100 protein-coding genes, 2 tRNA genes, 1 pseudogene and 1 riboswitch (1 of these 104 only partly in view) are annotated in these 115,343 nt (G+C 40.6%); of the genes and pseudogenes, 60 read left to right on the top strand and 43 right to left on the bottom strand.

The features are described 5' to 3' along the window. Nucleotides 1-372 carry the 5' portion of a riboflavin synthase gene (locus MTF64_RS05910; protein ID WP_024033478.1) on the bottom strand. It extends 255 nt beyond the left edge of the window, so the window shows 372 of its 627 coding nt (coding positions 1-372); it begins with the start codon at nt 370-372; the stop codon falls past the left edge of the window. A gap of 128 nt (nt 373-500) precedes the next feature. On the opposite strand from MTF64_RS05910, the gene MTF64_RS05905 reads away from it, so the two are divergent. The 10 genes from MTF64_RS05905 to MTF64_RS05860 all read left to right on the top strand — a co-directional run bounded on the left by MTF64_RS05905 (nt 501) and on the right by MTF64_RS05860 (nt 11,899). After that, complete coding sequence (locus MTF64_RS05905) at nt 501-1,850, top strand: MATE family efflux transporter (protein ID WP_248450885.1); 1,350 nt, start codon at nt 501-503, stop codon at nt 1,848-1,850. Further along, nucleotides 1,843-2,889 (top strand): DUF3080 family protein, encoded by a 1,047-nt coding sequence (locus MTF64_RS05900; protein WP_248450884.1) that lies wholly within the window; start codon nt 1,843-1,845, stop codon nt 2,887-2,889. Before MTF64_RS05905 ends, MTF64_RS05900 begins: the two co-directional genes overlap by 8 nt. 113 nt (nt 2,890-3,002) lie before the next feature. Then, a tRNA-Val gene (locus MTF64_RS05895) sits at nt 3,003-3,079 on the top strand. 45 nt (nt 3,080-3,124) lie between these two features. Next, a tRNA-Val gene (locus tag MTF64_RS05890) sits at nt 3,125-3,201 on the top strand. Nucleotides 3,202-3,608: 407 nt separating this feature from the next. Beyond that, nucleotides 3,609-5,255: a diguanylate cyclase gene (locus MTF64_RS05885; RefSeq protein ID WP_248450883.1), complete on the top strand. Its 1,647-nt coding sequence runs from the start codon at nt 3,609-3,611 to the stop codon at nt 5,253-5,255. Nucleotides 5,256-5,504: 249 nt separating this feature from the next. Beyond that, a complete protein-coding gene (locus MTF64_RS05880) occupies nt 5,505-6,161 on the top strand; it encodes a carbonic anhydrase (protein WP_055255729.1) in 657 nt (218 codons plus the stop codon). Between the two features lie 420 nt (nt 6,162-6,581). Continuing rightward, complete coding sequence (nirB, locus tag MTF64_RS05875) at nt 6,582-9,158, top strand: nitrite reductase large subunit NirB (RefSeq protein WP_248450882.1); 2,577 nt, start codon at nt 6,582-6,584, stop codon at nt 9,156-9,158. Further along, nucleotides 9,145-9,498: a nitrite reductase small subunit NirD gene (gene nirD / locus MTF64_RS05870; RefSeq protein ID WP_024033472.1), complete on the top strand. Its 354-nt coding sequence runs from the start codon at nt 9,145-9,147 to the stop codon at nt 9,496-9,498. Before nirB ends, nirD begins: the two co-directional genes overlap by 14 nt. Before the next feature lie 11 nt (nt 9,499-9,509). Then, nucleotides 9,510-10,376 carry a uroporphyrinogen-III C-methyltransferase gene (gene cobA / locus MTF64_RS05865; protein WP_248450881.1) on the top strand — a complete coding sequence of 289 codons (867 nt, stop codon included), beginning with the start codon at nt 9,510-9,512 and terminating at the stop codon, nt 10,374-10,376. 269 nt (nt 10,377-10,645) lie between these two features. Then, nucleotides 10,646-11,899 carry a nitrate regulatory protein gene (locus tag MTF64_RS05860; RefSeq protein WP_248450880.1) on the top strand — a complete coding sequence of 418 codons (1,254 nt, stop codon included), beginning with the start codon at nt 10,646-10,648 and terminating at the stop codon, nt 11,897-11,899. Nucleotides 11,900-11,930: 31 nt separating this feature from the next. Here the strand turns inward: MTF64_RS05860 and lepB are convergent, their stop codons facing one another. The 4 genes from lepB to aceK form a co-directional block, all read right to left on the bottom strand. After that, complete coding sequence (gene lepB / locus MTF64_RS05855) at nt 11,931-12,581, bottom strand: signal peptidase I (protein WP_004586775.1); 651 nt, start codon at nt 12,579-12,581, stop codon at nt 11,931-11,933. A 138-nt stretch (nt 12,582-12,719) separates the two neighbouring features. Then, nucleotides 12,720-12,974, bottom strand: coding sequence for a DUF2999 family protein (locus tag MTF64_RS05850; protein ID WP_004586776.1), 255 nt, complete (start codon nt 12,972-12,974; stop codon nt 12,720-12,722). 103 nt (nt 12,975-13,077) lie between these two features. After that, nucleotides 13,078-14,040, bottom strand: a complete 963-nt coding sequence (locus tag MTF64_RS05845; RefSeq protein ID WP_121637576.1) for a zinc-binding dehydrogenase — start codon at nt 14,038-14,040, stop codon at nt 13,078-13,080. A 337-nt stretch (nt 14,041-14,377) separates the two neighbouring features. Next, nucleotides 14,378-16,153 (bottom strand): bifunctional isocitrate dehydrogenase kinase/phosphatase, encoded by a 1,776-nt coding sequence (gene aceK, locus MTF64_RS05840; RefSeq protein ID WP_248450879.1) that lies wholly within the window; start codon nt 16,151-16,153, stop codon nt 14,378-14,380. 117 nt (nt 16,154-16,270) lie between these two features. Between aceK and MTF64_RS05835 the strand changes: the two genes are divergently transcribed. From MTF64_RS05835 to MTF64_RS05825, 3 genes are all read left to right on the top strand, one after another. Next, nucleotides 16,271-17,218 (top strand): LysR family transcriptional regulator, encoded by a 948-nt coding sequence (locus tag MTF64_RS05835; RefSeq protein WP_064385020.1) that lies wholly within the window; start codon nt 16,271-16,273, stop codon nt 17,216-17,218. A gap of 196 nt (nt 17,219-17,414) precedes the next feature. Next, nucleotides 17,415-17,717, top strand: coding sequence for a hypothetical protein (locus MTF64_RS05830; protein ID WP_248450878.1), 303 nt, complete (start codon nt 17,415-17,417; stop codon nt 17,715-17,717). A 597-nt stretch (nt 17,718-18,314) separates the two neighbouring features. Beyond that, a complete protein-coding gene (locus MTF64_RS05825; RefSeq protein ID WP_004586781.1) occupies nt 18,315-18,746 on the top strand; it encodes a hypothetical protein in 432 nt (143 codons plus the stop codon). 12 nt (nt 18,747-18,758) lie between these two features. On the opposite strand, the gene icd is transcribed toward MTF64_RS05825, so the two are convergent. Beyond that, nucleotides 18,759-20,009 (bottom strand): NADP-dependent isocitrate dehydrogenase, encoded by a 1,251-nt coding sequence (gene icd / locus MTF64_RS05820; protein WP_248450877.1) that lies wholly within the window; start codon nt 20,007-20,009, stop codon nt 18,759-18,761. Between the two features lie 167 nt (nt 20,010-20,176). Between icd and MTF64_RS05815 the strand changes: the two genes are divergently transcribed. Beyond that, nucleotides 20,177-20,980 carry a hypothetical protein gene (locus tag MTF64_RS05815; RefSeq protein WP_248450876.1) on the top strand — a complete coding sequence of 268 codons (804 nt, stop codon included), beginning with the start codon at nt 20,177-20,179 and terminating at the stop codon, nt 20,978-20,980. On the opposite strand, the gene MTF64_RS05810 is transcribed toward MTF64_RS05815, so the two are convergent. After that, nucleotides 20,977-21,522 (bottom strand): dienelactone hydrolase family protein, encoded by a 546-nt coding sequence (locus MTF64_RS05810; RefSeq protein ID WP_248450875.1) that lies wholly within the window; start codon nt 21,520-21,522, stop codon nt 20,977-20,979. The genes MTF64_RS05815 and MTF64_RS05810 overlap by 4 nt on opposite strands. 370 nt (nt 21,523-21,892) lie before the next feature. Here MTF64_RS05810 and MTF64_RS05805 point away from each other — a divergent pair, with 370 nt between their 5' ends. Further along, nucleotides 21,893-22,060 (top strand): hypothetical protein, encoded by a 168-nt coding sequence (locus tag MTF64_RS05805; RefSeq protein WP_024033460.1) that lies wholly within the window; start codon nt 21,893-21,895, stop codon nt 22,058-22,060. A 131-nt stretch (nt 22,061-22,191) separates the two neighbouring features. Next, nucleotides 22,192-23,052, top strand: a complete 861-nt coding sequence (locus MTF64_RS05800) for a transporter substrate-binding domain-containing protein (RefSeq protein ID WP_029772692.1) — start codon at nt 22,192-22,194, stop codon at nt 23,050-23,052. A gap of 29 nt (nt 23,053-23,081) precedes the next feature. Here MTF64_RS05800 and MTF64_RS05795 read toward each other — a convergent pair whose 3' ends face one another. From MTF64_RS05795 to MTF64_RS05775, 5 genes are all read right to left on the bottom strand, one after another. Continuing rightward, complete coding sequence (locus tag MTF64_RS05795) at nt 23,082-23,657, bottom strand: YceI family protein (RefSeq protein ID WP_248450874.1); 576 nt, start codon at nt 23,655-23,657, stop codon at nt 23,082-23,084. 1 nt (nt 23,658) lies between these two features. Next, complete coding sequence (locus MTF64_RS05790) at nt 23,659-24,207, bottom strand: cytochrome b (protein ID WP_248450873.1); 549 nt, start codon at nt 24,205-24,207, stop codon at nt 23,659-23,661. Between the two features lie 118 nt (nt 24,208-24,325). Beyond that, on the bottom strand, nt 24,326-25,165 hold the full coding sequence (locus tag MTF64_RS05785) for a ScpA family protein (protein ID WP_248450872.1): 840 nt from the start codon (nt 25,163-25,165) through the stop codon (nt 24,326-24,328). A 5-nt stretch (nt 25,166-25,170) separates the two neighbouring features. Beyond that, the gene (locus MTF64_RS05780) at nt 25,171-25,791 is read right to left on the bottom strand and encodes an L-threonylcarbamoyladenylate synthase (protein WP_248450871.1); all 621 of its coding nucleotides are present in this window, start codon (nt 25,789-25,791) and stop codon (nt 25,171-25,173) included. Further along, complete coding sequence (locus tag MTF64_RS05775) at nt 25,788-26,642, bottom strand: PHP domain-containing protein (RefSeq protein WP_004586790.1); 855 nt, start codon at nt 26,640-26,642, stop codon at nt 25,788-25,790. The genes MTF64_RS05780 and MTF64_RS05775 overlap by 4 nt, the downstream gene beginning before the upstream one ends. Nucleotides 26,643-27,091: 449 nt before the next feature. Here MTF64_RS05775 and MTF64_RS05770 point away from each other — a divergent pair, with 449 nt between their 5' ends. The 6 genes from MTF64_RS05770 to trpA are packed head-to-tail and all read left to right on the top strand — an operon-like array spanning nt 27,092 to nt 33,680. Then, entirely contained in the window at nt 27,092-28,660 is a 1,569-nt protein-coding gene (locus MTF64_RS05770; RefSeq protein WP_004586791.1) for an anthranilate synthase component 1, read from the top strand. 1 nt (nt 28,661) lies between these two features. Next, nucleotides 28,662-29,264, top strand: coding sequence for an aminodeoxychorismate/anthranilate synthase component II (locus MTF64_RS05765; RefSeq protein WP_248450870.1), 603 nt, complete (start codon nt 28,662-28,664; stop codon nt 29,262-29,264). An 11-nt stretch (nt 29,265-29,275) separates the two neighbouring features. Beyond that, on the top strand, nt 29,276-30,313 hold the full coding sequence (gene trpD / locus MTF64_RS05760) for an anthranilate phosphoribosyltransferase (RefSeq protein ID WP_248450869.1): 1,038 nt from the start codon (nt 29,276-29,278) through the stop codon (nt 30,311-30,313). Then, the gene (trpCF, locus tag MTF64_RS05755; RefSeq protein ID WP_248450868.1) at nt 30,306-31,670 is read left to right on the top strand and encodes a bifunctional indole-3-glycerol-phosphate synthase TrpC/phosphoribosylanthranilate isomerase TrpF; all 1,365 of its coding nucleotides are present in this window, start codon (nt 30,306-30,308) and stop codon (nt 31,668-31,670) included. The genes trpD and trpCF overlap by 8 nt, the downstream gene beginning before the upstream one ends. A 7-nt stretch (nt 31,671-31,677) precedes the next feature. Further along, nucleotides 31,678-32,862, top strand: coding sequence for a tryptophan synthase subunit beta (trpB, locus tag MTF64_RS05750; RefSeq protein ID WP_064385149.1), 1,185 nt, complete (start codon nt 31,678-31,680; stop codon nt 32,860-32,862). Further along, complete coding sequence (trpA, locus tag MTF64_RS05745) at nt 32,859-33,680, top strand: tryptophan synthase subunit alpha (RefSeq protein ID WP_004586796.1); 822 nt, start codon at nt 32,859-32,861, stop codon at nt 33,678-33,680. The genes trpB and trpA overlap by 4 nt, the downstream gene beginning before the upstream one ends. A 63-nt stretch (nt 33,681-33,743) precedes the next feature. On the opposite strand, the gene MTF64_RS05740 is transcribed toward trpA, so the two are convergent. Together MTF64_RS05740 and MTF64_RS05735 are read right to left on the bottom strand one after the other, a co-directional pair. Beyond that, nucleotides 33,744-34,322, bottom strand: a complete 579-nt coding sequence (locus MTF64_RS05740) for a type 1 glutamine amidotransferase domain-containing protein (protein WP_004586797.1) — start codon at nt 34,320-34,322, stop codon at nt 33,744-33,746. A 400-nt stretch (nt 34,323-34,722) separates the two neighbouring features. Next, a complete protein-coding gene (locus MTF64_RS05735) occupies nt 34,723-34,992 on the bottom strand; it encodes an HU family DNA-binding protein (RefSeq protein ID WP_004586798.1) in 270 nt (89 codons plus the stop codon). A 172-nt stretch (nt 34,993-35,164) separates the two neighbouring features. Between MTF64_RS05735 and MTF64_RS05730 the strand changes: the two genes are divergently transcribed. Beyond that, nucleotides 35,165-35,740, top strand: a complete 576-nt coding sequence (locus MTF64_RS05730; protein ID WP_004586799.1) for an inner membrane-spanning protein YciB — start codon at nt 35,165-35,167, stop codon at nt 35,738-35,740. A gap of 67 nt (nt 35,741-35,807) precedes the next feature. Beyond that, on the top strand, nt 35,808-36,449 hold the full coding sequence (locus MTF64_RS05725) for a CPBP family intramembrane glutamic endopeptidase (protein ID WP_096041561.1): 642 nt from the start codon (nt 35,808-35,810) through the stop codon (nt 36,447-36,449). Between the two features lie 68 nt (nt 36,450-36,517). Here MTF64_RS05725 and MTF64_RS05720 read toward each other — a convergent pair whose 3' ends face one another. Then, the gene (locus MTF64_RS05720) at nt 36,518-37,942 is read right to left on the bottom strand and encodes a sodium-dependent transporter (protein ID WP_138612631.1); all 1,425 of its coding nucleotides are present in this window, start codon (nt 37,940-37,942) and stop codon (nt 36,518-36,520) included. A gap of 186 nt (nt 37,943-38,128) precedes the next feature. Between MTF64_RS05720 and MTF64_RS05715 the strand changes: the two genes are divergently transcribed. The 5 genes from MTF64_RS05715 to MTF64_RS05695 all read left to right on the top strand — a co-directional run bounded on the left by MTF64_RS05715 (nt 38,129) and on the right by MTF64_RS05695 (nt 41,250). After that, nucleotides 38,129-38,431: a YciI family protein gene (locus MTF64_RS05715; RefSeq protein WP_024033446.1), complete on the top strand. Its 303-nt coding sequence runs from the start codon at nt 38,129-38,131 to the stop codon at nt 38,429-38,431. Nucleotides 38,432-38,586: 155 nt separating this feature from the next. Then, nucleotides 38,587-38,850 (top strand): PepSY domain-containing protein, encoded by a 264-nt coding sequence (locus tag MTF64_RS05710; protein WP_024033445.1) that lies wholly within the window; start codon nt 38,587-38,589, stop codon nt 38,848-38,850. 3 nt (nt 38,851-38,853) lie between these two features. Then, a complete protein-coding gene (locus MTF64_RS05705) occupies nt 38,854-39,528 on the top strand; it encodes a response regulator transcription factor (RefSeq protein WP_004586804.1) in 675 nt (224 codons plus the stop codon). Continuing rightward, complete coding sequence (locus MTF64_RS05700) at nt 39,522-40,859, top strand: ATP-binding protein (RefSeq protein ID WP_004586805.1); 1,338 nt, start codon at nt 39,522-39,524, stop codon at nt 40,857-40,859. Before MTF64_RS05705 ends, MTF64_RS05700 begins: the two co-directional genes overlap by 7 nt. Further along, a complete protein-coding gene (locus MTF64_RS05695; protein ID WP_096739487.1) occupies nt 40,846-41,250 on the top strand; it encodes a hypothetical protein in 405 nt (134 codons plus the stop codon). Before MTF64_RS05700 ends, MTF64_RS05695 begins: the two co-directional genes overlap by 14 nt. A gap of 109 nt (nt 41,251-41,359) precedes the next feature. On the opposite strand, the gene MTF64_RS05690 is transcribed toward MTF64_RS05695, so the two are convergent. Continuing rightward, entirely contained in the window at nt 41,360-42,394 is a 1,035-nt protein-coding gene (locus tag MTF64_RS05690; protein WP_024033443.1) for an AI-2E family transporter, read from the bottom strand. A gap of 170 nt (nt 42,395-42,564) precedes the next feature. Here MTF64_RS05690 and MTF64_RS05685 point away from each other — a divergent pair, with 170 nt between their 5' ends. Then, the gene (locus MTF64_RS05685) at nt 42,565-43,458 is read left to right on the top strand and encodes a TIGR01777 family oxidoreductase (protein WP_248450867.1); all 894 of its coding nucleotides are present in this window, start codon (nt 42,565-42,567) and stop codon (nt 43,456-43,458) included. Between the two features lie 130 nt (nt 43,459-43,588). Continuing rightward, nucleotides 43,589-44,764, top strand: a complete 1,176-nt coding sequence (locus tag MTF64_RS05680) for a GGDEF domain-containing protein (protein WP_248450866.1) — start codon at nt 43,589-43,591, stop codon at nt 44,762-44,764. A gap of 50 nt (nt 44,765-44,814) precedes the next feature. On the opposite strand, the gene MTF64_RS05675 is transcribed toward MTF64_RS05680, so the two are convergent. Next, complete coding sequence (locus tag MTF64_RS05675; protein ID WP_248450865.1) at nt 44,815-47,367, bottom strand: glycoside hydrolase family 3 N-terminal domain-containing protein; 2,553 nt, start codon at nt 47,365-47,367, stop codon at nt 44,815-44,817. Beyond that, on the bottom strand, nt 47,367-48,641 hold the full coding sequence (locus MTF64_RS05670) for a sugar MFS transporter (protein ID WP_024033438.1): 1,275 nt from the start codon (nt 48,639-48,641) through the stop codon (nt 47,367-47,369). The genes MTF64_RS05675 and MTF64_RS05670 overlap by 1 nt, the downstream gene beginning before the upstream one ends. Before the next feature lie 523 nt (nt 48,642-49,164). Between MTF64_RS05670 and MTF64_RS05665 the strand changes: the two genes are divergently transcribed. The 3 genes from MTF64_RS05665 to MTF64_RS05655 all read left to right on the top strand — a co-directional run bounded on the left by MTF64_RS05665 (nt 49,165) and on the right by MTF64_RS05655 (nt 52,953). Beyond that, the gene (locus MTF64_RS05665; protein WP_248450864.1) at nt 49,165-50,496 is read left to right on the top strand and encodes a GH1 family beta-glucosidase; all 1,332 of its coding nucleotides are present in this window, start codon (nt 49,165-49,167) and stop codon (nt 50,494-50,496) included. A gap of 60 nt (nt 50,497-50,556) precedes the next feature. Then, nucleotides 50,557-51,885, top strand: coding sequence for an MFS transporter (locus MTF64_RS05660; RefSeq protein ID WP_248450863.1), 1,329 nt, complete (start codon nt 50,557-50,559; stop codon nt 51,883-51,885). A 63-nt stretch (nt 51,886-51,948) separates the two neighbouring features. Then, on the top strand, nt 51,949-52,953 hold the full coding sequence (locus MTF64_RS05655) for a LacI family DNA-binding transcriptional regulator (protein ID WP_248450862.1): 1,005 nt from the start codon (nt 51,949-51,951) through the stop codon (nt 52,951-52,953). A gap of 52 nt (nt 52,954-53,005) precedes the next feature. Here the strand turns inward: MTF64_RS05655 and MTF64_RS05650 are convergent, their stop codons facing one another. Continuing rightward, nucleotides 53,006-53,671 (bottom strand): DUF2987 domain-containing protein, encoded by a 666-nt coding sequence (locus MTF64_RS05650; protein ID WP_282446975.1) that lies wholly within the window; start codon nt 53,669-53,671, stop codon nt 53,006-53,008. Beyond that, nucleotides 53,664-54,473 (bottom strand): glucosaminidase domain-containing protein, encoded by an 810-nt coding sequence (locus MTF64_RS05645; protein WP_248450861.1) that lies wholly within the window; start codon nt 54,471-54,473, stop codon nt 53,664-53,666. The genes MTF64_RS05650 and MTF64_RS05645 overlap by 8 nt, the downstream gene beginning before the upstream one ends. Nucleotides 54,474-54,738: 265 nt before the next feature. Between MTF64_RS05645 and MTF64_RS05640 the strand changes: the two genes are divergently transcribed. The 3 genes from MTF64_RS05640 (at nt 54,739) to MTF64_RS05630 (ending at nt 59,573) form a co-directional block, all read left to right on the top strand. Beyond that, on the top strand, nt 54,739-56,031 hold the full coding sequence (locus MTF64_RS05640) for an anti-phage deoxyguanosine triphosphatase (protein ID WP_121637607.1): 1,293 nt from the start codon (nt 54,739-54,741) through the stop codon (nt 56,029-56,031). Nucleotides 56,032-56,248: 217 nt separating this feature from the next. Beyond that, nucleotides 56,249-56,560 (top strand): Mpo1-like protein, encoded by a 312-nt coding sequence (locus tag MTF64_RS05635; protein ID WP_138725016.1) that lies wholly within the window; start codon nt 56,249-56,251, stop codon nt 56,558-56,560. 445 nt (nt 56,561-57,005) lie between these two features. Continuing rightward, on the top strand, nt 57,006-59,573 hold the full coding sequence (locus MTF64_RS05630; protein ID WP_248450860.1) for a TonB-dependent receptor: 2,568 nt from the start codon (nt 57,006-57,008) through the stop codon (nt 59,571-59,573). A gap of 80 nt (nt 59,574-59,653) precedes the next feature. Here MTF64_RS05630 and MTF64_RS05625 read toward each other — a convergent pair whose 3' ends face one another. The 3 genes from MTF64_RS05625 to MTF64_RS05615 all read right to left on the bottom strand — a co-directional run bounded on the left by MTF64_RS05625 (nt 59,654) and on the right by MTF64_RS05615 (nt 62,940). Further along, nucleotides 59,654-60,697 (bottom strand): branched-chain amino acid aminotransferase, encoded by a 1,044-nt coding sequence (locus tag MTF64_RS05625; protein ID WP_083901793.1) that lies wholly within the window; start codon nt 60,695-60,697, stop codon nt 59,654-59,656. A gap of 150 nt (nt 60,698-60,847) precedes the next feature. After that, nucleotides 60,848-61,900: an acyl-CoA desaturase gene (locus tag MTF64_RS05620; protein ID WP_096041549.1), complete on the bottom strand. Its 1,053-nt coding sequence runs from the start codon at nt 61,898-61,900 to the stop codon at nt 60,848-60,850. Continuing rightward, a complete protein-coding gene (locus MTF64_RS05615; protein WP_248450859.1) occupies nt 61,897-62,940 on the bottom strand; it encodes an FAD-binding oxidoreductase in 1,044 nt (347 codons plus the stop codon). Before MTF64_RS05615 ends, MTF64_RS05620 begins: the two co-directional genes overlap by 4 nt. Nucleotides 62,941-63,341: 401 nt before the next feature. Between MTF64_RS05615 and MTF64_RS05610 the strand changes: the two are divergent. The 6 genes and pseudogenes from MTF64_RS05610 (at nt 63,342) to MTF64_RS05585 (ending at nt 67,893) form a co-directional block, all read left to right on the top strand. Continuing rightward, nucleotides 63,342-64,441: pseudogene (locus MTF64_RS05610) on the top strand (PQQ-dependent sugar dehydrogenase). A gap of 502 nt (nt 64,442-64,943) precedes the next feature. Further along, nucleotides 64,944-65,141, top strand: coding sequence for a DUF6435 family protein (locus MTF64_RS05605; protein WP_024033426.1), 198 nt, complete (start codon nt 64,944-64,946; stop codon nt 65,139-65,141). 572 nt (nt 65,142-65,713) lie between these two features. After that, nucleotides 65,714-66,208 (top strand): GNAT family N-acetyltransferase, encoded by a 495-nt coding sequence (locus tag MTF64_RS05600; RefSeq protein WP_248450858.1) that lies wholly within the window; start codon nt 65,714-65,716, stop codon nt 66,206-66,208. Nucleotides 66,209-66,223: 15 nt separating this feature from the next. Continuing rightward, nucleotides 66,224-66,661, top strand: coding sequence for a GNAT family N-acetyltransferase (locus MTF64_RS05595; protein ID WP_248450857.1), 438 nt, complete (start codon nt 66,224-66,226; stop codon nt 66,659-66,661). 100 nt (nt 66,662-66,761) lie between these two features. Further along, nucleotides 66,762-67,382 (top strand): hypothetical protein, encoded by a 621-nt coding sequence (locus tag MTF64_RS05590; protein ID WP_248450856.1) that lies wholly within the window; start codon nt 66,762-66,764, stop codon nt 67,380-67,382. 55 nt (nt 67,383-67,437) lie between these two features. Further along, nucleotides 67,438-67,893: a hypothetical protein gene (locus tag MTF64_RS05585; RefSeq protein WP_248450855.1), complete on the top strand. Its 456-nt coding sequence runs from the start codon at nt 67,438-67,440 to the stop codon at nt 67,891-67,893. A 17-nt stretch (nt 67,894-67,910) separates the two neighbouring features. Here MTF64_RS05585 and MTF64_RS05580 read toward each other — a convergent pair whose 3' ends face one another. From MTF64_RS05580 to MTF64_RS05555, 6 genes are all read right to left on the bottom strand, one after another. Further along, nucleotides 67,911-68,363 (bottom strand): GNAT family N-acetyltransferase, encoded by a 453-nt coding sequence (locus MTF64_RS05580; RefSeq protein WP_248450854.1) that lies wholly within the window; start codon nt 68,361-68,363, stop codon nt 67,911-67,913. Between the two features lie 31 nt (nt 68,364-68,394). Continuing rightward, nucleotides 68,395-68,985 (bottom strand): DUF2238 domain-containing protein, encoded by a 591-nt coding sequence (locus MTF64_RS05575; protein WP_248450853.1) that lies wholly within the window; start codon nt 68,983-68,985, stop codon nt 68,395-68,397. Between the two features lie 61 nt (nt 68,986-69,046). Then, the gene (locus MTF64_RS05570; protein WP_248450852.1) at nt 69,047-69,838 is read right to left on the bottom strand and encodes an SDR family oxidoreductase; all 792 of its coding nucleotides are present in this window, start codon (nt 69,836-69,838) and stop codon (nt 69,047-69,049) included. A 145-nt stretch (nt 69,839-69,983) separates the two neighbouring features. Continuing rightward, the gene (locus MTF64_RS05565) at nt 69,984-70,487 is read right to left on the bottom strand and encodes an Mpo1-like protein (RefSeq protein ID WP_029772246.1); all 504 of its coding nucleotides are present in this window, start codon (nt 70,485-70,487) and stop codon (nt 69,984-69,986) included. A 73-nt stretch (nt 70,488-70,560) separates the two neighbouring features. Then, nucleotides 70,561-71,247 carry a Crp/Fnr family transcriptional regulator gene (locus tag MTF64_RS05560; RefSeq protein WP_248450851.1) on the bottom strand — a complete coding sequence of 229 codons (687 nt, stop codon included), beginning with the start codon at nt 71,245-71,247 and terminating at the stop codon, nt 70,561-70,563. Then, nucleotides 71,244-71,900 carry a hypothetical protein gene (locus tag MTF64_RS05555; RefSeq protein ID WP_248450850.1) on the bottom strand — a complete coding sequence of 219 codons (657 nt, stop codon included), beginning with the start codon at nt 71,898-71,900 and terminating at the stop codon, nt 71,244-71,246. Before MTF64_RS05555 ends, MTF64_RS05560 begins: the two co-directional genes overlap by 4 nt. Nucleotides 71,901-72,470: 570 nt before the next feature. Between MTF64_RS05555 and MTF64_RS05550 the strand changes: the two genes are divergently transcribed. The 3 genes from MTF64_RS05550 (at nt 72,471) to MTF64_RS05540 (ending at nt 78,566) form a co-directional block, all read left to right on the top strand. Next, a complete protein-coding gene (locus MTF64_RS05550; protein WP_248450849.1) occupies nt 72,471-75,440 on the top strand; it encodes a TonB-dependent receptor in 2,970 nt (989 codons plus the stop codon). Between the two features lie 95 nt (nt 75,441-75,535). After that, on the top strand, nt 75,536-77,086 hold the full coding sequence (locus MTF64_RS05545) for a tryptophan halogenase family protein (protein WP_248450848.1): 1,551 nt from the start codon (nt 75,536-75,538) through the stop codon (nt 77,084-77,086). Beyond that, entirely contained in the window at nt 77,079-78,566 is a 1,488-nt protein-coding gene (locus tag MTF64_RS05540; RefSeq protein WP_248450847.1) for a tryptophan halogenase family protein, read from the top strand. The genes MTF64_RS05545 and MTF64_RS05540 overlap by 8 nt, the downstream gene beginning before the upstream one ends. A 74-nt stretch (nt 78,567-78,640) precedes the next feature. Here MTF64_RS05540 and MTF64_RS05535 read toward each other — a convergent pair whose 3' ends face one another. After that, nucleotides 78,641-81,217, bottom strand: a complete 2,577-nt coding sequence (locus MTF64_RS05535; protein ID WP_248450846.1) for an exo 1,3/1,4-beta-D-glucan glucohydrolase — start codon at nt 81,215-81,217, stop codon at nt 78,641-78,643. Between the two features lie 239 nt (nt 81,218-81,456). On the opposite strand from MTF64_RS05535, the gene MTF64_RS05530 reads away from it, so the two are divergent. The 3 genes from MTF64_RS05530 (at nt 81,457) to MTF64_RS05520 (ending at nt 85,416) form a co-directional block, all read left to right on the top strand. Beyond that, the gene (locus MTF64_RS05530; protein WP_248450845.1) at nt 81,457-82,785 is read left to right on the top strand and encodes a GH1 family beta-glucosidase; all 1,329 of its coding nucleotides are present in this window, start codon (nt 81,457-81,459) and stop codon (nt 82,783-82,785) included. A 32-nt stretch (nt 82,786-82,817) separates the two neighbouring features. Then, complete coding sequence (locus MTF64_RS05525; protein ID WP_248450844.1) at nt 82,818-84,344, top strand: MFS transporter; 1,527 nt, start codon at nt 82,818-82,820, stop codon at nt 84,342-84,344. 70 nt (nt 84,345-84,414) lie between these two features. Then, nucleotides 84,415-85,416 (top strand): LacI family DNA-binding transcriptional regulator, encoded by a 1,002-nt coding sequence (locus MTF64_RS05520; RefSeq protein WP_248450843.1) that lies wholly within the window; start codon nt 84,415-84,417, stop codon nt 85,414-85,416. Nucleotides 85,417-85,727: 311 nt separating this feature from the next. On the opposite strand, the gene MTF64_RS05515 is transcribed toward MTF64_RS05520, so the two are convergent. The 8 genes from MTF64_RS05515 to MTF64_RS05480 all read right to left on the bottom strand — a co-directional run bounded on the left by MTF64_RS05515 (nt 85,728) and on the right by MTF64_RS05480 (nt 91,879). Continuing rightward, complete coding sequence (locus MTF64_RS05515) at nt 85,728-86,138, bottom strand: hypothetical protein (protein WP_004587208.1); 411 nt, start codon at nt 86,136-86,138, stop codon at nt 85,728-85,730. Nucleotides 86,139-86,376: 238 nt separating this feature from the next. After that, nucleotides 86,377-86,919: a M23 family metallopeptidase gene (locus MTF64_RS05510; RefSeq protein WP_248450842.1), complete on the bottom strand. Its 543-nt coding sequence runs from the start codon at nt 86,917-86,919 to the stop codon at nt 86,377-86,379. A gap of 28 nt (nt 86,920-86,947) precedes the next feature. After that, the gene (locus MTF64_RS05505) at nt 86,948-87,217 is read right to left on the bottom strand and encodes a YrhK family protein (RefSeq protein WP_029772421.1); all 270 of its coding nucleotides are present in this window, start codon (nt 87,215-87,217) and stop codon (nt 86,948-86,950) included. A gap of 226 nt (nt 87,218-87,443) precedes the next feature. Continuing rightward, a complete protein-coding gene (locus MTF64_RS05500; RefSeq protein WP_248450841.1) occupies nt 87,444-88,787 on the bottom strand; it encodes an SPFH domain-containing protein in 1,344 nt (447 codons plus the stop codon). Next, on the bottom strand, nt 88,780-89,118 hold the full coding sequence (locus tag MTF64_RS05495; protein ID WP_039972209.1) for a hypothetical protein: 339 nt from the start codon (nt 89,116-89,118) through the stop codon (nt 88,780-88,782). The genes MTF64_RS05500 and MTF64_RS05495 overlap by 8 nt, the downstream gene beginning before the upstream one ends. Before the next feature lie 266 nt (nt 89,119-89,384). Next, a complete protein-coding gene (locus tag MTF64_RS05490; protein WP_096739465.1) occupies nt 89,385-89,792 on the bottom strand; it encodes a hypothetical protein in 408 nt (135 codons plus the stop codon). A gap of 270 nt (nt 89,793-90,062) precedes the next feature. Beyond that, the gene (locus MTF64_RS05485) at nt 90,063-91,319 is read right to left on the bottom strand and encodes a sodium:proton antiporter (protein ID WP_248450840.1); all 1,257 of its coding nucleotides are present in this window, start codon (nt 91,317-91,319) and stop codon (nt 90,063-90,065) included. Between the two features lie 152 nt (nt 91,320-91,471). Beyond that, on the bottom strand, nt 91,472-91,879 hold the full coding sequence (locus MTF64_RS05480) for a hypothetical protein (RefSeq protein ID WP_004587201.1): 408 nt from the start codon (nt 91,877-91,879) through the stop codon (nt 91,472-91,474). Nucleotides 91,880-92,453: 574 nt separating this feature from the next. On the opposite strand from MTF64_RS05480, the gene sbcB reads away from it, so the two are divergent. Continuing rightward, nucleotides 92,454-93,899 carry an exodeoxyribonuclease I gene (gene sbcB / locus MTF64_RS05475; protein WP_096041538.1) on the top strand — a complete coding sequence of 482 codons (1,446 nt, stop codon included), beginning with the start codon at nt 92,454-92,456 and terminating at the stop codon, nt 93,897-93,899. 775 nt (nt 93,900-94,674) lie between these two features. On the opposite strand, the gene MTF64_RS05470 is transcribed toward sbcB, so the two are convergent. Continuing rightward, a complete protein-coding gene (locus MTF64_RS05470) occupies nt 94,675-95,556 on the bottom strand; it encodes an NAD(P)-dependent oxidoreductase (RefSeq protein ID WP_029773952.1) in 882 nt (293 codons plus the stop codon). Between the two features lie 116 nt (nt 95,557-95,672). On the opposite strand from MTF64_RS05470, the gene MTF64_RS05465 reads away from it, so the two are divergent. Both MTF64_RS05465 and MTF64_RS05460 read left to right on the top strand, forming a co-directional pair. Next, nucleotides 95,673-96,224, top strand: a complete 552-nt coding sequence (locus MTF64_RS05465; protein ID WP_004587708.1) for a glutathione peroxidase — start codon at nt 95,673-95,675, stop codon at nt 96,222-96,224. A gap of 302 nt (nt 96,225-96,526) precedes the next feature. Continuing rightward, nucleotides 96,527-97,507, top strand: a complete 981-nt coding sequence (locus MTF64_RS05460) for a 2-hydroxyacid dehydrogenase (protein WP_248450839.1) — start codon at nt 96,527-96,529, stop codon at nt 97,505-97,507. Nucleotides 97,508-97,573: 66 nt separating this feature from the next. Here the strand turns inward: MTF64_RS05460 and MTF64_RS05455 are convergent, their stop codons facing one another. After that, a complete protein-coding gene (locus tag MTF64_RS05455; protein WP_004587706.1) occupies nt 97,574-98,896 on the bottom strand; it encodes a sodium-dependent transporter in 1,323 nt (440 codons plus the stop codon). 138 nt (nt 98,897-99,034) lie between these two features. Between MTF64_RS05455 and MTF64_RS05450 the strand changes: the two genes are divergently transcribed. Then, nucleotides 99,035-99,778 (top strand): 4'-phosphopantetheinyl transferase superfamily protein, encoded by a 744-nt coding sequence (locus tag MTF64_RS05450; RefSeq protein ID WP_248450838.1) that lies wholly within the window; start codon nt 99,035-99,037, stop codon nt 99,776-99,778. Between the two features lie 18 nt (nt 99,779-99,796). On the opposite strand, the gene lysC is transcribed toward MTF64_RS05450, so the two are convergent. Continuing rightward, complete coding sequence (lysC, locus tag MTF64_RS05445; protein ID WP_248450837.1) at nt 99,797-101,182, bottom strand: lysine-sensitive aspartokinase 3; 1,386 nt, start codon at nt 101,180-101,182, stop codon at nt 99,797-99,799. Between the two features lie 76 nt (nt 101,183-101,258). Then, nucleotides 101,259-101,431: riboswitch (Lysine riboswitch) on the bottom strand. Between the two features lie 290 nt (nt 101,432-101,721). Between lysC and MTF64_RS05440 the strand changes: the two genes are divergently transcribed. The 4 genes from MTF64_RS05440 to MTF64_RS05425 all read left to right on the top strand — a co-directional run bounded on the left by MTF64_RS05440 (nt 101,722) and on the right by MTF64_RS05425 (nt 106,979). Continuing rightward, a complete protein-coding gene (locus tag MTF64_RS05440) occupies nt 101,722-102,993 on the top strand; it encodes a hypothetical protein (RefSeq protein WP_096739460.1) in 1,272 nt (423 codons plus the stop codon). 3 nt (nt 102,994-102,996) lie between these two features. Beyond that, nucleotides 102,997-103,545 (top strand): hypothetical protein, encoded by a 549-nt coding sequence (locus tag MTF64_RS05435; RefSeq protein WP_054983135.1) that lies wholly within the window; start codon nt 102,997-102,999, stop codon nt 103,543-103,545. Continuing rightward, entirely contained in the window at nt 103,542-106,319 is a 2,778-nt protein-coding gene (locus MTF64_RS05430; protein ID WP_248450836.1) for an ATPase, read from the top strand. The genes MTF64_RS05435 and MTF64_RS05430 overlap by 4 nt, the downstream gene beginning before the upstream one ends. 108 nt (nt 106,320-106,427) lie before the next feature. Beyond that, the gene (locus MTF64_RS05425; RefSeq protein WP_248450835.1) at nt 106,428-106,979 is read left to right on the top strand and encodes a DUF4136 domain-containing protein; all 552 of its coding nucleotides are present in this window, start codon (nt 106,428-106,430) and stop codon (nt 106,977-106,979) included. Nucleotides 106,980-107,126: 147 nt separating this feature from the next. On the opposite strand, the gene MTF64_RS05420 is transcribed toward MTF64_RS05425, so the two are convergent. Further along, complete coding sequence (locus tag MTF64_RS05420; protein WP_248450834.1) at nt 107,127-107,615, bottom strand: peptide-methionine (S)-S-oxide reductase; 489 nt, start codon at nt 107,613-107,615, stop codon at nt 107,127-107,129. Between the two features lie 177 nt (nt 107,616-107,792). Here MTF64_RS05420 and MTF64_RS05415 point away from each other — a divergent pair, with 177 nt between their 5' ends. After that, entirely contained in the window at nt 107,793-109,646 is a 1,854-nt protein-coding gene (locus tag MTF64_RS05415; protein WP_248450833.1) for a TonB-dependent receptor, read from the top strand. Between the two features lie 717 nt (nt 109,647-110,363). Here the strand turns inward: MTF64_RS05415 and MTF64_RS05410 are convergent. Continuing rightward, nucleotides 110,364-110,627 carry a YkgJ family cysteine cluster protein gene (locus MTF64_RS05410; RefSeq protein ID WP_029774574.1) on the bottom strand — a complete coding sequence of 88 codons (264 nt, stop codon included), beginning with the start codon at nt 110,625-110,627 and terminating at the stop codon, nt 110,364-110,366. 169 nt (nt 110,628-110,796) lie between these two features. Here MTF64_RS05410 and MTF64_RS05405 point away from each other — a divergent pair, with 169 nt between their 5' ends. Next, complete coding sequence (locus MTF64_RS05405) at nt 110,797-111,978, top strand: efflux RND transporter periplasmic adaptor subunit (protein ID WP_248450832.1); 1,182 nt, start codon at nt 110,797-110,799, stop codon at nt 111,976-111,978. Next, the gene (locus MTF64_RS05400; protein ID WP_248450831.1) at nt 111,975-115,124 is read left to right on the top strand and encodes an efflux RND transporter permease subunit; all 3,150 of its coding nucleotides are present in this window, start codon (nt 111,975-111,977) and stop codon (nt 115,122-115,124) included. Before MTF64_RS05405 ends, MTF64_RS05400 begins: the two co-directional genes overlap by 4 nt. Nucleotides 115,125-115,343: the final 219 nt, after the last annotated feature.

Genomic DNA, 115,343 nt, shown 5'->3' with positions numbered 1-115,343 from the left:
GTTATTTTGTTGCTTAACTATTTGCCCGATTTGGGCAGTGCAGTGAATATGCCCCGACACAATATGCCCACCTAATTCAGTACCAAAGGTTACTGAGCGCTCATAATTAACTAAACTACCTAGTGCAAGCTTGCCTAAATTAGTTAGTAATAGTGTTTCATCAATTACATCAAAATGTACTTGCGCCACTACATCGTGGTTACTTAATTCAACTTTAACCACTGTTAAACAACAGCCATTAATTGCAATGCTCGCGCCTAAATCTAAATGTTTAACGTATTCATCACCTACCGATACAACTAAACGTAAAACCCCTTCTGTGTGCGTGGTAGATACAACAGTAGCTTGAGTTTGAACGATTCCTGTAAACATAAAATCACTTAAAATTAATACAAAGTGCTAGTTTAACGTATCAACTCGTAAAATCATTCACAACAGTGATTTTTATTTGAAACACAATCGATTACAATTGCGCCCTGTTTTATCAAATAGCTGTTTTTATGACCTTTAGTAGCTGGGAAGCCAAACGTTTAATCACCCTTGCCGTACCTGTATTTTTAGCACAAGTAACACTCGTTTTAATGTCGGTGGTCGACACCATTATGGCAGGCCAAGTAAGCCCAACAGATTTAGCTGCGCTGTCGATTGCAACCGGTATATGGAACCCGTTATTACTGGCACTGCAAGCTATTTTGCTCGCGTTAACCGGTATTATTGCCCAATTTGCGGGCGCTAATGATAAAAAAGGCATTAGCCACTATTTTCAGCAAGCTCTGTATTTAACCGCTATTTTAAGCGCAATTGGTTTTGGTATAGCCAACCTAGCCGATATAGTGATTTTAAAACTCGATACAACCCCCGCTATCGCAAGCCTTGCGTACGACTATATCCATTTTGTGAAATGGGGAGCCTTTGGCTTTTTAATTTTTACCGTTTATCGAAATATGACCGAAGGCATGGGGATGACAAAACCCGCTTTTTATATCAGTTTACTGGGCCTTGGCGTTAATATTCCGGCTAACTATATTTTTATAAATGGTTTATTTGGCTTACCAGCCTACGGCGGCGCTGGTTGTGGCATTGCTACGGCATTGGTACTAACTGTAATGGCTGTTGCACAAGTAACGTATTGCCAGTTTAGTAAAAAAATCGATGCAAAAGCCCTGCTGGCAAATTTTGAAAAGCCCAATATTAAAACCATTGGGGTTATTACAAAATTAGGTATACCTATTTCGTTGGCCACCTTTTTTGAAATTACGCTATTTGCGTGTATACCATTATTTATTGCACACTTAGGTGCTGTTGCTGTGTCGGGTCATCAAATTGCGGGAAGCGTGACCGCGTTATTATTTATGATGCCACTGAGCTTATCTATCGCCATTAGTATTCGTATTGGTAATTTATTTGGTCAAAACCATTTAAGCCAATTAAAAACTGCTATATCAACCAGCTACATATTAGCCATTGCTATTGCGTTATTTTTAGCTTTTATAACCTTTATTGGCCGCGATTTAATAAGCCAACTTTACACCGACAGCCCAGCCGTTATTGCATTAGCGACCTCAATTATGATTTTGGCATGTATTTATCAAATTCCTGATGCACTCCAAGTCGCTGCGAACGGCATTTTAAGAGGTTTAAAACATACGCAGCCTATATCGTATATAACGTTTATATCTTACTGGTTAATCGGTTTTGCTTTAGGCTACGTACTGGGAAGAACAGATTTAATTGTGCCCGCCATGGGGCCGCACGGTTTTTGGATAGGTATTATTTTTGGTTTAACCGTTGCTGCTGTATGGCTTATGTTCACCGTTAATAAGCGATTAAAGCAGGCGCCATTTGTATAAAAAAGCACTAACATTAATACCGAGCAAAACATGGTTAAGTTATATATTAGCTGTGTGTTGCGCCGTGCTTGCTGGGTGTTCAAAAGCGCCTAGTAACACTTATCAAACATACATAGCACGCTTAAGTAATACCCTTGAAACCCAAGCCCCAAGTTTAAGTAAACCTGAAGCAATTAGCCCACTTTTACCCCCTAATACGCTTTTAAACACCACCACCATTAGCTTGATTGAACTTGCCAGCTTAAGCCATTGTAAGCTCAGCTTACTTATTAGTGAGCACAACAATCAGCTAGGTAAAACGGCCGGACATGCCGGTGTTTTAAAGTATCAAATAGAGTTTGTGCAAAATGCACAGCAGTGCTTAAGCACGCTTGAGCCCGACTCAGCAGTTTATAAAACCCTGTTAAAAGCAAAAACACATAAAGAGCAAACACTAAACCACTACTTTAATTTAATGTTGTATAACGAATTTGAGCTAAAAAACACGTGGCAAGCTAGCAGCTCAGAGCTTTCTGCTTCCCCTGCAGGGTTTAGCGACACGGTAGCGGCCATGCAGCAGCTTGCACTCATAAAACAACACATACTCAATAAACACTACTTAAAAATTAACTCCGCAGACATTTTTAACGCGTTAGAGCAGCTTAATAAGTACCGTTTTAACCAATTACTCATTTATTCTGCACGCCTGCAAATAGCGTTTAATAATTCAGCCACGCAATTTATTGAATCGCAATCCATTGATGAAATATGCCCAGCAGGAAAAAATAAAAAAATAGCCACTATCGTCAGTAACGTGTTTCAAAAGTATTTCCTTAAAGAAATACAGCCTTATCAGGCTAATTTAGCAGGCTACCTTGAAACACTTTTACCTTTGTATAACCAACTGAGGTTTGACCAAGCCATAACAAATAAGCAAATAAATACTTTAATAGCGCTGGATTCACAAAACAATCTACTAAACCAGCTTAAAGGCTCAGCCAAAAAACACGTTACCTGGTGGCAAAACTTTTATAAAACGTGTGAAATCAGCCCAATATGAATAAAAAAACGGCAAATAAACGTAAAAGCAACAAACTTGCTTGATTCACCACTCACCACGCTATATATTAGCGGCCGCTGATAATTAAATTTATCGCATCTTAATTAGGTAATACGACCGTAGCTCAGTTGGTTAGAGCGCTACCTTGACATGGTAGAGGTCGGTGGTTCGAATCCACTCGGTCGTACCAAATTTATTCTTCCCTCTGAATAAATATAATTAAGATACTATTTGTACGACTGTAGCTCAGTTGGTTAGAGCGCTACCTTGACATGGTAGAGGTCGGTGGTTCGAATCCACTCAGTCGTACCAAAACTATTCCTCCCTCTGAATAAATATAATTAAGATACTACTTGTACCACTGTAGCTCAGTTGGTTAGCGCGCTACCTGCTCTCTATGCCCACGCCGAAATCAGTTGTTCGAATCCACTCTGTCGTATCAAATTTATTCATTCCACTGAATCAATTTAATTAAGCAATTAATAGTTCAATCATAGCTCAGTTGGTTAGAGCACTATCTACTTTAAATCCTAACTAATACTACAAACACCCGCGGTGTTTATAAATTCGTTTAAACAAAAACGCCCTCGTATTACTTATTTATTAATGCAGTTTGTTATTTAAAGCCAAATTAAGCCATTACTTAAAGGCGATAATTTTGTTTGATTTATATACTATTTGTTTACAATTTGATTATAATCGCTTAGTGGGTTTTTAAAGTGAGTTTAGGTATGGTGCGGGTTGGTATATTAACAGTATTCTTTTTCTGTGCTTTGTTTAGCCCGCTAGTATATGCTTATACACTTAATAACAACATTACCCTAGAGGATGATAACCTGTGGCGCCCTGTCACAGCATTCAATGCGCCTCCTTCTGCACAGCAAGTAATTACATCTTATAAAAACGCTAGTGAAACGAGTAACCTGCTCGGTAAAAATGGCGCTGTAGTAACAAAAATTGCGCTAAATAACCCCACCACTGGAGATTGGTATGTGCTGCCGCAAGCCAACTTTATCGACGTTGGTTTAGCTTATTGGCAAACCGAACAGGGGGATATAGTTAAGCTTGCTGATTTTTCGCAATCTCACGTTAATCAACCGGCTATTTTAATGCATGGACAAGCATTTAAACTGCCCTTCTATGCGCCAAGCAGTGGCTATTTATGGATATATTTAGAAGCCAAACACTATCCAACGCCGGTTGATTTAAGTATTTTAAGCGAAGGTGCATTTTTGCATCATCAGTTTTATATAAACTCATTAAGCCTTATTACTATTTCTGTCATGCTCACTTTAGCAATGATGGCCTTTGTAATGTTTTTAAGAGTAAAGCAAAAAGTGGCCTTGTTTTGTGCTGGGTATGTCGGTTTGCACGGTCTTGGCTGGGCGTTTGCTTCGGGCGCTGTAAATACAATTTATGCCAGCCCCTCTTTTAATAAACATTACTTAGGTATTTATTTATTTGCCTTAGCTGTAAGTTGCGCAGCAGCATTTACCTACTACCTGTTTAACTTCGATAAAGAAAAAGCCAATAAGCTTGGGAGTGCTTTAAAATACTTTACCGTTAGCGCATTTGTATGCGGTATCTGCAGCCTATTTATGCCCTTTTATTTAGTGTTTTATATCGCGCACTTTTTAGCAGCCGTATGGGTTATGCTTAGCTTAACCACCGGGTTTGCCATGCTTAGCCTGAACGATTTTAGAGCCAAGTATTTTTTATTTGGAAATATGCTCTATAGCCTGTCATTAGTAGTATTCGTTGCATTTCATTTTGATTTAATAAATGCGACCTCATCAGAAATACTTGTGCTGTTAGCCTTAGCAATAGATTGTGTGTGTATTGTGCTGTCTTTGTCTGAGTGGCTAAAGTTAAAACAGCACGAATTTAGTACCTTGTTACATGAATCTCGCTTTGATCCTCTAACCCAAGTTGGCAACCGACTACTATTAAATGATGAGCTGATTAAACTTGCACATAGTGCTTACATAATTGTGTTTATAGATTGTGATGGAATAAAAAAAATAAACGATGCGCTTGGGCACGCCAAAGGTGATGCGTTTTTAATTAATGCAGCAAAATTAATGACACAGCATCTAGCGCAAGACGGCACCGTATTTAGAACCGGGGGCGATGAATTTATTTGGTTATGTAAAGTCAAAAACAAATCACACCTTCCCCAACTAAAAACCACACTTACCCAGAAGCTCACCGCATTACATCGCACTATTCAGCAGCAATGGCCGCAATCTGGTATTAGTTATGGCATAGCATCTAGCGATGAGTGCCAAAGCCATACCGAGTGTTTAACCTTAGCGGATCAGCGCATGTATAACTTAAAATCAGCCCATAAACTTAAAGCAAGTTAAGCTACTAACCTTCTCACCCCCCTTTTTTCGCCACTTACCGCCTTTTATTTTACTCGAAGCCTCTGCTAGGTACGCTCATGTATTCGCCAATAACTTCATGCACGTGTGTCGCCCTTTGTTCGCGAGTATGAAATTTATTAAACAGTGTAATAGTACAAAACAAACAAGAACAAAGTTATAATGGCGCTAATTTGTCAGGCGAATAAAGCTATAAATAACACGATTAAATTACACCAATAGGAGTTGTACATGGAACATATTATTTCGGGCGTGGCTAAGTTTCAAAAAGAAGTTTACCCATCAAAAAAAGCAGCGTTTCAAAAACTAGCCAATGGTCAAAACCCAGAAGTGTTATTTATCACCTGTGCCGACTCGCGTATCGATCCTAACTTAGTGACTCAAACTGAACCCGGTGAATTATTTATTTGTCGTAACGCGGGCAATATTATCCCGCCACATAGTAATCAAACCGGCGGTATGACAGCCTCAATTGAATTTGCGGTGGCTGCACTGGGCGTATCGCACATTATTATTTGTGGACACTCGGATTGTGGCGCAATGAAAGGCGCTATAAATACTGAAGGTTTATCAAGCTTACCGCACGTTAAAGAGTGGCTTGGCCACAGCCGCGTAGCAACTGAAGTTGTAAAAGAAAAATGCGGTTGCGCAGAGCTAAACAATAACGACCACCTAGGCTTAGTAATTGAAGAAAACGTAGTACAACAATTACAGCATATAAAAACACACCCTGCTGTGGCTGCAAAAATTGCAACTGGTCAAGTTAAGCTACACGGTTGGGTATATGATATAGAATCTGCAGAAATTAAAACCTACGATGAAGCAACGGGCAGCTTTAAACCTGTTGAAGATACCGATGTAGAAACCCTAGCAAAACAAAGCAAGTAAAGCCGCTTTACAGAATTAATGCGCTTACTGTTATTTTTATCTCAAAATAACAAAGCGCATTTTTTATTTATAGCCTAAACGCTTACCCCTCGTTTTTAGTTAACGGCACAAATGCACTTTTGCTGACTAAACACCACATTGTAGCCTCATTTTGTGCACTCCCATAGTGCTGGCACTGCACCAAAACAACTCAAATATGCGTAAGTAAAACCATTTAAAAGTAATGTAGCTATTAAAAAACAAACACTTATAAAAATGGCCGTGTTTTTGCTTATATGATAACCATACCGTTCGTTATTAAAACGACACACATTTAGGTTGTTATGACCACAGGCAAAGAAGCCCGCTCGCAGTTGCATTAATTTGTAACTGTGGCGGGCTTTTTTGTTTTTAAATTAAACCGTCATTGAGGGGATACCAATGCAAACACCAACAAAAATACTCATTATTGGTAATGGGATGGTTGGGCACCATTTTGTAGAGCAAATGCGCCAAAGCAACGCTGACGCGCACATTACCGTACTGTGTGGAGAAGCAAATTTAGCTTATGACCGTGTTTACTTATCCAGCGTGTTTGATGGTAAAACAGCCGCCGATTTAGCCCTAACCACCTTTGATAATTATCAGCAGTTAAATATAAATGTGCATACTAACCAGTGGGTTAATGAAATAGATAAAACAAACAAGGTAGTTAGCACTCAAACCGGTGATAAATTTAGTTACGATAAACTTATTTTAGCAACAGGGTCGTACCCGTTTGTGCCGCCAATTAAAGGGAATGACCAACCCCATTGCTTGGTTTACCGTACCCTAGAAGATTTAGAACAAATAAAAGCTAGCGCTGCACAAAGTAAAAGTGGCGTAGTGATAGGTGGCGGCTTGTTAGGGCTTGAAGCAGCCAATGCAATTAAGCAACTTGGGCTTGATACTCATGTAGTTGAGTTTGCACCCCAACTTATGGCGGTACAACTTGATGAACAAGGTGGAACGCTGTTAAAAAACAAAATTGAAAAACTGGGCGTGAGCGTGCATACCGCTAAAGCCACCAGCGAAATAGTAAAAGGCGAAACGAGCCGTTACAGATTAAATTTTTCAGATGACACGTTTTTAGAAACCGACTTAATTTTGTTTTCGGCCGGTATTCGCCCATACGATGAGCTTGGCAAAGTAGCCGAACTTGAATTAGGGCAACGTGGCGGTATTGTAATTAATAACCAATGCCAGACATCAAACCCAGATATATATGCTATTGGCGAATGTGCCTTGTGGGACAAAAAGCTTTTTGGTCTAGTTGCTCCGGGTTATAACATGGCTCGCGTGGTTGCAAGCCAACTTACAGGCGGCGAACTTGAGTTTTTAGGCGCCGATATGAGCACAAAATTAAAGCTACTCGGGGTAGAGGTAGGCTCAATTGGCGATGCCCACGCTAAAACCCCCGATTGCAAAGAGTTAATTTATCAAGATCCTATTCGTGATTGTTATAAAAAAATTATTTTAAATGAGGCAGGCAACAAGTTATTAGGCGCAGTACTTGTTGGCGATACTAGCGATTACGACACACTGTTGCAGTACATGTTAAATGACATGGAATTACCCGCACACCCTGAGTGCCTCATTTTACCTGATAGCGAAGGAGCACCTGTTTTAGCGGGAAATGCCCTGCCCGATACCGCCACTATTTGTTCGTGTCACAATGTAAGCAAAGGCGACATTGTGGGTGCAATTGATGGCGGCTCATGCGATTTATCTGCAGTTAAAGCTTGTACCAAAGCCGCCAGCGGCTGTGGTGGTTGTGCCGCATTATTAAAATCGGTAGTCGACAGTGAACTTCAAAGCCGTGGGGTTGAAGTTAACAACCATGTGTGTGAACACTTTGCTTTTTCGCGCCAAGAGTTACTGCATTTAGTAAAAGTAGAAAGCATTAAAACTTTTGATGATTTGCTCGCTAAACATGGCAGCGGTCATCACGGCTGTGAAATATGCAAACCTGTAGTGGCCTCTATTTTAGCTTCAACGTGGAATGAGTTTATTTTAGAACCCGCTCATGTTGGCCTACAAGACACCAACGACACTTACCTTGCAAATATGCAAAAAGATGGCTCTTACTCTGTCGTTCCCCGTATAGCGGGTGGCGAAATTACCCCCGACAAACTTATCGTTATTGGCCAAGTTGCCAAAGACTTTAACCTGTACTGTAAAGTAACCGGTGGGCAGCGTATCGACTTATTTGGCGCACGCCTTGAAGAGCTCCCTATTATTTGGGAAAGACTTATTGCAGCCGGTTTTGAAACCGGTCACGCTTATGGTAAATCGCTCAGAACTGTTAAATCGTGCGTTGGCAGTACGTGGTGTCGCTATGGCGTTCAAGACAGTGTTGGCCACGCGATTGCGATTGAAAACCGCTACAAAGGTTTACGCGCCCCGCATAAATTTAAAATGGCCGTATCGGGTTGTACCCGCGAATGCGCTGAGGCACAAAGCAAAGATATAGGCGTAATAGCAACCGAAAATGGCTGGAACTTATACGTATGTGGAAATGGCGGTATGCGCCCGCGCCATGCTGATTTATTTGCTACCGATTTAGATACCGAAACACTCATTAAATACATTGACCGCGTGATCATGTTTTACATTAAAACCGCCGATAAACTGCAGCGCACCTCAGTGTGGATGGAAAATTTAGAGGGCGGGTTAGATTATTTAAAAAGCGTAGTAATAGACGACAGCCTAGGTATTTGCCATGAGCTTGAAACGCAAATGGCGCTTATAACTAAAACTTACGCCTGCGAATGGAAAAAAGCAGTCGAAAGTCCAGAGGCCTCAAAGCGGTTCCGCCAATTTATTAATAGCCCAGATGCCGATAGCAATATTTTATTTGTACAAGAGCGCAACCAAATTCGCCCCGCAACAGAGTCTGAAAAACGTAACCAGCAAAATTCGACAAACCGTATCCCCGTAATGGAAATTGAGCAGGAGCAAGCTGATGTATTGGCATAAAATTGGAACAACCGACGACCTAGTTGCTAATAGTGGCGTATGCGCATTAGTAAACAACCAGCAAGTGGCCATATTTTATGTTCCACAAAATAGTGAGCCTGTGTTAGCCATTAGCAACTACGACCCGATAGGCAAAGCCAATGTACTATCGCGCGGCATTATTGGCTCTATTGATGGAAAATTAGTAGTGGCCTCCCCTTTGTATAAGCAACATTTTTGTTTAAATACTGGCGAATGCCTAGAAGCAGAGGCAATACAGCTCCCCGTATTTGAAGCCAAAATAGACAATGGCAATGTCTTTGTTAGCGCTGAGCCAAAAGCCATTACAGCGTTAGCATAAGGAGCAATAAAATGAGTGTTCTTTCGTATTTTTCGGGTATTGAAAGCCCATGGCTAAACAAGTTTGTTAATAAACTCACTCAAGATGCAAAGCACAAAGCTAAACATCAAAAAAACGGCCACGTGTATTTAATAGGGGCAGGCCCGGGCGATGCTGAGCTTATAACTGTAAAAGCGCAGCGCCTGATTGCAGCAGCCGACGTGGTATTGTACGACAGCCTAGTTAGTGAAGCGCTTTTAAATACACTGCCTAAACATGCGCAGCGAGTGTATGTAGGTAAACGCGCAAGCAAGCACTCTATGCCACAAGCTGCCATTAGTGACCTATTAGTAAAATACGCACAACAAGGGTTTAAAGTTGTTCGTTTAAAAGGTGGCGATCCGAGTATTTTTGCGCGTATTAATGAAGAAGCCAACGCCCTATCAGAGCACAATATTAATTTTGCTATTGTCCCGGGCGTTACCACCGCGTGTGCAGCCTCGGCTTTTACCGGCATACCGCTTACTGCTCGTGATGTGGCCCGAAGTGTTACATTTTTAACGGCGCAATTTGCCGATCCTAATAAACTCCCTAATTGGCACAACTACACCTATGTACAAGGCTCTAACAACCCCACGCTAGTCGTCTATATGGGCTTAGGACGTTTAAACGCATTAAGTACTGGTTTGCAATCGGTTGGCTGGCCTAAAACAACCCCTATCGCATTGATAGAAAATGCCACCACCAACCAGCAAAAAATAATAACCAGCACGCTTGGGCAAATTATTAGCGAAAGTGCGATGCATACATTAACAGGCCCTACGCTAATTATGGTTGGCGAGGTAATAAATCATCAAATGGCTATCAGCCCAGCGTTGCTGCAATGTAGCAACGCATAAATTCCCCCTCTGGTGTTTGCTCTGTGCAGTTTACAGAGTAAACACTTTTTTCCCCTAATTCATGAAGGGCGCAATCGAGTGCAAAAACAACTATTTTTGCACCAAAAAGGTTTATTCCTGTAATAAGGACAGATAATTTAAAATGGGAACAAATAACAAGTATGGCTTTAAGCGGCTGTTTTAATTTAATTTTAAATTCAATCGAAAAATTTTTAAATGATTGGAACAGTGGTTGCACTTTATATACAAAAAAGTGTGGAACAAGTCCTATGTTATCTAGCAATCCTCTCACAAAACAGTTTTTATTAGCAGCAAAATACCAAGAAATTCATGCCTTAAAGCAGCTTCAAAAAAGCTGTGCATCGCTTACTAAACTGGGTGATTTTATACATCAGTTACAAAAAGAGCGCGGCATGAGCAATATTTATTTAGCCTCTAATCGCAAACGTTTTGCCTCGCAGTTAAAACAACAAATTAGCTTAACAGAGCAAACCCAAACGCAGTTTTACCACTCAATTAAAACGACCTTTATTACCGATAACGCCGACACGGGCCACACCCGTTTGTACAATTTAATTACCCATAGTTTGCAATCGTTAGAGGCGCTGCCAGAGCTGCGACAACAAATAGCAAATCAAAAAATTACCCCAGTGCATGCAACTCAATCGTATACGCAGCTTATTTCGTGTTTGCTAAATATAATTTTAGAAGCCGCCGATGGCGCAAGCGACCCGCGCGTTACACGATTGCTAGTGGCTTATTTTAATTTTATGCAAGGTAAAGAATACGCCGGACAAGAACGTGCCTGTGGCGCGCAAGCGTTTGCATCAAGTAAGTTTACCGTGGAGCAAAAACAACAGCTTGCTCATTTTGTTCAACAACAGCATCACAGCTTTACGTTTTTTAACGAATACGCCGACGAACACGTATTAAAATGCTATCGCTCGTTAACTGATCACCCCGTAAATAAGCAAGTGGATCAGCTACGCGGGCTTTTACAAAATTTAGATGACGAAAATGCGCAGCCGCTTTCTCAGCTTAGTGAGGTGTGGTACGAGGTAACAACAACGCGTATCGATATTATGCACAAAATTGAGCAAAACCTCAGTGACTACCTTATTGACTCTGCAGCAATGCAAATTGCTCAGGCTCAGCGCACTTTAAATTCAAATAAACAAGTTATAAGCAGCCTTGAAGAACAATACATACCAATGACCGACGGGCAACTCGCGTTTAAACAAAATACCCCCCAAAATACCGCTGCTAATAAACTCAATAGTAATAAAAGCATGTACGACCTAATCATGGAGCAAAGCCAACATATCAAGCAAATAAATCAGGCTTTAGTTGATGCTAAACGGGTAATAACAGAACAAAAAATAATACATCAGGCAAAGTATATTTTAATAGAGCAGCTAAGCCTTAGCGAAGAGCAAGCTCATAAAAAGTTGCAAAAGCAAGCAATGGACTCGCACTGCTCGCTTTATAATATTGCGCAAAAAATTGTAGAGCTAAGCGATTAACATCGGCGTATGGTTAGCGCCCAAAACCGCCTTAAAGTAAGGGTTTTAAAAAGCGGTTTTTACGAGGTAAGTAATAATCGTCGTAATCAAGCGACACAATTATGCGCTCTGCTTTGCCAAGTAGTTCGCTGCGAGGGATCAAACCAATAACACGCGAGTCAGCACTGTGGTCGCGGTTATCACCCATTGCTAAATAATAATCTTCAGGAATAGTTATTTTATTAAAACCCGATAGCTGCGAAGGCGTATGTGCAACACGAATCGTGTGTTTATGGCCATTTAAATCTTCTATTTTATCTAAAGAATCAATATTGCTTTGCAAGTTATTGTATTTAAGTTTAACGCCATTAATTTCTAGCTCGTTGTTATAAAGCGCTACCGTATCGCCTGGCACACCAATTACGCGTTTAATTAACCGGTTATCAGCAGCTTGTGAGTCAAATACAATAATATCGCCTGTTTGTGGGTCGGCTAATTTAACTAAAGGAATATGCGTAAAAGGGATGCGTATATCATAAGCCATTTTATCGGTTAAGATTCTGTCGCCTTCTAAAATGGTGGGTTTCATCGAGCCTGTCGGTACTTCATACCAATCGGCAACTGCACTTCTAAACACGCTCATCAGCGCAATAAATAAAATTAACGAACGGTTATTTTTCCAAAATTTATAAAGTGGCTTCATACCTAGTCCCTACCTATCATAAGTAATAGTATGACTAGCTTAATACCAAGCAGTTCAATGAATAATGTAACAAAAAGTGTGGTGATTTTAGGTAGAATTACCAAGGCTTATGCCTTGGTAAGGGGTAATTTGTGAAGCTTATTGCTGGTTTAGCTTGTCTTTCGCTTCTTTTACTTTTTCAAAGTCTAGGCCGAGTTCGTCGGTGGCTTCTTTAATTAAATGCGGCTGAGTCATCACCACGGCCATTAACTGCTGTAGTTTTTCAGGCGGAATACCAAGCTCTTGTACTAATGCCATTGCCATCATTGGGTTTTGTGTAAAGGCTTCGAACAATGCTTTTACTTTTTCGTCGCTTACATTGTGCTCTTTAAGTATTGCTAGTATTGGGTTCATTTTTAACCTTGTGTGTTTTGTACGTATTTTATATTTACTAAATTATATTAGCTGAGCCATGCATTAACAACGCCAACACACGCCTCAGTGTTACATTGGGTGGTTATTCTACAAGTAATACCACTTTACCGGCATTTTCATTACGCTCTAAAATAGCATGCGCTTCGTTTGCATCGCTCCACGGTAATGTTTTATAAACGTTAAAGTCGTACTTTTTAGTAGCAATATCATTGTAAAAACGCGCAACTAAGTCATCGCGTAATTGACGTTTAAACTCAATGCTACGGTTTCTAAGTGTTGATGCATGAAACGAAATACGTTTGCGTAATAGCGCTGCAAAATCAACCTCAGCAAAACGCCCATCTAAAAAAGCGAGCATAATAATTTGGCAATCCATGGCTGCAATAGCCGCATTTTTATTTAAATAACTGCCCGAAACAGGGTCTACAATTGCATTTGCTAAAAGCTCATTTGCTTGCATATATTCTACAAAGTCAGTTGTTTTGTAATTAATGGCATGATCGGCGCCAAGGGCTTTTGCATGCTCGCATTTTTCATCTGAGCCGGCAGTAATAACCACCGTTGCACCTGCACTTTTAGCCATTTGAATCGCCGCACCGCCTACACCACTTGCCCCTGCATGAATAAGCGCTGTTTGGCCTTGTTGTAATTTACCCAGTTCAAAAAGCGCACCAAATGCTGTTAGGTACACTTCGCTAATAGCTGCACCTTCAACCATGGTTAAATCATCTGGCAATACCATTAATTGTTTAGCATCTACGGCAACGTATTCGCTGTAAGCCCCGCCTGCGCACAAGCTAAAAATACGTTTATTAAGCCAACTTTTATCAACATCAAAACCAAGCTCAACCACTGTGCCTGCGCACTCTAAACCTAAAATGGGGCTATCCCCAGCTGGCGCTGGGTATTTACCTTGGCGCTGCATGCAATCAGCGCGATTTACACCTATAGCAGACACTTTTACTAGCACTTCGTGGCTTTTTAAAACCGGTTTATCGGTTTCACTAAATGCAAGGGTGCCACCCTTATGAGAAATATATTTCATTAATGCTCCGTATTTAGCCTTTTAATTAGGGCCTGTTAACCTTTCAGGATTAAAATTTGTTCAATCTAGGGGCCATTTAATCGCGGCGCGAGGTTTGTAACCTAGTGGGCTAAGTAAAAACCGAGCAAAGCTTCCGCGTCCTGCTCACGCCCCTTACCTACATCCATGTAGGCAACAAAGAGTAAATGGCCCCTAGGCAGAAACCCTTCGGGCAGCGCCTGTTTATGGGGAACAACCACACTACATAGGCTCTGCCTTGCCTAATTACCAAACAGACGGCTGCAAATTTAACCTCGAAAGATAAACAGGCCCTAGCTAGACATGGGGTTAGTTATTTTTATTTAAACCGCCAGCTTTGTTTATACGGGTATACGTCAGGTAAAAAGCCTGATTTAATTTGTTGTTGGCAAGCTTGCCAAAAATCGGCTAAAAACAGATCGTTATGTTCGCAGTTAAAATAGTTAAATGCCGTTTCGTTTGCACTAAAAAACACCTTAAACTGACTGGGGAAAATATCGTTTTCTGCTATATCAAAATAACTGTTGGCGCTTAGCTCCTCTAGGTCGTTTTGTGCGCTAGGTACATCTCTAAAGTGGCAATCAGTCAATGGGCAAATTTCATCAAAGTCGTAAAAAACAACGCGCCCCCAACGGGTTACGCCAAAGTTTTTCATTAGCATATCGCCTGGGAATATATTTGCGCCGGCTAAGTCTTTAATCGCTTTACCGTAGTCGGTCATAACCTGTTGTAATGCTTTGTTAGAGCAGTGATTAATGTATAAATTAAGCGGCGTCATTTTTCGCTCAACATACACATGCTTTAAAATAAGCGCCTTACCCGATATAACCATGCTGCTGCCAATTTGTGATTTCATTTGCTTAAGTAACTTGTCGCTAAAGCGGCTGAGGTCGAACGCTAAATACCTAAATTCGTGTGTATCTACTAAGCGCCCTACTCGGTCGGCTTGCTTTACAAAGTTGTACTTGGCTTTTACTTGCGCTTTGGTGGCTGTTTTTGGTGCACTAAATTTATCTTTTATTACTTTATAAACGTAGTCTAGCCCTTCAATGGTAAATACCAGCATAACCATGCCGGGAGTACCTGGTGCTGTCACGTATTTAAAATTAGTAGGGCTATTCTTAGTGGTATCAACTTTGTAACGATAAAACTCTGTTTTAGCGTGCTTAATAAAGCCAATGGCGTTAAATAACTCAAAGCGTTTTTTATGAGGCATCAGCACGCTTAAGTAATCTACGTAACGCGCGGGTTGGTCGGTATCAACCATAAAATAGGTACGAGCAAAACCAAACAGTAAACTTAACTGATCGGCGCCCATCATTACGGCATCAAGCTTTAACCCTTTATTAGTATTTAATATGGCGATAGCAAAAGGCATATTATCGCCATTTTTAGCAATACAGCGCCCTATTAAGTAACAGGCTTTGTTTCTAAAAAATAATGAATTTGCGTATTCTATAAACCCGTCGTTTAAATTTATAAGCTCATACACTTGTTTGCATTGTTGCTTTGCACCGGCCATTAACGTTGTTTGCAATGCCTGTAAATCGGCGTCTAAATGACTAAAAGGCACTCTAAAAGCTTGGCGGGTAATGAGCGTTTTTACAGCGTGGTTAAACCCATCTTTAAACGATATTCTCCTAACTAAGTTTTCATACGAGCGCGGCTCGCTTCTGTATTTTGCTTTTAATACAAACAAATGTACGGTACGAATTTTTTTATCGTCCCAAATTGCACCAAAGGTAGAATTAAAAAAGGTATGTGCTATAGGTTTGTTTTCATGATTTTGTACCATATCGCCGTATATATTTTTAGCTAGTTGCCATGTGTGCGGACAAGTCAGTTCAGCGTAAGCAATAACTCTTACAGCTTCACTGACATTTTTTACTTCACGTTCGTACACTTGTAAGCGTTCGCGCATGGCAGTTTGCACATCGTGATATTTTTGTTGTTCAAACCGGCTTTGCGCACCTAGGGAAATATTTAAAAACTGCGCAAACATTGCTTCAAAGCCTGCAAAAACAGCGCGGGCCAACTTAGTAGCAATAACTTGCTGTAGCGCATTATTGGTTTGATTAGTTAACGATTTTGACATGGTTACAACACTTTTATTTTTACCACTTATAGCGGTTATTTTTTATTAATTGTTTACACCTTAGCAAGCAGGCTTTAATTTAGGTAATTAATAAAGCATATAAATAAAATTGATCATATGAATATACGTAACGTCGATCTCAACTTATTAGTGTACTTAAATGTGCTCATTGATGAAAAAAGTGTTTCAAAAGCGGCTAATAAACTCGCACTAACACAACCTGCTATGAGTAACGCACTTAAACGATTACGTGATTTATTTGACGACCCACTACTTGTGCGTGCCGCAGGCTCTATGACCCCCACCAGCAAAGCACTTAGCTTAAAGCCTGAAATAGAGTCTCTTTTAAAAATGGCAGAGGCGATTACTCAGCCCAGTGAGCAATTTAACCCAGCAACGGCAGAGGTGACTTTTAGAATAATGGCAAACGACTACATGGAGTCGACCTTAATTGCTCCCTTTATTACTGAGCAGTTAACTAAAAACCCGGGGGTTAATTTTGATGTACTGAGTCCAAGCGATGTAAACCTGCAAGATATGGAAAAAGGCACTATTGATTTAGCCATAAACCGGTTTAATGGCTTGCCTCGCTCGTTTCATCAAGCCAGTGTTTGGCGCGATAATTACTGCTGTTTAACCCACCCTAAAAATACCTTTTTACAGCATTCAAGCCTTGATGATTACCTGCAAAAAGAACATGTTTGGGTAAACCGTGCAGGCTGGGGGCCAGAAGCCGCCGTTACCAACAAATCTGGCAAGCAAAAACTAGGTTGGGTTGATGAAGCACTTTGGCAGCTAGAACAAACACGTAAAATACGGGTGTTTACACGCCACTACATGATTGCAAGTTTGCTATGCCAATCAGAGCAACTTATTGCCACCTTACCGCGCAGGCAGGCTAAATTATTAACCACGCATACCGATTTAGTCATTAGCCCAGTACCGTTTCAAATAGTCCCTATTGAGGTAAAAATGATATGGAGCCCACTACTTCACCATGCTCCCGCACACCAGTGGTTACGCCGTGAGTTGCTTGAGTTTGCTAAAACAATTGCTGATAGGTAATTAGTAATTTTCTTTAATTTAAAATTCTGATTACAGCTCAAAATGTATTAAAAAAGATTTAAGGAAAATCACTATCAACATTGATTACTCTAATTATTCACTTAAAGAATTACATGAAGCACTTGAAACTATTGATGCAAACAAATACCCGCAAAGATACAAACATCTAATAGAAGAGCTAAACAACCCAAAGAGAGTGGATCCTAAGGTTATAAAGCAATTAGAAATAACAGAGCAAAACTCGAAGAAAGAAGCCAAAGCATACGTAACTATTTTACTAGGCTTGTTTTTCATTCTATGGAGCTACTTTACTTATAATGATGGCGTTATACATAATAAAGGAGGGGAACGGGTAATTGCTTCTATCGAATCGAGCCCTAAAAAATTCTATTTTTTTATTTTTGGTGCAATAGGCTTAGGGTGTATAACCGTCGCGCACGGTATAGAAACGATAGTAAAGCAAAAAAAAACGCTCAAAGATAACAATTATGAAAAATAAAAAAGAATATCCTTACCTATGCGAAAGCCGCCTTAGCTATATTTATAGATGTATAAAATGTGACGCATTTATTAAAAAGGGAATGCACGTGTGCTATCGGTGTGAACATGTTTTTTCTAAAGAAGATGTTGATATTATGATCAAACAGTATCGTAAAAATTATAAGAAAAACTGGCATCATAAACTTTATTTTGTCGTTTTTATCACAACTATTATATGCGCATTGCTCTTTTAAAAATAAAAAAGCGCCATGGTATTCAACTTTGGGAAAATACCATGGCGCTTTTGAAATCGTAGAAATAGGAGTGAACCCTACCCTTTATATTTAGCAACCTTGATGCCAACCCACCACAAAAATAAAAAACATTTAAAATCAAACATCTAATTAAATTATGCTTTTAATTATTATCTAGTGTGTCCCAGTTTTGTGCATTTTTATAGGTTTTTGCACCACTTTAATTAAGCATGCTAAGTGGTTTTTGGTTTGTTGTCATTTACTATTGATAAAATCAATGTCAGTTATTGAAAACAACAATTTCATTAATAATACACTTAGCGCTAAAGTGAAGTTAAGCCAACAAACTAAGAGTAATGATTATGACAACATCAAGCTTCACACAACAAGACGGGTTATTTATTGACGCTAATTTACATCAGTTTATTACCCAACAGTTATGCACTAAAACCAATGCAGCTGAGACATACCAAGCACTTGCTACCTTGGTTGATGAGTTTGGTTGTAAGTGCCGTAAAACAAAGCACCAACCAGATGACATTTTAGAAGTAGATACGCTACTGCATGCGTATCAGCGTAAAAACCACCCGCTTTGCCATGTAGATGCACAAACAACCGAGGCAGTACTTGATGAATACTGCTGCCAAGTACCGGCTATTATTGTAGTTGCATTAATGGATACGCTTAGCGGTACTCAGTGCGATGAACCTAATGCACACGATATTTACCACCGCGCTGCACAGCTTACTAATCGCCCATGTGTACACAAGGCAAAAACAGCCACAGCGGCCTAGTAATGGAGTTGCTTAAAAATACTCGATAACCTTTTGTGCAAAATCACTGCAGCTTAGGGTTGTCGAGTTATTAATATTTTGCGCTAAATCAAAGGTTACATTACTGCTTTTGAGTGCTTGTTCGAGCGCTTGTTCAATCAGCGTTGCTGCCTCATCCCAGCCCATAAACTTAAGCATTAAAACGGCACTTAAAATACTGCTACTTGGATTTGCTTTGTTTTGCCCTGCTATTCTCTCAAACGTACCATGGGTTGGTTCAAAAAATGCCACATCGTTATTTAAATTAGCAGCCGGCATAATGCCCACTCCGCCAACTTGTGCGCTGAGCATATCTGCTAAAAAATCGCCATTTTGGTTTGTGGTTGCTACCACATCAAATTGCTCTGGGTTCATTAAACATTGTTGCAGCATGTTATCGGCTATCACTTCTTTAATAATTAAAGGCGATTTATTAGCGCGTGGTATTTCAAGCCAGCGCCCGTTTTCGTGTGGGGTAGCGTTAAACTCATTTTGGGCTAAGGCAAACCCCCAACGTTTAAAGGCACCATCGGTAAATTTAAGTACATTCCCTTTATGCACAAGCGTTAACGATTCGCTGTTATTTTTAAGGGCGTAATTAATTGCATAACGTACTAGGCGCTCAGAGCCTTCTTTAGATATATTTTTTATACCTATGCCACACTCTTGAGAAAACCTTAGGCGCGTTACTCCCATTTCTTCACATAAAAAGTCGAGCATTTTCTCGCTCTCTACGCTGCCCGCTTGCCACTCTATTCCTGAATATACATCTTCGCTGCTATCACGCAGCACTGTTATGTTAGTTAAAAATGGATTTTTTAACGGCGATGGCAATGCACTTAACCCTTTAACAGTGCGCATATTTACAAATAAATCCATTTCGTGCCTTAGCGCCACATTTAATGAGCGAAAACCGCCGCCAAGAGGTGTAGTTAGCGGCCCTTTAATTGCTATTTTACACGCACGTACTGCGTTAATCGTCTCCTCTGGAAACCAATCACCATCATATAATTTTGCTGCTTGCTCGCCGTTATATACTTGCATCCAGTGAATTTTTCGCTCCTTTGCATAACAGTGTGTAATGGCATTATTCACCACATGCTGCATGGCCGGTGTGACCTCTTGCCCAACCCCGTCACCATTAATATAAGCAATAATAGGATTTACAGGCACATGCCATTGGCCTTTAGCATCAATAGTAATATTTTGTCCGTGCTCAGGGATTTTAATATGCTGATAAGCCATGGTTAATACCTATACTAAAAATAGTGTTACCTGATTAAATCATGCTTGATTGAGCATGTATGCAATTTGCTTTTTATAATTGATATTAGTTAAAAAAATAACGAATAACATGTGCTTAATTACGTAAATAGTGGGTCTAGTATCAAGCGCGTATTTAGGAGGTATAAATGAAGTTATTTGGGCTGTTATTGCTATTAATGTGCTCTTTAAAAGCCTCAGCTGTTGATGTGGTTATTCATAATTTAGACGCACTGACTACTAAGGGTCAAAAAACGGTAGCTACATGGGTAAATCAAAGCCTTAAAAAAACACAAAATACTTTAGGGCCATTGCAACAAAGTACCCTCCCTATTTATTTAAAGCCACAATATTTTGCTTTTGAACCCGTGCCATGGGCGAGCGTAAAACGAAATAATCCCGATGGATTAGAGCTGCATATTGACCGCTACGCAAGTTTAAATGCCTTTACAAAAGATTGGACGCTTTACCATGAGCTTTCACATTTATATTTACCACTACTGCCTTACTCTGGCTTTTGGTTAAGCGAGGGGTTTGCCAGTTACATGCAAAACGTGATAATGCGCAACAGCGGTGTCATTAGCCAAGCGCAATTTGTTCAGCGCCTAAACGCAGGGTTTGAGCGAGCACGCTTACAAACTAAAACAAAGCAACAGCCACTTAATAAACTTTCAAGTGATATGTGGAAGCAACGTGCACAACAGCGGGTTTATTGGACAGGGGCAGCATTTTTTGTAGAAGCCGATCTAGCCCTTCACAAACAAGGTAAAAGCGTTGCCGCTATAATAAAACAATACCAACTATGCTGCAGAGCTGCGCGCACAAGTGCCAAAACGCTCATAAAAGAGCTAGATAAGCTCTCACGCAGTAGCATTTTTACTACCTTGTACGCGCAATATAATACGCGTACCGACTTTCCTGTTATTACTAAAACGCAGTTAAATACACTTTAAATGCTTTTAATAAGTGCGCAATACTCATCATATGCTTTTACATCGTAATTAGTTGAGTAAGCATTCATAAAACCATGTAAAAACGGTGTTTTGTTACACGTAACTTGGCTTTTACTGGCTAAAGCACTTATCACTTCATCTACATTAAAATGCATTTCGGTATGTGGAAAAATAAACGTACAAGGTACTTTTGCCGCAATATCTAAATGATTTCTAATTTGTGAAGGGTAAAAGCCAATCAGCTTTTTTAGGTGTGGATTGCCTGTTAATAACTGTGCGCGCCACGCGGCACTTGCGCCTGCACTAAACCCTATACAGGCTGTTGGCTCTGTAAGGTTATTAAATACATTTAAGAGCTTAGCTACGTAATTGTCATGGCCACAGGAATTTATAAATTTATTATAATAATACTTTTCACTATCAATGGGTTGCAGCTCTCCTTTGTAGGGGTCTATAACCTCTGTATTGGCTTGCATAATATCTAACAACCTCATTAAAGGTGCTGTTAAACCATAAATATCGCTGACTATTATGTAATTCATACTTACCTTTTTAGGGTTAAAATCCATGCGTTTAAGCAGTTGATAAAATTAAGTATAAATAATTTTTAAATAAATAGCTTGCACACATTTTTTATTTAGGTTACCTTTCCTCTCTGGTCTTAAAAAACCACCGCGGTTAACCTTTTTACCCTGATCCAGTAAGCCCCGCAAAACGTATATTTGAAAGCTAAGTTATTGTACGGCGAGAACCCCTATTAATACCTTGATGATTTTTTTAATATCATCGCAAAAGTGTCATAAAGATCGTCAACACTGTAATGAAGCTAAACACAACATCGTTAATTTATTAACTGCATTTGGCTATAAAAAATAGCGCAGAGTAAATAACAAGAATAAAGTGAGTTTTATTATGTCTTATAAATACAATGGATCTATGATCCAAATTGCCCATCCGGTGCAATCAATTTCTGTAAACAAACAACGTGTTATTTTTAGTGATACACAAGGTTTGAAAAACGCAATGTTTCAAAAAGCAAGCGAAGCGCGCGAATTTGTAAAATGGTTAAAAGCCAACTAATCATTGCGAGCAATTAACTGCTTAAGCAGTTAATGTTAATAAAATGTGCCAGCTTTGTAGCTGGCATTTTACTTTGTTGCACTTAATTGACTACAATAGCGATACTTTCATTGTTTTAGGTAGTTGTAGTAATGCTCCGTGCATTTTTGTGTATCACCTTATATTTAAGCATTTCTTCAGTCAGTTACGCCCACACGATTAACTGGCTAACGCACGACTTTGCGCCCTATTACATTTTAAATGGAAAATACCAACACCAAGGGCGTGATGAAAGCGTTATAACCTTACTCGAGCAACAACTTGAGCACATCACGTTTAATCGCCTTGTTATCCCCTCTGGCAAAGTAACGCAAGAACTAGCCAATAAATCAGCCACACATTGTGCCCTATCACTTTATAAAAATGCATTTAGAGAAAAGTTTATTCACTTTAGCGAGCAAAGCTCAACCACGGGCCTTTCACCTTCCATTGCTATGCATAAAGGTTTGGCGCATTCACTAGAAGTGCCTAACTCAGAGCCGGTGTCGTTGCAGGATTTACTAGCAGAAAAAAAGCTCACGTTAGGTGTATCTATGAACCGCTCATACGGCGAGCAACTCGACAGTGTAATAAATAACACCCCCGATGTTGATATTGTTATTCGCCCAACGCGAAATAGTTTAGCCAGCCTTACCTATATGCTTAATTTAAAGCGCTTAGATATTTTATTAGGTTACCCAAGTGAGCACCATTACTTAGCTAAATCTATGTACTTTGAAGAAAACCTAACTCAGCGAGCGATTGTTGAAGCGCCACCGTTAAGTTATGGCTATATTGGCTGCACTAAAAATGAGCAAGGTGCTAAAAATATTCAACTATTAGATGAGCAATTAAAAAAAATTAAGCAAACCGAGCAATACCACCAAGTAATGTTACGCTGGTTGCCCCCACATTTAAAACCCTTATTAGAATCAAGAATTCACGCTACAAAAAACAAAAACGCCACTAACTAAAGTGGCGTTTTAATTTAATTTACGCTTTATTATTTACGCACACCTTCAATAGACAGTCCAATATCAACATGGGTAGACGCCGGGCCTAAATTATAATCAATACCGTAATCGGTGAGTTTTAAACTGGTTTCGCCCTCAAAACCAGCACGGTAGCCACCCCAAGGGTCTTGCCCTTCACCTACTTTATCCATTTTAAACGTAATGCGTTTAGTTACGCCATGTAAAGTAAAGTCGCCCGTTACAGTGGCTGTATCATTATCGGTAAATTTCACATTGGTGCTTTTAAATGTTGCTGTTGGGTATTTATCTACATTTAAAAAGTCTTTACCTCGTAAGTGTTTATCACGCTCAGCATGGTTAGAGTCTAAACTTGCTGTATCTATATTTACTAAAATTTTAGACCCTGTTTGCGCTTTAGCGTCGTAACTGAAGCTGCCATCAAAACGGTTAAATCGCCCGTGCAGCCAGCTGTAGCCTAAATGCTTAATTTTAAAGGTAACAAATGCATGCGCCCCTTGCGTATCAATTACATAATCTGCTGCATTTGCAGTAGCCGATAACATCATTACACCCGATAGAGCTGCACTTACTAGTCGTTTTTTCATGTTAGTATTCCTTTGGTTTGATCATTCTCGTTAAGGTTTTATCTTTATCAATAAAGTGGTGCTTTAATGCCCCCAGTGCATGCAAAACAGCCAAGCCAATTAATGTACACGCACCGTAGTAATGAATTTTTCCGGCAATATCGGCTTGTCCATCAAAGTTATAATCCAAAGCAGGTAAATTAAATATCGAAAAAACGGCGATTGCTCTGCCATCGGCGGTAGAAATCAAATAACCCGTCACTACAATGACTGCTAAAATTAGGTACATAACAATATGCGCTGTATGTGCAATGTGGTTTACTGTTTTATTTTGACTAAGGGGGCGAGGTTTCGGGCTGGATACGCGCCACAAAATTCTAAAAATAAGCACTGCGGCGAGCGTTATACCTATACTTTTATGTAAATCCAGTGAGCCTTTATACCAGCTATCGTAATAGGTTAGCTCAACCATGTATAAGCCCAAGCCAAATAAACCAAACACGGTAAAAGCCATCAACCAGTGTAAAATAATGGCAATAAGGCCATAAGATGTGGGCGTATTTTTAAACATGTGGGTTCCTCTAAATTCAATAATTTAAGAATATAGAGGGTGAAGAAAAACTAAAATAGCGTATACAAACAGCATCTGTGCATATACGCACATACAACTTGACCTACAGTTTTACTAATTAGCTATTTGGTGTGTCAGTAAGGTTTATGTAAATTAAGCTATCAGGTGAGACTTGCAAACAGCTAATTAAGCCTTCTTTTATAAGCTCAAGCATAGCAATAAAGCTAACCACTACACCGCTTCGCCCTTCACTAAGGGTGAATAAATCGTTAAACGGTAGCGCTTTTTTTGCGTTACTCAGCTGGGCTAAAATTTGGCTCATCCGCTCACGGGTAGAGAGGATTTCTGCGGTCACTTGGTGATGCTCAAATGTTTTGGCGCGCGCCATCACGTCGCTCAGAGCTAACATTAAATCTTTTAACTCAAGCTCTGGCAGGTTTTGAGCGGTATTTTCAATAACCGGCATAGTTGCATGTGCAACAAAAATATCACGGCCTACACGGGGGATGGCATCTATATTTCCGGCTGCTTTTTTAAACTGCTCGTATTCTTGTAAACGCTTGATTAGTTCTGCGCGGGGGTCTTCCTCTTCTTCGAGCTCCTCGTGCACAGGCAATAACAGACGCGATTTTATTTGTGCCAATAACGCTGCCATTACTAAGTACTCACCGGCAAGTTCTAACTGAAACTCACTCATCATTTCTACATAACTGACATATTGCTCAGTAATGCTAAAAATAGAGAGTTCGAGCACATCTAACTTGTGCTTTTTTATTAAATACAGCAGTAAATCAAGCGGGCCTTCAAAGGTTTCCAAAATAATTTCAAGTGCATCGGGCGGAATGTATAAATCTTCAGGTTTATCTACAACGGCTTTGCCATGCAAAAAAGCCAGTGGCAGCTTTTGCTGCACTGGCTCACTTTGAGTATTTTTTTCGCCCTGTGTTGTATCACTCACCGAGGTTACTCAAACGGGCTGGTATCGCCACACCCTACACGCAAAATGTGAATATCATCTTCTGATAGGTCAATAACCGTGGTTGCTTGTTCTGCAAGGTGTCCGCCGTCAATAATTAAATCTACGTGTTTATCTAAACGCGTTAAAATTTCATCTGGGTCTGATTCTGTGAACTCTTCTCCTGGTAAAATTAACGAACACGACATTAACGGCTCCCCAAGCTCTGCAAGTAATGCACATGCAATTGGATGCTCTATAACGCGCATACCAATGGTTTTTTTCTTATCGTTTAATAAACGCTTTGGCACCTCTTTTGTGCCTTTAAAAATAAAGGTGTATGGCCCTGGCGTATTATTTTTAATAAGCCTAAACATTTGGTTATCTACACGGGCATAAGTTGCCAGCTCAGATAAATCACGGCATACCAGCGTAAAGTTATGGTGTTTTTCTATTCCACGAATACGCTCAATGCGCTCTTTTGCTTGCTTATTACCGAGGTTACACCCTATCGCATAGCCCGAATCTGTTGGGTATACAACTACCCCGCCCTGTTTAATAATATCAACCGCTTGGCGAATAAGTCGTGGCTGTGGGTTTGCTGGGTGAATATGAATTAATTGACTCATGATAATGCTCCTTCTTGCCCTTCCCACACTTGCCAAACCCCTTGGCAGTCTTTGGGTAAGTATAAGTTTTTACCTAGCTCTAAATAACTAGTTGGAAAATGAAAGTCAGAACCTTGCGAGCACAGTAAACCGTACTCTTGGCTCAATTGCCCTAAAAATTGGCGTTCAGTAGGCGCTTGTTGCGGCTGCGCAACTTCCATGGCATCGCCCCCGTCACTTTTGTATTGCACAAGTAACTTACGTAACCATTTATTAGACATTTGGTAACGCCCTGGGTGTGCAAGTACTGCAACCCCGCCCGCAGCATGAATGGCGCTAATAGCTGTTTGCATATCACACCAATTGCTTGGAACATAACCTGTTTTGCTGCGCCCTAAGTATTTTTTAAATACCCCAGGAAAATTTTTAGCTACGCCTCTTTCAATCAATGCACGCGCAAAATGAGCACGTGTTATTTGGGCGTTTTCTGCCAGCGCCTTGGCTTGCTCGTAAATGCCATCAAAACCGTTTTTTGCCAGCCTTTTGCCAATTTCAATGGCGCGTTCGTCACGCTTTTGCTGCTGCGCCGATAACAATGATGTAAGGGCATTGTTATTTATATCAATATTTAGCCCAACAATATGTATTTCAAAGCTTTCCCACTTGGTAGAAATTTCTACGCCAGATATAAGCTTAAGCGGTAGGTTTTCTGTTTCGATAAACGCTTTTGCCGGCGTAATAGCAGCCACAGTGTCGTGATCGGTTATCGCAAACACATCAATGTTTTTTTCTACGGCGCGGTTTAATAATTGCTCAACTGTTAAATGTCCGTCTGAATGCGTTGTATGGCTGTGTAAATCGTATTTTATCAAAAGAAAACTGCTTAAATTTAAGGGTAATAGATGTTTATATAAGTATAACAACTTTTTTGACTAAATTGTTTTAAATAAACACTTGACACAAAAGCGCTAAATACGTTTTACTGTAGCCACTTTAAGACACATTAAGAATTAATAAAAATGATCAATTCAATCCAACACACTATTTGGTGGTGGCACTCATAATTTTTGGGTGATGAATTGTCGTGTCTAGCAAATATTCAAAACCCGCAACTATGCGGGTTTTTTTATAACTAAATTTTACGTATTTAATTTTTTATTTTGAGGCAAAAAAACATGAATAACGGTCTTACTCTTACACATCGTTGGTGGTGGCGCCTGATATAGCGGGACGGTAATGATCTGTTTGTAATTTAGATATCGTTATTCAAACCCCGCATTGCAAAAGCATTGCGGGGTTTTATTTTTTGAGGGAATGAGGTTTGATTTTTAGTCATATAACTACCACACCAGGCGAAGTTACTAGCATAACGCAAGTGCGCGACTACATTAGTAGCCCACTTGCACTTTATGCGGCACTTGATAAGCCTAACTCGCTACTGCTTGAATCAGCCGAAATTGATTCTAAAGACAGTGTTAAAAGTTTAATTTTAGTTGACTGCGCGCTGCGCATTGTTTGCCAAGGTAAAACCGTCACGGTAAGTGCTCAATCTAATAACGGTAAACAGTTACTGCCGTACTTAAGAGCCAATGTGCAAAGCTGCGATGCAACCTTAACCGACACAAGCCTAACCCTTGTTTATAAAGGCGGCTCTAATGACATTGACGAAGCAAGTAAACTGGTTGCCGATAATGCATTTAGCGCACTACGCACCTGTATAAACAGTATCAAAAGCACCACCGAAAACCCGTTTTCGGTATTTTTAGGCGGTGTATTTGCCTACGACATGGTGGCTAATTTTGAGCAGCTAAGCGACGTACCCGATGGCGAAAACACCTGCCCAGACTACGTGTTTTACTTAGCCGAAACCTTAGTGGTTATCGACCATCAAAAACAAACCACCGAGCTTATTGGTAATGTGTTTAATGGCCCAGACGTACACGCTAATTGTTTTGAGGTAGGTAAAGAGCTAGAACGATTAAATGCCCTATGCGACAAAGCAGAAGAGTTTAGTGCGCCTATGCAAACTGGCACCTGCGATGTAAGTGTTGATATCAGCGATGAAACTTACTGCGAGCAAGTGGTTAAGCTTAAAAAGAACATCGTTGATGGTGATATTTTTCAGGTTGTGCCTTCGCGTACGTTTTCACTGCCCTGCCCTGATTCGTTGCACGCATATAGCCAGCTTAAAAAGCAAAACCCAAGCCCTTATATGTTTTATATGCGCGATGAAGAATTTGCTTTATTTGGCGCCTCACCTGAGTCTGCGCTTAAATACGAGGTGCAAAGCAAACAAGTTGAAGTTTACCCTATTGCCGGTACTCGCCCACGTGGAAAATTTGCCAATGGCGCAATCAACCCAGATTTAGACAGCCGTATTGAGCTTGAACTAAGAAACGATCAAAAAGAGCGTGCCGAGCATTTAATGCTGGTTGATTTAGCTCGTAACGATGTGGCACGCATTAGTGTAGCCGGCACACGCCATGCAAAAGAGCTATTAAAAGTAGACCGCTACTCGCAAGTAATGCACTTGGTTTCTCGCGTGGTGGGCACATTAAAGCCTGAGCTTGATGCACTACACGCTTACCAAGCGTGTATGAACATGGGCACGCTGGTAGGCGCTCCTAAAGTACGCGCTGCCGAACTTGTACGCCAAACCGAAGGCAAACGCCGTGGCAGCTACGGTGGCGCAGTAGGCTATTTAACAGGCGATGGTGCAATGGATAGCTGCATTGTTATTCGCTCAGCGTTTGTTAAAAATAATACCGCGTATGTGCAAGCAGGTGCAGGTGTCGTTTACGATTCTGATCCGCAAGCCGAAGCTAACGAAACCCGCGCTAAAGCCCAAGCGGTGATCACCGCCATAAAATCGACTTATGAGGCGGTATAAAATGAGCACAGCAAACCCAATGAAAATATACTTTTTAGATAACTTTGATTCGTTTAGCTACAACCTTGTTGATGAACTAACCATGCTGGGCTGTGAGCTTGTGGTATACAGAAATAACATAAGTGCAGATGTTATTTTTAATAAAATGCGTCAAGAGCCTGGGCAAGTATTATTAGTGCTTTCGCCAGGACCTGGTGCACCCAGTGATGCAGGTTGCTTAATGGAATTAATCGAACTGGCTAAAGGCCACTTCCCCATGCTGGGCATTTGCCTAGGGCAACAAGCACTTACACAAAGTTATGGCGGAGTAATCGGCCACGCGGGTGAAACCGTACATGGTAAGTCATCAATCATTAATTTAAACCCGCATCCGGTGTTTGAAGGAATGGGCAACACCATGCCCGTAGCCCGTTACCATTCATTAATGGCAACCAAGGTACCTGAAAATATTGAGGTAATTGCACAATTTGACGATATTCCTATGGCCATATATCACCACGACGATAAAGCGTTAGGTTATCAATTTCATCCTGAGTCAATACTTACGCCAAATGGTGCAATGCTACTTCAACAAAGTGTTGCGTACTTAACGCGCACCAACTAATAGAGGACATTATGAGTACCCAAGCACAAGAGACCATAAATGTTCAATACGCTATTGAGCAACTTATTCAAGGCAAGTCGTTAAACTATGCCCAATCAAATGCATTATTTGACCAAATAATGCAAGGTAACATGAGCGAAATAGAGCTCACTGCATTGCTAATTAGCCTTAAAATAAAAGGCGAAGTAAGCGATGAAATTGCCGGCGCTGCAGCGTCAATGCGAGAAAACGCCGTTGCCTTTACAACCGCTTGCACGCAACTTGCCGATAGCTGCGGCACCGGGGGCGATGGCTCAAACACGATTAATATTAGTACTACCGCGGCTATTGTTGCAGCTGCCGCAGGTATTAATATGGTAAAACATGGTAATCGCAGTGTATCGAGTAATTCGGGCTCTGCTGATTTATTAAAAGCACTGGGCATTAATATTGATATGAGCCCAGCACAGGCTGCACATTGCCTTGAGCAAACCCATTTTACCTTTTTGTTTGCACCGCATTATCACAGTGGTGTACGCCACGCGATGGGCGTACGTACTGCGCTTAAAACACGTACCATTTTTAATATTTTAGGCCCGCTTGCTAACCCTGCTGCACCACACGTGCAATTACTGGGTGTTTACGATGAGTCTTTATGTATGCCAATGGCGCAAACACTTAAAACTTTAGGCACTAAGCGCGCGATGATAGTGCATGGTTCTGGCACTGACGAAATAGCCCTGCACGGCCCAACTAACGTAGTTGAGCTAAACAATGGCGAAATAACGCAGTACACATTAAACCCAAGCGACTTTGACCTTGCAAACTATTCACTTGAACAACTAGCCGGTGAAGGCCCACAATACAACGCAAATGCGAGCCTTACTATTTTACAAGGTAAAGGCAGTGATGCGCACAATGCTGCAATCGTGGTCAATGTGGCTGCACTTTTATACCTAAGCGGTAAAGTACAGTCATTAAAAGAAGGCGCACAACAGGTACAAACATTACTAAGTTCAGGCAAAGCCATGAACACATTAAATGCAATTATTGAGGTAAGTCATGGCTAATGTATTAGACAAAATTGTTGCTGATAAAAAACAAGAGCTAATAGAGCGTAAAGCCGCGCGCCCACTAGAGAGCTTTAAACACCTAGCAGTGCCAACTAGCCGCAGCTTTTATAAAGCGTTAGCAAAGCCGGGTACGCAGTTTATTTTAGAATGTAAAAAAGCATCTCCTTCAAAAGGGCTAATAAGAGAGCCGTTTGATTTAACCGAGATCACCTCTGTTTATAAAAAATATGCTAGCTGCATGAGCGTACTTACAGATACTAAATACTTTCAAGGTAGCTTTGATTATTTAGAGTTTGTACGTAGCCAAGTAGAGCAACCACTTATTTGTAAAGACTTTTTTATTGATGAGTACCAAGTTTACATGGCACGTATTTATGGCGGCGATGCTATATTACTAATGCTTTCAGTACTTGATGATGAACAATATAAAGCGCTACATGCAGTTGCCGACTCGCTTAACATGTCGGTATTAACCGAAGTCAGTAACGAAGAAGAAGTGCACCGTGCCCTTGCACTTGATGCGCAAATTATTGGTATTAATAACCGTGACCTTCGCGATTTAAGCACTGATTTAGCCACCACTGAAAAGCTACGTAAACTCATCCCACAAGATAAAGTGGTTATTTCAGAGTCGGGCATTTACACTCATCAAGATGTTAAACGTTTAGCGCCATTATGTGACGGCTTTTTAATTGGCAGTTCTTTAATGGCTGAGCGCGATTTAGAACAAGCCTGCAAAAAAGTGATTTTAGGTGATAACAAAGTGTGCGGTTTAACCCGAGCACAAGACGTACAGGCCGCTTACAACAACGGCGCAGTGTACGGTGGACTCATTTTTTACCCTAAATCGCCTCGTTATGTTGATTTAGATTGTGCGATTGAGCTGAGCCAAAGTGCGCCACTTAAATTTGTCGGTGTTTTTGTTAATGCAAGCCCGCAGCAAGTGGTACAATACGCGCACGAACTAAAACTTGCCGCAGTACAATTACACGGTCAAGAAAGTGACGATTACATTGCCGCATTACGTACACAGTTACCTAAAGGTTGTGAAATTTGGAAAGCACAGGCAATTAAAGATACATTGCCAACCCCAGCTACGGGCGTAGACCGCCATCTTTATGATACCCACAGCGATACACAAGCCGGTGGTACAGGTAAAGCATTTGATTGGGCAGTACTGCGCGACGCAACAACCCCCTTTATGCTAGCGGGTGGCTTAAATCCAGACAATATAAAAGACGCGCTGTTTCAAGGTGCCCTAGGCCTTGATTTAAATTCAGGCGTTGAAGAATCTGCGGGTAAAAAGTGCCCTATCAAATTACAAAATGCTTTTACAAGCATCAGAAATTATTGAGGTTATAATGCAAAATCCAGCTTATTTTGGCGAGTTTGGCGGTATGTTTGTACCTGAGCTACTTGTCCCTGCGCTTAAGCAGTTAGAGAACGAATTTAACAAAGCACAAAAAGACCCTGAATTTCAGGCTGAGTTTACAAAATTATTAAACGAGTATGCCGGTCGCCCTACGCCGCTTACATTAACGCGTAATTTAATTAAAAACCCTAAAGTAAAGCTTTACCTAAAACGTGAAGATTTACTGCACGGCGGCGCACACAAAACCAACCAAGTACTTGGTCAAGCGTTGCTAACTAAACGTATGGGTAAAAAAGAAGTTATTGCCGAAACTGGAGCGGGCCAACACGGCGTGGCAACAGCCCTAGCCTGTGCATTACTTGGCTTAAAATGCCGCATTTATATGGGTGCTAAAGACGTTGAGCGCCAACAGCCTAACGTATTTAGAATGAAATTAATGGGCGCAGAGGTTATTCCGGTAACCGCCGGCTCTGGCACATTAAAAGATGCGGTAAACGAAGCGCTACGCGACTGGTCTGCAAACTACCAAGAAGCTCACTACTTACTTGGTACCGCTGCGGGTCCTCACCCATTCCCAACAATTGTACGAGAGTATCAAAAAATCATTGGTGAAGAAGCTAAACAACAAGTACTAAAAGCAGAAGGACGCTTACCGGATGCCGTACTAGCCTGTGTTGGCGGTGGCTCTAATGCCATTGGTATGTTTACTGACTTTATTGACGAGCCAAGTGTAAAACTTATTGGTGTAGAGCCTGCTGGTAAAGGCCTAGATACCCACGAGCACGGCGCTACAATTTGTAAAGGTACAAAAGGTATATTGCACGGTACCTATACGTACATTATGCAAAATGACGATGGCCAAATTGAAGAGTCATACTCAGTATCTGCCGGTCTTGATTACCCAGCAGTTGGACCACAGCACGCGTTTTTACACGAAACAGGCCGTGCTCAATATGTGGGTATTACCGATACAGAAGCCCTTGACGCGTTCCAAGCACTGGCTAAAAACGAAGGCATTATTCCAGCTCTTGAATCAAGCCATGCCCTTGCTTATGCACTTAAATACGCCGAAGAGCAAACAGAAGAAAGCATTTTAGTGGTTAACTTAAGTGGCCGTGGCGATAAAGATTTAACCCACGTACACAGCGTTTTATCACAAGGAGGTCAGCTATGAGCCAGTTAAATACAGATCGTTACGGTAAAACCTTTGCTGCACTTAATGAGCAAAAACAAGGTGCATTTGTGCCATTTGTTACCATTGGTGACCCAGGTAAAGAGCAAAGTATTGCCATTATTAAAAGCTTAATTGATGGCGGCGCGGATGCACTGGAGCTAGGTATTCCGTTTTCGGACCCAATAGCCGATGGCCCCGTTATTCAAGCTGCGAATATTCGTGCGCTCGATGTAAACATTAACACGCAAGATTGCTTTGATATTATTAAAGAAATACGCGATTACAATGCAGATATTCCAATTGGCTTATTATTGTATTCAAACCTTGTGTTTAAACGCGGTTTAGAAACATTTTATAAAGATGCTAAAGCGGCGGGCGTAGACTCTATTTTAGTTGCTGATGTACCACTGCATGAGTCTAAAATGTTTAGAAAAGCAGCCATGGCAAACGGTGTAGACCCAATATTTATTGCCACACCCAATGCCGATGACGATACTCTGCGCCAATGTGCATCTTACGGCCGTGGCTACACGTATTTATTATCGCGTGCGGGTGTTACCGGCACTGATACTAAAGCGCAAATGCCAGCGGGTAACATAGTAACTAAATTAAAAGAATACCATGCAGCCCCTGCTTTATTAGGCTTTGGTATTTCTACTCCCGATGATGTAAAAGCCGCCCTAAATGCCGGTGCAGCTGGTGCTATTTCAGGCTCAGCCGTTGTTAAAATTATTGAAGCAAACCTTAATGATTTAGACGCGATGACAACGCAGTTAAAAGCGTTTGTAGCTGATATGAAAGCGGCCACCGCACTGTAAAAGCTTAAAATTTACGCGTTAAAAAAGGGCATTTTAAATGCCCTTTTTTATTAAGCTCTACACTTAGTGAGCTTGATGCTTACCTTCTAAAATTTCTTCAATAAATTTTGCATTAAATGCTTCTAAATCTGCAGGACTGCGGCTTGTTACTAAACCTTGGTCTACACTCACCTCTTCATCAACCCAGTTTGCACCAGCATTGATTAAATCACTTTTAATGCTCGGGAATGATGTAACAGTACGGTCGCGTAGTTTATTAATTTCGGCAAGTAACCAAGGAGCATGGCAAATAGCTGCAACGGGTTTGTTTTTCTCAGCGCCAAAAAAACCATCTATAAACGCTTTTGCGTGCTTATCTTGGCGTAACGTATCTGGGTTAAATAAACCACCTGGCAGCATAAGCGCATCGTAATCGCTGGCACTGGCATTTGTAACAAGTTTATCTACGCTTACTTTGTCGCCCCATTTATCTTCATCCCAGCCGGTGATTTCACCCTCTTTTACCGACACAATATCGATATCGGCGCCGGCATTGAGTAAAGCATCACGTGGAGATAATAGCTCACTTTGCTCAAAGCCATCGGTGGCTAAAATAGCAATTTTTTTGCCTTGTAAACGAGTGCTTGTTTGTAATGTAGACATATAGATCTCCTTATTGCGTTTAATAAAATGTTTCAATCTCCCTATTAAAAGCATAACCGATGCCAAATTTAACCTATTGAAAATAAAGATGAATATAAATTAAAGCTATCAAAGCTATGTAAATCATTTAGAGGGTTTGAACAATCTACATAGCTTAATTTAAAGTGCGTATTAAAAACCAGCACACAAGCTTTGCTTATAAGATGAAGTAGTTAGGCATTAACTAAAAACTGGGTATTTATTTTCTAGACGCCCCCTATTAGAGGGGTGCGCCGAACTATAACTTTGTGATTAATAGCGCTAACTAAACCTAAAAAGGTAACTGGGCTATTCGCTGCAATTAGTTGAAGGAACTAGTCGCTGGTACTGATCACTGGTACCGGTCAATACAGGTTGCTATTTAAAGGAGATCTTTTAATGCTTTGGCAGGTTTAAATACGGGTTTGTTAGCGCCTTCTATTTCAATGCTTTCGCCTGTTTGCGGGTTACGCCCAGTGCGCGCTGGGTAGTAGCTTAAAGCGAATGTACCAAATCCATTAATTTGCACTTGGTCGCCTTCAGATAACGATTTAGTAATTACTTTTTGTAAGCTAGTAAGGGCTGCTTGTGTGTCTTTTTTTGTTAGTTCACTGCGTTTTGCTATTTGGGCAACAAGTTGTGCTTTGTTCATTGTAGGCTCCTAAATGCACACTTAATCAGTGTTGGTTAAGCGTGGGAATATGATGATGGATAATTAAAGCCACGCAGGCTAAGGCTTACAGGGCAACAAGTCAACCTTGTAGTTGCCTAGTATTATGTGGTAAAAACTTCCCTGACTTCTTTTTGTATAATTTAGGTAGTATATGCACGCATTGATTGAATACATCCCGCTAATATTATTTTTTGCGGTATTTAAATTAGTTGATATTTACTGGGCAACAGGCCTTTTAATGGTCACTACGCTTATTCAAGTTGCGTATAGCTACTTTAAGCACGGCCATGTACCTGCCCGCCAATGGCTATTTTTTGCTATTGCAGCGGTGTTTGGCACATTAACCTTAGTACTCCACGATGAGCAGTATATAAAATGGAAAGCCACGTTAATTTATGCCGGCTTAAGCCTTACCTTATTAATTAGCCGTTACGTACTGAATAAAAATCTTGTTAAAAAAGCCCTTAGCTCAATCCTTGAAAACGCCAACGACTCTAAACAGGCGATTGAAGTACCTGAGCCGGTGTGGAATAAGCTTAACTTAATGTGGGTTGCCATTACCGCAGGTATTGCAGTGCTGAATATTTACATTGCGTATAATTTCTCACTCGATTTTTGGGTTAACTTTAAAGTGTTTGGTTTAATGGCCATTACTTTTGTGAGTATTTTGATCACTATTTTTGCTTTGTATAAATACTTCCCTGATGAAGAAGAACCCGCAAAGTAAAACACCTTCGTCATAAAAATGTCGTCTTTGCTTGATAGCGTGTAAAAAAAATCAATCAGAGACGACCTTGAACGCCAATCAATACCGCTGGTTTGAATTTACCCTAATATTTGTTTTATTGCCTTTAATAGGCTTTACCCTTCGTAGCTACCTAGCAAACTGGCTAATACCTGCACTGATTGTTTTAATGAGTGTGTGCTGCATGTTATTACTGAACGACCCTCACTTTAAGCGATTTAGACTTACAAGCCTGGGGCAGTTTTCTGCGGTAAAGCGCCGTTTATTTAGTTTCTTTTTTTTAGGTGCGCTTTTTTCAGGCGTGTTTTACGGCATTATTCATCAAGAAAACTGGTTTAGTATGCCGCTGCACTCATTTTATAACTGGTTACTTTTACTGCTTCTATACCCGCTGCTGTCGGTATTACCACAAGAGCTAATTTTCAGGACCTACTTTTTTCATCGCTATAAACGCATTATGCCCAAAAAAAGAGTGCGTATAGTGGTAAGCGCAACGGTGTTTGCCCTTGCCCATATTGTGTATGCCAATTGGGTGGCTGTAGGCTTAGCATTTTTAGGCGGGTTATTATTTTCGTTTACTTACGCGCAAAGCCGCTCAACCATAGTGTGTGTAATTGAGCATAGCTTATGGGGATTGTGGATGTTTACACTGGGGATTGGCACTTCATTAGACTCAGGAGCTATCAGCTAACAAGCTAAGCCGCTATTTTAAACACAAAAAAGCCGCGTTAATACGCGGCTTTTGAAAACTTTTTTAGCCTAAAAACCAAATAACTTAAAGGCAAAAAACTTAGTCGCTACTGTATTAATAAATATGGCTAATAAAATAACCGGAATAAACGTAGAAAGCGAAAAGTTAACGTATTTCTCCATAAAGCTACCGGCGTAATTTGGTGAGCCTTGGCTTAGCTCATCTGTTAGGCGCGCTTTTTTCCAGCGGTACATAACAAATAAACACACCATTAAACCATTCAGTGGCAATATAGTGTCGTAAAATACATCATACACAATATCAAAAAAGCTTTTATTACCGCTGCCGTAACTAGTAAACGACGTTAGGCTATCAACCATACCAAACGACATAGTACATAATATAGTTAACACACCGGTGGCTAGCGTTAAAATACCTAAGGCTTTTTTACGGCTGACCCCTTTGCGGTCGCTAAGGGTCGCTGTAGGTACTTCTACAATTGATACAAGCGAAGTAATCGCTGCAAAAAACACTAATAAAAAGAACGAAAACGCCACTGCAGACGCGCCAAAGTAACCAATATCATTTTGTAGTGCTAATAAAATTTTAGGTAAGTATACAAATATCATCGATACAGACGAGTCAGAAAGAGCGGCAGGGTCGGTATTAGGATCAAAACTAAATATTGCCGGTAAAACCATTAAACCGGCAACAAATGCCACTAATGAGTCGGTAATAGCCACCATTTTTGCACTGCCAACAATGTCATCTTTTTTAGATATGTAAGAGGCGTACGTCATTAAAATGCCCATACCTAGCGATAGTGAGAAAAACGCTTGGCTTAGTGCACCATTAAGCACACTGGCGCTCATTTTAGAAAAATCAGGAATAACATAATATTTAACACCAGCCATGGCGTTATCAAGCGTTAATACATACGCTACAAGGGCGAGCAACATAACAAATAAAGCCGGCATTAAAAACTTAGCGGCTTTTTCTATGCCTTGTTTAACCCCACCCAATAAAATAAGGTTAACAATAATAACGACCACTGCCATGTAGCCAAAAACAGTGTAGCTATTTATAAAGCTGCCAAAATGGCTCGGATCTGCCAATGCATCTAAATTACCCATGGCGGTTTGGCTTAAGTAACCAAAAATCCACACGGTAATAACCATGTAAAATACGGCAATCATAAACGGCGTTAATACAGCCAAAAAGCCTGCAAACTTCCATTTTTTGTCGTTATTTGCCAGCGCTTTGTACGAACCAAGTGGATCTTTTTGCGCGTTACGACCCATGGCCATTTCAGCCATCATTACTGGTAAACAAATAAAAGCAACAAACAAAGCGTATACAAGTAAAAATGCACCACCACCATTTTTAGTTGCCGACACAGGAAAACCTACTAAGTTGCCAATACCCACTGCCGAACCTGCTGCAGCCAGTATAAAGCCAAGACGGGAGCTAAAATGCTCTCTATTATTGCTCATGTATTAACCTTGTTATTTTTAAGTTATTCAAGCGACTCTACCAGTGTTGTGCCGCGCTTTTCAAGCAATTACACACTAAAAATAATTAATAACTGTAAACCTAGCTTTAACGGTAATTTGTTCACCAACTATCAACGTTGTGCTAGTATTTGCGTTATTAAACTTAACATTTTTTTGAGAATTACTATGTTGTACATGATTTATTCAACCGACGTTGAAAACAGCTTACCGCTTAGAAAAGAAGCCCGCCCCGCCCACTTAGCACGTTTAAGCGAACTCGACTCTCAAAACCGTTTATTTGTTGCCGGCCCACTGCCAGCAATCGACAGTGAAGACCCGCAAGATGCTGGATTTACAGGTTCATTAGTCATTGCAGAATTTGATTCACTTGAAAAAGCACGTGAATGGGCAGCCTCTGATCCATACGTTGCAGCCGGCGTTTACGCAAACACCGTTGTAAAACCATATAAAAAAGTATTACCAGCGTAACGAACACCCTGAATTTAAAACGTTATTTAATTCAGGGTTGGTTCACTGCTAATTAATTAAGCTGGCGAACGTAAAAGCGCATATTGGACGTTTTTACTTGAGTTTTAGTAGCTTAGTTAATTAGAATAGCTGGGTTTGATCTAGGAGTTCCCGTCATGCGTGTATTATTAACCCTTGGTTTAATTGCCTGTATTAGCGTCAGTGGCGCCGTACACGCAAGTTCGACTGTTACCAAAGCAGTTAAAAAAACTGAGATCAGCAAAAAGAAAGCCGTAATACTTGCAAAAGAAGAAACTGACGGTAAAACCTTAAAAATTACAGAACAAGCAAAATTTTATACTGTACGTATACTCAAATCTGACGGCCACGTCGTTGATTTACATATAAATAAAAAAACCGGCGAAGTGAAAAAGGATTAGCAAATGCGAATTTTAGTTATAGAAGATGATTTACACTTAGCAGACAACCTACGTAATGCTTTAGAGAAAGAACGTTACAGTGTTGATTTATGTCACGATGGCGAAGCTGGCCTATTCCATATTACAGAATACCCGCTAGATATGGCGGTGGTTGATTTAGGCTTACCAAAAATTGACGGTATTGAGCTAATCAATAAAGCACGTGCACAAGGCGTGACAATCCCTATTTTAATCTTAACGGCGCGCGACCGCTGGCAAGACAAAGTTGAAGGACTAGATGCAGGTGCCGACGACTACTTAACCAAGCCGTTTCATGTTGAAGAATTAATTGCGCGTTGTAACGCACTTATTCGCCGCAGTGCGGGTAAAGCAAACCCTGAAATGACAGCGGGTCCAATTAAAATTCATACTCGCTCACAACAAGTTTGGGTTAACGACAAAGAACTTAGCCTTACGGCTTATGAGTACAAAGTACTTGAGTATTTAATGGTTAACCCGCAAAAAGTAATTTCTAAATCAGAACTTACTGAGCACATTTACGACCAAGATTTCGATCTTGATTCTAACGTTATCGAAGTATTTGTACTTCGTCTGCGTAAAAAATTAGACCCTGAAGGCACATTAAACCCAGTAGAAACACTACGTGGGCGTGGTTACAGGCTTAAAAGTCAGTGGTAGCATCGCAAATATCGCTTAAAATAAGGCAAGGATTTATCCTTGTCTTTGTTTTATTGGTGGCACTGCCTATTTTGTTTTACTCGATTGGTAAAGCGTATTACGCCTCATTAGTCGAAACCACCGAAAAAAATCTAGAAGCCCACTTATACTCCCTTATTTCTGAAGTCGACTTTACTGAGCGCGGCATTATTATGCCCAGCACAATTTTAACGCCTGAGCTTAATAACTTAAATTCAGATACCTACGCCATGATTTACCGCGATGATGTACCTGTTTGGCACTCAGAGTCGGCTGTAAACGTAAACTTTAAACCCGAGTACATAGAGCCTAAAGCAGGTGCGGCCGACTTTAGACGTGTGGTTTACAACAATGCGGTTTACTGGCAATTAAGCCTAACGGTCATTTTAAATAATATTGACCAATCTGAGCAGGCACGTTTTATATTACTCAAACGAAACGATGCATTGCTAAGGTTAATGGATGGCTTTAAGCAAACCCTAGTCGATTGGATGTTTATAATGGGTATTGCGATTGCAGGTTTAATGGCAATTGGGTTTATTTGGAGCGGCCGGCCGTTACAACGTCTTGATAAAGAAATAAAAGCCATTGAGTCGGGCGATATTCAAGAAATTAAAGGCTTATACCCTGTAGAGCTACAAACAATTAAATCAGACCTAAACTTATTACTAGAGTCGCAGCAACGTCAAAAAGAGCGCTACAGAGCCTCTTTAAGTGACCTAGCACATGCATTAAAAACGCCCCTTGCGGTATTAAAATCAAGCCCGCTTGCTAATGATGCCGATGCCCAAGAGCAACTTGATAGAATAAATGTGATGATCGAGCATCAGTTAAAGCGTGCAGCTACTGGCGCCTCAGATACATGGAAAAAACAAACCCCAGTTAAACCAGTGGTTGATTCTATTTTAAGTGCAATGGCCAAGGTATACCGCGATAAAGACATTATATTTAATTGTACCGTGACCGATAAAGATTACTTTTTAGGTGACCAAACAGATTTAATGGAATTACTGGGTAATTTAATTGATAACGCCTGTAAAGCGTGTCGCTCACAAGTAGAAATACAAGTCATTCAAAGTAAAACACTGTGCATAGGCATTAGTGACGATGGACCCGGTGTACCCGAGGATAAACGCGAGTCTTTATTAACCCGTGGTACCCGCCTTGATACTTACGAAAGCGGCCACGGTGTTGGTATGGCGATAGTCTCTGATTTGGTTAAATCTTATAACGGTCACTTAACGATTAATAAGTCGGACACCTTGGGCGGCGCACAATTTATTTTAGAGTTTAATTACAATGATAAAAAATAGCCTTTTAATCACACTTGCGAGCCTATTAGCACTAAGTACTAATGCCAGTGCGCAAGCACAGTGTACGCTTGAGCAAAACGCAACGCCAAGCCAAACTAAACGCTATACGCAGTGTTTAGACACCCAAATAAATCAGGCTAAATACAATCAGGGTACTTGGGTTCAAAAACGTAAATATGAACTCACTAAATTAGAAGAGCAAAGCGGAAATACGCAAATACTGATGTTGTTTAAGCGCAGCGTCGACAACCATCAAAAGTATATTGAAGCAAGCTGCCAATGGCGCTATATATTAAAACTGCCAAATGCAAGCCAAGCCGCTATTGATTACAAATTATGTGAACTTGCACTTATTGAACAGTTTACTCAAGTACTTAAAAAGCCACTTTAAACGGGGATTAACCCCTATAAAAAAAGCGATTAATACTGTGTATTAATCGCTTTTTTTGTATCAATTATTTAATCAAATACGCAATTTAAGCTATTAAAACCAATTGATATTATTTATCGTCTATCGACTCACCAGTACCAAGTAGCGTGGCAACCCAGCGCCCTTCATCACTTGCCTCTAGGGCTATTTTAACAATCATAGTAAGCGGTACCGATAGCAACATGCCTACAGTGCCTAATAACCAACCCCAAAATATTAACGACAAAAACACCACCAAGGTAGAAAGCCCAAGCCCTTTACCCATAAATTTAGGCTCTACAATGTTACCCATTACCGTATTAATAATTAAATACCCTGCACCTACAAGCCCGGCTGTTAATGGTCCTTGTGTTATCAGTGCTAACAATACAGCTGGTACTGCGGCAATAATAGAACCTATATTAGGAATATAATTAAACATAAACGCCAACACGCCCCACAGCACAAAGTAGTCAACATCTAAAATCCATAAATAAAATGCTGCAATAATACCGGTGGCTAAACTCACTAATGTTTTAATTGCTAAATACGAATTAATAGAAACCAAAAAGCGGTCAATTTGCTCCATTTTTCTATCTGGGTCGGCAAGTGCCATATGAATTTTTTTGCTTAATGCAGGCCCTTCAAAAAGCATAAACACCACAGTTAAAATTATTAAAAACATGTTTGCCATTACGCCACCTAAGCCGGTAAGCATATTCGTGGCTACATCGACCATTTTACCTGGGTCAAACATAGAGAGAATTTGATCTCTATCGATTAAGATATTGTATTGCGATGCAAGATCGACCAGCCACACAAACTCTTCTTGTAACTGGGCTTTATATTCAGGAAGTTGCTGAGAAAAGTCGTTAACTGATTGTCCTACAAGGCCGCCTAAGCTTACACCTAAGCCCACAATGATAAGCACCACAATAACCACAGAAACCCCTTTAGGGATCCGATAGCGACCAAAAAATGTGATCAGCGGGTTGCATACAATGGCAATAAACGCCGCCAAAATAAAGGGAATAATAATAACACTTGCGGCCTTAATACCGGCTAATACAACCACCAGGGCTGCAAATATTATTAAGCTTTTATTTACGCCAGTTAAACTTGCCAACGCGCCAATCCTTTTCTTATGAAATTCGCTTTAGTGTAAGGCAAAAACTAATTAAATGAAATATTTACAAAGTGATCGTTGTTTTTTAGTTAACGTAATAATTTGCATTAAGATAGTTTAAATAGTATACATTTTAAACAAATCGTACACTTAAAATTGGTAAGATTTTTATGCATATTTTTTTTACAGGCGCTACAGGCCTAATAGGTAAACACTTAACGCCTTTTTTGCTCCATCATCATAAAGTAACCGTACTGAGCCGAAATAAAACCAAAGCCCATGTATTGCTTGGTCATAATATTGATGTAGTAAGCAGCGTTGATGAGGTTAATTTTAACCATGTAGATACTGTGATTAATTTAGCCGGCGAACCTATCGTCAACAAACGCTGGACGCAAGCACAAAAACAAACAATTAAAAACAGCAGAATAAACCTTACCACGCAAATCAGCGATGCTATTTTAAATTGCAGCACGCCCCCTGCTACATTTATATCTGGCAGTGCCATTGGCTATTATGGCCGCCAAGACGATACCCCCGTAGATGAGGACACCGACGATGTAAATGATGAATTTAGCCATCAGCTATGTAAAGAGTGGGAGCACGCGGCACTAAAAGCGCAAAGTGATAAAACACGGGTGTGCTTATTACGCACGGGAATTGTACTTAGCAAAAACGGCGGCGCTTTAAGTAAAATGCTTCCTGCGTTTAAATTTTTTGCAGGTGGCCCCATTGGTGATGGGGAGCAAGGTATGTCGTGGATTCATATTGATGACATGATTCAACTGATTTTATTTATTATAAAACACACATCGCTTTGCGGGCCAATTAACGCTACTGCACCCACCCCTGTTAGCAATAAAGTATTTAGCAAAAGTTTAGGTAAAGCATTGTCTCGCCCTGCGGCCCTAACCATGCCAAGCCCTGTGTTAAAAATATTAATGGGTGAAATGTCTGATTTGCTCACTACTGGGCAATATGTAATACCCAAAAAAGCGTTAGCGCATAATTACCGTTTTCATTTTACGGATATAGATTCGGCTCTAAGAAGTTTAATAAAGTAGGTGTATTCAGCATAGAAACACCTAATAAAGGTTATAAAAATACTACTTTAAGCTAGGTTACTGTAATTAATATAAGCTTTAGTATCTAGTCTCCATTAAAATAGTCGTTTTATAATAAAAGAACCTTTCTATGCTGCACTTACCAACCGTTATAAGCCTTTCTTTTATTTTAAACCTTATAATTGGGCTGTATTTTATCTCTATTTATCAATATAAAAAACAAACTAGTTTTTTATATTTTGGCCTAGCTTGTACCACCTTTACATTCGCCATACTATGCGCAAGCTTACGCGTGACCATTGCATGGCCGTTTATTACCCATTACTTTGCCAGTTTATTTATTATTGCTTGCCCACTTTTTTTAATTATGGGATTAAAAGCACTCAGCCCTTTAAATAAAAGCATATGCAAGCAAGTTAGCTATTTACTCATCGTGGCTGCGGTTTTTTTGCTCGTAGTTTACAACACCGCTGTAGAGAAAATATTGGTTAGTTTAACTGTGGCAGGGTTATTTTTGTATGCCTCGTATATTGTTTTAAGCACCCGCTTTATAGCAAAATTACAGCAACGTATGCTATTGCTTTGCCTATTAATGCACGCACTCGTTATGCTAATACAGGGAGTTTTATTACTGTTGCCGTTTTTTACTGCGCTCAACTTTAATTTTGCCTCTGTTTTGCAATTTACTTTAGCTGTACACTTAATACTTGCCACTAGCGCCGCCCTATTGCTGCCTTTTTTAGTGTTTGCCAATACAGAGCATACACTCAACTCCCTTGCTAATCGCGACCCATTAACCCAGCTATTAAATAAACGCGGTTTAAATGCAGTGGCCAATACGTTATTTAGTAAAAATAATGCCGAGCATCCCCTTAGCATTATTATGGTCGATATAGACTTTTTTAAGCGCGTTAACGATGAATTCGGACACGATGCAGGTGATGAGGCAATTAAATGGGTTTCGCAGCATATTGCAGCGCTTTTTTCTAACAGCGCAGTTACCGCGCGTGTAGGCGGCGAAGAGTTTGCAATTTTACTTAGCCACTGCACTTTAAATGAGGCACAGTGCGCGGCAAACACCCTCAGAAAAAACATTAAAAACAAGCCCTTTAGCTATTACGGCAACACCATTTATTTAAGAATAAGCGCTGGAGTGGCGTGCAGCGATACTCAAACAAGCTCTTTTAAATCGCTACTTAGTGCGGCAGATAAGCGCTTGTATATTGCTAAAACCACAGGACGCGACAAAGTTATATATGAATCTGCACAAAACCCTTTTATAAATAACAAACCGGTTTGCACATAAAAAAAGCCCTTCAATTGAAGGGCTTTGACATACACACTAAAACAAAATGATTACTGACATTTAAGCCCAGCAGAGTCTGCCTTATTAGGCACAAACTGAATGTTTGCTACCGACACTGAGGTTTTACTGCTTGCATGTAAACTAAACGGGCTTGTAAGGCTTGCAAAGTCTACGCCTTGGTTAGCAAAACAACGTAAGTCTACCGACACCGACTGCCATTTATTTTTGATGGATTGATCAACCATTTTACTCAAAGCAATCGCACCACCACACTCACCTGAACAAGTCATAGCAAGGTTTACGTCATCGGTTAATGGCTCATTGAGTTTAATATCAAAACTAATAACGCCATTAGCCTCTAAATACGTAATGGTATCTTCTGCAAAGCTTGTGACTATTTCAGCACTTGCCTTTTGCTCGCCACTAAAATTAAATTGGCGCGCGTCTTCTTGAACTGTTTTATCCTCAGTACGGTATTTAAGTGCACCCAGTTGATGAGTACTGCTTGATACATCTAATAGCTCATCGCCAGATTTAAGTAATAAACGCCACGGAGCAACCGGTGCGCCAACTAAAATATCCATACTAGTGAGCGCTGAGTTATCTAATTTAGAGTCTTCGTCTAAATTATCAGCCAATACATTTTTATCGCCATAAGTTAAACCAAAGCCGTACGGTAATAATGGGCTGTAATCGTCATCGCCTTTATTAACCGTTGCTTGTACTGCTGTTTTAGGCCATGAAAACGAAAGCTTGCCGCTAAAGTCATGTTGAATACTGCCATCTTTGGCTTTTAAAATAACATCGGCAATACCGCCGCCTTCTGTACCTGGTAGCCATGCTGCAACAAATGCATCTGAGGCATTTAATTCACTGTTAACCCACATAGGGCGACCCGAAATAAATACCGATACAACATCAATACCCTGCTCTTTTAACGACTTTAATAACGCGAGCGATTTTTTATTACCGCGCTCAAATTCAAGGTTATCTCTATCGCCATGGCCTTCTGCATAAGGCTCTTCACCAAATACCACAACGGCTACATCTGGGCGCTGCTCATATGAGCCATCCACACTTAAAATGGCACGTCCACCCGCCTCAGTAATTTGTTTTTCAAGACCTGCGTAAATAGACGTGGCACCAGGAAAATCAGCATTTTTGTTATTCGTCCCTTGCCAAGTAATACTCCAACCACCCGACTGCTTACCTATGTTATCGGCTCCATCGCCGGCAATTAGTACAGTTTGGTTTGCATCAAGAGGCAAAATATTGTTTTTGTTTTTAAGTAAAACAAGTGATTCGCGTACTGCCTGACGCGCAACTTCGCGGTGCTGCTGCGCACCAATTAGCTCAGTTTTACCCGAAAACTGACGCTTAGCCGGGCTTGGTTTATCAAATAAACCGGCACGCAATTTAACGCGTAAAATTCTACTTACTGCATCATCAATGCGCGACATGCTGATTTCGCCAGCTTTGACTTGCGCTATGGTGTTTTCGTACAGCGGCTTCCAAGCGCCCGTTGGCACCATAAAAATATCAAGCCCCGCGTTAACAGCCTGTGCACAGCTTTCGTTTGTACAGCCTTCAATTTGACCGTGGCCGTTCCAATCCCCTACCACAAAACCATCAAAGCCCATGCGGGTTTTAAGCACATCGGTTAACAGGTATTTGTTGCCGTGGTTTTTAACTCCATGCCAGCTATTAAACGATGCCATAACCGACTGACTTCCCGCCGATAAGCCGCCTACATAACCTTGGGCATGTATATCAAACAAATCTTGCTCACTGTCGATATTATTACCTTGGTCATCGCCATCGACTGTGCCGCCATCACCTAAAAAGTGCTTAACGGTACTAATAACACGTTTATCACTTAAAAAGTCGCCTTCGGCTTTGCCCTGTAAACCATTTACAATGGCAGCAGAATAATCGCGTACAATGCGAGGGTCTTCTGAATAACCTTCATAGGTTCTGCCCCAGCGGTCGTCACGCACAACAGCCACTGTAGGTGCAAATACCCAATCAATACCCGTTGCCATTACTTCAACCGCAGTGATAGCTGCTATTTGCTCAATCAATGCCGGGTTGTTTGCCGCACCTAAACCAATATTATGCGGAAATAAGGTCGCGCCAATTACATTATTGTGACCATGCACCGCATCGGTGCCCCACATTGTGGGTATTTTACTGCCATCGATAGAGTCATCTACCGACGCCTGATAAAAATCTTCAGCCAATTTTACCCAGTCCATTGGTGTTGCGTGTTTATCACCGTTAGGAAACGCACCGCCCCCATTTAGATATGAGCCAAAGCCATATTTGCGCATGTCTTCAACGGTAATATCACGAATTTCTGGTTGAATCATTTGAGCTACTTTTTGCTCAAGTGTCATCGTTTTTAAATAATCGGCTATTTTAGCTTCAATTTCTGGGTCTTGTTTTACGGCAATATTAAGTTTTGGCCAAATTTTCTCTGTTTTAGACAACGCATTATTAGCTTCAGGAGAGGTTGTCGCGTCATTTGAACAAGCCGCTAAAATGCCTACTGATGCAATTAATGAGGCACGTGCTATTTTATTAAGTGAAAAAGGGGTTTTCATTATAGAGTCTCCTGAGCTTGAACTGGTTTGCTTCCGCTTAAACCATAAAACGCGATAAATAAGTAACAAAAAATTGGTAAAACATACGAAAGTTGAACACCCACACTATCAGCAAGTGCACCTTGTAAAAGAGGCACTATTGCACCCCCTACAATCGCCAAGCACAAAATACCAGAACCCTGCGCTGTATGCTTACCCAGGCCATTTAACGCTAAACTAAAAATAGTTGGGAACATAATAGAATTGAATAAACCAACCAGTAGTATTGACCACATTGCTAATTGGCCCGACGTGCTCATGGCAATAACCACCAAAATAATAGCCATACTTGCGTTAAAGCCAAGTACTTTACCAGCGGGTAATTTTTGCATTACCGCTGCACCAATAAAACGCCCCACCATAGCTCCACCAAAATAATATGTGATGTAGTGAGCGGCAACATGCTCTTTTAATCCAGCAATATTTTCTTGGGCTAAAAAGCTAACTAAAAAACTGCCAATCGCAACCTCTGCACCTACATACATAAATATACCTACAGCACCGAGGGTTAGGTGGCGGTATTGCCATGCACTACCTTCAATTGTCTCTGACTTTTCAGCGGCTTCTTTTTGCTCATTCATTATGTCTGGTAATTTAAGCCATGCAAAAATACCGGCTAGTAAAATAAGCATGCCTGCTAATAGTAAATAAGGAAGTTGTACCGATTCTGCATTTTGTGCCGGTGTTAAAAACGCTTCAGAGGCAGAGTCAAGAATCAAAAATGCACCAAATGTAGGGGCAACCGTCGTGCCTAGCGCATTAAATGCTTGCGTTAAGGTAAGGCGAGAAGACGCTGTTTTAGGGGCGCCCAATAAACTTACATAAGGGTTCGCAGAAACCTGCAATAAGGTAATACCGCTTGCCAGAACAAATAAAGCAAACAGAAATACTGGGTAATTATGTAGCGCCGCGGCTGGGTAAAAAAGTACACAACCACATGCCGCTATAAGTAACCCCACTACAATGCCTTTTTTATACCCTAATTTTTTAACTATATAGCCACTTGGCAGTGACATTAAAAAATAAGCGCCGAAAAAACAAAACTGAACCAGCATTGCCTGAACATAAGTTAGGTTAAACACCGCTTTTAAATGCGGGATTAAAATATCATTTAAGCAGGTAATAAATCCCCACATAAAAAATAAAGTAGTTAAAGATGTTAATGCAAAACCATAGTTTTTATCTTGGTAGTTTTGCGACTGTGTGTGTGTCGTCAGTGGTGCTGAACTGGCCATGGGCTCTCCGCAATTTATTATTATAAATTAGGGCGTGTTATTCTTTGCGGATTGAGATTTGTTCAACCTAGGGGCGATTAAATCGCGGCGCGAGGTTTGTAACCTAGTGGGCTAAGTTAAAACCAAGCAACAAAGAGTTAATCGTCCCTAGAAAGAACCCGAAGGGCAACGCATGTTTGGCATTTATGCTGCGTTATCGCCTATTTATGGGGAATAACCACACTTCATAGGCTCTGCCTTGCCTAAAACCAAACATACAGCTGCAAATTCAACCATCAAAGATCAATACGCCCTAACACAAAAGTCGTTATTAAAAATTGCCGTGTAACCCAGCAACATTAAAGAGTTGACCTTCGTATCAATTAACACTAATCTAAAAATGTAAGCGCTTTCACGTGTAATTAAATACGAACATGTAACATATTTCAACAAGTTTTATTTTTTTATAAACGCGCCCTTACGCTTCATCGCAGTAAATACAGTGGCTATTTATGCATTTAAGGTTTAAAAAGGTTTGTTACTAATGACAAAATTATCGTTACCATCTCATTCACCTCTATTAACAAAAAACTTTGTTTATGGTGTGGCTACGGCATCATTTCAAATTGAAGGCGGGTATGAGCATCGCCTGCCCTGTATATGGGATACCTTTTGCGATACACCCAATAAAATAGCCGACAGCTCAAATGGGCATGTTGCCTGCGATCATTACAATCAGTGGCAAAACGATATTGAATTAATAGACTCGCTTGGCGTAGATGCATATAGACTTTCTATCTCTTGGCCGCGCGTTATTACCTTATCGGGTGAGCTAAACCCTGAGGGTGTAAAGTTTTATACTAATATTCTTGATGAGCTTAATAAGCGCAACATTAAAGCGTTTGTAACGTTATATCACTGGGATTTACCTCAACATTTAGAAGATAAAGGCGGCTGGTTAAATCGCGATACAGCTTATGAATTTGCTCGCTATGTAAAGCTTATTAGCCAAGCATTTGGCGAGCGGGTATTTTCGTACGCGACCCTAAATGAGCCTTTTTGCAGTGCCTTTTTAGGCTACGAAGTAGGCATACATGCCCCAGGTTTAGTGGGCAAAGAGTACGGTAAAAAAGCGGCGCACCATTTATTGCTTGCTCATGGTTTGGCAATGGATGTGTTAAAGCAAACCTCGCCTAATACTCAAAATGGTATTGTGCTTAATTTTACACCTTGCTACCCCTTAACGCAGTCAGCCGAGGATATAAACGCAGCTCGTTACGCCGATGATTATTTAAATCAATGGTATATGAAACCAATAATGGATGGCCAATACCCAGAAATTATAAAACAGCTTCCTAGCAATCAGCAGCCTGAAATCCACCCAGGCGATCTGGACATAATTTCACAATCTATTGATTACTTGGGCATTAATTTTTATACGCGCCAAGTATACAAAGCACACCCTAGCGATATATACGAGCCACTTGCTCCACAAGGGCCTTTAACCGACATGGGCTGGGAAATTTACCCGCAGTCGTTTACCGATTTACTTGTAACGCTTAATAACACCTACACCTTACCGCCTATTTATATAACCGAGAACGGCGCAGCTATGCCCGACACCATTAAAAATGGCGAAGTAAACGATGTAGATCGCCTAAACTATTATCATAGCCACTTAAATGCCGTGCACGATGCCACAGCGCAAGGGGTTAATATTATTGGTTACTTTGCGTGGAGCTTAATGGATAATTTTGAATGGGCTGAGGGCTATTTAAAACGCTTTGGTATTGTTTACGTTGATTATAAAACTCAGCAACGTACTATAAAAGCCAGTGGCCAAGCTTATAAGAGCTTGATACAAAGCCGTAAATAGCCAATAAAAGCTATTCGATTAATCGCATAAATAAAAATCAAAAAGCGAGAACCTAACATCATGATAAGTGTAAAAGAAAAAATAGCCTATGGCCTTGGCGATACGGCAAGTAATATTATTTTTCAAACAGTTATGATGTTTTTAATGCTTTACTACACAGATGTAGTAGGGCTTTCTCCTGCGGTGGTAGGCACCATGTTTTTAGTGGTTAGATTGTTTGATGCCATCACCGACCCAGTGATGGGCAACTTAGCCGATAAAACTCAGTCGCGCTTTGGCCATTTTAGGCCCTATTTATTGTGGCTTGCCTTGCCCTTTGCGCTTATTAGTATTTTAGCTTTTACCACGCCAGAGCTTGAAGGCACCGATAAAATTATTTACGCCTTTACTACCTACACCTTGCTTATGGTGGCGTATACCGCCATAAATATTCCTTATTGCGCATTAGGTGGCGTGCTCACTAACGATGTAAAAGAGCGTGTTAGCGTGCAATCGTATCGTTTTGTGTTTGGTATGTTAGGCGGCGTTATTGTTGCGGGCTGTACAATGCCAATGGTTGAATACTTTGGCCAAGGCGATAATGCCAAAGGTTACCAATACACCATGACGGCAATGAGCTTGCTTGGCTTAGTGTTATTTTTACTGTGTTTTTTTGGTACCAAAGAGCGTGTAGAGCAACCGCCTGAGCAAAACCTGTCGTTGTTTAAAAGCTTAAAAACCTTGATTAAAAACGATCAATGGCGAGTCCTATGCGCGGCCGCGCTATTTTTACTCACTGGCCAAGTATTACGTTTAACCTTAGGTGTTTATTACGTTAAATACTATTTAGGGCAAGAAGATTTAATTACCTCCTTTATGACCCTAGGAGTGGTTGCCAGTATGGTTGGGTGTGCGTGTGCTCAGCCTTTGGCTCAGCGATTTTGTAAAATAAAAGCCTATATTAGTTTGCAGTTAATCGCTGCGGGCATATGTATTGCGAGCTATTTTATCTCCCCTGATAACATTACCTTGGCATTTGCTGCCTTTATTTTGTGGAAGTTTTTTTTAGATATGGCCACCCCGCTACTATGGGCAAAAATGGCCGACACCATAGACTACGGGCACCACAAAACTGGGGTAAGAATTACTGGCCTTGTGTATTCGGGCGTTATATTTTTTATAAAAATGGGTGTGGCGTTAGGCGGTGCAATTGCAGGCTGGCTGCTGTCTTTTTATAATTATCAGGCGCAAACAATGCAGAGCCTTGATACGCAACAGGGTATTTTATTATCGTTTACTATTATACCGGCGTTTGGCTCTTTGTTTGTTGCTTTTATTATGCGTAAATACACGCTCAATAACGCACAGTTAGCCTCTATACAGGCATCGCTAAAAACTAGTGCTAGTTAACATTTAGTGGGTACGGTATTATTTGCCCGCCAAAATAAAGGATATAAGTGAGTTAACAATAACATGGCCACAATTTATGAAGTGTCGGAGCTTGCTGGCGTATCGTTAGCTACAGTGTCACGGGTAATGAATAAAAACACCCGCGTAAGTGAAAAAACCACTAAAAAAGTACTCGATGCAATGCAGCAGCTGGGCTATAAGCCCAACTCTATTGCGCAATCGCTTGCCTCAAACAGAACCAACAGCGTGGGTATTTTGGTCTCAGAGCTTCATGGTCCTTTCTTTGCTCAAATGATGGCAGGCATAGAGTCAGCACTGCGCGCCGCGGGTAAGCACGTTATTATTACCACCGGTCACAGTGAAGACGATAAAGAAAAAGACGGCATTGAATTTTTAATTAGCCGCAAATGCGATGCGCTAATTTTACATGTAGAGTCAGTCAGTGATGACTACCTAATTGAGCTAAGTAAAGGTAAAACCCCTATTTACCTTATTAACCGATACGTACATTCACTTGAAAGTAACTGCATTAGCCTAGATAACGAACTCGGCGGCTACTTAGCCAGTAAATCTATTGTTGAACAAGGCCACACAAATATAGCTTATATCGCGGGGCCGCAAGTTAAAGCCGATGCCAGAAACCGTTTAAAAGGCCATAAAAAAGCGCTGCACGAAAAAAACATTCCCTTTAATGAGGCGCTGTTTTACGAAGGTGATTTTAACGAAATTGGCGGCAGCAAAGGCCTTGAAAAACTACTCAACACGCGTATTCCGTTTAGTGCTTTAGTGTGTGCCAACGATGAAATGGCATCAGGTGCTATGAAATACGCCCGTGAGCATGGCTTTAATTTACCAGACGATTTGTCGGTTATTGGCTTTGATAACGTTATATTTGCCAATTATCTTTACCCTACACTTACCACCATAGATAACCCAGTAGAAGAAATGGGTGAAATGGCTGCAAAAATGGTGCTACAAGATGTGTATCAGTATAAAAACTTACACATAAACCGCGTGTTTGAACCCACTCTTATAAAACGTGATTCAACACAAGCACTGCCAAAATAACGCATAAAAAAACGGCGCTATATTAAGCGCCGTTTTTATTAAACCCTGCAACTTATTTTGCTATCCAGGGGGTTACTTTAACTACGTTTTCTATATCACCAAGCAGATTTACGTCATCTTCCCAGTTATCCTGTACTGCAAAGTAGCAGATTGATTTTTCGCACTGTATATGAGGGTTATTAAAGGTCACAGGCTCTTTAAACGTTACAGCAACGCCTTTTTGCTCAGGCAATAAAAACCACATAAGCTTACTAACAAAAAAGCCCGATAAATCTGTTAAAAGTTCATCTAACTCGTTATTAATTGTATACAACGAATCTTTAGTTAAGCTAAGCCCTTCAAATTCGCTGGCCTCAATTTGCAATTTTAACTGACAATCGTGATCAGGATTTTGTGGCTCTACAACAATAACGGCTTTATCCGTATCGAGCTGCTTATCAAACGGTAAAAGTAACTGTGCTTTATCGGTAAAATTAAGCGGGTATTCGTTATTTTCAGTTAAAATTGTGCCGCTTTTAATAGCACATGCCTCGTTTGTGGCAATATCGCTAATGTAAAAGTTAACCCGTGCATACTGAAAGTCGCCCTTGTTAACCACTTTTAATCTATCGTAAAAGCCATCGTACGACATAACAAACTCTTTGGCATTGACGGGACTTGCCGCCAAACTTAATAAAATGAGTATGGCATTAATATTTATAAGTCGTTTTTTATTCATCAAAGTAAGCTCTGTTTTGGTTAATCATGGTGTTTAGCTCTTCTATGTAGGCCTCGCCGCGCTCTGAGTACGACATTAAACCATGCGTTAGTGCCGTTGCCGCAATGGGCTTTTGCTGTTGTCGTAACTCTTCGCGTATCAGGCGTAAATCTTTGTAGGCATTATGCGTGTTTATATTTCTAAAATACGAGCTTACTGCCGCGCGTACCGACTTAAATGCAGCAACTTCGTGTGCCGCTCCACTATTGCGGCGTCTTGGCACCATACCGCACCCTTTTGAATAACACCATTGGCCAAAAAAGTTAAGCCCTATGCGCGCAAAGCGCGATGTACCCCACGCCGACTCATTCGCCGCTTGCATTAGCGCAAGCTCTTTAGGAATAATATCAACACGGCGCAGCGCTTGGCTTAAAATTAGGGTGTTTACTGTTTCAGGTAAGCCATAGGCTTTTAAAATATTAACGATGTCGCGCTGTTGTTTTTTCTCGAGCGGTTCGTTGTATTCAAGCATCATACGCGCAATTTCTAACTTAGCGCGTTGCTGTAATATTTTTTTATTTTCAGCCTCAACATGTGGGCGAATGAAATCAAAAAATGCCTGTTTTTTCTCTTTTACATCAGCAAATTCAGAAAATTTAGGTAAGGTAACATTGTGCAGGGGTTTTTCTTTTTTCTTTACTTTTTTAGGTTGTTCACCTGTGGTTTGTTCTTCAACCTCGTGCTCATTACTTTGCATAAACGGATATGCAAGCGCCCATAAAAAAAATACGCTTAGTAATAGCTTTAAAATGGTTTTTAGCATGTAGTCTCTCTTTCAAACAACAATTATGCATGGGTAATACACACACATACGAAACCCCATTATACCTAAGCCACTATATAAACGCGAATAACTCCCTGTGTGTAACCCTTTAAGGGCCGCGCTTTGCTAAGAAATGCTAAAGTGGCTGCTTGCGATAAATATATTATCCACCAGCTCAGGTTATGTACTTGTTCATTCGCAATTTATTAGGGCATGGGTATACTGAGCTTATACCGTGTATAACAACGTTTTGTGAGTAAGCAGTATGGATAAGCAATGGCAAAGCCGAATAATAGAACAGTATAAAAATCGCCCTAACGATAATCGCTCCCCTTGGCAGGTAGACCGCTCTCGTATAATTCATGCCGCAGCTTTTAGGCGCTTACAAGCAAAAACCCAAATTATGGGAATAGGCTTAAACGACTTTTATCGCACTCGCTTAACGCATTCTTTGGAGGTATCGCAAATTGGTACCGGCATATTGCGGCATTTAAAAGCACAGCACAGCGATTTTGAACACTTCCCCTCTACTGGTTTATTAGAAACCTTATGTTTAGCCCACGATATAGGCCATCCCCCGTTTGGCCATGGCGGCGAAATTGCCTTAAATTATATGATGCGTGAGCACGGTGGATTTGAAGGCAACGCACAAACATTGCGTATAGTCGCTAAACTTGAGCCTTACTCTAACGGCCACGGCATGAACCTAACGCGCCGCACGTTGCTTGGCTTTATTAAATATCCCGCATTTATAGACGATTTATGGCACACCATCCCGAAGGTAAATAACACACGCTCATTTATAAAAGCAGATGATTGGCGTCCCGCTAAAGGCTTATACAAAGACGATGCACAAATATTTGAATGGATCATTGCCCCTTTAAGCGACAACGACAAAGCGCTATTAACAAGCCATACGCCAGTAGATCAGTACCGTGCAAAAACCCGTTATAAATCGTTAGATAGCGCCATAATGGAACATGCCGATGACATAGCATATGCAGTGCACGACCTAGAAGATGCCATAGCCACTAAAGTGCTCACACTAGATGATTGGCAAACACACGCATTACCCCACTTAAACGCGCTTAATTACGATTGGTTAAACACTAAATTAGACTCGCTTACCCAACGCTTGTTTTCAAAAAACGATTTTGAGCGTAAAGACGCCATAGGCGAGCTGGTAAATATGTTTATTATTCATATTCATTTAGATGTTCAGCATGGTGATTTTGAGTGCCCTATTTTAAAGTACACTGCAAAGCTAGACCCACAGTACGAGCGCGTTTTACAAATACTCAAACATTTTGTATTTAATCGCTTAATACGCGACCCCGAAATGCAGCAAATAGAGTTTAAAGGTCAAAACTTACTGATTGAATTATTTACCGCTTTTGCCAGTGACCCTCTGCGTTTATTACCCGAAACAACGCAAGCTCTTTACATAGACGCTGAAAAACAAAACCAAGGGATGCGCATAATATGCGACTACCTAAGCGGCATGAGCGATGAGTACGCTTATAAAACCTATCAGCGGTTATTCTCACCAGTACAATAAAAAGCGAAGAGCACATCCTGTAAAGCGTATAGGTAAAGGTAGAGCCTGTGTAAGGGGTTATTGCAAATAAATAGGCGTTTGCAAAAGCCGTTATCGAGCCCACTCGGTTACAAACTTAGCGCCGCGATTAAATAGCCCCTTGTTTGCAAAAATTTTTCCTGCAAAATCTAGCAGGCCCTTGTATATTTAATAAACTATAAAAATAAGAGCATTGACTATGAACACACCACACACTTTTAACTCCTTTAAAGCGTTTTACCCGTATTACTTAAAAGAGCACCGCAATGTAACCTGCAGAAGGCTTCACTTTATTGGCAGCACGCTAGTACTTGCAGTCATCTTTATTGCATTAATCAAGCAGCAATATAGCTTGCTGTGGTTATTACCGATTATTGGCTATGGATTTGCTTGGATTGGGCATTTCTTTTTTGAAAAAAACCGCCCCGCCACTTTTAAGCACCCTCTTTATAGCTTATGGGGAGATTGGGTCATGTTTAAAGATATACTTATCGGTAAAATAAAATTTTAATTTTTATATTATTTTATTATAAAAATCACTCGCAACCTTTTTAAACGCTATACAAATTTCAGCTTAAATAACCTGCTCTTTATATGTTAATTTATTTAACATACAAAAGGTGGGCTATACACTTAATTTAAAAAAACACTGAGTAACAGCCATTATTAAAGGCGTACACACTGCTCTTACCTGTTAACTAAAAGTAAACTCCATGGTTGCCAATTATTTTAAGCTCCATCAGTTACTTACAAACTCCTGCCTATTTATAGCTTTTACCTCATTTAGTCTTGTTAATTAAACCTTGTAACTATATACCCTTTAATTTTAATTGAATGTTATTCAATTGACTCATTTTGTTAATGCGGTTTATGTTCTCAAAGCAGCTCCATTAAAAAGTAGCAGCTATAAAAACAAAAATTTTAAATCAATGGGTGATCAAATGAGGATTAACAACATGAATAAAAGCCTACCGTTTAGGTTAAATAATTTAAAAGTGAGTACAGCAGTGGCTGTGGGCGCATCGCTTTCGCTATTTGGTGCGTTTACTGCCCACGCGGCACAGCAAACACCTCAAGCACAAGAAGATATAGAGCAAATAAGCGTAATTGGCTCACGCCGTTTAGGGCGCACAGTTGAAGACAGCGCCGTACCTATTGATATTATTGGCGCTGAGGCGCTTACCAGTTCAGGCCTTACGGAAACAAACGCGCTACTGAGCAATTTGTTACCTAGTTTTAACTTTCCACAGGCATCGCTTACCGATGGCAGTGATCATGTACGCCCTGCACAACTACGTGGTTTAGCACCCGATCATACCTTAGTGCTGGTTAATGGGAAGCGTCGTCATAGTAGCGCACTGCTTAATTTAAATGGTTCAACGGGGCGTGGCTCATCTTCTGTAGATTTAAATGCAATACCAGCTAATGCTATTGAACGCATTGAAGTTTTACGCGATGGCGCTGCGGCGCAATACGGCTCTGATGCTATAGCGGGTGTGATTAATATTGTACTTAAAAGCGCAAGCAGTGGCGGCTCCCTTGCGGCTATTTATGGGGCAAATATCACCGAGATGGATGGTGTTCCTCAGCTTGAATCGGTATCTGAGGGTAGCGATGGCAACCTAGCATTTACCGAAGGCGGCGATCGCTCTTTAACCGATGGGCAAACGCTCACTTTGCAAGGTAATATTGGTTTAGAGCTTGGTGATAATGGCTTTTTAAACATTTCGACTGAATACCGCGACCGCCACTCAACTAACCGTGCCGATTACGATCAACGCGAAAACTACGACCGATTAGAAGATGGCTCGCTCGACCCCCGCGAGTTTACAGTTAACCGCTATAACCATAACTTTGGTAATGGGGATGTAGAAGACCTATCGGTTTTTTATAATGCAGGGTATCAACTAGCTAACGATGCAGATTTGTATTCATTTGGCTCTTACAGCAAACGTGAAGGTGAAGGCGCTGGTTTTTATAGACGCGCAAGCGATAGCCGTAATATAGAAGAAATATACCCCGACGGTTTTTTACCTGTGATCACCTCAGATATAAACGACTACTCACTCGCGTTAGGTGTTAAAGGCTTTATAAGTGATTGGAACTACGATGTATCGGCTGTGTATGGCGAAGATGCATTTGAATTTGGTGTAACCAATAGTTTAAATACGTCATATGGCCCCACTAGCCAAACACGCTTTGATGCCGGTACGCTGACATACGATCAACTTACTTTAAATGTTGATTTAAGCCGCGAAGTGGATGTCAGCTTTTTAGAAAGCGCGGTAAGTGTTGCCATTGGGGCTGAGTACCGCACAGAAGGCTATCAAATAGAAGCTGGCGAAGAAGCCTCATACGCACAAGGCTCATTTGGCCCAGGTGGCGTAGTCACAGGCGAAGATGGCCCATTTGGTGCAGCAGGTGCACAGGTATTTCCAGGCTTTACACCCGAATCAGAAGGTGACAACAGCCGCCATAATGTAAGCTTTTACATAGATTTAGAAACCTACCTGACAGATGATTGGAACATAGCTGTGGCAGCCCGTTATGAGGATTACTCAGATTTTGGCGATACACTTAACGGCAAAATTGCAACGCGCTATTCGTTAACTGAAGATTTAGCCATACGCGCTTCAGCCTCAACAGGGTTTAGAGCGCCTTCATTACAACAGCAATATTTTACCTCGGTTGCTACCGTATTTGTTGATAGCGTTCCGACCGAAACCGGCACTTTTGCACCAAGCAGCGATGTAGCTAAAGCGCTTGGATCACCGGGCCTTGATGCCGAAGAAGCCACTAACTACGGGGTTGGCTTTACTTGGTCTACCGACTTTAATTTCAGCTTATCGGTTGATTACTATCAAATACTAATTGATGACCGTATTGTTTTATCTAATAATTTATCGGGCGCAGCAATAGAAGAGTTGCTAGAAGGTACGGGCGCTAACCAAGGCCGCTTTTTCTTAAACGCTATAGATAGTAAAACGCGTGGTGTTGATGTGGTTGCCTCGTACAACTTAATCACCGATGGCTATGGCGATATTGCCTTTAACTTAGGCTATAACTACGGCAAAAATGAAGTCACTGATATTATTGACCCGCCCGCTGAGCTGCTAGGCGCTGGGTTTGATCAAGACAACTTGTTCTCAGGTACAGAGCTGCGCCGCTTTGAAGTAAGCACCCCGCGCAATAAATACAATTTAAGTGCTACATGGACCCATGATGCGCTGCGTACCACACTAAGAACTACGCGTTATGGTGAAACCCAAGACCCTTCATCAACGCCTGAGCTAAACGAGGTATTAAAGCCTAAGTGGATCACTGATTTAGATGTAGCCTATGCCGCTACCGATAACCTAACGCTTAGTTTAGGTGCCAATAACATTTTTGATGTATACCCAGATCCTACCCGCGAAAATGTAGCAGAAGTCTCTACTTTTTCTCGCTTGTTTGCTTATTCGAGCTTTTCGCCCTACGGATTTAATGGCCGTTACGTGTATGGCAAAATAGAAATGAAGTTTTAAGCGCTAAACATTTCAAAAAGTACTCAAAAACACAAAAGCCACCTAGTCGGTGGCTTTTTACTGCGAACTGCTAAAATCAATTAGATTTTAGTTAACCAGCCGTGTTTGTCTTCACTTTTACCCCATTGAATATCGTTCAATGCTTGGCGTAATCGCGCTGTTGTGGGGCCTGGCTCGCCACTGCCTACTTTGTATTCTTTATCGTTATGAATAAACGTGCCTACCGGCGTTAACACCGCAGCAGTGCCTGAAAGTGCAGCTTCTGTACCTGGCTTTGCAGCGCGCTCTAAAAGCTCGGTAACGCTAAAGTTACGCTCGCTTACCGTCATGCCTAAATCTTTTGCAATGGTTAAAATGCTATTACGGGTTACGCCATGTAAAAACGTGCTATCAAGCGCTTTGGTAATAATTTCGTTACCATCAATAAGAATAAAGTTAGCTGCACCTGTTTCTTGTACGTCGCCGCCAGGGCAAAACAAGATTTGATCGGCTTGGTATTTTTCGCGTGCTGCGCTAATTGGTGCAAGTGCACTGGCGTAGTTACCGCCACTTTTTACCATGCCCATGTGCGGGGCACAGCGCATACCATCTTCTTCAAGTAATACACGCAGTGCAGTAGCGCCGCCGGTAAAGTAATCGCCAACTGGCGATAAAAGTGTATATAACAACGAGCTCATTGAAGGTGCAGCCGCTTTACCAATGGCAGCCTCTGTCCCTATGTGAGTTGGGCGAATGTACATAGAGCCCGGCGGTAATGGCGTTTCATCAGCATACTCTTTAACAATCTCGATAATCATGTCTTTTAGCATTTGACCGTCAAAGCTTGGTAAGCTTAATAACGCAGAGCTTTGCTGCATACGCGCAATGTTTGCATCTATTCTAAAAATATAAATAGAGCCATCTTCGTGGCGAAAAGCTTTTAAGCCTTCAAAACACGTGCTTGAATAATGAAGGACGTGCGCGCCCGCATGAAGTTCAAGTTTATCGGAAGGGACGATTGAGCTTTCGCTCCATTGGTTATCAGAAAAACGAGCTTGAATCATCTGCGGCATAAACACGGTACCGAATGCGGCCATTTTAATCTCTCTTGTGTGGTCTATTTTTCTCCATTGTATGACATTCATGCATCATTTAACCATAGCAAAACTGAGGCTTTTTTAATTATCAAAAAGAAATTTTTGCAACTGCTGTTTATAAATTGGCCATATTGTTAAGCACATACAAAAAAGCCGATTAATGCACCTTCATTAATCGGCTTTTTAAAGGCACATTATTTATTTAAACGAGTACCTAATAATACGTTTTAATACCGAGCTATACTGTTTAAAAAAACCACCTGTATGATAATCAATACCGTGTTTTTGCATAACGGCTTGCACTTGCGGGGCCACTTCTTGATAGCGTGAGGACGGCATATCAGGAAATAAGTGATGCTCAATTTGGCAACTTAAATGCCCAGTTAAAACATGAAACCAATGCGGGCCTTTAATATTTGATGAGCCTAAAACTTGGCGATAGTACCACTGCCCTTGCGTTTCGTTAATGCAGTCTTCTTGTTTAAAGGTTTCTGTGTCCTCGGTAAAGTGGCCACAAAAAATAATGGTTGAGGTCCATAAATTACGGATTAAATTTGCCAGTAAGTTGCCTGCTAATACCCATAAAAACAAAGGGCCTGCCAATAAAGGAAATATCACATAATCTTTTATTAATTGGCGCGCACCTTTACTAAAAAAGCGCTGTTTTAGGGTAGAATGCGATACACCCCCTTCGCGGTTTTCTTTCTTTTTACCTATAAACACACGTTCCGCTGCCAGCTCGTGATACGACACACCCCACTGAAACAGCACACTCAAATTAATATACGTAATAAACTGCCATACATTTTTTAAACGCCATTTAAAATCATTACTTAAACGCAATAAGCCATAACCAAAGTCGCGGTCTTTACCAATAATATTAGTGTAGGTGTGGTGTTCAAAGTTATGAACGCGATGCCAACTTTGCCCATCGCAAGCAATATCCCATTCATAATGCTGCGAGTTAAGCTGCTTGTCGTTCATCCAATCGTATTGGCCGTGCATAACATTGTGGCCAATTTCCATGTTGTCTAAAATTTTTGCCAGCGCTAATAACAGTACACCCACAACCCATAAAAGTGGCTGAATAAAGCCCAGCATAAGTAAAATACGGCCACTCCACTCACATAGCCGCTGCTTTTTAACAACCGAGCGAATGTAGTTTGCATCTTGTTGCCCTACTTTGCCTAGCGTATCCATTTTTATGCTATCTAAATCGTGGGCTAACTGATCAAAGTTTATGTTTTTCATAGCTGTAACTCCAAGTCGCTAACAGGTTGACTTACACACAGTTGAATTAACTGCTCGCCGTTATCACTCAACTCACCAGTTTTTAAATTACGCACCACGCCTGACTTTTTAATGCACTGGCACTGGTGGCAAATACCAATGCCACACCCGCGTTTAACCGGTAATTGTTTTGCCTCAAACTGTGCTAACAATGCATTGTTAGCATTTACGACATGAGCGCTGCTATTAATCTGTACGTTAAACAGTCTGTCGTCATTTTGGCTTGGCAGCGTTAAACCAAATGCCTCCTGGTAGTAATTTAAATGGTGTTTTTTAGCAAAGTCACACACCGTTTTCATGAAGTTTGCAGGCCCACAGCAGTATATATCTGGGTTTTCCCATACATTTACATGGCGAGTAATATCATCTGATTGCTCGCGTGTGAGCAGTAAAAACGAAAAATGCGAAAACTGGTTTGCTAATGCGCTTAGCTCGTCTACACATTGGTGCGCTGCGGCTTTGGCATAATAAATCAGCGATACTTTTTGTGTGGTATGTTTTAAATGCTCACTAATCATGGCAAGCATAGGTGTAATACCCGAGCCGCCCGCTATAAACGTTGCATTGTTTTGGGTGTTTTTATAAACAAAGTCGCCACTAGCCGCTGAAATATTGCACCACTCACCGACTCGTAAAGCACTGCTTAAAAGGCTTGTAAAACGCCCTTGCTCATTAGTTTTAATTAATAAACGCACCAAGCCCGTAGTTTTAAATTGCTCAGGGCTTGAGGCAACCGTAAAAACACGAGTTAATAAACGCCCGTTTATTTCTAACGTTAAACTAATATGTTGGCCAGCATTGTGTGCCTGCCAGTGCTGAGTAGGCTTTAAGGTAATACTTAAAAAATCACCATTGTGCTGCGTCAGCTCTTCTATTTTTGCTCTATAAAGACCAGCACGCCACGCAGGCTTAACCATTTGCATTATGGGCTCAATGTAGCCTGCAAAGCTTTGATGGTGTAAAAACCACTTCGAAAATTGGTCTAATACTTTAGTAATCATCACTATTAATCTCTTGGATATTAAATATTGAATTTGAACTTACATGTGTACGCCCAAACTTCAGCGCACAAGTGTACGCCCAAAAAAATTAATTTCAATAGTATTAGAGTAAATATTCAGTTTTTTTAGCGCAATTTTTACGCATCCCTCTAATTTAAAGCGCTGTACTAAAGCCTCAATTAAGGTGTAATAAATAGCTGTTTAAAATATTAAAAACAGCCATACAGCACTGCGGGTAAACTCTTTATGATTGAAATATATATAGTTTTTATTAAAGCACTACATTTAGCAAAATCATCAACAGCATGCTAATGTAGGCATTACTTGCTTATTTATTGGACAGGACAACAACTGTGTTTTTACCTATAAAAACGATTGCTAAAACATTATCAACGGCGTTTATAGCTGTACTCGTTTCAACGCCGGTGGCGGCTGTTGATTACAAAACCCTTGATGTATTACCGCTCAATGTAAAGGCCGTCAGTGTGGCTAAAGGGGTAACTATCCCCTGGGCTATTGAGCCGTTAAGTAATGGTGATTTACTTATAACCGAGCGAAGCGGCGCACTTTATTTACTGCCTAAAAACTCATCTAACTTAACTAAGCTCTCGGGTTTGCCACAAATTGATGCAAACGGGCAAGGCGGTTTACTAGATTTAGCCCTACATAGCGAACCAGACGATAGCCAATGGCTTTACATAACTTACTCAAGTACCCACGGCGCTAAAAGTGGCAGTAATACAGCCCTAATGCGCGCCATGCTTAGTGACGATCGCACTGAGCTTTTAAACACACAATTACTATACAAAGGTGAGCATAACAGCACAAAAGGCCAGCACTACGGAAGCCGTATTGTGTTTGATAACCAAGGGTATGTTTACTTTTCGATTGGCGATCGCGGCTCGCGCGATAAAAACCCGCAGACTTAACCCGTGATGGCGGTAAAATTTATCGCTTACACGCTGATGGCCGTATTCCTAAAGATAACCCGTTTGTAAATCAAAAAAGCGCTAAACCCGCTATTTGGTCATACGGACACCGCAACCCGCAAGGCATGTGGTTTGATAAAACAACACAAACGTTATGGTCTCATGAGCACGGCCCACGTGGCGGCGATGAGCTAAACATAATTAAAGCGGGCGCTAATTATGGCTGGCCGGTGGTTAGTTATGGGGTTAATTACAGCGGTACGTCGTTTACCGACATACAAGAAAAAGACGGCATGCAATCGCCCGTACTGCACTGGACCCCCTCCATTGCCCCTTCTGACATGTTATTAGTTAGCAGCGATAAGTACCCGCAATTAAAAGGCAAGCTTTTGCTATCGTCTATGAAGTTTTCGTTTTTAAGTGCACTGGAAATATCTAACAAAGGTGTTTCAAAGCAATATAAAATTTTAGAAGGAATAGGCCGCGTCCGCAGCTTAGCACAAGGCAGTGATGGCTATATTTACTTAGGCATTGACGGACAAGGAATTAAACGCCTTGAGCCTGAGCAATAAAACCGTTAGTAACCGCAGCATAGCAAATAATGCGTTTACCTTGTTTTTATATAACAAGGTAAACGCCCTTCAGCTAAAAGAACTATTTAGCTCTTTGTAGCGTATGGTAATGCTAGGGCGTGTTGATCTTTGATGGTTGAATTTGCAGCAGTATGTTTGGTTTTTAGGCAAGGCAGAGCCTATGAAGTGTGGTTACTCCCCATAAATAGGCTATAACGCAGCATAAATGCCAAACATGCGCTGCCCTTCGGGTTCTGCCTAGGGGCGATAAACTCTTTGTTGCCTACATGGATGTAGATAAGGGGCGTGAGCAGGACGCGGAAGCTTTGCTCGGTTTTTACTTATTCTTACAGGGATGTAAGTCATTAGAATAACGCAGGAGCAGTTATCGAGCCCACTAGGTTACAAACCTCGCGCCGCGATTTAATCGCCCCTAGATTGAACAAATTTCAATCCGCAAAGATCAACACGCCCTAATACTTTTATAAAACTAAGGAGCCACATGTTTTCACTATTTAAATCAGACCCGACAAAAAAATTACGTAAAGAGTACGATGCAAAGCTTGAGCAAGGCATGCAAGCACAGCGTAAAGGCGACATTAAAAGCTACGCCATGTTAAGCGCAGAAGCCGAAAAAATCTGGAGTGAAATAGAAGCGCTTGAAGCAAAAAAGCCAGATAATACCAATCGTGTTAAGTAATTAGACATTTATAGCGACGGATAAATAGAGTGATAACAAGGCATAAATTTCGACATGTAGTTTTTCTACATGAGAAATTTATAACGCAGTTAACGCTTTATTTAGCACGCGAGAAAGGCTAAATATTTAAGTCGATTGGTATAAATATCGTGTCTGTACTGTTTTAAAAGTAGAAAGACGCGTTTAGTAAATAATTCATCACCTCGTTTTATAGCCTCCACCAGCCAAAAACCACCTTTTATAATAGGCTTGCATAAACAAATGTACTTAAAGCGGTTACTTATATTTTCGATGCAGTTTTTATTGGCGGTTAAATGATTTAAAAAAGGGGTTTGGTTTTCATTTTAAATCTTTAGCGCTGTATTTGCTTACTGCGCTGGCGTTTTTCCTCCTAAGTCTGAAAATGAGGACAATTTCCTCTTTTTTACCTGCTATTAAATAACATTAGGACTTAAAGTTTAATACTCGCAATGTGTTACAGTATTTGTTATTAATATTAAAAATAAATAAGAGGACATACTTTGCTCGTAAAAAGAGAAAAGTGTCCTCTGATAAAATTATTAGAGATAAAAATGAACATAGCACTCCGAAAATTAACTAAAAAAGATTTGCCCGCATTTTCAATGCTTTGGCAATTTTATCAATACCATCAAAGTAATTTTGATAACGAAGATATCGATAGTTCAGGCAGATTTGATATTGATGAAGAATACCTCAGAGATGTCGCTGCGGGTGACGAAGACTGTGACGCTTACTTAATTGTTGTTGAGAACAATCTCGCAGGTTTTGTGACTGTGGAGTCAACAGAAATATTAGAGCGTGAAATGCCTGAGCTGTCAGATATTTTTATCCTACCTAAGTACCGATCAAAAGGTATCGCTGTGCATGCTGTTCGCCACTTAATGTTAAATAGCTCATCAAATTGGCATGTAGCCGTTTATGAAAAAGACCGCGAAGCATTAAAGTTTTGGGACAGACTTTTTGCGAAATTACCTATTGAGAATGTATTGAAAGTTGAACCACCTGAGACCGAAGGCTTTCATGAATTTGTGATTACAAATAAATAAAATATGCAGGACGCGATGAGTATTAGATTGGAAGCAGTAACAAGTTCAAATTATGAAGCTGTATGTGACTTAGATGTCACGGATGAGCAACAGGAATATGTTGCGAGTAATATGTGGTCTTTGGTTGAGTCACATTACTGCCAAGGGCATATCTGTAGAGCGATCTATCAAAACGATACACCTGTCGGTTTTTTTATGTGGGTATCTGAAACGCCTGAAAAAGTTTCTATCTGGCGTTTTATGGTGGATCAACGCTATCAACAATCTGGTATTGGCAGAGTTGCACTAAATTTGGCGCTCAATGAAATCAAAGCCAGTGACAAAGTAAAAGAAATAGAAATTTGCTATGACCCTGAAAACCCAGTGGCCAAAAATTTTTATTCAAGTTTTGGCTTTCAGGAAGTGGGGTTGGATGAAGATGGTGAAGATATGTTGGCAGTCATCAAGCTGTGAGCTCTAACAATCGCCTTAAACATTGCGGCCTACGGCCGCTGGACTCGCAACAAGTTGCTCGCCGTTTAGGCGAGCGTTATAATTCTTAAGAGAGAACTATTTGAATCAATATTTATCCACACTACTTAGTTCCATCGGTATCGATCTCGAACACTTAAAATATAAATATCTTAGTCCCCAGGAACTTACATATATCGATAAGCTGTTGGCATCTAAGAAAGATTTCGGAGGAACTTTTTATACTAATGAACATGGCGATAAATTGGAGGTGTTGCTAATGTTTCTGAATGCCCATAAGGAGGGCATAATCAATATTATGGAAGGCAAAGAGAAAAAAGATACACTAAACGAGCTATATACCTCAAGTGTAATATCAGGAAGTTATGATTGTTTTCGCTTTGATTTGTCAAAGTTTCCTCAAAGCTACACGCCTTTGAATCAAGCTTTAACCTTATATCGAATAGGTAGAGATGGTGAGTCTAAACAGGATTTAGGTTGCTCGTGGGCAAGGGAAATTGAAGGGCTTAATGCTTTTTACCATGCATCTGGAATGTCCGAACCCATGCTCAAAGCTAGGCCAGTATTCCTTATGGAAATAGATGATTCACAGGTGCTGTTCGAAGGTAATGCAAAAGAGCATGAATTAGTATTAAAGCCTAATTTTACACTCAATACATTAAAAAAGCTTGATGAAGAAAGACGAAACCGAATTAGCAGCTAAATGATCCAACTAAATATAACAAGGCGTTATGTGCCAGTACAATATGGAGTAAGCATTGATTTTTAGTGTTCAATCAAAATTATTAATTAGTGCAGGTGTTATAGCTTCCGCTTCTACGATCTGGCACCTACTCTGTATTTTGGGCGGTCCTAGTTGGTTTGCATTTGCTCGGGCACCTCAACAAATAATCGACTCTTCGATTCAAGGAACTTTACTTGCTCCAATTGGCACAATAATCGTTGCAAGCTTAATGTTTGCTTGTACTATTTTTGCTTTTTCAGCAGTTGGTTTAATTCGCAAAGTTCCTCTGCTCAAATCAGCTTTAATTACCATTGCAATGATCTGCTTATTGCGGGGATTAATTGCTGTTCCTACATTTGTAACGCCTTCAGGTTTAGATACTTGGCAAATTGTAGCGAGTACTGTTTGGCTTTATGTTGGTATTTGTTTTTCCGCTGGTAGTATAGAACAATATAGTCTTGGTAAATTAGGCACACAGAAAATTTCTTAAACTCTCCACCCCATTTATTAGATCTCACTATTATTTTTACTATACACATTTTCAGTATTAATTTGCATTAGCAGTGCTGGATTATCTATCGGTTTAAACCCGTATTGCGCATACAGGCCATGCGCATCCGATGTCGCTAATAAAAAGCGCCTTAGCCCTTGCAGCTCAGGGTGCTCTACTATCGTTTTAATAAGTAACTTGCTCAAGCCATTACCTTGCAAATCTGGGGTAATAAATACATCAGCCAAATAGGCAAAAGTGGCGTTGTCGGTTACTACGCGGGCAAAACCAACTTGCTCGTTATCAGCGCTGTAAACACCAAAACACATTGAGTTATCAATGGCTTTTTGCATCACGCTTTTAGGTATTCCTTTAGCCCAATAACTATTAGCAATAAAGTTATAAATAACGTTAAAGTTAAGCTTGCTTTTATCTGTGCTTATCGTGAAACTGTGGGTATTTACAGTCATAATTTATTGTCTGTTAATCATAAAATTTGAATCAATAATCTTTAACATTTTTTAACTGTTTATCGTGTACTTTTGAAAGCAGCAATATCGAGCAAATAGCCCCAAGTAAGGCAATTCCCATATCAGATTGAGTATCCCATACGTACCCTTGCGTACCTAAAAATGCTCCTGCGTTTTCACCGCTTAACACTGCAACCCACCACTCTATTAGTTCGTAAAAAGCACTAAACGCTAAACATATCGATACAACAAACACATTTAGCCAGCCTTTACCATTGACTACATTTTTACGTAGTAATATTTCACGCGCTAATAATGCAGGCACAAACCCTTGAAAAAAGTGCCCTACTTTGTCGTAGTTGTTACGCTCACTGCCAAATAAATTATCAAACCAAGGGACTTCGGCGTAGGTGTAATGCCCGCCAACCATTAGCACAATACAATGCGCTAATATAAAGCCATATAAAATGGGGGTGAGTTTAAAATGCTTATAGCTGCTTGCCATAAGCACTAAACCAATTATTGCGGGGATAACTTCAAGCAGCCAAGTAAACTGATCTTTTGGGTTAATTCCGGACCAAGTTAATACAATAAAAAACAGGCCAAGCCATAAATACTTCATTTAGAATCCTTGTCTAAATTGATTGAATTTACAGCATTTTATATCTCTAAATCGCCCGATGCTACCGATAGTTTGTTTTAGCGGTTAATCGATTAAATACGCGAGGAAAAAACCGTTTAATGGTCGGTGCCCAGCCACTTAGGCCTTTGCCAACAATCACTTCGTCTTTTTTATTATGAATTGCGAGGATCATTTTTTTAGCAGCTAGGCTTACATCCATGCCATTTTCTATTGAGTGCTCTGGCTTGTTTTGTGCTATGCCTTGCTCGTTTAACGAATTATGTGCAATGGCGGTTTTAATAGAGCCTGGGCATATAGTTAAGCAATGAATGTTATGCTCTGCAAGCTCAGCACGCAGGCAATCCATAAAACCCACTACTGCATATTTAGAGCCTGAATAGCCCGTTCTAAATTTAGAGCCTACTTTACCCGCAACGCTACTAATTGAGACTATTGAGCCTCTGCGCATAGCAACCATAGTAGGCGCTACCGCTTTGGTAAGTGCAATGAGGCCAAAATAGTTAACTTCCATCAACTGGCGGTAAACATTAAATTCGTTTTCTAAAAATAGGCTGCGCTGCGATACCCCACCGTTATTAATTAAAATATCGATAGCAGGTAATGTACTCATTAAATCAGTAACCTGAGCCAATACAGCTTCAGGCGCTGACAAATCAAGGGGCACAATAATGTGCCCATCGCCATGTAAGCTTTGTTTTAGTTCGTTAAGTTTATCAACGCTTCTGGCTGATAAAATAACCTTGGCACCCAGTGCTGCAAACTGTATTGCGAGCTCCTTGCCAATACCTGATGATGCGCCGGTGATCCATACGGTTTTATTGTTGTATTGCATGGGTTATTTGCCTTTATTATTTTATCCGCTGCTAATAGCAATCGTATTAAGTTTTAAACGTTTATAGCGACAGATATATGATTTATAACGTGGTTAACGCTTTATTTAGCACACTCGAATAACTAAATATTTAAGCCGCTTAGCATTATGCCTTGGTGGGGCCTGCTATGGCGTTAACTTCATGCTCTAGCGATTTATAAAGCCCCATTAAAAATAAAAGCTCAACGGTTACATACAATGGGCCAATAATTAAGCCAATTAAATCATCTACAAACGCAGGCTTTTTACCCTCATAGTAATGGCCAATAAACTGCAGTACCCAGCCAAATACAAACACGCCCACACCAATACTTAACCAAGGCCAAAAAGCCATAGCAGCGATTGGCTGTGCTGCTAAAAGCAATAAGGTAAACAGTACACCCATTATTAAGCCTAGCGATACGCTCAGCATTAAGTAATACACCACGCTTGCAAAAACAAAAAGCTGCGCGCCATCAATAAGCAGGCTGCCAATGGGTATTTGAATACGCGCTAACAAGCACAGCACTGCAAATACAATAAGCGGAATACCAAAAAAATGAGTTAAAACATTGCGTTTAGAGCGATGGTACAAACCGTATGTACCAAGCTGTTGCTGTAGAGTTTTCATGTGTGTGCCTTTCATTGTGTTTTTTTACACTATATCAGGCTTTTAAAATATCACTCTGTCGGGGAGCCGACATTTACTGATTACAAAGTAGCTCTAAAGCAGATTGGTTTAAAATGGTCACTTTGTTATAGCCGACCTCAATGAGTTGCTGCTTTGCTAATTTTTTTAGAATTTGATTGGCGGTTTGCCGTGTAAGGTAAGTCATATCAGCCAATTGTTGTTGAGATAACGTAAACGTATGGCCATTACTATGCGCTAAATGCGCACACAATATAAGCAAGCGTTTTGCAACGCGCTGCTCGGCACTTAATAGTGCATGATCTTCCATGCTAGTAAACATAACTCGCAATTTTTGGGCAAGGAGTAACCCAAAGTCTTGCCAATAATGCGGGTATTGTTTTAACAGTTGCTCAAGTGCGCGTTGCCCAATAAAACACAGTGTTACATCGGTTTGCGCATAAACATCGTGCGTGCGCATTCCGCGGTCAAATAAAGTGACTTCGCCAAACCACAGCGAGGTGTCAACAAAGCTTAAAACAGCTTCTTTACCATTATTACTTACCCCACTAATACGCACCACACCACTTAATACAGCATAAATACCGTCGTGTTTATCACCTCGTAAAAAAAGAGATTGGTGCGCACTAAGGCTTAAAGTTTTTGCGTGGCTTAGTAAAAACTGTTTTAAGTGTGCATCACGCTTAGAAAACCACTGCCCTTGTTCAATAATGTTACAATGAGCTTTACTTAATCCATTCATTGCATTGTGTTTATATGTGGTTGAAGCTCTATTGCCAACGACTTAGGCAAGTCTAAATTACTGGCAATAACAAAGTCGTTATACGCCTCATTACCAGAGAAAAACTCCGCAATAAGCGTTTTATTTTTATATACGTTCACTGAAACACCACTGCCCATACCACCAGCATTAATAATGTAGTAATAGTAATTGCCTTTGTTAAAAAACAAAATACTTTCGCCTACTTTCCCTATTTGACGATAGTAGCTACCAAATGGCTGCGTCGCAGTGGCCGTATACTCAAGGCCAATTTTTTGCTCAGTGCCATAACGATAAGTAATAGCTGAGTTATCATTGGCCACACACACAGACAAAATATTATCAGTGGGCTTTAGTGTATAAGTCACTTTTGCGGTTGGGTTGCGTATAACCTTTTGCATTTTTGCATTTATATACGCTGTTTCACCACGTTTACAGTGACTTGGTACAATTCCCTCTATTAGGCCTTCTACAACAAGGTGCTTTTGCTCGATAGCAGTAGCCGGTAAATTAGCGGTTTCGTTTTTAGCCACTAATGGCGTTTTACTGCTACTAAATAAACTCACTTCCTCATCGCAACCATTTAAAAAGAGTACGGGAATACAATAGCAAAAAGAGATCAATTTGAAACTCATACTAATTCCATCTAATACAACTTAACCTTAAAATAGCGGCAAAATTGAGCACTAGCAACCATTTAAAATGGTAAGTTTTATAAATCTTTTTTTTAACCATGTTATGCAAATATTGCTTTACTATTTAGTGACTTATTTAATATTTATTTACACAATAATTGGTTTATTTACGAACAATTCATAAACCAATTCATACTAGCCGTGCTGTTCTTAAAAACGGTATAATTTTGCATTTTGCTAACGTTTTTTTGCAGATAAATATTAAAGTAAAATATCTCCACTTTTACCTTCGTCCTTTCTATCTGACATAAGAAATTAAGAGATAAATCAAAGTGCAGGCTCAATTCACTTGGGTTTGAAACACAAATATAAAACAATTTGTTCTCATTTTGTTAAAACAAATATTGACCCGTTAAGAAAATTAAACTAGCATTTATGGAAGCGCTTCCACAAAAATAGTCACCACACCTTGATCTGGAAGCGCTTCCACACATTTGACAATGTTATTAATTACACAAAACAGTTCCATACAACTGTTAATAATAAAGATATGAGTACGAGGGAACCCAAATGGCTAACCATATTGTAAGAAAAACCAAAATAGCGACCAGTATATCTCTGATTTTAAGCGCATCTGTATCTTTAGATTTGCTTGCACAAGATGTAGCAAACCAAGACGTTGAAGTAATTCAGGTCACCGGCTTTAAGAGCAGCATTAAAGAATCGACTCGCTTAAAACGCGATGCAGCAGGTGTGGTAGACGCCATTTCTGCTGAGGATATTGGTAAGTTTCCTGATACCAATTTAGCTGAATCACTACAGCGCATTACCGGTGTATCGATTGATCGCTCAAACGGTGAAGGTTCTAAAGTGACCGTTCGTGGTTTTGGCCCCGATTACAATATGGTAACCCTTAACGGTCGTACAATGCCGGCTGCTTCTTTGCCTGCGGGTGGCGGTACACCCAGCTCTCGTGCTTTTGACTTTGCTAACTTAGCGTCTGATAGCGTAAAATCGGTAGAAGTATATAAAACAGGTAAAGCGAGTATTGCATCTGGTGGTATTGGCGCAACCATTAATATTAATACTGCTCGCCCGCTCGACAACCCTGGATTTGTTTCAAGTATTGGAGTTAAAGCACTTCACGATACAACTAATCGCGTAGGCGATGACATCACTCCTGAGCTTTCGGGTATTTTTAGCTGGACCGACAGCGAAGCTAAATTTGGCGCATCGTTAACGGCAAGCATGCAACAGCGCGATAGCTCATCAACAGGCGCATTTGTAAATCAATGGAATACATCGGCTTATGACGGCACTATTCCTCAAGCGGCTGACGATATTGTTCTAACCAACGCACCAGAGATTGGCCAGCTTTATTCTATGCCATCAGATTTGCGTTATACTATAGCCGACAGAGAACGTACGCGTACAAATGCTCAATTAACGCTGCAATATAGCCCTATTGATGACTTAACCGCCACGCTTGATTATACCTACTCTAAACAAGATTTATTTGAAGAGCGTGCTGAGCAATCAATATGGATGGATAATTATAAAAGTGCACTCACCTTTGACGACAACACCGTAAAAACCCCAATTTACTACCGAGAAGAACGCCGCGATCAACAAACTCGCGACTTAGGCTTAGCGTTTCAAGAACTTAATCAAGTAAATAAAAACGATTCAATCGGCTTAAATGTAGAGTACTACTTCAATTCAGAATTGAGCTTTATGTTTGATGCGCACAATTCAAAAGCCACTAGCAAACCAGATGCACCTTACGGCAGCTGGGTTAATGCAGGCCTTGGCGCAAACGTAGTTAACGCACAAGAAGTAGACTTTAGCCGTGAGCTACCTTCTATGAGCATCGACTTTAACGATTGCCGTAGAGATAACTTAAATTGTAATAACACTTTAGATCCCTCAGACGTGGGTACGTCTATTTTAGACTCAAACTTTGCAAGCCAAGAGTCTGAGGTAACCGAATTTAGGCTACATGGTAAATACGAGCTTGAAAACGGTGCAATTGACTTTGGTATAGAGTCTCGCTCTATGCAAAGCCATTCACTACAATCACTAACTCGCAACACTATGGGTAACTGGGGTATTGAAAACCCAGGTGAGCTGCCAGAGGGTTACTTAAACCCTACCAACTTTTTAGCTGAGTTTGATGATTACGATACATCAGGTTCATTTAATCAAGGATACACAGGCAGCGCTTCGCAAATAGGTTACTGGGCAGGCGAGCAATACGCCTTTAACTTTGCAGCCGATGGCGCATTTGCCACAAACCGTACAATTGAAGAAGACATAACCGCTGCGTTTGTGCAATTTAGTTACACAGGTTACATTGGCGATATGCCCTATAACCTCGTTATTGGTGCACGCCAAGAGTCAACTGACATTACCTCAACAGCTAATATCGATTTACCAAATGCAGTAGCATGGGAAGGTAATAACGATTTCAATGTACGCTTTGGCTCAAACAAAGAAGATTTCACGCTTAAATCTAGCTACGATCACTTTTTGCCAAGTTTTGACTTTGACATAGAAGTAATTGAAAACGTTAAAGCGCGCTTTTCTTACAGCACAACGATTGCCCGCCCAACGTATGATAACTTAAGCTCTGCCGCTACTGTGGGCGTACCTGGCGGCCCAACAATTTTGGCTGGTTCGTCGCCCGCCACGGCTTCAACTGGTAATCCTGGTTTAGTGCCGCTTGAATCAGATAATATTGATGTATCGGCTGAATGGTACTTTGCAGAAACAAGCTATGTGTCGGTTGGTTACTACACAAAAGATATCGAAAACTTTATTGGTTTAACGCCAATGACACAAAATTACTATGGTTTACGTGACGCTACAGCAGGCCCTCGTGCACAAGCCGCCATGGCTGAGTTGGAATCTCGCGGATTAGCTATTACCGATTCAAACTTATTTCAAATGGTTGCCGCCACCGAAAATGGCGTAGATTTTGATTCTATGACCTACGAAGAGTTTGAAGCCGCTTACGATGTAATTGCTAACAGCGATGACCCACTACTAGAATTTACTGCGCAAGTACCTACCAACAATAAAAATGCCACTATTGATGGTTTTGAAATTGCCTTTCAGCACTTTTTTGGTGAAAGCGGTTTTGGTGTGCAAGCAAACTACACCACAGTTAACGGCGACATAGACTTTGATGTAAACGCCGACCCTACTACAACACAATTTGCACTAGTAGGTTTAAGCGATACAGCTAACTTTATTGCTATGTACGAAAACGATGATTTTCAAGCACGTATTGCTTACAACTGGCGTGATAAGTTTTTAAATAGCGCAGCTCGATACGTAAATGAGCCAGGCTTTACTGAAGAGTATTATCAAATCGACTTTAACGTTGCTTACAACTACAGCGAACAGCTTTCGTTTTTTGTCGAAGGTATAAATATTACTGAGCAAAACAGCCGCGAACATGGCCGAACTTCAGTGCAATTGTGGAACCTGCAACAACTAGGCGCACGCTACAATATTGGTATGCGTTACAACTTCTAAAGGTAATACAAAGCAAAGCCGTTAGTTTTTACTAGCGGCTTTTTTGTATTTAAAACGATATAGTTTATGTGTTATCAAGTTTAGGGTTTTAACTCATGACCAAACCAATAAAAAAAATAGTCATTTTAGGTGGCGGCACAGCCGGCTGGCTAAGCGCGGGTTTATTAGCTGCTGAGCATCCACATTTAAGTGTCACGTTAATTGAGTCAGCAAATGTGCCAATACTAGGTGTAGGCGAAGGCACATGGCCTTCAATGCGTAACACGTTGCAGCGCATTGGCATTAAAGAAATTGATTTTATAACCCAATGCGATGCCTCCTTTAAGCAAGGTTCTAAATTTATAAATTGGCGCAACCTCAGCGAGGGAGAAAACTACTACCACCCTTTTATGAACCCTCAAGGCTACGAGCACACTAACTTACACGCAAGTTGGCAACGCATAGCGCCCGCCCAAAAGTTTGCTGATGTAGTTAATATGCAAAGCTTTGTATGCCAAGCAGCGCTTGCGCCAAAGCAATTACAAACCCCCGAATATGCAGCCGTTACTAACTATGGCTACCACTTAGATGCAGGTAAATTTGCTGAATTTTTAAAAAATCACAGCGTTAAAAGCCTAAACGTTAAATATATTATTGACGATGTAACCAAGGTTATTAACGACGATCATGGCTATATTGCCTCATTAAAAACAAATAATAATGGCGATATAACAGGTGATTTATTTATAGATTGCTCAGGCTCTCGTGCGCGTTTAATTGGGGAGCATTTTAATAGTGAGCTTATAACGCAAGATCATATTTTATTTAATAACAGCGCTGTAGCGGCGCAGATACCGAATGCACACATCAATCAGCCAATTGCCTCAGCAACGCTCTCTACTGCGCAAAGTAATGGCTGGATTTGGGATATAGCCCTGCCCACACGCCGTGGTACAGGTTATGTGTATAGTAGTAAATACCAAAGTGATGAAAGCGCAACTAATACTTTAAAAAGCTATATAGCTAAAAGTACTAGCGAGCAACAAGCTGAGCAGCTTAATTACCGTGTATTAAAATTCAGCCCTGGTTACAGGCAAAAATTTTGGATTAAAAACTGCGTTGCCGTGGGTATGTCGGCTGGTTTTTTAGAACCACTTGAAGCCTCTGCACTTGCCATGGTTGAACTTTCAATTAGTATGCTGAGCGAGCAACTACCACAAAACCGCACCCACATGAGCCAGCTTGAAACGCGTTTTAATGACCGCTTTAGCACGCGTTGGGAACGTGTTATTGAATTTTTAAAACTTCATTATGTGCTAAGCGAGCGCGACGATACTCCATATTGGCAAGATATTAGTAATTTAAATACTGCGCCCGAGCGCCTGCAAAACTTACTTAAACTTTGGCAATTTCAGCCCCCTAGCCGTTTTGATTTTATTGAAAAAGAAGAAGTGTTTTCATCAAGCAGTTACCAATACGTTTTATATGGCATGGGCTTTAATACACAAACTGTATCTGCACAAAATGCATTTAACGACCCGCGTGCTGGGGATTACTATTATCAGCAAAACCGCGAAAAAATAGCACAGTGTTTAAACGGACTACCAAGCAATCGCGCGCTTTTAAATCATCTTTTATCAAATAATAGGCAGCCACATAATGACTAAAACAAACGCTGTTAAAAACGTAGTAATTGCTGGAGGCGGCACTGCAGGTTGGATGGCCGCAGCGGCACTTGCAAAATTAATTGGCAAAAATATACACGTTACCCTTGTTGAATCTGACAATATTGGCACTGTAGGCGTTGGCGAAGCAACAATTCCTCCTATTCGTACATTTCATAAATTGCTGGGTATAAACGAGCAAGCATTTATGAAAACCACTCAAGCAAGCTTTAAATTAGGTATTAGCTTTGAAAACTGGGGCGATGAAAACACGCATTATATTCACTCATTTGGCGCTACGGGCAAAGAATGTTGGGCGGGTGAATTTCATCACTTTTGGCTGCAAGGTAAAGCACTTGGAATAAACGACCCATTTGGCAATTACTGCTACGAGTTGCAAGCGGCTAAAGCCGGTAAATTTGCGTTTAATCAGCAAAACCCCATTAACTATGCTTACCATATGGATGCCACGCGTTACGCGCAGTTTTTACGTGAATTTTCAGAGCCATTAGGTGTAAAACGCATTGAAGGTAAAATACAAAAAGTAGTAAAAAACGCTAAAACAGGCCACATAGAATCATTACTTTTAAATAGTGACGAGCAAATAAACGGCGACTTTTTTATAGATTGCACCGGCTTTAGAGGCTTATTAATAGAGCAAGCATTGCATACTGGCTACGAAGATTGGTCACACTTATTACCATGCAATAGCGCCATTGCAGTACAAACAAAATCAACCAGCGATACCGTATTACCACTTACCCGCTCTATTGCCCATAAAAACGGCTGGCAATGGCGTATACCGCTGCAAAACCGTGTCGGCAACGGATTAGTTTATTGCAGCCAATATATGGATGACGAACAAGCCAAAGCGCTATTATTAAATAACATTGAAGGTGAAGCGCTTACTGAACCCCGTGTTATTAAATTTAAAACTGGGCGTCGCTTAAAAGGCTGGAACAAAAACTGCCTTGCGCTTGGTCTTGCTAGTGGATTTGTTGAACCACTTGAGTCCACCAGCATTCATTTAATAATGTCGGGTATTATTCGCTTTATGCGTTTATTTCCGTTTAATGGCATTACCAATCACGCCATTGACGAATACAACAAACAACTTAAAAGCGAAATTGTAAATATTCGTGACTTTATTGTGCTGCATTACAAAGTAACTAATCGCGATGACAGCGAATTTTGGCAACACTGTAGCGCCATGGAAGTGCCAAAAACACTTAAGCATAAAATTGATTTGTTTAAACAAACTGGCCGTGTATTTTTAGACGATGGTGATATTTTTAGAGTCGACTCCTGGGTGCAAGTTATGCTTGGACAAGGTATTGAGCCTAACCAACATCATTTAATAGCCAGCATGATGAGCGATGAAGAGCTCACCCGTTTTTTACACGGTATTAAGCAACAAATAGAACAACGCGTTAGCCAGTTACCACCTCACCATGAGTTTTTAAAACAATATTGCCCTGCATAAATCTCCTCTTAAAAAAAGCCCTTAAAAAAGGGCTTTGAGACAACACACAATAAACTTAACTTATAAACACTCTACTATTCACACTTAACCACGGCGCTTTTAGCGCTCTGTGGTTCAAAACTAATATCTGCAACTGAAACGCTAAGCTCTCCTGCCGTTTTAATAATAAAAGGGCTGGTTACTCTGGCAAAATCAACGCCCTTTTTAGCAAAACACGCTAAATCTATACTCATGGTTTGCCATGTATTTAAATCAGCATTTTCAAAATCACTGGTAATATCAAGCTCGCCGCCACAGCCTTGTTCGCACTTCATTGCAAGGTATGTTTGTGAGCTAGGTATTTTATTTACTTTATAGCTAAAGCTAAGGGCTGAATTTGCTTCAATGTAGGCCACTTTATCTTCTGTAAAGTTGCTATTAATTTCGATGTAGCTGGTTGCAGTGCCATCAAAATTAAATTGCATCGCATCTTCTTGAATGGTTTTATCTTCAGTGCGATAAGTAATGCCGCCAAGCTTTACACTGTTACTTGCTACTTGGTGCTGCTTGCTATTTGAATTTAAAAACAAACGCCATGGTGTTTTAAAGCTGCCATTAAATATGGATAGAGGCGCAAGGTTACTAATATCAACGCCTGAGGCTTCATTTAGATTATTGCCAAGCGTACTTTCATCTTTGTACGTTAAACCAAAGCCGTAGGGTAATAATGGTGAGTAATCAGCATCGCCCTTATTTACAGCCGTTTGCAGTGGCGATTTAGGCCACGAGAACGACAATTTACCTTTAAAGTCGTACTGTACCTGCCCATTTTCATCCGCTAATAAAACATCAGCAATGCCTTGTCCTTCAGTCCCAGGAAGCCATGCTGCTACAAACGCATCAGATGCATTTAGCTCGCTGTTAACCCACATTGGTCTGCCCGATATAAACACAGAAACAACTGGTATATTTTGCTGCTTTAATGTTTTTAATATTTTAAGAGAGCGTTTATTATTACGTTCAAACTCAAGGTTATCTTTATCGCCATGCCCCTCTGCATATGGTTCTTCTCCAAATACAACAATCGCTACATCGGGTTTGCTAGTAAATTCACCCGTTGGGCTTAAAATAGCGTTACCGCCAGCAGAGTCTATTTGCGTTTTTAGCCCCGCATAAATAGACGTTGCTCCAGGAAAGTCTGCATTTTGATTATTAGTTCCCTGCCACGTAATACTCCAACCGCCCGATTGCTTGCCTATGTTGTCGGCCGCATCGCCCGCTATAAGTATGTTGCTTGATGGGCTAAGCGGTAATAAATGGTTGTTGTTTTTAAGCAGTACTAACGACTCTTGTACCGCTTGGCGGGCAATATCGCGATGTGCAGGTGCACCTATTAGTTCTAACTTACCTGAATATTTTCGATTTGCGGGGCTTGGCTTATCAAATAAACCCGCGCGTAATTTAACGCGTAAAATACGTGCCACGGCGTCATCTATTCGCGCCATTGTTATTGTGCCCGCTTTTACTTGTTTAATTGTATTTTCATAAAGTGGTTTCCAAGCACCCGTAGGCACCATAAAAATATCAAGCCCTGCATTGACCGCTTGTGGGCAACTTTCATTTGTACAGCCTGTAACTTGTCCGTGGCCGTTCCAATCTCCTACAACAAAGCCATCAAACCCCATTTTTGTTTTTAATACATCGGTAAGTAAGTATTTGTTGCCGTGATTTTTTTTACCATTCCAGCTATTAAACGATGCCATAACAGACTGACTACCTGCGGTTAAGCCACCTATATAACCTTGCGCATGAATGTTGTACAAATCTTTTTCGCTATCAATATTATTACCTTGATCGTCGCCATCAACTGTACCGCCATCACCTAAAAAGTGCTTAACAGTGCTAATTACGCGTTTATCACTTAAAAAGTCGCCGTCGGCTTTACCTTGTAAGCCATTTACAATAGCGGCTGAATATTCACGTACAATTACAGGGTCTTCTGAGTAACCTTCGTACGTTCTGCCCCATCGGTCATCACGTACAACCGCAACAGTTGGTGCAAACACCCAATCAATACCTGTAGCCATTACTTCTACCGCTGTTGCCGCTGCAATTTGCTCTATAAGCGCAGGGTTATTAGCAGCGCCCAAACCAATATTATGCGGAAATAACGTCGCGCCAATAACGTTATTATGTCCATGTACGGCATCAGTTCCCCACATGGTAGGGATTTTACTGCCATCAATTGAGTCATCAACCGATGCCTGATACATACTCTCAGCAAGTGTTATCCAATCTGCAGGCGTTGCATGCTTATTAGCATTGGGGAACGAGCCACCGCCATTTAAATACGAACCAAAACCATATTTGCGCATATCTTCAACACTAATATCGCGAATTTCAGGTTGGATCATTTGCGCTACTTTTTGCTCAAGCGTCATCGACTTTAAATACTGTGCAATCGTATTTTCAATTTCAGGCGTTTTCATTACTTTGCTTTTAAGCGTTGGCCAAAGTGATAAATCACCTCGCTCATGCTCAGTATTTTTGGCCACCGCGTTTTCGTTATTATCAGCGTTAGCTTCTTGTTTATTACACGCACTTAAAACGCATAATCCGCCTATTAAAATAGGGAGCATTCGTAACCTATTAGTGTTTAAGCTTTTTTTCATTTTTATAGCCCTGTGTTGTGTCAGTGTGATTTTTTGAGCACTTATTTGTTATTTAAATTTAACTATTGACCTACTTAGCAATAGCCACTAACCTAAACATGGAAGCGCTTCCTTAAAGTCATTAAATACCATCCTTAGCGATTAATCAAATCAATTATGGAAGCGCTTCCAAAGATAAATTTAAAATACGCTCTATACAAAGCAACCTTTACCAAAAAAGAAACAGAGGTTTTCTCTTAATGAAACAATTATCTTTACCTAGTGGCTCACCACTTTTAGCCAAACACTTTACTTACGGTGTGGCCACAGCGTCTTTTCAAATTGAGGGTGGCGCAGCAGAACGCCTCCCCTGCATTTGGGATACCTTTTGTAGTAAAGAAGGTAAAATTGCAGATAATTCAAATGGTGATGTAGCCTGTGAGCATTACACCCGTTGGAAAGACGATATAGACTTAATTGAGTCATTAGGCGTAGACGCTTACAGACTTTCTATTTCGTGGCCACGCGTAATGACTAAAAGTGGCCACCTAAACTCTAAAGGCGTTAAGTTTTATACCGACATTTTAGATGAGCTAAAAGGTCGTAATATTAAAGTATTTGTAACGCTGTACCACTGGGATTTACCACAACACATTGAAGACGAAGGTGGCTGGCTAAACCGTAACACCGCTTACGAGTTTGCGCATTACACAGATTTAATTACCAAAGCTTTTGGGGAACGTGTGCACTCTTACGCCACCTTGAACGAGCCGTTTTGCAGCTCTTATTTAGGTTACGAAATAGGCGTACATGCACCTGGCATAGTAGGTCGCGAATTTGGTCGTAAAGCCGCGCACCACTTATTACTAGGTCACGGTTTGGCTATGCAAGTACTTGCTAAAAATAGCCCAAATACGCTAAACGGTATTGTACTTAACTTTACGCCTTGTTACTCCGTTACCCAAAGTGAAGAAGATTTAAAAGCCACTGCATTTGCTGATGACTATATAAACCAATGGTACATGCAACCTGTAATGCAAGGTAAATACCCTGATATTATTCAGCAATTACCTAAAGCCCACCGCCCAGATATTTTAGATGGCGACATGGAAATAATTGCTCAACCGCTAGATTACCTAGGGATTAACTTTTATACCCGCATGCATTATCAAGCAAGCGAAACTGACTTTTACCATGAGCTGCCACATAAAGCGCCTATGACCGATATAGGCTGGGAAATTTACCCTAAAGCACTTACAGAATTACTTGTATCGTTAAACGAAAAATACACCCTACCACCTATTTATATTACCGAAAACGGCGCAGCCATGGCTGACGAATTTAAAGACGGTGAAGTAAGAGATAACGACCGTATTGAATATTACCACGAGCATTTAAATGCCCTACATAACGCAACCGAGCAAGGCGTAAAAGTAGATGGTTACTTTGCGTGGAGCCTAATGGATAATTTTGAATGGGCAGAAGGATATTTAAAACGTTTTGGAATAGTACACGTAGACTACAACACACAAAAACGAACTGTTAAAGCCAGCGGTAAAGCGTACAGTAACCTAATAACTAGCCGATAATTTATCGGCTTATAACAATAAGAACACACACTGTGAACAAACTCCCTTTATACGAAAAAGTCGGTTACGCCATGGGCGATGCCGGCGCTAACTTAGTATGGCGCGGTGCGCTTGCTTATTTAGCGGTGTTTTACACCGATACATTTGGCATATCGGCGGCTGCCGCTGCCATGTTGTTTTTAGTGGTAAGGCTATCTGATGGCGTAACCGACATTATTATGGGTATGATTGCCGACAGAACGCAGTCGCGCTTTGGAAAATTTAGGCCGTGGATACTCTACTCCGCGCCCTTTTTAGGTTTGTTTATGGTGCTGTGCTTCACCACACCTAACTTTAGCGAAACCAATAAACTTATTTATGCCTACGTTACTTATATTGGTTTAACACTTGCTTATACAGTCAGTAACGTACCCTACTCTGCACTTATGGGCGTAATGACCCCCGATGACACCCAGCGCACAAAGCTATCAGGATTCAGATTTGCAGGCGCGTTTACAGGCGGGTTATTAGTGATGGGCTTTTTACCTGACTTAGTCGCTTATTTTGGAGGCGGTGATAACGCCAAGGGCTATCAGCTCACTATGTATTTGTTCGCAAGTTTACTTATTGTGCTTATGGTTATTACCTTTGTAAGCACTAAAGAGCGCGTAATAGCCCCACCTCCAGAGCAAGGGTGTTTAAAATCAGAACTGTTTGATTTAACTAAAAACCTGCCATTTATAATATTACCTTTGTTATCAACAACACTGTTTTTTTATTATCGCGATTTATACAGCGGGTTATTTTTTGCTTTAGTTATGGCTGCAATGACTTTTGTTATAAAAAAACTACTTAATAAAAATAAACAAAACCTAACCGGTTCGCAGCGCGATATGGTCGATTTACTAACCAACAAACCTTGGCTTGTTTTATTAGGTATTGGCTTTTTAACCATGATGTTTAACGGCATAAAATACGGTGTTATTGCTTATTACTTTAAGTACCACGTTGCTGATGAACTCATGGCAGGACAATATTTTATTGCCTTATTAGTAGTATCTATTTTTGGTGCACTTGCTACTGGCAAGCTGGCTGAAATTATGGGAAAACGCAATTTATTTATTGCATCTTTGTTGCTAAGCGCCTTATTAACCACTGCATTTTACTGGGTGCCTAGCAATAATATTATCGCTGTGTTTACCTTTGGCTGCGCGGCTGAATTTTTTGCAGCCATGATGCCTACTTTGTTTTTTAGCATGCTGGGAGATTCTGCCGATTACTCCGAGTGGAAAAATAAACGCCGTGCTACTGGGCTTATTTATTCTGCAGGCACCTTCGTACAAAAAACTGGTGGCGGTTTTGCTGGGGCACTCGTATTAGTGGTGCTTGCAGGCTATGGGTATAACGGTATGGATGAGCTTACAATTAACCAAGCCCTGCCCGCTATGCAGTTGCTAATGAGCTGGATCCCAGCTGCTTTTGCTTTTTTAGGCGCCGCGTTGATGCTTATTTATCCGCTTACACCCACAATAACCCAAAAAATAACAGAAGATTTAGCAATTAGGCGCAGTAATGTGTAAATTAACTTTTAATCACAACTTAAGTTTTATAAATTTTATTTAAAACAAATGCGTACAAGCTAGGATATAAATGGCGACTATTTATCAAGTATCAGAAATGGCTGGTGTGTCTTTATCAACTGTTTCTAGAGTGCTTAACGACAACGACTACGTAAGTAAAAAAACTAAAAAAAAGGTATTAGAGGCGATGAAAGAGCTAGGCTATCAGCCAAGCTCTATTGCACGTTCTTTAGCATCGAGCCGTACTAACAGTGTTGGCATTTTAGTGTCTGAGTTAGATGGCCCGTTTTTTGGTCAAATGATGTCGGCCATTGAAGAGCAACTACGTATAGCAGATAAACACGTAATTATTACACCCGGCCACAGTGATGAAAAAAAAGAAAAAAGCGGTTTTGAGTTTTTAATTAGCCGTAATTGCGACGCCATTATTGCTCACGTAGAAGCGGTATCTAACGAGTATTTAATTGAGCTCAGTAAAGGTAAAACCCCTATTTATTTAATGAGTCGCTACGTTAAAGAAATAGAACAAAACTGCATTAGTCTCGATAATGTTATGGGTGGCTACCTTGCAACAAAAGCCATGATTAATAGAGGGCATAAACGTATTGCTTATATTGCTGGGCCACAGTTTAAAGAAGATGCTTCAGATCGTTTAAAAGGCCATAAAAATGCCCTTGCAGAATATAACCTCACATTTGACGAAAGCTTGTATTATGTAGGCGACTTTAAAGAAACCGGTGGCAGCGATGGCCTGCGCCATTTTATTCAAAATAAAGCGCAAATTACGGCTCTTGTGTGCGCCAATGACGAAATGGCATCGGGTGCAATGAAATACGCCCGCGAGCATGGCTTTAATTTACCTAAAGATTTAGCAATAATTGGTTTTGATAACGTTATTTTTACCAATTATCTTTACCCTACGCTTACCACAATAGATAACCCAGTACCCGAAATGGGCCGCGCAGCAGCAAATTTAGTGCTTAAAGATATCTATAAAAAAAGCGGTATAACAGTTAATCAGGTGTTTGAGCCTAAGCTAATTTTAAGAGACTCCACACCCGATATTAGCTAAATTACAGGTGGGGTTGGTTGAATTTAAAATTTGCTCGCTCTTGATTTTGTGGGCTTTTGTGAGTTATAGCTTGTTGATCCTAGGTGGGGTTAATAACCTTTTAAGCATTGTGCCTCACCGCTCCACAATAAATGTGAACATGGTAAAAGCGCTTAGAGCGAATAAATATGATGAAAGATAGCTTACTAACAAAGGTAATTATTTATTAGTTAAGTACTTTTTACCTGGTTATATTAATTGAGTATACAAAACATAAAAGCCGATGCAGGATTATCCCTTCATCGACTTTTTTATCGCGTTATAAAACGTTTTTATAACGATAAATCTTCTTTAGCACGCGTTAAATTATGAGATACCAGTGAGTTTTTAGAGATTTGATACGCTTCGTATAAATCTGAAAGGCCTGCGGTGTCTTTTTTGGCCATCATGCGGGCTACACCACGGTTACTTAATGCAAACGATGTAAGTTCGCGTACTTTTAAACGTGGGCCACGGCTTTCTTTTAATAAGGCAATTGCTTGTGTACAAATGGCTTCAGCTTCTGTGTAGTTTTTAGATTCTACATTAAGTGCACAGCTATTGAATGGCTGTTCAAACTCTGGTGCGGCTGTTACAGAATCTTCAATAACCATTAATTTGTAGTCACTTTGATCAGCCATTGCAGCAGCTGAGCAAGTTAATAATGAGCCAAGAGCGATGGTTTTTAAAAGTGTACGTTTCATGATTATCTTCCTGTTTGGTTAGTCGTGCTTGTTGCCGACAACGTAACTTTAGATAAATCCTCTTGCCCCGACAAACGATAAAAACAAACCTAATAAGTGAGAAAATCTAACCTATAGACTTTAGTCTAACACCTGCTTTAAATAGCGTTTCTTTCACTCTCAAAAAATACAGCAAAAACAGGAGAGTTAACTACGTTGGCAGTTAATTTGTAACGGCCCACTTATAAGTAAAACTGAGTTAGTTAGCAGTCAACTTTTTATGTGGGTTTAAAAAAAACATTTTTTTCCACCCTTGGCTTTGTGTTGTAAAAAGCCACGGCATAGGCATAAGCGATAATATAGAATAATGCACATGGGGTTGCTTTCCTGCAGCATTACCGGTATCACCCAGTAAGCCAATTTGGCTGTTTATGCTAACTACATCCCCTGCACTTACATGGTAGTCATTTAAATGTGCAAAATAATGCACTCGCCATTTTGCACCTAATACCGCAACCACTTTGCCACCTCGGTTTAGTTCACCTGAAAAAATAACAATACCGCTTGTTGCAGCAACCACAGGCGTGTTTTTAGCGCCAAAAATATCAATTCCTTTATGTACACCCGAGCGCCCCCACGGCTCATACCAAAACGTATTGTGGTTCCAATCTTTACTTGTAGCGCCTTGCACAGGGATTACTAGCTTCTCAGGAATGAGTAAACCCACTATTAATAAAATTATAACTGCGCCCAAAGTCCACTTTAGTAGTTTCAATGCATTACCTTTGCTGTGAATAGTCATTAAATTATTAATTACAATACCTGAACGCCTAGTGAGTATTATTAGAATGAAACACTTTTTTAACGTGAACTAAACTCATTAATTTTAATACAGGTTTTATTATTAATTGCGCACTGCCAGCTATAAAAAGCCAGGTACCGCTTTCAACTAATGACTCATTTAAAAAGAAAAAACTACCAATTAAAAACCACACCGCAATTAAAAAATCGTTAACTGCGCCTAATGCTTCATAACGGCGTTGGATAGTAATATGCTCTTGTCCTAAGTCTAAATTAAGCTGATTTTTGCTGGAGCCCATCAATACTACTCACTCTTTTTACTGTGTAATTAAAAAAACTGTTTTCACTAGCATCTAATACCAATTCGCTTAATTAAGTATTATTGCGAATTGGTATAGGCTTATCTGCAAAATACAATAGCAAAAAACACACAATAAAAAACGCTGCCTGATATATCAGCCAGCGTTTTTATTGGTGTAGAGTCTTTATAGCTAAAAACTCACTATTGCTTGTATATTTAATTGTTTATTTTTGGTCTTTTTCTAAACGTTTTTTAAGACTTAAAGCCGCATCTGCCGCTAATAATCGCATAAATTCAGAACCATTGCTTTGTTCGCCCTGCCCTGCACCTATTACAATTTCAGGCACTAAACGGCTTTTTCCTAAACTATTGAATAAAGCAGTTTGAATTTTCACCTCAGCTTTTAATGTTTCATCAAACACATATTTAGGATCAAGCGCTGCTGATTTAGCACGCAAGCGTGCCTCAGCTAACACATCCATGCCTAGTGCTTCTAAACGCTGTTGCTTTAATATCTCTTCTTGCTCTTTTGCCAACTCAGCTTTTACAGCTACACGTTGCTGCGCAGAAATAATAGCATTTGCTTTAATACGCTCGGCATCGATTTGCTCTTTAATTTTAAGCTTTTCAGACTCTGCCCGCTGCTTTGCTATTGCTTGTTCGCCTAAGGCAACTTCTGTACGCGCTTGTTGCTCTGCTTTTTTAAGATTTTGACGTGCCAAGGCTTCATCTGCAGCCGCTTGCTTTTGCGCTTCTAAGCGCGCGTTTACTTTACTTTCGTAGTCAATATCAATAATACTTGCATCTACAACAGTAATACCATACGCACCTAAAATCGGCGCATTACGCAGCGGTTTACCCTCTTTATCAGATTTAATATTTACCGTTACACGCTGCTGTTTACTTAAGCTACCTAGTTCATCGCTTTTATCCCGCTCACCGCTGCTGATTATTTGTTCAGTAACAAAAATACCATTAGTAAGTTGATCAGAGAAGTCTTGGCTAAGTTGCCCGTTTCCACCAGAATAATGCTGCTCAACCGACATCATACGCGCCGACGCTTTAACGTTTTCTGTAGTAGCACGCATAAGTAAATTAGATATAAGCGTATCTTGCGAACCAAACTCTTCGTGTATTTTTAGTAATCCACGTAATTCACCTTTTTCAGTGGCTGGTACATTGCCTGGCAACCTAAAGCGCGATACACCACGTGCACCACCGGTTGTTGTATCCAAAAAGCGTATTGGAATAAGAGGTACAATTGCACTGGCAGTCGCGTTTTCGTCACCCGTAAAGTTAATCGATATAACCTTTTTATAAGCAGATGTAGTGCCAAATGCTTTTAAGTATGGGCCAGCTTGGTTAATAACCGTTAACTTTCCGGTAAACGCCGATTGATGAACTAAGCGCTCGTCAGCCTCGTTCCAAGAAATAACTTGTGAAGTAAGCGTTGCTATAACAGCCAACACAACCACTATTGATGTTACTAAAATGACATTTCGGCGGCCAAAACGACCTATAAATGATTGTGACTTTTCTTCTAGAACCGCTTTTTTATCGCTATCCATTTTCATTACTCTCCATGTTTAGTTTTTTCTTAACAAAGTAAATAATTTCTTGCTCGCTTAAATGCGCACAAAAACTACCTGAGCGATGCAATTCTATAAATGTTGCAAGGATCTCTTCTTTGCCTTTTATTTTTTTATGTTTATCTGCTTGGGCTTGGTTTTTATCCGTAAGTTGAGTAATAAGCTCATCTACAATGGTGTCTTTATCAAACAGCACATTGTATTCCTTAGTTTTTCTTACTCGGTTTTTGCGTATATTGCTATAAATAACATAAATAGCTAAACACAAAATAATAACCAATGTACTCAACCCAACAATATAGAAAATCATATAACCTGCTTATATTTAGTTGAATGATTACGTCAATAACAGGTGTTATAAATCAATAACAAATGTTAACTCATTAATTTTACAGAAACCTCGTATAAAAAACAGGTAAAAGTAATAATTCCAAAAATAAAGCTTTCTAAAACGGACTTTCTCGCTTTTAAATTTACACGAGAGCTTTATAAAAAATTTTATTACACGCACAAAAAAGCCCCTACCTAATATAAATCGGTAGGGGCTTTTTTGTGACTCTCGCTAATTAAATTGCTTTATAAGGCAAGCTCTTCTTTAGCGCGAGTTAAGTTATGAGACACTAAAGTGTTTTCAGAGATTTGTACTGCTTCGTATAAATCAGCTAATGCTGCTGTATCGTTATGCGCTTTTAAACGTGCAACGCCACGGTTGCTTAAAGCGTACGATGTAAGCTGGCGTACTTTAAATTTAGGGCCTTGTGCATCTTGTAATAGTGCAATGGCTTTAGTACAAATTTCTTCAGCTTGAGCGTAATTTTTAGATTTAACGTTAAGTGCGCAGCTATTGAATGACTCTTCAAGTGGCAATGGCGCAGTAGCGGTTTTGATAACCATTAGTTTGTAGTCACTTGAATCAGCCATTACAGCTGCTGAGCAAGTTAGTAATGAGCCAAGAGCGATGGTTTTTAAAAGTGTACGTTTCATGGTTTGCCTTTCCTAATTAAGTTAGTCGTGCTTGTTGCCGACAACTGAACTTTAGAGTAATAGCTCAGCGACGACAAACGAGAAAAACAAACTCAATAAGTGAAGAAAATTAACCTATAGACTTTAGTCTAATATACGTACAAATTTAAATGTTTAACAGCGTGTAAACCAGCGTAATTACTGCTTGTTTTGAAAAAGGTTTTAAAACGAGTGTTATGCAGTAGTTACGCATACAAGCCAGCAAGCTGTACAAAAATCAATCTTTAAAATTTATTTTGTTTTTATGCTTTTGGCGACTTTTCCTACGCTCAAGCCTTGTACTAAAATTGAAAAAACCACCACTGCATAAGTTAAAGCCAATAAAATATTACGCTGCGATCCATCAGGTAGCTGCAATACTAGTGCTACCGAAATACCGCCACGTAACCCTCCCCAGGTTAACACTTTCCATGCACTGTTGGGCAGCTCGAGCTGTTTATTAAAAATAGTTGTTGTTAGGCCAACCACAATAAGACGTGCGCATAGCGCAATTAAAATGGTTAAAACGCCCGCCACCAGCAAATTAGCTGAGTACACAATCATTACCACTTCAAGGCCAATTAGCACAAATAAAATAGCATTTAAAATTTCATCAATTAGCTCCCAAAACAAATCAACATAGTGGCGTGTTTTATCACTCATGGCTAAATTACGGCCATGATTACCCACCATTAATCCCACCATAACCATCGCAAGTGGCCCCGATAAGTGCCAGTGACTCGCCAATGCATAACCGCCTATAACACCCGCTAGCGTAAGTAATACTTCTTCTTGGTAGCTATCTATTGCTTTTAATAAATAATTTAAAGCAGCGCCTAATATTAAACCAAATATTATACCGCCCCCCGCTTCAACAGCGAGTGTATGAGCCACTGAGTATGTAGTTGGCATATCACCACTGGTTAAAATTCCTAATAAAAGCGCAAATACCACCACGCCTATACCATCATTAAATAGCGACTCCCCCGCTATTACGGTTTCAATACTTTTAGGCGCACCAGCAGAGCGTAAAATACCCATCACCGCTATCGGATCGGTTGGCGAAATCAACGCACCAAATAATAAACACCATATAAACGATAAATTAAATCCCAATAAAGGCACTACTACATATAACGCTGTAGCAATAATAACTGTTGAAATTAGCGTACCCACACACGCTAAAATACCTATGGGTAATTTATAACGTCTTAAGTCACTTACATTAACGTGCAGCGCCCCAGCAAAAAGCAGCATTGAGAGCATGCCATCGAGCAATACATGAGTAAAATTGAGTTGATCAAGTAGGCTTACTTCGTAATCAATAAGTTCATCAAACCCTAAAAAGCCCAAAAATATAGCCGCAATAGACACTAAAAGCGAAATAACCATCACCCCAATGGTGGTTGGCAGGCCAATAAACCGATGATTTATATAAGCAAGTAATGCGGTTATAGATAAAAAAATCGCGCTAATTTCAAATATACTCAACGTACTGGTGACATCCATAATCTAGCTCTCTTAAATTTAAAGCCTAATAAGTGGTTTCCACTTTTATGATTTGCACTTTTTAACCGTGCAACGCAAAAAGCCCATGTTAAGAATAAACCTAACATGGGCTTTTTATACACTGGCTTAATTAAAGCATGTTTAGTGCTTTTTTATAGCGCAAGCTCTTCTTTAGCAAGTGTTAAATTATGCGATACCATTGTACTGTTAGACATTTGCGCTGCCTCGTACAAATCAGCAATGGCTGCTGTGTCATTATTTGATTTTAAGCGTGCAACACCTCGGTTACTTAACGCGAATGACGTAAGTTGGCGTACTTTAAATTTAGGGCCGTCTGCATCTTTTAAAAGTGCAATTGCTTTTGTACAAATTGCTTCAGCCTCTGCATAGTTTTTTGACTTAACATTCAGTGCGCAACTATTAAATGACTGCTCAATTGGCTGCGGTGCAGTCGCTTGTTCGATAACCATTAATTTGTAGTCACTTGTATCAGCCATTACAGCAGCTGAGCAAGTTAATAAAGAGCCAAGAGCGATGGTTTTGATAAGTGAGCTTTTCATGATTATGTTCCTGTTGAGTAAGTCGTGCTTGTTGCCGACAATTCAACTTTAGAGAATTAACACAAAACCGACAAACGATTAAAACAAAACCAATAAGTGAAGAAAATTAACTTATAGACTTTAGTCTAATGCCAAATTACTAATTTAGGGCAATTAGTATTTATACAATCAGTAACCGAACCCGCTCTTTACTTAGTCCGTTCAAGTAGCTTAACTTTTCCATAACAGCTTAAACTTAAAGCCTATGTCTGCAGCATCATTTATCCACCAAACCAGCTGTTAAAGCACCAAGTGCTTAGCAAATTTGCGTTTGATTTACTTTGGACCGGTAATAACTATTTGCAAAAAGGTTAGCAAGCCATGGGCTATAACGGCGCGCCCCCTTACTTTTAATTCGTGATTGTGGATTGGAACAAAACTCAAACTTGAGGTATTACTACAAAGTTCCATAACATCATTTATCACCCAAACCTATAAACTCCCTCGCCCATATGCCATAATCTAAATAATTCATTATTTTAGTAACTTGGCGCATATTTAGGCGTTTTTAAGTTAACTACTCAGGGTTTTCAGCATGGCATATCAAGAGCAAAATCAAGCAACAATCTACTGGCACGATTATGAGACCTGGGGGGCGAGCCCTCAAAAAGATAAGCCGAGCCAGTTTGCGGGAATTCGTACCGATCTTGATTTAAATATAATTGGCGAGCCGCTTATTGAATATTGTAAGCCGCAAGCGGATTACTTGCCTCACCCTGAGGCATGTTTAATTACGGGTATTACGCCACAAGTGGCGATGCAAAAAGGTTTGGTTGAGGCTGAGTTTATAGCCAAAATTCACGCTGAATTTAGTGCGCCAAACACCTGTGTTGCTGGTTATAACAGTATTCGCTTTGATGACGAAGTAAGCCGTTATAGCTTTTACCGTAACTTTTACGACCCGTACGAGCGCGAATATAAAAACAATAACAGCCGCTGGGATATTATTGATTTAGTACGTGCGTGTTATGCGCTGCGCCCTGAGGGGATTGAATGGCCGTTAAAAGAAGACGGCAGCCCGAGCTTTAAGCTTGAACATTTAACGGTAGCTAATGGTATTGAGCACGCTGCTGCGCACGATGCGCTAAGCGATGTAACTGCCACTATTGCACTGGCTAAACTTATAAAAGAAAAACAACCAAAGCTTTATAACTTCTTTTTTGGGCTACGAAATAAAAAAGCGCTTGGCGAGTTAGTTGATGTATTTAACATGACGCCGCTGGTACATACTTCGTCACGCATTCCTGCAACGCAAGGCTGTACTACGTGGGTGGCGCCTATGAGCTTTCATCCGGTAAATAAAAACGCCGTTATATGTTTTGATTTAACCCAAAACCCGCAAGTATTGCTTGATTTAAACGTAGAAGAACTACGTAAACGTTTATACACCAAACGCGTTGATTTAGCCGAGGGCGATTTACCTGTTGGTTTAAAACTGGTGCATTTAAACAAGTGCCCTATTTTAGCGCCTGCTAAAACGTTATTACCTGAAAATGCAGCCCGTTTAGGCATTGACCGCGAGCAATGCCTCGCTAATTTAGCTATTTTAAAAGCCAATACCGAGCTTCGCGATAAAGTAACCGAAGTGTTTAACGAAAAAGGTGATTACAGCGCAACCACTAACGTTGATTACTTACTTTACGATGGCTTTACAAGCCATGCCGACAAAGCTAAATTTGCGATTATTCGCGATGCTAAACCAGACGAGCTAGCGGGCTTAAATTTAGATTTTGAAGATAAAAAGTTCAATACATTACTGTTTAGATACCGCGCGCGAAACTGGCCTGAAACGCTCAACCAGCAAGAGCTTGACCAATGGCGTCAGTATTGCCAAAACAAGTTAATGCACGGAGAAGATCAACCCTCAATTAGCGCACAAGATTTTATGATCACCCTTGAAAACTTGGCCCATGAGCACGACGACAGCGAAAAAAACCTGACCATCTTAAAGGCTTTGTATAACTACGCGCAAAGCATGTAATTAGTTTAAGTTTGTGTAGAACACTTTTAAAACGCGACACTTTAGCAATAAAGTGTCGCGTTTTTTGTTTTATATAACTTTACTACTACAATCAAAGCCAAAATTTTTTCACAAAGAGAAGCGAATGAGAAGTAAATGAGAAAACATAAAGGCCAACAACAATCTTTTTAGAACTATCACTGCCTCTAAAAGCGAAGCGCCTCTTATCCTCTTTGTGAATAAATCACTTTACGGGCTTTGCCCATCACGCCAGCAAGCTGCGCGTCTACAAGTAAAACCCATATGTACACCAGCGCAGTAGACGTAGAACTTGCTCACGTGAAAAGCGCAGCTTTTTAAATAAAAAATAATCCACAAAGAGAAGCGAATGAGGAAAAAATGAGAAAACATAAAGACCAACAACAATCTTTTTAGATCTATCTATTCCTCTAAAGCGCAGCGCCTCTTACTCTCTTTGTGAATAAATCACTTTACGGGCTTTGCCCATCACGTAAGCAAGCTTCGCGTCTACAAGTAAAACCCATATGTACACCAGCGCAGTAGACGTAGAACTTGCTCACGTGAAAAGCGCAGCTTTTAATTACATAAATAAAACACTACTCACAAAGAGAAGCGAATGAGAAGTAAATGAGAAAACATAAAAACATAAACCTTTTTAGAGCTATCTCTTCCTCTAAAAGCGCAGCGCCTCTTATCCTCTTTGTGAATAAATCACTTTACGGGCTTTGCCCATCACGCAAGCTTGGCGTCTACATTGATATACTCAATGTAAACGTTATTTTTTATGTAGTGCTTCAATGCGTGCTAGTAAGCTTGATGTATCGTATCGGCCGCCACCAAGCGCTTGTACGTCGGCGTAATATTGATCAACCGTTGCGGTCATCGGTAACGTAGCGCCGTTGTTTTTAGCTTCATCAAGCGCGATGCCTAAATCTTTGCGCATCCAATCTACGGCAAAACCAAACTCGTACTCACCTGCCCACATTGTTTTGTAGCGGTTTTCCATTTGCCACGAACCCGCAGCCCCTTTTGAAATGGTTTCAATTACTTTTTCACCATCAAGCCCTGCTTGTTTGGCAAAGTGTAAGCCCTCTGCTAAGCCTTGCACTACGCCGGCAATACAAATTTGATTAACCATTTTACATAACTGCCCTGCGCCCACATCGCCTAATAACTGGCTAAAACGGCTATATGCTGCCATTACGGGTTGCACTTTAGTGAAAACAGCTTCGTTACCGCCTGCCATGACTGTAAGCACGCCGTTTTCAGCACCTGCTTGTCCGCCTGATACGGGCGCGTCTATAAAATCTATATTTTGCAGGGCTGCTTTTTCTGCTACTTCACGGGCTACTTCGGCCGATGTAGTAGTATGGTCAACCAAAATGCTATTAACGGCCATCCCCGCTAAAACACCATTTTCACCATAAACAACCGCACGTAAGTCATCATCATTACCTACACACATAAATACAATATCAGCATTATTTGCAGCTTCTCGCGGCGTGGTAGCAAAGCTTCCTGCATACTCATCTACCCAGCTTTGCGCCTTTGCCTGAGTGCGGTTATATACACACACATTAAAGCCCGCTTTTGCTAAATGCCCTGCCATTGGGTAACCCATTACCCCTAAACCTATAAATGCAACATTGATTGACATAAAAGTGCCTTATTTTCCTGCTAACTTAGAAACTATGCCCGATTATGTCAATCGGCTGCTTAAAAAGCGAATTAAGTCTTTATAAATTTCCAACGTAAGGAAATAAGTAGGTAACCATGGATAGTATTTATCAATTTAGTGCCCCTTTGTACAACAGCGAAAGCTTTGCGCTTAGCCAGCTAAAAGGCAAAACAGTACTTATTGTTAATACAGCAAGTAAATGTAATTTTTCGGTGCAATTAAGTTCGCTAGAAAAGCTCTATCAGGAATATAAAAATAGCGGTTTCACTATTTTAGCGTTTCCGTGTCATCAATTTGGCCAAAACGAGCCGCTTGATAACCTCGCGATTAAAGACTTTTATCAAGGGCAATTTGACGTGTCGTTCAAAGTGTTTGGTAAGGTAATGGTAAATGGGCCCGAGGCGCATCCGCTGTTTAATTATTTAAAGTCGCATACCCGTGGTATTTCGCAAAACCGCGCAGTAAAGTGGAACTTCACCAAGTTTTTAATTAACCCACAAGGTCAGCTCGTTGCACGTTATGCGCCGCGCACCAAGCCCGAAACGCTTAAACAGGTCATTGAGGCAAATTTACCTAGCGCACTAAACGCTAATAATTTAAATAACGCAAAAATAATACCCAACTTTAATGCATTAAAAGGCGCTTAATTATTCTAAATCAATAAATGGGTGGTTACTCAAGCATGCTTTATTAAACTAGTTTAAGGTTACGTATAATACCAATCAGCAATAATACTTAATCATTTTTAGGGGCTAAACGTGTCGCTATCTGCGCTAAAAACTCTCATTTACGACTGCATGGATGCAGAAGGTAGAGCAATGCAGGAGCAATTGCCGAGAACAACTAAATAGCGAATTTTTTGCCTTACTATCAACGCGTTTTTACATCCTCAAAATAGATCACTTGATTATACGGATTGCTATAACAGCTAGGCTTTGGAGTAAATAACATGAACATTGCTTTTTTTAGTACGCAAAAATACGAGCAGCCTTTTTTTGAGCGCAGTATTAACAAGCACCCTCAAATAGAGATTTGTTACTTTGAGCAAGCACTGAACGAGCAAACAGCCCTGCTTGCTAAAGGGTTTGATGCTGTGTGTGTATTTGTAAACGACACAGTTAACGCCCTCGTTATTGAGCACCTTGCTGAGCAAGGAATTAATACTATTTTACTTCGCTGCGCAGGGTTTAATAATGTTGATTTAGTGGCTGCCAAAGCACACAACATTAAGGTATTACGAGTGCCCGCATACAGCCCAGAAGCCGTAGCTGAGCACTGTGTTGCACTTATGCTTACCCTTAGCCGTAAAACACATAAAGCCTATAACCGCGTACGCGAAGACAACTTTGATTTAAACGGTTTATTAGGCTTTAACTTACACGGCAAAACAGTTGGCATTATAGGCTGTGGTAAAATTGGCCTTGCCCTTTGTAATATTTTAAATGGCTTTGGCGCGCATGTTTTAGTGTGCGACCCTTTTGCAACATCTGGCAATTACACCATTACCGATTTAGATTCGCTGCTTACTCAAAGCGATATAATTTCATTGCACTGCCCACTGAATGAGCAAACACACCATTTAATAAACGACGATGCATTTAATAAAATGAAACCTGGGGTAATGCTAATTAACACTTCGCGCGGTGCGCTAGTTAATAGCAAAGCGTGTATAAATGCGCTTAAAACTAAAAAGCTAGGGTATTTAGGGCTTGATGTGTACGAGCAGGAGTCAGAGCTATTTTTTAAAAACCATAGCGACGAAATAAACCAAGACGATATATTCTCGCGCTTAGTTAGTTTTAAAAACGTATTAATAACTGGCCACCAAGGCTTTTTTACTCAAGAGGCCCTTAGCGAAATTGCCAATACCACCATACAAAACGCAATAGAAATTAATGAACAGAGACCTTTAACCAATGAGGTTTTATAAAGCCGCGGCCCATTAATTTGCTTTACCCGTTTTGCTATTTACATAACGGGTAAAGCTTAAAATACTTTAGCCAAACGCAACGTTTGCAAAAACAAGAGTCATTAATACTGGGCACACAAAACGAATGTATTGAGCAAACCAGTAATGCGTGCCGGTGCTGGCTTTATGAAGCTTATTACCGCGTTTCCACATCCAACCTGCGGTTATAAAATAAAATAGCCCCATAAGTGGTAGTTGGTACTGAGTAAATAGCATGATTACTAAACCAAATAGCCACTCAAAGTTTAATATTATTGCACTAGCGCATATTAACACCACTAGGCTAACGGCCCACGTTGCTTTAGTACGATCTACGCGGTGGTTTTCTACTAAAAACGCTACCGGTATTTCTGTGGTAGAAATAGTCGATGTAACCGATGCAATCGACATAAGTACAAAAAACAGTAACCCAATTAGTAAACCAATTTCGCCCATGGTACTAAAAAGCTCAGGCAAAATAGCAAATATAAGCTGCCCTTCACCTATAAGTTTTCCGCCGCTAAACACCTCTACCCCGTTATGCTGCGCTACATAAATTGCAGGCACTATCAGTAAACCTGCTAAAAATGCCACGCTGGTATCAAGTAGTGCAACGCTTGCAGTTAGTTTTGGCAGGTTTGCATCTGGCTGCAGGTACGAGCCATAAATCATCATGCAGCCAACCCCTAATGAAAGCGAGAAAAACGCCTGCCCCATTGCAGCAATAATTAAATTTGGGTCAAGCACTTGGCTAAAATTAGGAATTAAATAAGCAGCAAACCCTTCGCTGGCGCCTTCTAAACTGGCTATATAAAAAATTAAGCCTATTAGTAGCACCAATAACAATGGCATTAAACGGCGTGACCAGGTTTCAATCCCAGATTTAACCCCTTTTAAAATAATGCTGGCGGTTAAAATAAGCATAAGCGGCGTAAATATAAAATTACGCACCATAGAGTCGCTGTGTAAAAATTCGCTTGCGGCGGTAAAACCAAAAAATGTAGTAATAGGCTCTATCGCGTAAGAGAGCATCCACCCAGCTACAATAGAATAAAAGCTAAGCATAACCACAGCGCCCGCAAGGCCAATATATCCTGCGGCAGCCCCTACTTTTTTGTTGGTATTTTGCCACGCATTACCCAATGCTTTTACTGGGTTTGCTTGCGCTTGGTGGCCTAAATAAAGTTCGGTATAAAGCGCAGGTAGCGCAAGTAAAAATATAACTACAAAGTAAACCAATAAAAATGCACCGCCACCATGGTTGGCCGCCTGCGTAGGAAAACCCCAAATATTACCTAAACCCACTGCTGCGCCTGCAGCGGCTAAAACAAAACCAAAACGGCTTTGAAATCCATCACGCACTTGTGCCATACATCTACAAATTCTGTTATTCTTTGATTATTGTGAATTAAACCATATTTAATGCCAACTGAGTAATAAAATTGCTTTTGGCATAAATAAGCGCTGTTAACCGCTCATAATTACAGCACTCACTTATTTTAAGCGCGTATGACTAACCACTTTTTTAAAAACACCCTAAGTATTGCTCCCTCTTTTTATAGCGATTTACCCCCTAGCAACAATACTATTTTAGTGTTTAATGCCAACACACTTAATGTAGAACACCTTGATTTAACCCAATACCTAAGCCCATTTGAGCTAAGCGTTATAAATCGTCGTAAACGCATGCAAGCAAAGCAAGAATATGTAGCATCGCGTATATTACTAAAGCAACTTGCAAAGCATACTCAGCCCCAATACGCACACATACCGCTTAATAAAATGAGCACCCACTTTAATGAAGAATGCTCAAAACTACAGCTCCATATAAACCACACCGTTATTAATACCTGTATTTCGCACTCGCATGGCTTAGTTGGTGTAGCACTTAATGTTACTAAGGCGGAGTTTGGCTTTGATATTGAAAAAATAAACTTAAAACGCCCATTCGAAAAGCTCGCTAAGCATTTTTATCATAAGGCTGAAATTGCCTTAATTACCGCGCCTTTGGCTATAAAAGAGCAAGCCAACCGCTTTTTTAGAATTTGGACCTTAAAAGAGGCACTCGCTAAAGCAACTAGCCGCCCAATAGCGCAATTGCTTAGCCCAAATGTATTTGATGAATTTTCTTTGTTAAACCTAACAGCATCGAGTAACACCATAACGGTTGCCAATGAGGAGTTTGATATAAGCGTGGCGCATAAAAAAAGCACCGACTGGCGGTGCTTTATACTTAATAACTTAGATACTTAATAACTTGGCTTTAAAAGCTTAAGCAGCGCTTTCTAATAAGCGGCTGTGTATTGCTTGTACCACGGTATCTGACTCGCTTTGCTCTACTAAAAAGCATAAGTTGTGCTTGCTTGCACCATGACAAATTAATCGAATATTAAAGTCTTTTAATACGTTCATTAAGTTCATTTCGTGCTGGCGTAGCTGTATTTCAGACCCTATAAGCGCCACTAAGGTTAAGTTGTTTTCAACCGATACATGACAAAATTCGGCCAATTTATCTAAACACGCTTGCTCAAGCTCAGGTCGCGAGGCATTAGGCGCGTTATCTAGGGTTATGGCAACACTAATTTCTGAGGTAGTAACTAAATCTACCGATATATTAAATTCACTTAAAATAGTAAATACACGGGCCAAAAAGCCACTTGCTAATAACATTTCTGGGCTTTTAAGCGTTAGCAATATTTGGTTTTTACGCTGCGTAACGGCACGAATACCTGGCTGCTGCGATTTTTCACGCTCAATCCACGTTCCTCCGCGCTCTGGCTCGCGGCTAGAGCCTACAAATACATTAATATGGCTACGGCTTGCTGGTAAAATTGTCGCAGGGTGCAATACTTTTGCGCCAAATGTCGCCATTTCTGCGGCTTCATCAAAGCTTAAACGGGCAATTGGCGTTGCCTTAGCGCATAAACGCGGGTCGGTGCTAAAAATACCCACTACATCGGTCCAAATATGTACACTTTTGGCGTTAATAGCCTCTGCTAATAACGCCGCGCTGTAGTCAGAGCCACCACGACCAAGCGTTGTGGTTTGGCCAAATTCATCACTACCAATAAACCCTTGTGTAATTATTACTTGCTCATCTAATAACGGAATTAATAGGTCTTTAGCAGCTTGTGCAGTGGCCGCAACATCGGGCGTTGCTTTACCAAATTGGCTATCAGTTTTAAGCACTTTGCGTACATCAAACCTATCTGCATTTAAGCCTTTTAAGCGCAGCACTTGAGCAAATAAATAAGACGATAAACGCTCGCCAAAGCTAAGCAGCTCATCGTGTTGTTGATCAGTGGTGAGTGTTTCAAGGGCTAACGTTTGAAATGCTTTTAACGTCTCGTTAAAACCCACCGCTAAATCGGCATCAAGCGACAGCTCATCTAAAATAGCCTGTTGAATAGCCAATACGCCATCGATGTGTTCTTGGCGCTGCTCTTTACTAAGGTCGGGTTTGCACAGTGCAACTAAGTGGTTAGTTACGCCGGCACTGGCGCTCACAGCTACAATACGTACGCTTTTATCTGCAACAATAATTTCGCTGCAGCGACTCATCGCTTCAAAGTTTGCAACACTGGTTCCGCCAAATTTGGCAACGATGTAATCTGATTTTGCGCCTGATACTGTTTGTGGCACTGATTGGGTAGTCATTTCGTCTCCTTTCGCGGTATCCAAACCGCTAAAAAACAAGAAGAACTTGGCAAAGGAATGCAAATAAGATGTGTCCACTGCCAGAAGCTCTCCACCTAAGTTGGTGACAGTTTTGGGGATTCAGCCCCATAAACCGAAAAACATGGTTGACGTAACCTTGTTTTCCTCGGCGAGTACTTCCCTCTTTAATGGTTATGGGCGTTCGTCACCTACCATTAAATACCTAAGTATCGCACCTCTTCTGAATGTTGTATTAACCTGTGGCTAATAAAACAAAACCCCACTGTGTAGCGGGGCTTTGAAAGTTATCGTTTAGACGTCTAGCTGTCAAGGTGTTTTAGTTAATATAACGCGAATAATTTAGCCAAGGTTTACATTGCTGGCTACTTTTACAGCGCTTAATATAACTCGCCTGTACGCCAGCTAAAAAAATGTGTAAATTAAGCCAGTTAATAACGAGTACTTTTTATTATAAAAATATAAAAACTACGCTCTGCTTTAAGTGTAGTTAACTCATTACTAGGATGTATCACCGCATTATGATCCCAGCTAAAAAGCTGCTTAATACCCTTAGCGAACATTGGGGTGTTTTAGAGCTATTATTTAAACGTTTTAAAATGGCCGACTTTAGCCTCAAAGACGTGCAAAACGCCATTAAGCAAAAACAGCCCACATGGACAAACGAGCGCATTTACAAAGAAACAAATCGTTTGCTCAATCAAGATATACTTATTCCATTGGCTAAATCATCCCAGCTTGAAATAAACCGCGCCATTGCCGATTTTGCGACCTTTTTATTACAAGAAGAACACCTAGGTTTAGCACAAGAAATTAGCGTTTTGGTTGATGATTTAGCACGCCTAGGAAACCGATTAGATAATGCCGGCGAAATAGAAGACTTTGACGATTTACGCCGCTATAGCCGCATTATGGATGATCGGGTGCGTAAAATAATGAAGCTTTACGCGCACAACGAAAACGCTATTTTAAACATTGTTGAGCAAGCTAAATCTGATCACGCGGTGCAATCTTTGCAAAAGCGCTACAAAGCGGTAATAGAAGCCTTTGACGAATACATAGAGCCGATGCTTGAAATGGTCGATATTCGCGGTGACTTTCATGCCTGTTTTACACTTATTGAGCAACAAATAAGTAAGCAAATAGAGCACATTGAACGCTCAGGTAAAGCCTACAACGACAAACGTATGCTTGAGCAATTGCGTACTCGGATACTCGAAATGCATTTAGTTGGCCGAGAAAGCTTACGCAAAAGTGCCGATATGCTTATGCCACTGCGCGAAGAGCTACGCCGTAATAACCTAATTACCCGCCAGGCAGCAAAAGTGCTGGGCCTTGTGCGTAAAAATGGCGTAGACAACATGCTAAGCGCGGTACAACCAAACTTTGTAAGCGATGCGCAGCGTTATTCGCTTGGCCAGCAGCGTCATATAGTTGCCTATATGGCAAGCTTGGTAGAATTTGAACACGAAGAATACCAGCTCCCAGAGCAACAAGACGTGCCGGCATTTGTTACGCCAAACATTCCTGATTACCACGATGTTAAAACAAGCTTTGCAAAACGCTTTAATAAAAAACGTAAAAAGCCCCAGCCATTACTGCAATTTTTAGATGAAAGCTACCCAGAATTAGACGCCGACGAAATGCTATTTTTATATCAAAAACTAGTCAGCGACAGTGAAATTCACATTAGCCAAAGCGATGAAAAAACACGCGTAAAAATTGCCGGCCAACATTTTTCGTTATACCCATTTAATTCTGCGCCTCAGCCAGATACACAGGCAGACGAGTAACACATGACACATATAAACTTAGACGAGCTTACGCACCTACAAGCCATTAATAAAAAATTAGGTGCGGGTTACCATATTTGCGAACAAGACAACGTAATGTGGCAAGAGCTTGACCAGCACATAGAATCTTACAGCGCCTTATTTAACGCCCTTGGCCACGATTTAAAACACGACAGCCGCGGCTTTTACTACTTTGCCAGCGACGAAAGCACGCCAAACATGGGTAAAATATCCCGTGCTATTGCACTGACTATTTACATTTTAATTGAGCACTTTGCCAATACGGGTAAAGACCCAATGCGTGCCCTATTTGATGAAGTAAACGACTTAGAACTGATGCAAACCTTAGTGCAAATTAATAAACACTTGTTTGATCAACTTGAGATATTTTCGGGCTCAGATTTACGAAAAGACGTATACCTGCGCATGGTACGTTTAGGCCTTGCCCGCGAAGTCGAAGGCGGCTTTATGCTACAAGCGCCTATTCACCGCTATATTGATGCACTTATGGAAGTAAACGAAGAAACCTACATTACAGAGGACGAGCAATGAAAAACTTATACGGACTAAGTAAACTCGCCCTACTTAATACCGCAGGCTATGCAAAATGTGTTATTCCGCTTGATAAAAGCAGCTCTATTTGTGCACCTAACAATACCGGTAAAAGCTCGGTTATTAACGCCCTGCAATTTCCGCTAATAAATGATTTGCGCCTAACCGAATGGGACGGGCACGATTTAGATGAAACCCGTAAATTTTATTTTTCATCGGATCAGTCGTACATTTTGCTCGAAGCCAACCTCCCCCATGGCTCGGTGGTTATTGGTGTAGCAGGCCTTGGTAAAATAGCCGGTTACGCGCACCAGTACTTTTGTTATCAGGGCAAACTTGATTTAGCGCAGTACACGCAAGGTAATACCATTATTAAGTTTACCAAGCTGTTTAATCATTTAAAAACGCAAGGTTACAACCCTATAGAGCTTAAAGCACAAGAGCTAAACGCCCTGCTTACCGGCGGCGCAACCCCTTTTGACGGCGACATTAATTTAAAAATGATCCCGCTAAATAATGTGCAAGACTCCGCCATTTATAAAGAAATTTTTAGGCGTATTCTTAACTTACACAAATTAGGCGCAAGCGATGTTAAACGCTTTATGCTACGTGTGTTTGAACGCCATATGTCTAACTCTAAAGTGGACTTTTACGAAGTATGGCGTCGCTCGTTTGATAAAGTAAATCGGGCTAAACGCGAGTTAAAAGCGCTTGAATCAATGCAAGAGCCAATAACAGCGCTTGAATCAATGCTTGAAAACCAAACCGTGCTTAAAGGTAAGTTAGCAGCCTACGCGCCTAAAATTGATCAAGCATTAATAGACTTTGATACCTACCAAGAAGAGCAACTAAGCGAACTAGCCATTGCCCTTGAAGACATAGAGCACGAAAAACACGAGTTTGAGCAAAAACAAAGCTTATACGTACAGCAATCGCGCGATATAGAGCGCAGGCAAACCCAAATAGAGCAATGGTTTTTAGATTACAGCGCTCTTAAAAGCGAATTTGAACTGGTAAATAAAGCCACCCTTAAAACCAACCTTGGCCAACTTAAGCAAGACTACGAGTCGCTTTCGCACTCTATTACCAGCGCACAAGGGCAAAGCCTACACACGCTTGATTACCGCATTAGCGAAACGCAAAAGCAAATTAAAAGCTTAAAACTGCAGCTTAAAAACCTTGAGTTTAATTTGTTTACTCGAATGCGCGAAGACCTATCACTTAAAGAAGTAGAAGAAATATCACGCATTTTAAACCCCGATATTCTCTCGTTTGCCACCACCAGCAATGGCGATATAACCATTGATGATGAAGACGCTTTTGGGAAATTTTTATCGCTATTAAGCGAAAACGTTAAAGGCGGTGTACTAACCCTACCAGGGGCAAGCATTAAACTTAAAAAACTTTCCCCAGTGCAAATGCAAAGCGGCGAAAACAAAGCCCAGCTTAGCGCTCAGCTAGACGCGCTGGAACGCTCGTTAAAAGAGTTTAAACAACAGCGCGAAGTAGCCGCTAACGTGGCCGATAAACAAAAAGAAAAAGATGCACTTTACGATGAGCTAATGAGCGCAGAGAGCGCCCTAAAACGCTTAGAGCAATTCGAGGTAATGCAGCAGTCGGTAGAAGCGCAATCCTTGCTAAAAGAGCAGTTATTAGCAGAGCGCGAACAAGTTGACGACTACCTGCAAGACATTCAAAAAAATAGTGGCTCAATTGCTGACAGGCGCTCGCTGATTAAATCTAAGCAAGAGCAAATTAATCGCCAAACCGAGCGCCTACGCCAAGTTAAAAGCGAGCGAATTGACCACACACTTGATTTATACAGCGGTAAAGTAACCCCGTATATGATTGATATAACAGTCGACTTTGATAACTTAAGCGACTTAGTACATCACTTTAATAAAGACTGCCAAGAGCTGCGCAACTTTGACATAAACGTGCGTAATACCTATTTGCATGTATATAACGCGGGCATTACTAAGTTCGATAACGAAAACGACGAATTTACTAAATACCAAAAACTTATTAGCGCATTTCATAACCTTGATAACGAACGCGATGCCGTTGAGCGCCAAGGCCGCGTAGCCCTGACCGAAGTGGCCGCCACAATTAAAGGCTTGCGTGAAGACTTAGACCGACTTCGCCGCGAAATGAACAGCTTTAATAAAGGGATAAGCCAGCACCGTATTTCTAACCTTCAAGCGTTTAAAATTAACGTAATACCGCGCAAAATGCTGGTTGATAGTATTGATACCATTATCAGCACGTCGCATCAGTTTGAACAAGGCGACACCCTTGATTTATTAAGCCAAGAACCTTACAGCGAAAGCGCGGTAAACGAAGCAAAAGATCACCTAATAAAACTTGCCTCCGACAAAGCAGGCCTTACATTAACTGACTTATTTGATATTCGTTTTGAAGTGGTTAACCGCGCAGGTGAAACCGAACACTTTGAAAAAATAGACTCAGCTGGCTCAAACGGGACGCGTATTACTATTAAGTTATTATGTGGCATGTTGTTTATTCGTTACTTATTAAGCGATCAGGAACAAAACCTTTACCGTATACCTATTTATATTGATGAAGCGGCAGACATTGACCCGCAAAACCAAAAAGCAATCATAGAAACGGCACTGAGCTTTGGCTTTGTGCCAATTTTTGCCTCGGTTAAGCCGCAGGTAAGCTGTGATTACATTGTACCTATTCGTTCAGTAAAAGATGGCGCCCAAAACTGGGTAGACGAAAAAGACTGGATTGAAGTTGAACACAATTAATTGGCCGTTAAGGCAAACCAACTAAACTAAAATATAGGACGTTAAACTAATACACATTTAAACGATGTGTGTTATTTTAAATTAACGCATTTTATTGGAGCAAAGGTAATGAAAAATATACTTATTGTTGCAGCGCTGACATTACTTACAGCCTGTACGCAAACCCCAGACTGGGATTACGACAAATCAGCCAACTTTAGTAATTTTAAAACATTTGCTTGGGTAGAAAACGCGAGCTTAACCAAAGACACCACAAACTACCAAATTAACGGCTTAATGGAAAAACGTGTACGTACTGCCGTTAATAAAGAGCTTAGCCAAACATTAGGTATGAGCTTAGTAGACCCAGCCCAAGCTGACGTACTAGTTAACTACCATGCATCGGTAGATAAAGAGCTAGAAGTAGACAGCTTTAACGTAGGCTACGGCGCACGTTGGGGATACTGGGGTACGGGCTTTCAACGCGATATTAGCGCCCGTGAATACGAAGTGGGTACTTTGGTGATTGATATTATTGAGCGCGAATCAAACCAACTTGTATGGCGCGGCGCAAAAGAAGGCCGTTTAAAGAAAAAACAATCGCCTGAGCAACGCGAAGCATCAATTAAAGAAACAGTCGCTAATATTTTAAGCAACTTCCCGCCGCAAAAGCAGCAGTAAGTTAAAATTAGCGTTAAGTAAGTTTTAAAAAAGCTCACATTATGTGAGCTTTTTTGTGGGTGTTTATTTTTGGGACTTCAGATTTAAATAATTATGAGCTGCGCTCATCACGTCAGCAGGCTGCACGTCTACAATACCGAGTTAGATTTACGCTTTATACTTATACAATAACTCAAAAGGTATATGACAATAGTCATCTGGGTGGTTAGTTAAACGGTCTTGATGCTCAGGATCGCTTGGTACGTAATTAGTTAGCCGCTCAACGTCGACTACAACTTTTTCTGCATCACTGCGCTTATTTATATAATTGTTTGCTGCGTCTAAATGGCCTTGGTGTTTGCTGTAAATAGCAGTGCGGTATTTAGGGCCTACGTCATCCCCTTGTTTATTAATGCTATATGGGTCAATAATTTCAAAAAAGTAGTCAAACAGCTTATTTAGGCTAACGGCGTTTAGGTCAAAAATTACCTTTACGCATTCTGCGTAACCATCGTAGTCGCCATCTGTAGTTTTACTTGAACCATTAGCGCGCCCTGCCTGTGTGCTAACAACACCTGGTAAGTGTTTCATAAACTCTTGTACGCCCCATAGGCAGCCACCAGCAAAGTAAATAGTATTGTGTTCTTTAGTATCCATTATAAATGCTACCTAATGAGTAAAGTGTGAATGGTTATCAAATGCAGATATTAACAAATTAATGTACAATCGCGCACAAAATTACTGCTGTTACATTTGGCTATTTTATCATGCCCAAATATAAGCTTTGAAATTAATTGTAACCGCAGCTACAAATATAAAAACGATGAGAAACACATGAACCGCACACCACACATTATATTGCCTGCACTATTATGCAGCGTTACTCCATTTGCTTACGCTAATACGTTATCTGATGAGTCTTCAATCGAGCAAATAACAGTGGAGGCTTCGCCTACTGCGAATAAACTGCCTGTAGGTACATTTGACTCGCCTATTTCTAATTTAGAGTACGACCCACGTGTAGATCTTCAATCACGAAATATGGCTGAGGCACAAGCTGATGTAACTATTCGTGGCGGTATTTTTGAAAACACCGGCTTTAGAGTAGGCAGTGCTACCCTGCTTGACCCGCAATCTGGTCATTATTTTGCTGAAATTCCCATTGCACCGCAAATGCTAAGCGGCCCAGCAGTTTTAACCTGTGCTGATAATGCACTGTACGGTATGAACAGCTCTGTAGGTACGGTTTCGTTTGGTTGGAAACCGATTATTACTGGCGGTAGTGTATCGCTTGGTACTGGTACGAACGACTTTAATCTTCAAAGCATTCACGCTGCTAAAAACACACAACTTGATAGCTTAGCTGACTATACCTTAGGTTTTGAAGGTGAATATTCTCACTCGCAAAGTGATGGCACTATTGATAATGGCGATCATGACTTTTCGCGCGCCTCAGCTCGCGTGCAATTGGCAAGTGAGAATAGCCAAACCGATTTATTTTATGGCTCACAGGATAAGTTTTTTGGCTGGCCTAACTTGTATACCCCTTTTGGCGTTAACGAAACTGAAGATCTAGAGACTCGCCTTTGGATGCTTAACCACAAACAAAATTACGCTGAAAACAGTAATTTTGAAGTATCGGCGTATTACCGCACCCATGACGATCACTATATTTACTCGCGCGAAAACCCAAGTGCATTCGAAGCGTTTCATAAAAGTGAAGTTAAATCGCTTGCTCTTTCGGGCCGCCATGCACAAAGCAATGCGTTTGCAATTAATTACTCAGCACAATTTATTGATGACTCGATTGAATCAACCACACTTGAAAACAATTTTACCTCACGAAAATATTATAAGCTGAGCGTATTGCCTCAATACACTATGGCGCTAAAAGCTAACCAACAGCTTATATTTCGTTTAGGGGCTGCGTATGACGATACAAACCGTGATGATGCTGAGGTATCTGCCATTGGTGATATAACCTTAAATACCCAAAATAATGACGGCACAGCGCAAAGTGTTTATTTATCGTACGCGCAGGCGAGTCAAGTTGCAGGCTATACAGCTATTGGCGGCAGCGATTCTGGCGGGTTATTTAGAAGTAACTACAACCTTGAGCGCGAAACCACTGCAAACTTAGAGCTAGGTTTATTACTTGAAGAGCAAAGCTGGCAGTTAAACTCGGCTATTTTTTATCGAAAAGATAATAACTTAACCGACTGGACCTTTAATTTTGACTCTACCTCGGCGCGCTTTGCAAACCCGGTTGATATTGATACTGCAGGGGTTGAATTTTTAGCGACTAAGCACTTTGATACAGCAAAACTTATTGCTAGCTACACCTATTTACATAAATCAGAGAACTACGGCGCTGCCGATATTGATGCCAGTTTTTACGCGTTAAACTTTCCCGATCACCGTTTAACACTCGGCGCTGTGTATAACCCAACTGATATTTTAGAATTTAGAATAGATAACGAATGGCGTACACAACACAAAAATGCACTTAGAAACGGCAATGACAACGCGTTATTTACCCAGCTAACGCTTAAAATAACCCCGCCTCAGTTAAGCAATTTATTTATTACTTTAGCGGCTGACAACTTATGGGATGAGTCGTTTGAAGAAATACCTGGTACACCAGGGCGCGGTGAACAATATACGTTAAGCGCAACGTATAGTTGGTAAAATTAAAGCAGCGTTTACAAACTCAATTTATACTTTGATTTGTAAACGCTGTGTTTATTGATACAAAAGCATAGTTTTTACGAAAAAAAAAGTTGCACAAAGAGAAGCGAATGAGGAGTAAATGAGAAAACAAAAGCCAACTATTGCTTAAAGTTAATCTCTTCCTCTAAAAGCCCCGCGCCTCTTGCCCTCTTTGTGAGTTACTCACTTTATGGCCTTAAGCAGCGCGTTTTTATATAAAGCAAAGCTAAAAAGTTGCACAAAAAGAAACGAATAAGCAGTAAATGAGAAAACAAAAGCCAACTAATACTTAAAATCAATCTCTTCCTCTAAAAACGCAGCGCCTCTTAACCTCTTTGTGAGTTATTCACTTTATGGCCTTAAGCCAGCAAAAGCAGCACGTTTTTATATAAAGCAAAGCTAAAAAGTTGCACAAAGAGAAGCGAATGAGGAGTAAATGAGAAAACACAAACCAACTATTGCTTAAAGTTAATCTCTCCCTCTAAAAGCCCCGCGCCTCTTGCCCTCTTTGTAAATAATCCACTTTTACAGGCTTTGCCTGTCACGTAAGCAAGCTTTACGTCTACAAAACAACCATATATCTGCACATTTGCGGAAGACGCAGAGCTTGCTCGCATGAAAAGCGCAGCTTTTAATTACTTAAAAAAATTACTCAGTAATAGATAAATGTAAATATATGTGTATTAACTTCGTAAGCTAGGTTAACTGCTCAAGTTCGGTAATAAGCGCTAGAGCCTCTGCATTAGTTGACCCACATACATCGCGCGTGGCGCTAAAATCGCTACATACTTTAGGGCGACTTTCATCGCCAAATAGTTTACATAAATTGTTCTCATCAAGCTGAATACAACGCTCTCCGGCTTTTTTACCGTTTGGCATTCCGGGGATTGGGGAGCTAATACTCGGTGCAATGCAACATGCGCCGCAGCCTAAGCGACATGCCATAGGCTCTGTTTTCATAAATACCTCTGTTAGTTAAAGCCAGGCCTCTGTATTTAAATTAAGACCCTGCCTAGCCCATTATTTATCTGTAATACACATATGTAATGCTTTGTTACATCTTAAAACGCCTTGTAAACACTTTATTGCGTATTATTGCCTTGTCACCAAATATATGAAGGAATGCCTTGTGGCTACTAAAAAACAAATTTTATTACCAGTCGCGGTTTTAGCAGCCGGGATTGCACTCGCTTTTGGCCTTTCAGCCATGAAAACGCCACCAGAAGAAAAACCAGAACAAGACACTCGCCCACTTGTTACTGCGCAAAACGTAAACATTGATGCAATAACGCTCGATGTTAAATCGTACGGCGTAGTAAAACCTAAAGACCGTACAGAGCTGGTTGCACAAGTAAGCGGGCAAGTTATTTCAGTAGCCGAACAATTTGTTGAAGGCGCGTTTGTTAAGCAAGGCGATATTTTAGCACGAATTGATCCAAATGATTACGAGGCCGATTTAATTGAGGCCGAAGCAGGCCTTGCCCAAGCAAGTTCAGCGCTTGAAATAGAACGCGCGCAAGCTCACGTAGCTAAAGCCGAATGGGAGCGTATTAAATCAGACTCAAGCGATGCAATTGCATCGGAGCTTTATTTACGTAAACCACAACTTGCAGAAAAAATGGCAAACTTTCGCTCTGCCCAAGCCCGTGTAAAACGCACTAAACGTAATTTAGAACGCACGTACATCAAAGCCCCTTACGACGCTATAATAAACCAACGCACCATTAGCTTAGGCTCAGTGGTTAGTGCGGGTAGCAAGTTTGGCGAGCTAAGCGCTACCTCAGTTGCAGAGGTACGTTTACCGGTTGCAGATAAAGAGCTGCAATACTTAGATAACGGCGGTATTGGCGCATTGGTTACGCTTAACGCTGAATTTGCCGGCAAGCAAACAACCTGGCAAGCCAAGGTTGTACGAAGTGAAGGTGTGGTTGATAAAACCAGCCGTATGAGCTATTTAGTTGCTCAGTTACCAACTCCGTACGCTGATAACACCAAACCACTGCGTTTTGGCTCTTATATAAATGCCACCATAAAAGGCCGCGCGCTTGATAACGCGATTATAGTGCCGCACCATTTAGTTAAAAATAACAAAATTGCTATTTTAAACGACGATCACACCCTGAGTTTTAAAACGCTTAATATTGTACGTGAACAAAACGGTATGGTGATTGCGGACCAAGGCTTAAACAGTGGTGAGCAACTTATTACCTCTGCCCTTGAATACCCAACAGAAGGCATGGCGGTTAAGCTGGAAGGCACTGAGCCTAAAAGCGATGTGACTCAATTAGCACTTAAAGAGGATACACCATGAGTACCTCAGAAAAAGGCTTAATTGCTTGGTTTGCACGTAACCCAGTGGCGGCAAACCTCATCATGATTTTTATACTTATTGGCGGGCTTTTAACTGCGCTGACAATTCGTAAACAGGCATTTCCGCAGTTTGAAAGTAACTGGGTGAGTATTCAAGCGGTATACCCAGGCGCAGCCCCGCAAGAGGTTGAAGAAGGCATAACCATAAAAATTGAAGAAAACCTTGAAGGTACCGAGGGTATAAAACGTTTAATCACTTACTCTAACCGAGGTTATGCGCAAGCGTGGGTAGAAATAGAAGAAAAATACGACCTACAAGAAGCCCTAGACGAAATAAAAGCGCAAGTTGATTCTATCAATACCTTTCCGGCAGGAATGGAGCGCCCCGTTATCCAACGTGAAAAATTTCAGCAAGAGGTGATGATCCTCGCGCTTTATGGCGACATGAGTTACTACCAGCTTAAAGAGCTAGGCAACGACATAAAAGATGAACTACTCGCCTTACCTGGCGTTAATTTAGTCGACTTTTACAGTGGCCTAGATTACGAAATAGGCATAGAAATAAGCCCCGACAAACTACGTGAATATGGCCTAACTTTTAGAGATGTTTCAAGTGCGGTGCAAAATTTTTCTACCAATATGTCGGCAGGGCAAATTCGCTCTGACACTGGCTATATTTCAATGCGTGTTGAAAAACAAGCCTACCGTGGTGGTGAATTTGCAAAGCTTCCGCTTATAACGCTTGCCGATGGCGCACAGATTAACTTAGGCGATGTAGCAACGATTAATGATGGCTTTGAAGAAGGCTTACTTTACTCTAAATATAACGGTAAAAACTCACTCACGTTTGAAGTAGATGCCTCAAAAGATCAAGACATTACCGATGTAGCTAAAATTCTTAAAGGCTACATGGCAGAAAAACAATCGAAACTTCCACAAGGCGTAAAGCTCTCCCCTATTGTTGATTTAACTTACTACCTTGAAGGTCGACTCGATATGATGATCGACAACATGGTATGGGGCGGTATTTTAGTAATGATAGTGCTGGCACTGTTTTTACCGCTGCGTTTAGCTTTTTGGGTAATGATGGGCTTACCGGTGTCTTTTTTAGGTGCCTTTTTGTTTATGCCAATTGGCTTTTTAGACATCACCATAAACATGGTGTCGTTATTTGCCTTTATTATTGTACTTGGCATTGTGGTCGACGATGCCATAGTCGTGGGTGAGTCTGCCAGTGCCGAAATAGAAAAGCACGGCCACAGCCTTGATAATGTTATTCGCGGAGTTAAGCGCGTTGCAATGCCTGCCACTTTTGGTGTTTTAACCACTATCGCGGCGTTTTTACCGCAAGCTATGGCATCGGGCCCAGGCGCTGCGTTTTCTAAAGCCATTGGTGTGGTTATTATATTGTGTTTGATTTTCTCGCTGATTGAATCAAAGCTAATATTACCTGCGCATATTGCAGCCATGAACCCACGTAAACCTAACCCTAAAAACCCATTACATAAACTGCGTAATGTGGTTGATAGTGGCTTAAAACACTTTGTACAAAACTATTACACGCCTTTTATAGGTCATTGTATACATTATCGTTATACCGTAATTATTGGCTTTTTATGTATATTAATAGTCAGTGCAGGTATGTTTGCAGGCGGCTTAGTTAAGTTTGTGCCTAACCCTAAAATACCGCATGATTTTCCGCGTATTACGCTTGAAATGAACCTGGCCTCTTCGGAGCAAGCCACCCTTGAAACGGCTCGTAAAATTGAAGATGTATTACTCAAAGTAGATAAAGAGCTTGAAGAGCAATACGGCCAAAGCATGATCCGCGATTTATCGGTAAGCTTACGTGGGCGTACTCAAGCAAACATTATGGCTATTTTAGTAGAGCCACACTTGCGCCCTATCGACACCTTTGCATTAAGCACCCTGTGGCGCGAACAAATGCCCCCGCTTCCAGGTGTTAAAACGCTTAATATTCAAGATAATATTTTTAGCGGCGGACGTGATGACGGCGACGTAAGCTTTAGGCTACAAGGCAAAGATGCCGATGAGCTAAAAGAAGTAGCTGGTAAATTAAAAGCTAAACTACAAAGCATGGAAGGTGTAGGCGATGTAAACGACTCACTGCAAAGTGCCACCGACGAAGTACAGCTAGATTTAAAACCACTGGCCTACAGCATGGGACTTACTCTTGCCGACGTTGCATCGCAAGTAAGCTTTAGTTACTACGGATTAGAAGCACAGCGTATTTTACGCGAAGGCGAAGAAATTAAAGTAATGATACGCTACCCAGAAAGCGAGCGTAACTCAATTAGCAACATTCAAAGTGCGCGTATTATTACCCCAACCGGCGCAGAAGTACCGTTAAGCGAAGTAGCCGAAGTTAGGCTAGTAGATGGTGTAAACCGTATTCGCCGCGAAAACTCAAACCGTACTGTTAATGTGTGGGCAGCAGTAAATACTGACCAAGTTGAACCGTTTGCTATTGCAGAAGAAATTCGCGATACCTATTTACCTTCACTGCTTAAAAGCTACCCAGGCGTTAAAAGTAACGTGGCTGGGCGCGTACAAGAAGAAATGGACAGCGCCGATGAGCAGTTACGCGACTTTGCTATATCGCTGATGATTATATTTGCCTTATTGGCCATTCCGCTTCGCTCTTACTCGCAGCCGCTTATTATTATGTCGGTTATTCCATTTGGTGTAGTAGGTGCAATGTTTGGTCACGTAATATTAGGTATGACCATGAGCGGGCTGTCTATGTTTGGCATTATTGCCGTAGCTGGCATAGTCGTAAACGACTCACTCGTAATGGTTGATTTTGTAAACAAAGCACGCGCAGAAGGCATGGCCGTAAAACAGGCCGTTATGCAAGCCGGTGCAAAGCGCTTTAGAGCTATATTGCTCACTTCAATCACTACATTTATTGGGGTAATGCCAATTATTATGGAAACCAGCTTACAGGCTAAAATAGTTATTCCTATGGCGGTATCGCTGGCCTTTGGTGTGCTATTTGCCACGGTAATTACTTTAATACTTATACCTTGCCAATACGTAGCACTAGAAGACGCTAAGCGCCTTACCCGTAAGCTACTTGGTAAATCGCAGCCTATAAGTATTCAACCGACACCCACTGCCAAATAATTAAAGTTTCTCTCCCAACCATTAAAGCTCGGCCTAATACGCCGAGCTTTTTATTGCCTGCAAATTGCACTGCATTATTAATAGTTTTTATAAAGTGTTTCAAATAAATTATGGGTAATTATTTTAATTATATCAGCGTATTATGCGCACTCAATTTAAAACATCGCTAACGCATTATAATTTTATTGCTTAGCATTAAGCTCACACCGCAATGGTTTT

It is taken from the genome of Pseudoalteromonas sp. 2CM41L (assembly GCF_023161905.1).
In the GTDB taxonomy this organism is placed as follows: Bacteria; Pseudomonadota; Gammaproteobacteria; order Enterobacterales; family Alteromonadaceae; genus Pseudoalteromonas; species Pseudoalteromonas atlantica.
Note: the sequence above shows the minus strand (reverse complement) of the source record. Positions and strands in the feature narration are given on the sequence as shown.

Excerpts from the sequence above, each read along its gene's own strand:
- MTF64_RS05905 (WP_248450885.1), top strand. The coding sequence starts at position 501 with ATGACCTTTAGTAGCTGGGAAGCCAAACGTTTAATCACCCTTGCCGTA.
- MTF64_RS05880 (WP_055255729.1), top strand. The coding sequence starts at position 5,505 with ATGGAACATATTATTTCGGGCGTGGCTAAGTTTCAAAAAGAAGTTTAC.
- nirB (WP_248450882.1), top strand. The coding sequence starts at position 6,582 with ATGCAAACACCAACAAAAATACTCATTATTGGTAATGGGATGGTTGGG.
- nirD (WP_024033472.1), top strand. The coding sequence starts at position 9,145 with ATGTATTGGCATAAAATTGGAACAACCGACGACCTAGTTGCTAATAGT.
- cobA (WP_248450881.1), top strand. The coding sequence starts at position 9,510 with ATGAGTGTTCTTTCGTATTTTTCGGGTATTGAAAGCCCATGGCTAAAC.
- MTF64_RS05860 (WP_248450880.1), top strand. The coding sequence starts at position 10,646 with ATGTTATCTAGCAATCCTCTCACAAAACAGTTTTTATTAGCAGCAAAA.
- lepB (WP_004586775.1), bottom strand. The coding sequence starts at position 12,581 with ATGAAGCCACTTTATAAATTTTGGAAAAATAACCGTTCGTTAATTTTA.
- MTF64_RS05850 (WP_004586776.1), bottom strand. The coding sequence starts at position 12,974 with ATGAACCCAATACTAGCAATACTTAAAGAGCACAATGTAAGCGACGAA.
- MTF64_RS05845 (WP_121637576.1), bottom strand. The coding sequence starts at position 14,040 with ATGAAATATATTTCTCATAAGGGTGGCACCCTTGCATTTAGTGAAACC.
- aceK (WP_248450879.1), bottom strand. The coding sequence starts at position 16,153 with ATGTCAAAATCGTTAACTAATCAAACCAATAATGCGCTACAGCAAGTT.
- MTF64_RS05835 (WP_064385020.1), top strand. The coding sequence starts at position 16,271 with ATGAATATACGTAACGTCGATCTCAACTTATTAGTGTACTTAAATGTG.
- MTF64_RS05825 (WP_004586781.1), top strand. The coding sequence starts at position 18,315 with ATGACAACATCAAGCTTCACACAACAAGACGGGTTATTTATTGACGCT.
- icd (WP_248450877.1), bottom strand. The coding sequence starts at position 20,009 with ATGGCTTATCAGCATATTAAAATCCCTGAGCACGGACAAAATATTACT.
- MTF64_RS05815 (WP_248450876.1), top strand. The coding sequence starts at position 20,177 with ATGAAGTTATTTGGGCTGTTATTGCTATTAATGTGCTCTTTAAAAGCC.
- MTF64_RS05810 (WP_248450875.1), bottom strand. The coding sequence starts at position 21,522 with ATGAATTACATAATAGTCAGCGATATTTATGGTTTAACAGCACCTTTA.
- MTF64_RS05805 (WP_024033460.1), top strand. The coding sequence starts at position 21,893 with ATGTCTTATAAATACAATGGATCTATGATCCAAATTGCCCATCCGGTG.
- MTF64_RS05800 (WP_029772692.1), top strand. The coding sequence starts at position 22,192 with ATGCTCCGTGCATTTTTGTGTATCACCTTATATTTAAGCATTTCTTCA.
- MTF64_RS05795 (WP_248450874.1), bottom strand. The coding sequence starts at position 23,657 with ATGAAAAAACGACTAGTAAGTGCAGCTCTATCGGGTGTAATGATGTTA.
- MTF64_RS05790 (WP_248450873.1), bottom strand. The coding sequence starts at position 24,207 with ATGTTTAAAAATACGCCCACATCTTATGGCCTTATTGCCATTATTTTA.
- MTF64_RS05780 (WP_248450871.1), bottom strand. The coding sequence starts at position 25,791 with ATGAGTCAATTAATTCATATTCACCCAGCAAACCCACAGCCACGACTT.
- MTF64_RS05765 (WP_248450870.1), top strand. The coding sequence starts at position 28,662 with ATGAGCACAGCAAACCCAATGAAAATATACTTTTTAGATAACTTTGAT.
- trpD (WP_248450869.1), top strand. The coding sequence starts at position 29,276 with ATGAGTACCCAAGCACAAGAGACCATAAATGTTCAATACGCTATTGAG.
- trpCF (WP_248450868.1), top strand. The coding sequence starts at position 30,306 with ATGGCTAATGTATTAGACAAAATTGTTGCTGATAAAAAACAAGAGCTA.
- trpB (WP_064385149.1), top strand. The coding sequence starts at position 31,678 with ATGCAAAATCCAGCTTATTTTGGCGAGTTTGGCGGTATGTTTGTACCT.
- trpA (WP_004586796.1), top strand. The coding sequence starts at position 32,859 with ATGAGCCAGTTAAATACAGATCGTTACGGTAAAACCTTTGCTGCACTT.
- MTF64_RS05740 (WP_004586797.1), bottom strand. The coding sequence starts at position 34,322 with ATGTCTACATTACAAACAAGCACTCGTTTACAAGGCAAAAAAATTGCT.
- MTF64_RS05735 (WP_004586798.1), bottom strand. The coding sequence starts at position 34,992 with ATGAACAAAGCACAACTTGTTGCCCAAATAGCAAAACGCAGTGAACTA.
- MTF64_RS05730 (WP_004586799.1), top strand. The coding sequence starts at position 35,165 with ATGCACGCATTGATTGAATACATCCCGCTAATATTATTTTTTGCGGTA.
- MTF64_RS05720 (WP_138612631.1), bottom strand. The coding sequence starts at position 37,942 with ATGAGCAATAATAGAGAGCATTTTAGCTCCCGTCTTGGCTTTATACTG.
- MTF64_RS05715 (WP_024033446.1), top strand. The coding sequence starts at position 38,129 with ATGTTGTACATGATTTATTCAACCGACGTTGAAAACAGCTTACCGCTT.
- MTF64_RS05710 (WP_024033445.1), top strand. The coding sequence starts at position 38,587 with ATGCGTGTATTATTAACCCTTGGTTTAATTGCCTGTATTAGCGTCAGT.
- MTF64_RS05705 (WP_004586804.1), top strand. The coding sequence starts at position 38,854 with ATGCGAATTTTAGTTATAGAAGATGATTTACACTTAGCAGACAACCTA.
- MTF64_RS05695 (WP_096739487.1), top strand. The coding sequence starts at position 40,846 with ATGATAAAAAATAGCCTTTTAATCACACTTGCGAGCCTATTAGCACTA.
- MTF64_RS05685 (WP_248450867.1), top strand. The coding sequence starts at position 42,565 with ATGCATATTTTTTTTACAGGCGCTACAGGCCTAATAGGTAAACACTTA.
- MTF64_RS05680 (WP_248450866.1), top strand. The coding sequence starts at position 43,589 with ATGCTGCACTTACCAACCGTTATAAGCCTTTCTTTTATTTTAAACCTT.
- MTF64_RS05675 (WP_248450865.1), bottom strand. The coding sequence starts at position 47,367 with ATGAAAACCCCTTTTTCACTTAATAAAATAGCACGTGCCTCATTAATT.
- MTF64_RS05670 (WP_024033438.1), bottom strand. The coding sequence starts at position 48,641 with ATGGCCAGTTCAGCACCACTGACGACACACACACAGTCGCAAAACTAC.
- MTF64_RS05665 (WP_248450864.1), top strand. The coding sequence starts at position 49,165 with ATGACAAAATTATCGTTACCATCTCATTCACCTCTATTAACAAAAAAC.
- MTF64_RS05660 (WP_248450863.1), top strand. The coding sequence starts at position 50,557 with ATGATAAGTGTAAAAGAAAAAATAGCCTATGGCCTTGGCGATACGGCA.
- MTF64_RS05655 (WP_248450862.1), top strand. The coding sequence starts at position 51,949 with ATGGCCACAATTTATGAAGTGTCGGAGCTTGCTGGCGTATCGTTAGCT.
- MTF64_RS05650 (WP_282446975.1), bottom strand. The coding sequence starts at position 53,671 with ATGAATAAAAAACGACTTATAAATATTAATGCCATACTCATTTTATTA.
- MTF64_RS05645 (WP_248450861.1), bottom strand. The coding sequence starts at position 54,473 with ATGCTAAAAACCATTTTAAAGCTATTACTAAGCGTATTTTTTTTATGG.
- MTF64_RS05640 (WP_121637607.1), top strand. The coding sequence starts at position 54,739 with ATGGATAAGCAATGGCAAAGCCGAATAATAGAACAGTATAAAAATCGC.
- MTF64_RS05635 (WP_138725016.1), top strand. The coding sequence starts at position 56,249 with ATGAACACACCACACACTTTTAACTCCTTTAAAGCGTTTTACCCGTAT.
- MTF64_RS05630 (WP_248450860.1), top strand. The coding sequence starts at position 57,006 with ATGAATAAAAGCCTACCGTTTAGGTTAAATAATTTAAAAGTGAGTACA.
- MTF64_RS05625 (WP_083901793.1), bottom strand. The coding sequence starts at position 60,697 with ATGAATGTCATACAATGGAGAAAAATAGACCACACAAGAGAGATTAAA.
- MTF64_RS05620 (WP_096041549.1), bottom strand. The coding sequence starts at position 61,900 with ATGAAAAACATAAACTTTGATCAGTTAGCCCACGATTTAGATAGCATA.
- MTF64_RS05615 (WP_248450859.1), bottom strand. The coding sequence starts at position 62,940 with ATGATTACTAAAGTATTAGACCAATTTTCGAAGTGGTTTTTACACCAT.
- MTF64_RS05605 (WP_024033426.1), top strand. The coding sequence starts at position 64,944 with ATGTTTTCACTATTTAAATCAGACCCGACAAAAAAATTACGTAAAGAG.
- MTF64_RS05600 (WP_248450858.1), top strand. The coding sequence starts at position 65,714 with ATGAACATAGCACTCCGAAAATTAACTAAAAAAGATTTGCCCGCATTT.
- MTF64_RS05595 (WP_248450857.1), top strand. The coding sequence starts at position 66,224 with ATGAGTATTAGATTGGAAGCAGTAACAAGTTCAAATTATGAAGCTGTA.
- MTF64_RS05580 (WP_248450854.1), bottom strand. The coding sequence starts at position 68,363 with ATGACTGTAAATACCCACAGTTTCACGATAAGCACAGATAAAAGCAAG.
- MTF64_RS05575 (WP_248450853.1), bottom strand. The coding sequence starts at position 68,985 with ATGAAGTATTTATGGCTTGGCCTGTTTTTTATTGTATTAACTTGGTCC.
- MTF64_RS05570 (WP_248450852.1), bottom strand. The coding sequence starts at position 69,838 with ATGCAATACAACAATAAAACCGTATGGATCACCGGCGCATCATCAGGT.
- MTF64_RS05565 (WP_029772246.1), bottom strand. The coding sequence starts at position 70,487 with ATGAAAACTCTACAGCAACAGCTTGGTACATACGGTTTGTACCATCGC.
- MTF64_RS05560 (WP_248450851.1), bottom strand. The coding sequence starts at position 71,247 with ATGAATGGATTAAGTAAAGCTCATTGTAACATTATTGAACAAGGGCAG.
- MTF64_RS05555 (WP_248450850.1), bottom strand. The coding sequence starts at position 71,900 with ATGAGTTTCAAATTGATCTCTTTTTGCTATTGTATTCCCGTACTCTTT.
- MTF64_RS05550 (WP_248450849.1), top strand. The coding sequence starts at position 72,471 with ATGGCTAACCATATTGTAAGAAAAACCAAAATAGCGACCAGTATATCT.
- MTF64_RS05545 (WP_248450848.1), top strand. The coding sequence starts at position 75,536 with ATGACCAAACCAATAAAAAAAATAGTCATTTTAGGTGGCGGCACAGCC.
- MTF64_RS05540 (WP_248450847.1), top strand. The coding sequence starts at position 77,079 with ATGACTAAAACAAACGCTGTTAAAAACGTAGTAATTGCTGGAGGCGGC.
- MTF64_RS05535 (WP_248450846.1), bottom strand. The coding sequence starts at position 81,217 with ATGAAAAAAAGCTTAAACACTAATAGGTTACGAATGCTCCCTATTTTA.
- MTF64_RS05530 (WP_248450845.1), top strand. The coding sequence starts at position 81,457 with ATGAAACAATTATCTTTACCTAGTGGCTCACCACTTTTAGCCAAACAC.
- MTF64_RS05520 (WP_248450843.1), top strand. The coding sequence starts at position 84,415 with ATGGCGACTATTTATCAAGTATCAGAAATGGCTGGTGTGTCTTTATCA.
- MTF64_RS05515 (WP_004587208.1), bottom strand. The coding sequence starts at position 86,138 with ATGAAACGTACACTTTTAAAAACCATCGCTCTTGGCTCATTATTAACT.
- MTF64_RS05510 (WP_248450842.1), bottom strand. The coding sequence starts at position 86,919 with ATGACTATTCACAGCAAAGGTAATGCATTGAAACTACTAAAGTGGACT.
- MTF64_RS05505 (WP_029772421.1), bottom strand. The coding sequence starts at position 87,217 with ATGGGCTCCAGCAAAAATCAGCTTAATTTAGACTTAGGACAAGAGCAT.
- MTF64_RS05500 (WP_248450841.1), bottom strand. The coding sequence starts at position 88,787 with ATGGATAGCGATAAAAAAGCGGTTCTAGAAGAAAAGTCACAATCATTT.
- MTF64_RS05495 (WP_039972209.1), bottom strand. The coding sequence starts at position 89,118 with ATGATTTTCTATATTGTTGGGTTGAGTACATTGGTTATTATTTTGTGT.
- MTF64_RS05490 (WP_096739465.1), bottom strand. The coding sequence starts at position 89,792 with ATGAAACGTACACTTTTAAAAACCATCGCTCTTGGCTCATTACTAACT.
- MTF64_RS05485 (WP_248450840.1), bottom strand. The coding sequence starts at position 91,319 with ATGGATGTCACCAGTACGTTGAGTATATTTGAAATTAGCGCGATTTTT.
- MTF64_RS05480 (WP_004587201.1), bottom strand. The coding sequence starts at position 91,879 with ATGAAAAGCTCACTTATCAAAACCATCGCTCTTGGCTCTTTATTAACT.
- sbcB (WP_096041538.1), top strand. The coding sequence starts at position 92,454 with ATGGCATATCAAGAGCAAAATCAAGCAACAATCTACTGGCACGATTAT.
- MTF64_RS05470 (WP_029773952.1), bottom strand. The coding sequence starts at position 95,556 with ATGTCAATCAATGTTGCATTTATAGGTTTAGGGGTAATGGGTTACCCA.
- MTF64_RS05465 (WP_004587708.1), top strand. The coding sequence starts at position 95,673 with ATGGATAGTATTTATCAATTTAGTGCCCCTTTGTACAACAGCGAAAGC.
- MTF64_RS05460 (WP_248450839.1), top strand. The coding sequence starts at position 96,527 with ATGAACATTGCTTTTTTTAGTACGCAAAAATACGAGCAGCCTTTTTTT.
- MTF64_RS05455 (WP_004587706.1), bottom strand. The coding sequence starts at position 98,896 with ATGGCACAAGTGCGTGATGGATTTCAAAGCCGTTTTGGTTTTGTTTTA.
- MTF64_RS05450 (WP_248450838.1), top strand. The coding sequence starts at position 99,035 with ATGACTAACCACTTTTTTAAAAACACCCTAAGTATTGCTCCCTCTTTT.
- lysC (WP_248450837.1), bottom strand. The coding sequence starts at position 101,182 with ATGACTACCCAATCAGTGCCACAAACAGTATCAGGCGCAAAATCAGAT.
- MTF64_RS05440 (WP_096739460.1), top strand. The coding sequence starts at position 101,722 with ATGATCCCAGCTAAAAAGCTGCTTAATACCCTTAGCGAACATTGGGGT.
- MTF64_RS05435 (WP_054983135.1), top strand. The coding sequence starts at position 102,997 with ATGACACATATAAACTTAGACGAGCTTACGCACCTACAAGCCATTAAT.
- MTF64_RS05430 (WP_248450836.1), top strand. The coding sequence starts at position 103,542 with ATGAAAAACTTATACGGACTAAGTAAACTCGCCCTACTTAATACCGCA.
- MTF64_RS05425 (WP_248450835.1), top strand. The coding sequence starts at position 106,428 with ATGAAAAATATACTTATTGTTGCAGCGCTGACATTACTTACAGCCTGT.
- MTF64_RS05420 (WP_248450834.1), bottom strand. The coding sequence starts at position 107,615 with ATGGATACTAAAGAACACAATACTATTTACTTTGCTGGTGGCTGCCTA.
- MTF64_RS05415 (WP_248450833.1), top strand. The coding sequence starts at position 107,793 with ATGAACCGCACACCACACATTATATTGCCTGCACTATTATGCAGCGTT.
- MTF64_RS05410 (WP_029774574.1), bottom strand. The coding sequence starts at position 110,627 with ATGAAAACAGAGCCTATGGCATGTCGCTTAGGCTGCGGCGCATGTTGC.
- MTF64_RS05400 (WP_248450831.1), top strand. The coding sequence starts at position 111,975 with ATGAGTACCTCAGAAAAAGGCTTAATTGCTTGGTTTGCACGTAACCCA.